Genomic DNA, 115343 nt, shown 5'->3' on the forward strand with positions numbered 1-115343 from the left:
CGTTGGACTCAAAGCCGAGGAAGTGACCGGCGAGCAGCAGATGGCCCGTGGAGGAAACAGGTATAAACTCTGTTAACCCTTCCAGCAATCCGAGAAAAAGGGCTTCGACAATTGTCTGTGATTCCATGATTATAACTTTCCATGGTGATCCCGGTCCGGATGATCACGCGCTGTTTGCTTGTCTCGTGCCGCGGTTACGCCTATAGGTTTGGCATAGACTCAAGGCAGACGAGCAATACGCTGCCCATTGTTAAAATGCCAGTTCGAAAGATTTATGAAACACCTGCCATGTTGACGCTTTTTCATCATCCGATGTCCACCGGTTCGCGCTATGCCCGGCTTATCCTCAACGAATATGATATTGAAGTTGAGCTGATCGAGGAAAACAGCTGGTCGAGGCGCAAGGAGTTTCTGGCGCTCAACCCTGCTGGAACGCTGCCTGTTCTTCTGGCGGAAGGCGACGTTCCCGTTGCCGGCGCAACCGTGATTTCAGAATATATTGACGAAACGCGCGGCGCGTTGAAACGCAGCCGCCGCCTGTTTCCAGAAGATTCGCTGAACCGCGCGGAAGTACGCCGTCTGGTGGACTGGTTTCTGATCAAGTTTGAGAATGAAGTCACCCGCCACATGGCGCGTGAGCGCATTTTCAAGCTGCATATGACAGCCGAACAGGGTGGCGGTGCACCGGATTCCACCGCCATTCGTGCCGCACGGGCAAACATTACCCAGCATATGAAATATATCGACTGGCTGACCGCCACGCGGAATTGGCTGGCGGGGCCGACACCAAGCTATGCGGATATGGCAGCCGCAGCCTCCATCTCCATCCTTGATTATCTCGGCGAAATAAAATGGGCTGAATACAAGGCCGCGCGGGATTGGTACACGCGGATGAAATCGCGCCCCTCATTCCGGCCATTGCTGACTGACCGCGTACGCGGCCTGCCGCCATCATCGCATTATGGCGATCTGGATTTCTGATGCTGCCCGCGGATGCAAAAGCCGCGACACGTTCAGGGCCAAAAGCGCAGCCACAGGGGCTGAAACAATTCATAGTTGAGGAGGCCAAGGCAGCGGGCTTTGATCTTGTTGCGATCACACGGCCCGATGCCATTCCATTGGCCGAGGAACGGTTACGCCACTATCTGGAAAAAGGCCGCCACGCCTCCATGGCGTGGATGGCGGAAACGGCGGAACGCCGCGCCAGCCCCGAAAATCTGTGGCCGGATGTGCGCTCGGTCATTGTTCTGGCGATGAATTACGGTCCGGATAGCAACCCGCTTGAAATCCTCAGCAAGAAAGACAAGGCGGCGATCTCAGTCTATGCGCAGAACCGCGATTACCACGATATTATCAAGGGCAAGCTGAAAGGCGTCGCCAGCCGCCTCGCATCTCGTATGGCGGGCGAGAGTGTCAAAGTGTTTGTCGATACAGCGCCCGTGATGGAAAAGCCGCTTGCGGAAGCTGCGGGCTTGGGCTGGCAGGGCAAGCACACCAATCTCGTCAGCCGCACTCACGGTTCATGGCTGTTTCTCGGCACGATTTTTACCACAGCAGAACTCGAAGCTGACACGCGAGAGGCCGATCATTGCGGCTCCTGCCGGGCCTGTCTGGATGCCTGCCCGACGAATGCCTTCCCGGCACCCTATCAGCTTGATGCGCGGCGTTGCATTTCGTACCTGACCATCGAACACAAGGAGCCAATCGCCCTGGAATTCCGCAAGGCCATGGGCAACCGCATCTATGGATGCGACGACTGCCTTGCGATCTGTCCATGGAACAAATTTGCCGAGACTGCGCGGGAAGCAAAACTGCAGGCGCGGGATGATCTGAAAGCGCCTGACCTAGCCACATTTCTGACGCTTGATGATAGTGCCTTTCGCGCCCTCTTCTCCGGTTCGCCAATCAAGCGCATCGGCAGAGACCGCTTTATGCGCAACGTGCTGATCGCCTGTGGAAATTCAGGACAAGCGGATTTGAGCGCGCTCGTCGAACGGCATCTCGACGATCCTGCACCGGTGGTGCGCGGCGCCGCCATCTGGGCGTTGGGGGAGCTTGTCGATGCTCAGCATTTTGCTACTCTGCAAATACGCTATGCTGCACAGGAAACTGATGCTGATGTACTGACTGAATGGCGCAATGCAGGAAAGAAACAATGATGCGGATTTTTCTCTTCGGGGCCGGTTATTCAGCCCGCGCTTTTGCCCGGATGATGGCCGATAAAGCAGACTTCATTGGCGGAACCACGCGTGACAGCGACAAATTTGCGGCGCTCAAACGGGAAGGTATTACACCGTTCCTGTTTCAGGGCACCCATGCATCACAGGAGATCGTCAGTGCGCTTGAGGACGTGACCCACATCGTCATCTCGACCTCGCCCGGACAGACTGGTGATCCCGTTTACGCACAGTTCGGCGACACAATCCGCTCCGCCATGCCGAAACTGAAATGGATCGGTTATCTTTCCACCGTCGGCGTTTATGGTGATTATGGTGGCGCTTGGGTTGATGAAACCACGCCGTGCCATCCCGTTTCTGCACGTTCGGTCGAGCGGGTCGATGCCGAGCAGGACTGGCAGAAACTGGCCGATGCACACAAGGTGCCACTGGCAGTCCTCAGGCTCGGTGGCATTTATGGGCCGGGCCGCAATGCATTCGTCAATCTTGCCAATGGCACTGCACGCCGCCTGAACAAGGCGGGGCAGGTATTCAACCGCATTCATGTCGACGATATTGCCGGAGCCCTGCGCTTTCTGGCAGAGCGCAACGAAGCCGGTGTATTCAATGTGACCGATGACGAGCCAGCACCCCCGCAGGATGTCGTTGCCTATGCGGCGGAGTTGATGGGTGTTGAAGCGCCGGCTGAATCCCAGTTTGAAACGGCAGAACTTACGCCCATGGCGCGCTCGTTCTACGGTGAGAACAAGCGCGTTTCCAATGCACGCCTCAAGAAGCTTGGCTTTGCCTTTCGCTATCCCGATTACGGAACAGCTTTTTCAATGATGTGGCGCGACGGAAGCTGGCGTTAAAAACTTGTGACAACGCTGATGCCGGTACCCTCAAACCGGTCCATGCCCATCAACGCCGCAGGCGCTTCATCAAGGGCAATGCGTTTGCCGATAAGCTTTTGCGGGGCGAGCTTGCCGTGCTCAAGCATGTCCATCAGCGCCTTGTAACGAAAAGCCTGCATGCCATGGCTGCCGAGAATTTCCAGCTCGTAGGCAATAACCTTGTCCATCGGAATGGGCGCGCGGGCATGATCACCCAACATCAGCCCGACCTGCACATGCCGGCCGCGGCGACGCAGATTGGCGATGGAATTGAAGCACGTTGAGGGATGCCCCAGTGCATCAATTGACACATGGGCCCCACCTTTGGTGATCTCCTTGACGGCACCGACGATATCTTTCTGCTCCGAGCCATTGACCGTTGCTACGGCACCTAACTCCCGTGCAAAGGCGAGTTTTTCTTCCGTCAAATCCACTGCGATGACGTTCGCACCCATGGCTGTCGCGATCATGATCGCTGATAGACCAACACCGCCGCAACCATGCACCGCAACCCACTCGCCGGGCTTTACCTTGGCTTGGTCGACCACGGCCCGGAATGACGTGACGAACCGGCAGCCAAGGCTGGCGGCTGTGGCAAAATCCAGTGTTTCGGGCAAACCAACCAGATTTGTATCGGCGAAATCCACCGCGACATATTCGGCAAAAGAGCCCCACGCGGTGAAGCCCGGCTGGAACTGATGCTCGCAGACCTGATGATTGCCGGAATTGCACTCGAAACAATGGCCGCACCCGCCAACGAAGGGCACAGTGACCCGGTCGCCGATTTTCCACTGCGTGACATGCCTGCCAATCGCCTGAATTGTTCCGGCAAGCTCATGTCCGGGCACATGCGGCAGCTGGATATCGGGATCATGGCCCATCCAGCCATGCCAATCACTGCGGCATAGGCCCGTTGCCTCGACCTTGATAACCACACCCGTCGGTGCCGGTGCCGGATCGGCCACATTCTGTATCGACGGGGCCTGGCCAAATTGTTCGAAGACAACTGCTTTCATGGGATGCGCTTTCGTTCGAACCAAATGAGGGCGAATCAGGATGAGGGCTATATCTCGGTAGCATATTGCGACTTTCACGCGAATCTGGCCATCATAAAGCCCGGAATCCCGATGCTAACTCACGGGAATCGCCCCCAGCTGGTGGACAGTGGCCATGAAATCAAAAACTCTGATGCGTCTTGCACTCACAGCGCTCCTGTCTTTTTCCGGAGTGGCGAATGTATTTGCCGAGGACGGACCGGCCAAACAGCTGTTTGGCGGCGTCGCGCTGCCATCGCTTGGTTCACCGCAATCAACAGGTTTTTACGCCAAGGGTTGTCTTGCCGGTGGTGTCGCCCTGCCCGTTGACGGTCCAACCTGGCAGGTGATGCGGCTATCGCGCAATCGCAATTGGGGTCATCCCCGTATGATTGCCCTCCTGGAACGATTGTCCCGCGATGCCGCAGCCAAGGATGGCTGGTCGGGACTGCTGGTCGGGGATATTTCGCAGCCGCGCGGCGGCCCGATGCTGACGGGTCACGCCTCGCATCAGGTTGGTCTTGATGCCGATATCTGGCTTACCCCCATGCCCAAAGCCCGCTTCAACAATGATCAGCGTGAAAAAGTCGAAGCCAAGTCCATGCTGAAAGGCGACACACTTTATGTCGACCCGGACAAGTGGACGCCTGCACATGCGGCTCTTTTGAAGCGTGCCGCAAGCTATGCCGAGGTAGAGCGTATCTTCGTTCATCCCGGCATCAAGAAAAAACTCTGCGAGACAGTGCAGGGCGACCGCAGCTGGATGGCAAAAATCCGCCCCTACTGGGGCCACTTCTATCACTTCCACGTTCGCATCAAATGCCAGCCCGGCTCACCCAACTGCAAGCCGCAAGAACCAATCGGCACATCCGATGGTTGTGACAAGTCGCTGGCCTGGTGGTTCACTGATGAGCCATGGCGCAAGGCGCCTCCATCAACCAAACCGGTCAAGCCGAAGGTGATGATGCTGTCAGACCTGCCGAAGCTTTGTGCGCAGATACTTGATGCACCCGGCCCGCAATCCAAGGATCAGGTTACCTATGGTCTGGGTGCAAAGGCCAATTCCGACAGCGATGTCCCGGCTGTTGTGCCGGATGAACCCGTCGCGGTTCCCCGGCCGAAGGCGCGCGTGAAGACAAACTAAACCATTGGGTGTCTCAAAGGGTGCTGCTCTACCACTTAAAGTGGCAAGGCAGCACCGTTTCAGGTCTTTTTTGCCTTCGGTCTTTTCAGGCGAGCACGAATTGAGTATAGGGTTTCAATCGATTTAAGACCAAGGTCCAAAGCAGTTCCTTCATGAAGCAGCCTTTCCGCCTCGCGCTGATCGCCCATGACCAGAAAAAGGATGACATGGTGGCTTTCGCGCGCGCCTATGAGGCACAGCTTGCGCCCTGCACCATTGTGGCAACAGGTACAACTGGTGGTTTGATCAAGGACGCCTGTCCGTCACTGCAAATCACCCGCGTCAAAAGCGGCCCGCTTGGCGGTGACCAGCAGATTGGCGCACTGATCGCCGAGGGACTGATTGACGGGCTGATTTTCTTTGTCGATCCGCTGTCGCCTATGCCGCATGATGTGGATGTGAAGGCGCTGATGCGGCTTGGCATTGTCTATGACATTCCTATGGCCTTGAACCGGGCCACCGCCGAGGTTCTTGTACAAAAGAAGGGTTTGCTGCGCGCTGATTGATGGTTAAGCATGGCGCAGCACGATTGAGATTGGGGACGGAATTTATGGTTACTTCAGCAGACACCGATTGCATCATGAAATTCCCGATTCTGGTGGGTGATATCGGTGGCACCAATGCGCGTTTCGCCATTCTTGTCGATGCCTATGCGGAACCGAAAGAGTTTCCCATCATCCAGACGGCAGATTTCGAAACCATCGACGAGGCGATCCAGACCGGCATTCTCGATCATACATCCATTCAACCGCGCTCCGCGGTGCTTGCCATTGCCGGACCTGTTGAAGGTGATGAGATTGATCTGACCAATTGCGCCTGGGTCGTCAAACCCCGCAAGATGATGGAAACGCTTGGTCTTTCCGACATTACTGTTCTCAATGATTTCGAAGCGCAGGCGCTTGCCGTGGTCTCGCTTGAGCCAAAGCATCTGGAAAAACTTGGTGGTGGCGCTGGTGATCCCCATGGCAGCCGCGCGGTTCTTGGACCCGGCACCGGGCTTGGCGTTGCGGGCATGGTTCGCTCGCGCAACAGCTGGGTTCCCGTTCCCGGCGAAGGTGGTCATGTGGATATGGGTCCGCGCACGGCGCGCGACCTCGAACTCTTCCCGCATATTGAGCACATTGAAGGGCGCATTTCCGGCGAACAGCTTTTGTGTGGGCGCGGTCTGCAGAATATTTATCGTGCCATTTGCAAGGTCTCTGGCACCGAAGCCAAACTGCAGACGCCTGCCGATATCACAGCTGCGGGCCTTTCCGGTGAATCAGCAGAAGCCAAGGAAACCCTGTCGCTGTTCGTGACCTATCTTGGCCGTCTTGCCGGTGATTTCGCACTGACATTCATGGCGCGCGGTGGTGTTTATCTTGCGGGTGGTATTGTCCAGAAGATCGTCGCGCCACTCAAAGATCCGGCGTTCCGCGAGGCCTTTGAAGACAAGGCGCCACACCGCCAGATCTTAAGCGAGACACCTGTCTACATCATTACCCATCCTCTCGCGGCGCTCAGTGGGTTGTCGGCGTTTTCGCGCACGCCGAGCCGGTTTGGCATAGCAACCGAGGGCCGCCGCTGGCGCAAAGATTAGACTTTGTGCGTAGGCATGAGGGCAACACTCGCCGTGTCGCGTTTATGATGATGGTCAAAACCGATAGGCAAGCCGGACCAATAACGCTATAGGGACAGCAATCAACAGGTGAGCCTCGTCTCATCTACTGCCGTTTATAAGCGAGTTATCATCTACCATGAGTAGTGAGACCAGGAAGAAAAAGATCGATCTAAATGAGGCACGGCGCGTCATTGGCAGGGTCTTGAACGAGAATCTTTATGACCAGCGGTCGTCTTACGCCATTGCTATTCCCGCAATGCTGGCAACTGTCGCAACGACGTCTTATCTTGGGCTTGTTTTCAAAGACATCACCAACAAGATTTTCTATGAGAGAGATGCGGGTCTCATCTTTTGGATCAGTCTCGGCGTTTTTGTCGCCTTTGTTGTGCGTGGTATTGCGAGTTATGTGCAATCCGTGATGATGGCCAAGATCGGCAACAGCATTGTTGCGCGATATCAGCGCAAAATCTTTGATCACCTGATGAAATTGGGCCTCGATTTCTATTATGATAATCGCTCAGGTCAACTTGCGGCCCGCATCAATCAAAACGTTAGCGGCGTAAGAGATCTCCTCGATATCGTAGCCACCACCGTTGGCAAAGACATCCCCCTGTTGCTCGCCCTGATAGGCAACCTGATCTATCTTGACCCTATGCTTTCACTTTTTGGACTGCTCGTAGGGTTGCCGATCGTTCTTGCCGTGCGTTACCTTTCCAAGCGCTTGCGCAGCATCCATCGCGAATCTGTAACCCTCAATTCGCATCTGCTGGGTGCAATGCAAGAGGCATCGCAAGGTATTGCCATCGTCAAAGCCTTCACTATGGAAGATCAACTGCGCGAGAAGATCAGCTTGTTGATCGATCGCGCCGAAGAGCGCGCCAATAAAATTGCACGGGTATCAGAGCGTATCACCCCGCTGACCGAGCTGATCGCTGGCATCGCCATTGCATCCGTGATTGGCTATACGGGTTACAATGCGGTTTTCCATGCGCAGCCTCCCGGCTCAATGTTTGCATTCATCATCTCCGCTTTTCTGGCCTATGATCCCATTCGTCGATTGGCGCGTGTGCAAGTGGGGCTTGAGCGCTCATTGGTCAACGCCCGCATGCTCTATGAGATTCTCGATATTGAACCGCGGCAAGCTGACAGCATCGGCGCTGTGCCAATTACAGTGCCAACCGGCGAGGTTCAGTTTGAAAGTGTCCGCTTCAGCTATGGCAATGGCGTGCCGGTGCTGCACGGTATCAGTTTCACCGCTGGAGCGGGCAAGACAACAGCTATCATAGGTGCATCCGGCGCAGGCAAATCGACGCTGATCGGTCTCATCCAGCGCTTCTATGATATTGATAGCGGCCGCATTTTAATCGATGGGCAGGACATTGCCTATGTCAGCAAGAAGTCTCTGCGTCAGTCCATCGCCTACGTCTCGCAGCACCCCTATCTGTTTGAAGGAACCATAGCCGACAATATCCGCTATGGCCGCCCTGATGCGACCGATGAAGAGGTGATCGAAGCGGCGAAATTTGCCAATGCCGATGAGTTCATCCGCCAGCAGCCACAAAGCTACGGCACGGAGATCGGCGAGAATGGTGTGACCCTTTCCGGCGGCCAGCGCCAGCGTCTTTCTATCGCCCGCGCCATGGTCCGCAATGCTCCCATTCTTTTGCTTGATGAAGCCACCTCGGCCCTCGACAATGAATCGGAAAAGCGCGTTCAGCAGGCACTTGAACATGTGATGCAGGGGCGCACGACCATTGTCATCGCGCATCGCCTGTCGACCATCGTCAATGCGGATCATATCGTCGTTATGGAGGCCGGACGCGTTGTCGAGGAAGGCGTGCACGAGACCTTGCTTGGCGTGCCCAACGGCATCTATGCACGTTTCTATCAGTTGCAAGGCAAGGAAGAGTCGCCCATCATTGATGACAGCAAAGAGCGGGCAACCCCAGTAACAGGAACAGCTGAATGAGTGAGACATCCGCAATGAAGCTTGCCGTTGTCGGTGCCGGCGGCCGCATGGGGCAAACCTTGATCCGTGCGATTCAAGCCATTGACGGTGCTGTTCTTGCGGGGGCTATCGAGCGTCCGGGCTCTCCCCATATCGGTCAGGACGCTGGCGAACTCGCCGGTGTCGGCCATCTCGGCATTCCCGTGACCGATGACGCGCTCTCCGTCTTCGTCGGCGTCGAAGGCGTCCTTGATTTTACAGCGCCTGCGGCAACGGTTGCCTTTGCCGAACTCGCCGCACAGGCGCGTATCGTGCATGTGATCGGTACAACCGGCTGCTCGCCGGAAGATGATGCAAAAATCCGCGCTGCCGCGCGCCACGCGGCTGTCATCAAGTCAGGCAATATGAGCCTTGGCGTCAATCTTCTCGGCGTGCTGGTTAAGCAGGCTGCAAAAGCGCTTGGGTCCGACGATTTTGATATCGAAATTCTTGAAATGCATCACAAGCACAAGGTCGATGCGCCATCAGGCACCGCATTGCTGCTCGGCGAGGCCGCTGTAGCAGGGCGCAACATTTCGCTGGCCGATCACAGTGTGCGCGTGCGCGACGGGCATACCGGCCCGCGCGAAGAGGGCACTATCGGCTTCGCATCCTTGCGCGGCGGCTCGGTTGTCGGTGACCATTCGGTTATTCTGGCGGGACCGGGCGAGCGCATCACCCTCTCCCACCATGCGGAAGACCGCACGATATTTGCACGCGGTGCCGTCAAGGCGGCGCTGTGGGGCAAGGGCCGCAAGCCGGGCCTCTATTCGATGCTCGATGTGCTTGGCCTCAACACCTGATATCCCGAACCGATTTCCCGTCCAACAGGAGTATTGCAATGTCCGGAACCCTCGTCCTTGTCCGTCATGGCCAGAGCGAATGGAATTTGAAGAATCTGTTTACCGGCTGGCGTGATCCGGGACTGACCGAGCTTGGCCACAGTGAAGCCAAGGCCGCCGGTCAGCGCCTGAAGGCCAAGGGTCTGCATTTCGACATCGCCTACACATCTGTGCTGTCGCGCGCTCAGGTAACGCTGCAGCACATTCTTGACGAGGTTGGTCAGCCAGCCCTTCAGACGATCCGTGATCAGGCTTTGAACGAACGCGATTATGGCGATCTTTCCGGCCTCAACAAAGACGATGCCCGCGCCAAGTGGGGCGAGGATCAGGTGCATATCTGGCGCCGGTCCTATGACGTTCCACCGCCCGGCGGCGAGAGCCTGCGCGATACCGGCGCCCGTGTCTGGCCTTACTACCTGCATGAGGTCCAGCCGCATGTGCTGCGCGGTGAGACCGTTCTGGTGGCTGCCCACGGCAATTCGCTGCGCGCGCTCATCATGGCGCTGGACGGTCTGACCAGCGAAGAGATCATCGCGCAGGAACTGGCAACCGGCGTTCCTGTCATTTACAAGCTGAATGCCGATTCGACCGTTGCTTCAAAGGAAATCCTGACCGCTTGAGGTCGACCGCTTTCCATCTTTTTAAGACAAACCCGCGCTGGAACACCGGTGCGGGTTTGTTGTTTGTGCTGATCTTTTCGGTATTGTCAGGTAGTCTTTGCCAGAACATTCGTAGGCAAATGATAATAGCATGACAAATACCCGACAAATGGATTGACAGAGTTCCGCCCGCCCCTTACATGAGACCCCGCTGCCCAGATGGCGGAATTGGTAGACGCGCACGGTTCAGGTCCGTGTGCCGCAAGGCGTGGAGGTTCGAGTCCTCTTCTGGGCACCAAATTCCCATTTCACACCGTCCAGTACGGTACTGAAAACAGAAAAAAGGCCCGGTTTTCCGGGCTTTTTTGTTTTCTGGCGTCCAATACCATCCTATTGCATCCGACTATTTTGTTGGTACATCTGTTGGTACTCTTAGAAAGACCAACATCTGACCGAAGTTGGATACCAACAAATGGCACTTACAGATACTTTCATTAAGGCGTTGAGGCCGGGCGCGACCCCGCAAAAACACAGTGATGGCGCTGGGTTGCATTTGCTTCTCACAGTCAAAGGTTCAAAGCTTTGGCGTCTCGCATATCGCTTCACGGGCAAACAGATGACATTGGCGCTGGGCAGCTATCCAGCGGTGTCACTTCAAGATGCACGGCGAAAGCGTGATGATGCCAAGAAGTTGCTCGCCAACGGCCTCGACCCAGCACACCAAACAAAGCTGGAGCGGATTAACAAGCAGATGGCTCGGGCTGAAACCTTTGGTGGCATTGCCGACGAGTTCCTCATCAAGGTCGAGCGTGAAGGCAAAGCGACTGCTACCATGATTAAGAAACGGTGGCTTATTGATCTAGCCCGTCCTGACCTTGGAGCTCGTCCCATTTCTGAGATAACCGCGACTGAAATTCTAGCATCGCTCAGAAAAGTTGAGAGTAAGGGCAACTATGAAACAGCCCGGCGGATGCGTTCAACCATCGGGCAGGTTTTTCGCTATGCTATCGCTACAACGCGAGCCGAAAACGACCCGACATTCGGCTTGAGAGGTGCTTTGACAACACCCGTCGTCACCCATCGCGCAGCGCTTACAACTAAAAAGGCCTACAGTGGTTTGCTTCGCGCCATCTGGTGTTATGACGGCATGCCAGAAACGAGAAGCGCACTACAATTAATGGCCCTTCTGTATCCGCGACCGGGTGAACTTCGCCAAGCTGAGTGGAAAGAGTTTGATCTGGATGGGGCTGTTTGGTCGATCCCCGGCGCGAGAATGAAAATGCGCCGTGAACACCGCAAGCCTCTTTCGTCACGGGCCATCGTGATTCTGCGGGACTTGCACAAGCTGACCGGTAACGGAACACTGGTGTTCCCGGCTATTACATCTCGCTTCCGCCCCATGAGTGAAAATACACTCAACGGCGCATTACGGCGCTTAGGCTTTTCACACAGCGAGGCCACATCCCACGGCTTTCGAGCGAGTGCTTCATCGCTCCTAAATGAGAGCGGCAAATGGTCGGCTGATGCTATTGAAGCAGAACTCGCTCATGTCGGCGCTGACGAAGTTCGTAAGGCCTATCATCGTGCGCTCTATTGGGACGAACGCGTAAAAATGGCAGAATGGTGGTCGAACGAAATAGTCGCTATGAAATCTAACCAGAACTCTTAGACATGGAAATAACAATCAATTAGCTTCACAATGTTTGACAGCCATAGTGATCGTGATTCTATTTCAGATGGAGTTTAGCATTGGCGAAACTTGTTCCGTTCTGGCAGTCACACCCTATTGAGTATCTCCTACGCGCACGCTTCCCAACAGCCCAATTGGAAGACACGGCGTTTCCATCTCGATTTACCGATGATGGTATCAGCTCTTCTGAAAGTCAAAAGAACGTCCAACATTATAAAGATGAGCTCGAAGCCCTTTCTCCGAATGAGCTCAACCAGCTTATACTCAAGACGCGTACTCGTTACGAAGAGATTGCCAAAGAAAAGGCAAATAAAGAAGAGCAAGCACGCTCGTTCAATCAGCATCACGCAAAGGCAAACTTCGAACATTGGGCCAAGATGGCCTATTGGAGTATTGACGAGGCTGTTGCACTTTCTCTAGGCCGAGACCCAAACTATGCCAGTTGGAAACATATCCAATCGTTGACTTCCATTTCCCCATTTGCCGCACAATTCTCTGCAAAGCGTGAAATCGCCATACGCGCAAAGACGATGGGGCAGTTGTGGGAACAGACAATCCCGTCAAATTTTCTTGCTTGGGCCGAGCGTATGGGTTTCGAATTTCCAACTGAATTGGTTGATTCGATCCAAGTCCTGGGTATCCAAATTGCGGATTGGAAGACCCTTTACGATGGCCAAAAGAAATTGAATGAAGCCATGCAAAACCAATTAGTCGAGAAGCACGATTCTCATATGTCCAGTTTGCATGAACATTCCGCCTACATTGCAAAAACGCGAGAAGAGCAAAGCCGGTTGATCGAACGTTATAAGGACCTGATGGCCATAAAAGACGACACAATTGCGGACAGAGAAGAGCATGTCCAGCGATTGATGGCCCGCATCGCAGAAATTGAAACGGGTCATGGCCAAAGCAAAGAAAAATCTCTGAGTATTCGCGAACGTGAAAGCCTTTTGAAACTGATCATTGGGATGGCTATAAAAAAGTATCATTTCAAACCAATGATGGCCAAGAATGCTGCTACGTCCAACATAGCCAGTGATCTCCGCCAGTTGGATATGTCACTGGATGAAGACACAATTCGAAAATATCTAAGCGAAGCCAAAGTGCTTTTGCGTGGCGGCGAACTCTAATAACAAAACCGAATTCGGTTTGATGGAAACCGAATTCGGCCTAAGACACTATCGGTCATCCTAAAACCACCTCATGTTTAACAGAACGAGGTGGCACCGTGCCGAACAACTTAGATTTCCCTACAACAGGCTTCGTAAGACTTTCTGCAATCATCGCGCCGCATGGCCCGATTCCCGTTAGCAAATCCACATGGTGGGCAGGGATCAAGGATGGCCGCTTCCCTAAACCTATAAAACTTGGTCCACGCATTACAGCATGGCGCGTAGATGACATTCGTTCGCTGATCGAAAGCGGGGTACGGTGAATGGCGCGCCGCGCGCATGGCCGGGCACTTAGGCTGCACAGAAACTACACGGTGGATGAAGCCGCGCGCGTGCTTGGTGTCGCGGAAGGAAGTATCCGGCGCTGGATCAAAAACGGCCTCCCCGCCCTTCAGGAGCGCAAACCCGCGTTGATATTGGGCGGTGACCTTTCCGAGTTTCTCAAATCCCGGAAGGCCACCAAGCGCAAATGTAAGCTGAACGAATGCTACTGCTTTTCCTGCCGCGTGCCACGACAACCAGCCTTTGGCGAAGTGGAGTTCCTACCCTTGAACGCGACCAGCGGGAACATGCGGGCGATCTGCGAAGAGTGTTCAACCCTCATGCACAAGCGCGTTTCAGTGATGAAGCTCGATGAGCTGAAAGCCATTTTAGCGGTGACAATCACGCAAGGCAAAGAACGCATAAACAAGCACGCCTAACCTTGCCTGAATGATCAGTTGCAACAGGAGACGAAAACCCATGCGAAAGCACCATCCAAAAAATGAGCGAATCAAGCGCCAGTATTTGTTCTGGTTGGAAGAGGCCAAACGCCTTTCACCAACCTCCGCCGATCAGGCAGCCGCTGCGATTGCCCTGTTTGAAGCATCCACCGGCTACAAAGATTTTTCTGCCTTCAATATCGAACAGGCGAGACGCTTTAAACGGCTCCAGAATGAAGCCGTCAAACCAGATAATGGAAAGCCCTTGGCTAAGATCACAATTCATTCCCGGCTCATGGCGCTGAAGGCATTCTTTCACTGGCTTGCGGGTCAACCCGGCTATAAGTCGAAGATCAGCTATTCCGATTCCGACTATTTCAACCCTTCCGCAAACGACAGCCGTATTGCCACAGCGAAACGCGAAAAATCAGCACCCGACCTTGGCCAAATCAGGCACGTGATCAAGAATATGAAATCAGAAACAATCATAGAACAACGCGACCGGGCGCTGATTGCATTTGCGATCCTGACTGGCGCGCGCGACGATGCGCTTGCTTCGATGTCGCTTCGCCATGTGAATCTGGAAAAGCACATGGTCTTTCAAGACGCCCGCGACGTGCGCACGAAAAACCGTAAAACGTTCACAACATGGTTTTTTCCAGTTGGCGATGATTTGGAAATGATTGTTCATGGCTGGATTGCCACCCTCAAAACCAAGCACCTCTTTGGGTCAGGTGATCCTTTATTTCCCCAAACACGAATCGGACTTGATCAAGATGGACAATTCTCACCACTTGGAATTGAGCGTAAGCCGTGGAAGAACGCGTCCGCAATTAGACGCATCTTCAGCCAAGCCTTCGCTCAAGCCGGGCTACCATACTTTAACCCGCATTCTTTTCGCACAACGCTTGCGCGCTTGGGTGAAACGTTGTGCCGGAGCCCCGAAGAATTCAAAGCATGGAGCCAGAACCTTGGTCATGAGCATGTGCTGACAACCTTCCGCTCCTATGGAGAAGTGCCTAGTCACCGGCAGGCAGAAATCATCAACAAGCTTGGCAATTCTACGCAAACGACATCACCTGCGTTTGACCCAGCGGCGATTGCTGGTCTGGAGGCGTTTCTTAAAAGTGTAAAAACCTCGAGCGGCTCCATTTGAGACTCAAAACAGCTTGCTATCGTCGAGGTCTTTCGATTCTATCCAAAATGAATTGGGAGATAGATTGCAGTGACGGAACTTACATTCAAGGGCAAGGAGTTTGTCTACAATCATCATCTTTCAGTGCCGTTTTGCCCACTTGTACCTCATGCCGAAAAGGGCATTGGAGAAGTTGATCTCGGGGGCAATCTTATTGTTCAGGGTGACAATCTGCATGCATTGAAAAGCCTTCTTCCGCGTTACGCGGGAAAGGTCGATTGTATCTTCATCGACCCGCCTTACAACACGGGCAATGAAGGGTGGGCCTACAATGACAACGTGAGTGCACCAATGATCAAGGAATGGCTGGCAGCCAATCCCATCGGAATAGAAGACGGTCTACGCCATGACAAATGGTGCGCCATGATGTGGCCAAGGCTGCGCCTATTACATGACCTCTTAGCTGAGGATGGCAGTTTATGGATGACGCTTGATGACAATGAATCTCATCGAGCAAAACTCATGCTGGACGAGATTTTCGGAGAAGAAGGGTTCGCTGCCAATATTGTCTGGAATAAGAAATACGCAACCCCCAATGATCAAACTGGCATTGCGCCTATGCATGACAATCTATTCGTCTACTGTAAGAACGAATGGCAACGGAATTTGTTGGATAGGACGCAGTCCAATGACATACAGTACCGTCATTCGGATGATCGTGGCGTCTTTAGAATAGACAATTATACTTGCAATAAAAATGCCGACGAAAGGCCAAATCTTTTTTACCCAGTGGTTAATCCAAATACTGGAGAGGAGATTTGGCCCAACCGCAACGCCGTCTGGCGATACTCAAAAGAGCGCCATCAGGAGAATATCAATAATAATCTGGTTTGGTGGGGCAAAGACGGCAAATCTTTGGTTCCTGCTTTCAAACGATTCCGGCACATGTTGAGAACTGGCGGAGGCACCGTTCCGGGGACATGGTGGACCCATAATTTTGCAGGTCATACGGATGAAGCACGCAAGAGACTACGAGAACTATTACCTGAGCTAGATGGGCAGGACGCCACAATTACGCCCAAACCTGTCACCCTTATTACCCGTGTTCTGCAAATAGCTACACAAAAAGATTCGCTGGTATTAGATTCGTTTGCGGGTTCGGGTGCTACAGCTCATGCCGTACTGGAAGCGAACAAGCGCGATGGCGGTAATCGCAAATTCATTCTTGTCGAGATGGAAGATTATGCCGACCGATTGACTGCGGAGCGCGTTCGGCGCGTCATTAACGGTTATGATTTCACCGGCACGCAAAAGACTGAGCTTCTGCGTGAAAATCTGAACTGGCGTACAATTGAACAGCCCAATTCCCTTGTCGACAGGGTGCAGGGAATTGAGAACCTCTATGGACACCAGTTTGACAAGATAAAAAAAGAAATCAAAGAAGGCGAGCTGGTTGTCACTGGTGAAAAATCTTATGCCGAGCGTACTGACGGTCTGGGTGGCACTTTCACCTATTGCACATTGGGCGACCCTATTGAACTTGATGCGATCCTGACCGGAGAAAGCCTGCCATCCTATGAAGCGCTCGGCAGCGTGCTTTATCACACAGCGACCAACCACACGCTCGACGGCAGCACCTTTAACGAAAGCGAATTTTATCTCGGTCTGAATGGCGACCGGCATGTCTGGTTGATCTACCGCGCTGATCTGGAGTGGCTGAAGGGCCCGGATGCCGCTCTAACCTTGAACTTCGCGCGCAGGATCGCGGCGGCGCATCCCGATCAAGATCATCTTGTATTCGCAGCATCACGTTTCGTTTCGGATAAACTGCTCAAGGAGGAAGGCCTGCGCGTTGAGTTTATACCCTTACCCTTTGCACTCTACAGGATCGAGCGAACCTGATGCGCCAACTTGCCTATCAGATAAAGGTTCTTGACGCGCTGGAGTTATATCTTGACGCATTGATTGCGCAAAAGGCAGACGCAGACGAAATTGCCAAACTGGCTGAGAAAAATCCGCGTTTGAAATCGCTGATTCCGGATTTTGCTAAAGACGCTTGGGAACATCTGCGAGTATCTAACAAGCTACCAGTTTCGCGTTCGGACATCGGTCATTCGCAGCGTTTGGACGGTATTGGCCGCCCAGTACCCAACGCTGTTCTGAAGGTGCCCACTGGTGGCGGTAAAACCTATGTAGCCATTAACAGTCTGTCACGGGTTTTTGGGCGCTATCTCAATCGCAACACGGGTTTTGTGCTGTGGATCGTTCCCAATGAAGCGATCTATTCGCAAACATTGAAACGCCTAAAGGATCGGCAGGACCCATATCGCCAGATGTTGGACCGTACAGCGGCGGGCCGTGTGCGAATCATGGAGAAGACGGATCGGCTCGACGCGCGCGATGTGGAAGATCAGTTATGCGTCATGCTCCTGATGCTACAGTCGGCGAACCGAGAAACCAAAGACACTTTGAAGATGTTTCAGGATCGTGGAGACGTGTCTGGTTTTACTCCACCGCAAGGCGACCAGAATGCGCATTCGGAGTTGAGCGCCGCAATCCCAAATCTCACGCTCTATGATCTGGCCGACAATCCGGTAGCTTGGCCGTTGATCAAGGATTCATTAGGCAATGCCTTGCGCATCATTCGCCCGGTCGTTGTGCTTGATGAAGGTCATAAGGCCGTTTCTGATCTGGCGTTCAAGACGCTTTATGACTTCAATCCATGCTTTGTATTGGAGTTGACCGCAACACCACATGACGTTCAGCCGAAGGGTGGTAAAAACCCACATTCGGGTCGTTATTCGAATGTCCTTGTTGAAGTAACCGGCGTCGAACTCGATAAAGAGGGCATGATCAAGATGCCGCTTAATCTGGATGCGCGCCAAGGCACGGACTGGAAAGCTACGCTTACGGCTGCAATTGAACGTTTAACTACGCTTCAACAGGAAGCAGACAGATTTCGCGGTCAGACAAACCGGTACATTCGACCCATCATGCTCATACAAGTCGAGCGTACGGGCAAGGATCAGCGTAGTGCCGGATTTATTCATTCCGAAGACGTGAAAGAATGGCTTCTAACTGCTGGCTTCGATGAGGCTGAAATTGCGATTAAAACTGCGGAAACCAACGATCTGAATTCGCCTGAAAATCAGGACCTGCTGTCGCCATTCAATCGCGTAAGAGCGATCATTACGAAACAGGCATTGCAGGAAGGTTGGGATTGCCCCTTCGCTTACATTCTCTGTTCGCTTTCAGCGAATTCCAATTTACGGGCAATGACGCAGCTTGTTGGCCGTATTCTTCGCCAACCGAGCGCACTCAAAACGGGCGTTGATCCACTCGATGAGTGCTATGTGATTACGCATCAGGCGGGCACTGGTGACGTTGTGACCAAGATTAAGGAAGGGCTGGAAAGCGACGGACTGGGCGATCTGGTTATCGCCGTGCAGCAGGGGGAAAGTCCAGTTGGCGCGAAAACCTTGCGAACAATTAACCGACGCCCAGAATTTTCATCCCATGAAATATACCTGCCAAAGGTAATGATAATTGAAAATGGTTGTCCGCGCGAACTCGATTATGAAACTGACATTATGGCGGCCATTGATTGGCGCGATTTCGACCCAACGTTTATTACCGATGCAATCCCCACAAATGTCCAAGCTGCAGAACGTCAAGTGCAGCGTATCAGCATTACCAACACGCGTGAACATTTCGAAGCAGAAACGCTCTCAGTTGCGCAAGAGGCCATGCACTTTGATCCGGCCTACGCCGTGCGCATGATTTCCGATCTTGTTCCCAATCCTTTTGTCGGGCGTGAAATTGTAGGAAACCTGCTGAACGGCCTTAAGATCAAAGGTTTTGATGACGCCAAATTCGGTATGCTTTCCAGCCGGATCATAGATGAATTGCGCCGTGGTCTTGATGTGGCAAGAGCCGAAAAAACCGAGGCACTTTTTAAAGATGCAGTTGCAAAGGGCATAGTGCAATTTCGATTGCGCCTAGATGGAAAGAACTGGCGTTTGCCCTTTGTGGTAGAAACAACTGAAACGGTAGGCTCACGCCAAGTATTGAGCCTATCTGGGGGGCCGCTAGTAAAGAGCCTTTTTGCACCGATTTACGAAACGGAACTCAATACTGATGAGCGTGCCGTAGCTGGTTATCTCGACAACGAGGGCGCCTTGAAATGGTGGCACCGGAATGTTGCACGCAAGCAATACGGTTTGCAGGGTTGGCGGCGGGCAAAGATTTACCCGGATTTTATTTTTGCCGTTCAGCGAAACGAGGGTGGCGACCGAATCACCGTTCTGGAGACGAAAGGCGATCAACTCGACAATCTCGATACAGCCTACAAGCGTGATCTGCTGGAATTTCTTTCTGGTAACTTTGCTTGGGATAAAACCGTTCCGGCGGGCACTTTGGAGCTTGCGGGGGTAAACGGCGAAACGGTGGAGTGTGCTTTGGTGTTGATGAGCGAATGGAAATCGAAACTGCCGGGATATTTGACTTAACAATCACGTGGACTCAAAATGACAATCCCTGATTATCAGAGTTTAATGCTCACTGTTCTAAAGGCGGCAGCAAATAAGGCAATACGTGTGCCGGACTTGGAGGATTTAGCGGCGGGTGAGTTTCGGCTAAATGCCGACGAACGCCAGCAGCTTCTGCCAAGCGGTCGCCAGAGAATGTTGGCTAATCGTCTTCATTGGGCTAAATTCTACCTATTGAAAGCTGGCCTTTTAAGCACCCCGCAAAGAGGTCAATTCATAGCAACCAACGCTGGCCGTTTGTTACTGGAGAGCAAACCTGCACGAATCGACAACGAGCAGTTAAAGAAGTATCCGGCATTTCGAGAATTCTATGCTGCAAGTAAAAATTCGTTGGACCAAAAGGGGAGAAATCTTGCATTGCTCTCGGTGCATGATTCATCCCCCCAGTCTCCTGATGATCAAATAGAGGCAGCATACGGTTCTCTTCTCAGTACTCTACATGAAGAATTATTGGAGAGAATCCTTGCGAATAGCCCTAGTTTTTTCGAAGATCTGATCGTCGATTTGCTGATTGCAATGGGTTACGGAGGTTCTTATCAGGACGCCACCCGTAAGCTCGTTCGAACGGGCGATGGTGGAGTTGACGGCGTAATTAATGAGGATCGCCTAGGTTTCGACCGAATTTATATTCAAGCAAAGCGCTATCAACGAGGAAACGCTATCCATACTCCAGCGGTGAACGCCTTCGTAGGTAGTTTAGAAGGCTTCAAGGCTTCCAAAGGTGTGTTTGTCACTACCTCCAGATTTTCGGAAGGTGCTAGAACATATGCGCGAAGCATTTCGAAAAGCGTTATCCTTATCGATGGAAAACAGCTTATTGATTTGATGATCGAACACAATGTGGGGGTTCGCATTTATCGAACATTGGAATTTAAAAGACTCGATGAAGACTTTTTTTCTGCCGAAGAGTAGACACCGGATCATGCACTTTTGAAGTTGGATTTCTTGGTTGAGTATTTGGTCATAAAAAAATTTGTTGGTACTTTTGTTGGTATTATCGGAATGATTGTATTTTATTTTCGTTTCATGACAATCACTTAACAATTGGATTAGATGCCTCTTCTGGCACCATTTCCCAATTTCCTGATGTCGCTAGGCATCCATGGAAATCTACAAAAATCCCGCTTCTGCGGGCTTTTTTGTTTTCTGTCGCGCTTGTTTACTCATTGGTTTCGGGAAGTGCGGCTGCAGTCGGCTTATGGCGCCGTCGTCCCGCCAAGAACTTTAGGCATGACCCTCTCGAATTCTGATTTGTCCGGTTTATCCGGCATCATCACCCCGTTCTTCAAGAGATAATAATCAGACAGGAATTCCGCCTGCTGTTCCATGCCCAGAGCGAAATAATCGCCGGTCTTAAAAACCTCTGAATAGTCGTAGTTCCGCTTGAGTGCCGCTCTGACGATAACGTTCAATCCGCGTTGATGCTGCCAAACATGCCCCATTTCGTGAATGAAGGTTGATTTGTTGTCCAATGGCGCCGCTGAGAAGTCTGTAAAGTATTTGGCGCCGCCTATGCCGGGGAAATAAATATTGCCATTGGGTGCGTGTGCCCGATCTGATGGCATGAAAAACTTCCACTTTTCATCGAAGATCAGTACTTTCGTATAGTCGATCTGGGATCCATATATGCTTCTGGCCAGATCGGTTTCACCGGGTGTCAGTTTCCGTCCAGCCATTGCACTCTCCCTCGCAAGTAAAACGGATTTGTCTTCTGGGCTATTTTTTCGGGCGATTATCGGGCAGGCAAACGGCGGGCGCCGTGGCTCCGTCCATCGCTTTTACATAATCATCGAACGATGGAACAAGCTTCAGTTCCGTTGCAAGCTTGACGCATTGCGCCTTGTCTTCAGTCCCTTGCATGCAACTGTCGAGGCGTTTGTCATTCTCGCCTCCCCGTTCCTCGGCAATACCCGATACAAGATCTGCCGCCGTAAGCCCGTCATCTTGTGTAAGGTTCTTCCAGTCCGCCATGGCGAGTGCCAGCAGATGATCAACGCGCTGCTCTTCCAGAGACGCAGTTTCAGACGAAGAAATGCTTTTTGGCGGAACAAGATCCCGAAACATGACAAGCTGTGTGAGCAGGGTCAGGGCTTCGGCTTGTCCGGTGCGTGCCACGGGCCAAAGAACCTTCCACGCGCCTGCACAATCCTGACGGTCCATCGCGGCGATGGCTTCGGTCTCGATCTGCTTCCAGTCCGATTGTTCAGCGGCCCGTGCTGGAGCACAGGCGAACAGCGCTGCGCAAATCAACGGAAAAACCAGCCGGAGAAGACGTTGAGGTTCAAGAAAACTCATAGGTGTCATTTTCTCTTCCTGAATGTGATACCCGTCCACTTTACCATTTCCCTACTCCTTGTGACAGTTACCGGGCAGTTGGCATATGCCAGTGCTCGAAATATGTCCTTGCGCATCCATGTTATGGAAACAGCGGGCCCTTCATTTCGAATAGGTTTTTCAAGCTGCCCTCAACATGCGATACTCTGATCAGAAGGGTTTCAGCGGAGTATCGGCGCATGATCCGGCTTATCATCATTCTCGCACTGCTCGTTCTCGTCCTGTTTTTAATCTACAGTATCGTTGGCAGTATCCGTAAGAAGCAGATCGACTGGACCGGGATCGGGGTGGCGATTGCCTTGATCGCCCTTGCTCTTTATCTGCGCGGGATGACCGGCATAGGCGGCGTCAGTTTCTGACAATTCGGCCCTTTATGGTCACCTTGACACATTGCAACCTCACATCAGGCGAATTAATATATTAGTCTACTCAGGAGACTTTCATGGATACGCTTATTTCCCCACGCCACCTGCGCCTTCACACGACTGATAATGTGGTGGTGGCGGTGGATGCCTTTCAGGCAGGCCAGCATGTGGAGAATGTGACCGTCAAAGACCGGGTTCCGCGTGGTCACAAGCTGGCATCAAAGCCAATCGCCATGGGAGAACCGGTGCGCAAATTCGGCCAGATCATCGGCTCGGCTTCAAAAGCCATCGAGCCGGGTGAATGGGTGCATGAACACAATCTCGATTTCAGCAGCTTTGCGCGCCAGCCCGATAGTAGCCACGAAACCCATTCCAGCGGGATTCTGCCTATTGAACAGCAGGCGACCTTTCAGGGGTTTCGCCGCGCCAGCGGGCGGGCGGGTACCCGCAACTATATTGGCGTGCTTACCTCGGTCAATTGCTCCGCATCCGTCGCCCGCTTCATCGCTGAAGCAGTGCAGCGTTCCGGAATCCTTGATGAATATCCAATGATCGATGGGATCATTCCGCTGGTGCATGGTGGCGGCTGTGCGCTTGATGTGAAGGGCGAAGGCTATGAGGTGCTCAAGCGTACCCAATGGGGCTATGCCACCAACCCGAATATCGCTGCCGTGCTGATGGTCGGCCTTGGCTGCGAGGGCTTTCAGATCGGTCGTTGGAAGGAAGCCTATAATATCGTCGAGAGCGATACATTCCGCAGCTTGACCATTCAGGAAGTCGGTGGCACCCGCAAAACCATGGAAGCCGGCATTGCCGCCGTGCGCGATATGCTGCCGACAGCGGCCAATGTGAAGCGCGAGACCATTCCCGCTTCCGAGTTGATGCTGGCGTTGCAATGCGGCGGCTCTGACGGCTATTCCGGCATCACGGCCAATCCGGCGCTGGGCGCGGCGGTCGACCTTCTGGTCAAACAGGGCGGCACGGCCATTCTCTCCGAAACGCCGGAGATTTATGGCGCTGAACATCTGCTGATTGAACGCGCCTCCAACCCGGAAGCGGTGACGCGCCTGCAATCCATCATCGCGTGGTGGGAAGACTATACCGCCCGCAACAAGATGGAGATGAACAACAATCCATCCCCCGGCAACAAGGCGGGCGGTCTGACGACCATCCTCGAAAAATCCCTCGGTGCTGTTGCCAAATCCGGCACCACGCCGCTTGAAGCTGTTTATGGCTATGCGGAGCCCGTAACGGCGCATGGGCTCGTTTTCATGGATACACCCGGCTATGACCCGGTATCGGCTACCGGACAGGTTGCTGGCGGCGCCAATATCCTCTGTTTTACCACGGGCCGCGGCTCAGCCTATGGCTGCAAGCCAACCCCGTCGATCAAGCTTGCCACCAACACCCCCATGTATACGCAGATGATCGAGGACATGGACATCAATTGCGGTGACGTGCTTGACGGCGTGTCCATTGAAGACAAGGGGCGCGAAATCTTTGAGCAGGTTTTGCGCGTAGCCTCAGGCGAGCGCAGCAAATCCGAACTGCTCGGCTATGGCGATGCGGAATTCGTGCCATGGCAAATCGGCGCGACGATGTAATCCATGCTTTGGTACAAAGAAAAACGGGAGCCATTGGCTCCCGTTTCCTTTTGCAAAGTGAGTCAGGCAGCTGACTGTTGTTGCTTGGCTCGGGCGACAATTTGCGTTGGATTGACGAAGCGTAGCGCGATCAGCAGCCAGACCAGCGTTGTCACCATATAGACCACGGCCATGGCATCGATGGATTGGACAGCGCGCACGCCGGATGCAAACACCGAATAGTAGAGAGCGACAACCAGCGTCTGGCTCGTCGGTCCTGCCGTGAGGAACGTCAATTCGAACATCGCCACTGTGCGCACCAGTACGAGCAGCAGCGAGGCCAGAATACCGGGCAGTAGCATCGGCATCAGCACATGCAGAAACAGACGGAATGTGCCTGCGCCAAAGACGCGTGCTGCCGCCTCAACCTTCGGGTCGATCTGTTCGATGAATGGGATCATGACGAGGATGACGAAGGGAACCGTTGGCACGAGATTGGCCAGAACCACACCCCAGAACGTACCGCCGACACCAGCCTGATAAAGAACCGTTGCCAGCGGAATACCAAAGGTGATGGGTGGCACCAGCAAGGGGAGCAGGAACAAAAGCATGATCAGCTTCTTGCCGGGAAACTCGCGCCGCGCCAAAGCATAAGCAGCCGTGACACCGAGAAGCCCCGACAGGGCAACCACCGTGAAGACGATCTGGAATGTGACGATGAGGACATCGCTAAGCTGAAATTCCGCCCAGGCGGTAAAATACCATTTTGTTGTCCAACCGGCGGGCAACCATGTGCCGAGCCAGCGGGTGCCGAAGGAGGAGATGATCACGGTTGCGATCATCGCCAACAGATTGATGATGAAGAAGGCGACAATCACCCAGACGGCTGTGATCCAGAGCTTTGCACCAATGGTTGTATCGCGGATCATGGTCAGCCCTTTCCGCCTGCGGTCGAGCCGCGATAGAAGAGATTGCGAATGGCAAGAATGGCCACCACGATGGCAAGCTGCACCGTTGCCATGATCATGGCGATGGCCGATGCCATGGAATAATCATACTGCTCGAAAGCCGCCTGATAGGCTGCGATGGAAATCACGCGCGTCGGGCCAGCCGGTGCTCCGAGCAGAACCGCCGACGGGAATACGGCAAAGGCCTGCACGAAGGACAGACAGAAGGCGATGGCCAGTCCCGGTACAAGCAAGGGCAGCAGGACGAAACGGAAGCGTTGCCAGCTTTTTGCGCCATGGGTTGCCGCTGCCTGTTCTAACGCTGGATCAATGCCGGTCACATAGGACAGGGTCAGAAGAAACGTGAACGGAAAACCGGTAATGATCAGCGAGGAAAAAACACCCCAGTAATTGTTGGTGAGTTTTAAAGGCCGGTCGATCATCCCGAACAGCATCAGCGTGCGACTGAACCAGCCCTGCGGGCCGAGATAATTCAAAAGCCCCTCAGCCACCAGCACCGTGCCGAGCGTGACGGGCAGGACGAGAATGGTCGTCAGCAGCCGCTGGCGTGTCATCAGACGCACCCGGAATGCGATGGGAAGTGCCAAGGCAATGCTGATCACCGTCACTGGAACTGCGAGCCAGAGCGTGGTCAGGATCGTGTCGTAGAGGAAGGGATCGGAGAAGAATTTCTGGTAATTGGCAAAGGCTCCGCCTTCCTTCGGCGTGAAGGAAAGCACCAACCCGTAAATGAAAGGATAGACAAAGACGGCCAGCAGAAAGAGCACTGCTGGCAGAACGAGGATCGTGACGCCATCAATACCGCGCAGAGCCAGGCGCTGGCGCAGGGACAGGCGATCATAGATGGGAGGAGATGAGACAGCCATGGCGCTCCTCACGCTCCGAAGACCAGCGCACGCGCCGGATCGATTGCCAGCCAGATCGCACTGCCAAGCGCTGCTGTTTGCGGTGCATGGAAGACCAGTTCCAACCCTTCGGCGGTGCGGGCCGTGCCGACAAATTCGCGGCCACGATATTCGATGGTTTCAACAACGGCTTCCACTGTATTCTCGGAGCGTTGGCCTGCCTCCACATCATCGGCGCGGGCGGCAACAATCGCCGAGTCGCCGACTTTCAACGTATCACGCGCGGTTCCAGTCAAGGTCGCGTTGCCGACGGCCACGCTGACCCGTGCGCTATCAATGGAAACAACCTTGCCGGTCAGCCGGTTGCGATAACCCATAAACTCCGCCACATCGAGATGATCAGGACGTTCATAGAGATCACTCGGCGCACCGACCTGCCGGATTTCACCATCGCGCAAAACGACGATACGGTCCGCCAGAGATAATGCCTCATCCTGATCGTGGGTTACATAGATTGTCGTAGCACCGAGCTGGTTGTGGATGCGGCGGATTTCGGCGCGCATTTCCAGACGCAACTTGGCATCAAGATTGGATAGAGGTTCGTCCATCAGCACCAGCGGTGGTTCAATAACGATGGCACGGGCGATGGCCACGCGCTGCTGCTGGCCGCCGGAAAGCTGGCCCGGCAATTTATGCCCCTGCCCCTGCAGGCGCACCAGATTGAGCGCTTCCTCGACCCGCTTGTCGAGTTCGGCCTTGGCGACACTGCGCATTTTCAATCCGAAGCCAATGTTCTGGCGCACGGTCATATGGGGAAACAGCGCATAATTCTGAAACACCATGCCGAAACCGCGATCCTCGGGTTTCAGCGTATCAATGCGCTTGTCGTCAATGAAAATGCCGCCGCCCGTTGTAGCAAGCAGACCGGCGATGCAATTGAGCGCGGTGGACTTGCCGCAGCCTGATGGGCCGAGCAAAGCAATAAACTCGCCCTTGCGGATGGAGAGCGAAACATCCTTCAACGCATTGTGCGAACCGAAAGCGCGGCTCATGCGGTCAAGACGGATTTCCTGGAATGGCGAAGACGCCAGCAGCATGGGATACCTCATAATCATGCACCATCCGGGTTGCCCCGGATGGTGACATTGCTTGCATCAATCAGGGCTTCTTACCGGCGACTTCTTCGTCCCAGCGGCGGAACGCAACGACCATGGCGGATGGATCAAGGGGAACCTCGATCGGATTGTTGGCAATCCAATCGGCATATTCCTTACGGCCAAATTCGGCCAGAGCGTCCTGACTTTCCTTCGGTGCCATGGAGAGCGGCACGTCCTTGACCGCAGGACCCGGATAGAAATAACCCTGATCGTAGGTATAGGCCTGCTGTTCCGGCGTGAGCAGGAAGCTCATCAGGTCGAGAAGCACGGCAAGCTTTTCATCTGATATGCCCTTTGGCACGCACATGTAATGCGCGTCGGCAACCCAGTGGAAGCCTTTCAGCGGGGCGACGGCCGCTTCCTTCGGCACGACACCGAGCACGCGTGGATTGATATCCCAGCCCGTGGTGGAAACGGTCATATCGCGCGTGCCTTCACCAAGCTCCTTCATCAGCGCGCCGGTGCCGGTCGGATAATATTCGATGTATTTGTGCAGTTCTTTCAGGTACGCCCAGGTCTTGTCCCAGCCTTTGACCGGATCATGCGGGTCGCTGTCACCGAGCAGATAGGGCAGGCCCATCAGGAAAGTGCGGCCCGGACCTGAATTGGCGGGACGGGCATAGAGGAATTTGTTCGGGTTTTCCTTGGCCCAGGCCAGAAGCTCTTCTGCCGTTGTCGGAACCTTCTTTACCCGGTCTGGCATATATTCAAGCAGCGGGCCTGATGGGTAATAGGTGACGACAACGCCGTGGTCCTTGCCGAGCGCCAGCATACGGTGCGCCGGTTCCTGATAAATGGCCTTCAGATCCGGCAACGAAGCCGAATGATCAGGCAGAAGCTTGACCCACAGGCCCTGATCCAGACCAGCGGACAAGGCGTCGGTTCCGGTCAGAACGAGATCGATATCGAGCCGGTTGGCCGCCTGCTGCGCCTTTAGCTTTCCCGGAAGTTCGGGTGCGGGCGCTTTGGTGAAAGTGATCTTGGAAACGAGATTGGGCTTGGCAGCCGCATAGTTCTCGATTGCTTTCTGCGTCAGGGCCAGATTACCCGCCACATCGGCAACATTGAGCGCGACCGGAGATGTCGGCAGGGCCAGTTTCGTCTGAGCAAAGAGGCGCGTGGCCGGTAGCGTCGCCAGTGCTGCCATGCCACCAATGGCTTGTCTGCGCGTGATGCGGATCATTGTCTTCCTCCCAATTGTTCCCGGTTTATTGATCGGCGGCTATCTCCCAGCCGCTCATTTATGACTTAATATATTAATCTATCAGTTTCAGATAGCAAGCGCTTTCACCCCTGCGGATTTAGAGCGTGGCAACCGTTCGGGCAGCACCCTGCTCCAGCAGTTTTGTCAGCGCATTGCCAATCACCTCGCGAAATTCCCGGCTCGCCGGAAGATCACTGCCGAATATCTGCTCCATCCCCAGATAGGCTTCCAGAAGTCCTGATGCGGATGTCTTTCCCGCGGTGCGCGCCTTGAATTCGCTGGCAAGAGGATCGCGAACATCGATAGCCTTGCCGTTTTCATCTGTCCCGGTGGCGTAGCGCATCCAGCCGGCAACACCCAATGCCATCAGATTAAATGGTGCATTCTGCTCCAGCCGCACGCGAATGGTATTGAGCAGACGCTGCGGCAGCTTTTGCGAGCCATCCATGGCAATCTGCCACGTCCTGTGCCGCAGGGCAGGGTTTTGAAACCGCTCACGCAACTGCACCTTGTAAGCCTCGAGATCAAAACCGGGCAATTTTGGCAATGTCGGGGTGATTTCCTCGTCCATCATCCGCTCGATGAGTGCGGCAAAGCCATCGGCAGCCATAGCGTCGGAAACAGTTTCATGGCCCGCGAGATAACCAAGATAAGCCAATGTCGAATGGCTGCCATTGAGCAGACGCAGCTTCATCAACTCGAATGCATCAACATCCCCAACGAAGGTAACCCCTGCCTTTTCCCATGCCGGGCGACCTCTAGGGAAATGATCTTCCACCACCCATTGCGTGAACGGTTCCGTCATAATGGGCCAGCGGTCGGCGAGCCCGGTGGCTACTGTCACCGCAGCACGATCCGCATCGGTCGTGGCAGGCACGATCCGGTCCACCATTGTCGAAGGAAAGGCTACGTTGTCCCGGATGAACGTACCGAGTTCCACATTCCGCAATTCGGCAAAGCGTGTGACTACCCGTTTCAGGGTCTGCCCATTCGCAGGCAGATTATCGCAGGACAGAAGTGTGAAAGGTTCGGTGCCATTGGCACGGCGCCGGGCCAATGCCTCGACGATAAAGCCGATGGCCGAGCGCGGTGTGGCAGGATTGGCAAGATCATGCGTGATATCGGGGTGGCTTTCATCCAGCGATGCGGAAGCGGGCGCATAGCAGTAACCCTTCTCCGTGATGGTGAGGGAGACAATCCTGACCGCCGGATCGCTCATGGCCACGAGCAAAGCTTCAGGGCTATCAGGCGCAACCAGCACATCCATGATACTGCCGATGATCCGGTAGCTGCTACCGCTGCCGTCCCTGACTGCAACAGTATAGAGCCCGTCCTGAAGGCCAAGCGCATCCCGCGTGTCGGCGCTGCGCAAAGAGGCACCCAGAATGCCCCAATTGAGATCACCTGATGCAAGCACGCTGTCCGTATAGACAGCCTGATGGGCGCGGTGAAAGGCACCGATACCGAGGTGTACAATGCCCGTTTTAACCCGGCTGCGGTCGTATCCGGGTATTGCCACACCTTCCGCCAGCTTTGGCAGATTGGCAGTGGAAAGATATGTCTGGTGGGTATCAGCCATTTGATGCCTGCAATCTTGTCTGTTCTGTTTCAGAGACGGTAGGCCTGCTTGGCCAGCCGGTAGCTCAGATCATGGGCGACGTCATGCGCCTCATCCTCATTGAGCCGGTGGTCGGCAACAAGCCGCGCCAGATAGGCGCAATCGACACGGCGGGCCATGTCATGGCGGGCGGGGATGGAGAGGTAGGCGCGCGTATCATCATTGAAGCCGACGGTATTGTAGAACCCGGCCGTCTCCGTTGTCAGTTCGCGAAAGCGGCGCATACCCTCCGGGCTGTCGTAGAACCACCATGCGGGTCCAAGCCGCAAGGCGGGATAATGCCCGGCAAGCGGTGCCAGTTCCCGGCTGTAGCTGGTTTCATCCAATGTAAAGAGAATAAGCGTCAGACGCGGATCATTGCCAAAGGCATCAAGCAGCGGTTTCAGCTCCTCGACATAGCCGGTCGAGCGCGGAATGTCGGCACCCTTGTCAGGGCCGAAACCGGCAAATATCTGGGCATTGTGATTGCGGAAGGAGCCGGGATGAATCTGCATGACCAGACCGTCATCAATACTCATCCGCGCCATCTCAGTCAGCATCTGAGCCCGGAAAAGATCGGCATCGGCGCTGGAAACCTTTGCTTTAAGCACGCGCTCGAAGAGAGCCGTCGCATCGGCTAGAGAAAGATCGGCCGTGCGGGCATTGGGATGGCCGTGATCGCTTGAGGTGGCTCCGCGCGCTTTGAAATAGGCGCGCCGGTTGCGATGCGCTTCGAGATAGCCTTGGTAATCAAGGGACGTACCAGCAAGGGCAACGAGCTTTTCGACGTTCTTGAGAAAGCCCGGACGAGACGCATCAATGACCGCATCAGGCCGGTAGGCGGGAACCACGCGTCCCTGCCAACCGGATTTCAGGATCGTGTCATGGGCAGCAAGATCATCGGTGGCGGCGTCGGTTGTGGAGATCACCTCAATGCCGAACTGCTTGTAAAGCGCGCGCGGGCGCATGGATGGATCATCGAGTCTTTCGGCAATACGGTCATAGAGCTGATCCGCATTGGCTTCGGTCAGCCGCTCCTCAATACCGAAGACCGTTTCCATGGCATGCTCAAACCACAGGCGCGACGGCGTGCCGCGAAACAGGTACCAATGCTTGGCAAAGAGCCGCCATATTTTGCGCGCGTCGGTTTCGACCGGTCCGCCATCGTGACGCGGTACACCGAGATCCTCCAGCCTGATACCTTGAGAATAGAGCATGCGGAAAATATAATGATCGGGCTTGACGAACAGGCTGGCCGGATCGGGAAATGCCTCGTCATGCGCATACCAGAGCGGGTCCGTATGGCCGTGCGGTGAAATGATGGGCAGATGCTCGACTTCGGCAAAAAGACGCCGGGCAATGATGCGGGCATCGGCCTCTATAGGAAAAAGTCGGTCTGGATGGAGAGGCATTGTATGTCCTTGCTATTATCTACGGGCCAAGCGGATACAAGATGAGACGCGTACCAGCAGCGACGCCGTGAAATTGCCCGTCTCCGGGCGCTGTTCGTTTCGCATCCAATGTCCTGTTTGCCTTGTGAACATTCGGCTTTTGCGATCTTGGCGAAGAGTAAATAATAATATATTAGTATGTCAACTGGATCGATGTGCTCTGAAATCGTTTGCTTTGCGGCAGGAGACACTATGATTTCGCGCGGAATTCTACCATTCATTGCGGTAGATTCATTCGTGACACAGGAAATGGAGCGCTGGAATGACAGCACAGAACCGGGGAGAAAAGAGTTTGGCCGTGGCGACACTGGCTGAACCTGACACCTCAGCACGAGACAATGCAGCACGCTTTGCCAAGACAGGCGCACGCGGCGCACCGGCTGGGCGGATGACGACCGCTACGGCGATCTATCGCGAACTGCATGCGGCCATCGTTTCGATGCAGATGACACCCGGAACCGCTCTCAACGAAAAAGTGCTGACGGAACGTTTTGGTGTCAGCCGCACCCCCGTGCGCGAGGCATTGATCCGGCTTGTAGAAGACGGGCTTGTCGATGTTTTTCCACAATCGGGAACCTTTGTCGCCCGCATACCCGTTGCGCTCATTCCCGAAGCTGTGGTCATTCGTCAGGCGCTGGAGGGCGCGACTGTTGAGCGCGCTGCTGCGGTTGCCACGGCGAAAGACATTGAATGGCTAGACGAAATCCTTGCGCGTCAGCAGTTTTTTGCCGACCGGCAGAATATGAGCGCATTTCATGAGGCCGATGAAGCCTTTCATGAGGCCATAGCAGGCATTTCGGGCCATCCCGGTATCTGGCACTATCTGAAGCCGGTGAAAGTGCAGATCGACCGGGCCCGCAGGATGACTTTGCCAGCGCTTGGCCGCATGGAACACGTGCTGGCCGAACACCAGATCATCCGCAATGCCATCGAGAATCACGACGTACCGGCTGCCTGCGCGGCCATGAAACAGCATTTGAATGCCGTCATTCCCGATATTGATGAATTGAGAAAAAGCCATCCGGGTTCATTCGTCTGAGCCCGGCGATTACAAGAAAATGACGGAGGACTGAATGCGTCAGGCATGGAGATGGTTTGGCCCCAAAGCCGGTGTAACACTGGATAATGTGCGCCAAGTCGGAGCGACCGATATTGTATCGGCGCTGCACGAGGTACCGATCGGTCAGGCCTGGACCGAAAAACAGGTGCACGAGCGCAAGTCCCTCATCGAAACAACTCCCGCCGGGCGCATTCCGCTCACATGGTCGGTTGTCGAGAGCATTCCAATTCCCGATGCGGTCAAACGTCTTGGCGGTGCCGCAAAGCAGGAAATCGCGGCGTGGATCGCCAGTATGGAAGCGCTTGCTGCCAATGATATCCGTGTCATCTGCTATAATTTCATGCCTGTGGTCGATTGGTGCCGCACGGACCTCGATTATGTGACGCCGACGGGTTCAACCGCGATGCGGTTCGATCACAACATGCTCGCAGTGTTCGATCTGCATATCCTGCAGCGCAAAAATGCTGAAGCTGCCTATTCGCAGGCGGACAGGGACATTGCCGCCGCGCTTTATACAGAGATGAGCGGTCAGGAGATTGCGGACCTTACCCGCAATATCGCCAGCGCGCTGCCGGGCTCCACAACGGAGCCGCTGACCGTTCCGGCCTTCCGCGACAAGCTCGAAGCCTATGCGGGTATTGACGCCAACAAGCTGCGCCAGCATCTGATCGAATTTCTTGAAGCGGTTACGCCGGTTGCCGATAACCTCGGTGTCAAGTTGACCCTGCACCCGGATGATCCGCCCCGCCCGCTTTTCGGTCTGCCACGCATTGCCTCGACGGAAGCCGATTATGCTGCTTTGTTCGATGCGGTTCCGTCCCCAGCCAATGGCATGTGCTTCTGTACGGGAAGCCTCGGCGTCAGGGCCGATAACGACCTGCCCGCAATTGCCCGTCGCTTTGCCTCGCGCATCCATTTTTCACATCTGCGCGCGACCACCCGCGAAGGCGATGGCCGCAGTTTCCACGAAGCAGCGCATCTGGAAGGCGATGTGGATATGGTGGCCGTGCTGAAAGAACTGATCACCGAAGATCGCAAGCGAGACAAATCTGACAGTATTATCTTCCGGTCCGACCACGGTCATCGCATGCTTGATGACCTCAACAAAGAGGTCACGCCGGGCTATCCGGCCATTGGCCGCCTGCGTGGTCTGGCGGAATTGCGTGGCATTATTCACGCTCTGGAGGCTGTCCCGTCCCCCTGACCTTCTCTGTGACCCAGCTGATTTGAAGAGCCCCGGCATCGTCGCGTCGGGGCTTTTTCTATTTTAATTGTTAATTTTGATTAACTCTTTTGTACTCAAAAACAAGATTTCAGAGTCTTCGCTTAGTTTTTCGTTCAGTATTAATCACATTGTCGCCATATTTCGTCACGAACGGCCACAACACGCCAGTTGTTCCAAGCATCACTGATCACGTTTTGAGTCATAATAAGACGAATTTTTTGAATGACTTGGCTCATCTTGCGGGATTTGCTCGGGGATATTTCCTTATCGGGCCACCTCGAGGCCACATTTACCCAAAATAGAAGAGGCCACTCATTCACGTGACGATCTACTTGCCCAGGATCATTCTCAAGCGTGTGTCTTCAGTCTGGCAATTCCTGCCACGGGCCGTTTAAAGTGCGAATTTCAATATGGTCTCCATTGCAAGTATCCGTAAGGTACTTTCTGCAACCATGCTTCTTTTGATGTTTGGTATCGTTTCAGCAAATGCCGGTTCCGCCTGTGGTGGCGCTTCATGGTATGCTCTTCATTCCAAGACCGCCTCCGGCGAGAGAATGAACCCCTCCGCTCTCACTGCTGCTCATCGCACTTTGCCTTTCGGCTCCAAGGTGAAGGTCACCAACCAGCGCAATGGCAAGTCGATCGTCGTGCGCATCAATGATCGTGGTCCGTTCATCAAAGGCCGCGTTATCGACCTCTCCAAGGGCGCTGCAAACCGTCTCGGTTTTGTCGGTGCCGGCCATACCAATATCTGCATGGCCAAGCTCTGATACGACTTTCTGTACCCGTGCCTGACAGGTCCGGGTGCAAGCGTCCACGATATCTTGATCGCGGTTCAGGATTGACCTTGACCATTGAACGTGACATCGCCATGTCAACACTCCTAATCCTGTCGGGGGACGTTCCATGGCACTGAAAGTCGCGGTCCAGATGGACCACATCAATTCTATCCGGATCGCAGGCGATACGAGCTTTGCTTTGTGCCTCGAGGCACAGGCGCGCGGCCACACGCTCTATCACTACACGCCCGATAGGCTGAGCATGCGCGATGGCGTCGTTCGCGCCCGCGTTGAAGAGCTGAAGGTTCGCGACATCGAAGGTGATCATTTCACTCTCGGTGAACAGATCTCGCGCGATCTGTCGGAAATGGATGTGGTGCTGCTGCGGCAGGACCCGCCTTTCGACATGAACTATATTACGACAACCCATCTGCTTGAGCGCATTCACCCGAAAACGCTTGTCGTCAATGACCCGGCCTGGGTGCGCAACAGCCCGGAAAAAATCTTTGTCACGGAATTCCCTGACCTTATGCCGGATACGCTGATCACCAAGGATCCGCAGGAAATCATGAATTTCCGCAAAGAGTTCGGCGATATCATCCTCAAGCCGCTTTACGGCAATGGCGGCGCCGGTGTGTTCCATCTTGCTGATGGCGACCGCAATCTGACATCGCTTCTGGAAATGTTCGGTCAGATGTTCCGCGAGCCAATCATTGCCCAGCGTTATCTCAAGGACGTGCGCGCAGGCGACAAGCGCATCATCCTGATCGACGGTGAACCTGTCGGCGCGATCAACCGCGTTCCTTCGGAAAGTGATGCCCGCTCCAACATGCATGTGGGCGGCAGGGCTGAAAAAACCGAGCTGACGGAGCGCGAACGCGAGATTTGCGCACGCATCGGCCCCTCTTTGCGTGAACGCGGCTTCATCCTCGTCGGCATCGATGTCATTGGCGACTACATGACCGAGATCAACGTCACGTCACCCACCGGCGTGCGCGAAGTGAAGCGCTTTGGCGGCGCCGATATTGCAGCGCTGTTCTGGGACGCGGTGGAAGCCAAGCGACGCTAACTGCGCCGTTCACGTTCCATCGCTTCAAGAATATCGACAAAGGCGCGCACGCGCGCCGGCCGGAACTTTGCCGGCGGGTAAACCGCATGAATTCCGCCAGATGGCAGTGACCAATCAGGCAAGATTTGCACCAACCGGCCACCGGCAATATCATCAGCCACCTGATAGTCGGGCATAACGGCAAGTCCGATGCCCGCCAGCACGCAGACATAGCTGGCTTCAGTGCCATTGGCTGTTACAACGGGCTTGCCTGTGATAGTCACGGTTTTGTCCGCGCTTGAAAACAACCAGCGCAGCGGCTCCTTCAACGCGCCATTGGCGATCCATTTCGCGTCTTCCAGAACTTCTGGATGATTGGCAGAACGCATTCGTGCGGCATAGGCGGGCGAACAGACGAGATGCTGTTCGAAAGTGCCGATGCGCCTGGCCTGCGCGCTGGAATCCTCCAGCCAGCCGACGCGGATCGACAGATCCAGTTCGTTATCGACCAGATCGAATTTGACGTCGGTGAATTTCAGATCGACCTTCATCTGCGGATAACGCTCAAGATAGATTGCCACGGCTGGCGCCACGATTTTCGCGCCATAATCCAGCGGCGCGGTCAGCATCAGTGTTCCCGCGGGTGTGCCCGTCTCGGATGAAACCTCATCAATCGCATTCTCCGCCTCGCGCAGAACAATGATACAACGCTCATAGAAGCGGCGTCCTGCCTCGGTCGCCCGTAATCGCCGCGTGGTGCGGATGAGAAGCGCTGTGCCCAGTTCCTCCTCCAGCTTCGACAATTGATGACTGACGACAGCCTTGGCCACCCCAAGCCGGTCTGCTGCGGCCGTAAAGGACCCCATATCGACAACAGTGACGAAATAGATGAAGCGATTGAAACTGACCGAAGGCATGGCGCACTCTATTATCTGATTTAATCAGACAGTTTGTCTCTTTGATCAGGATTTTTCAAGAAACCTTTCCGTGTCAGTGTTCGGCCTCACACCGAGAAACCGATTAAGGAATGAAACTGTGCGAACCCTTCTGACAAGACGCGATACGATGAAATCCATTCTGGCTGCCAGTGTTGTGGCCGCTCTTCAGCCACTCGGCACCTTGGCTGCAAGAGCCGCTGCGAAACTGGAATGGACTTATTTTCAGGCGGATGAGAATGGTTTTCGCCGCACGCCGGTGCTGTTGACCGGTGAAAAGGAAGCGATATTGCTTGATGGTGGATTTACGCTGTCCGACGGGCGGGTTGTCGCCGATGCCATCAAGGCCACCGGCAAGACGCTGACGACGATTTATGTCAGCTGCAGCGATCCCGACTATTATTTTGGTCTGCGTCCTATCGTTGATGCTTTCCCGAAGGCAAAGGTGATTGCTGCCACCGCGACGGTCGAGGCTATCAAGGGTAATGTACAGGGCAAGCTTGATGTCTGGGGCCCGCAGCTCAAGGACAATGGCCCGAAAATATTGGCCGATGTCGTCATCCCGGAAGCATCAGATGTGGCTTTGCTTGAGCTTGAGGGTAACAAGATAGAAGTGATAAATGTCAAGGACCTGAAAGATCGCCGCTATCTCTGGGTGCCAAGCCTTGAAGCGATTTTTGGCGGCGTTCTGATATCATCAGGTGTCCATGTCTGGGTTGCGGATGAACCGACAGCTGACGACCGGAAGAAGTGGATTGCGGCACTTGATGAAATCACTGCCCGTAAGCCTAAGATTGTTGTGCCATCCCATCAGGCTACCGATGCGCCGCAGGGTGTTGGTGCGGTGAAATTCACCCGCGACTATCTCGAGACATTCAATACCGAAGCTGAAAAAGCCAAGACGAGCGGCGAACTGATCTCGGCAATGAAAACGCATTACCCTGACCTTCTCGATGTCTCGTCGCTCGAGCTTGGTGCCAAGGTTGCCAAGGGCGAGATGAAGTGGGGCTGATTGCGCCTATCCTCAGCTGATAAGGCAGCGCCAGCCTGATCGCTGGTGCTGCTTTCCTTGCGTTCCCCTAACGTTCTTGTCATGCCGCGCAAATTGTGATGAGGTGCCATTATTGGCACTATTCATTTTTTTAACGCGATATTTTCAAGGAACGATTGATGGTCACCCGCGTGCGTACCGTCGCATTTCAGGGCATTGAGGCCCAACCTGTCGATGTGCAGGTCATGATCTCTCCCGGTAAAATGGGCATCCACATTGTCGGCCTGCCAGACAAGGCGGTGGCTGAAAGCCGTGAGCGCGTGCAGGCGGCGCTGCATGCTTCAGGGCTTTCCCTGCCGCCGAAGAAGGTGACCGTCAATCTCGCTCCGGCAGACCTGCCGAAGGAGGGTAGCCATTACGACCTGCCGATCGCCGTGGGTTTGATGGCGGGGCTTGGCGCCATGCCCGCCGATGCGCTGCAATCCTACGTCGTGCTTGGCGAGTTGTCGCTTGATGGAACGATCACCCATGTGGCAGGCGTCCTGCCCGCGGCAATCTCCGCCAACCGGCAGGATCGCGGTTTGATCTGTCCCGCTCCCTGCGGTCCTGAGGCGGCATGGGCGGGCGAGGACATCGATATTTTGGCACCGCGCAGCCTCATCAGCCTTGCCAATCATTTTCGCGGCCATCAGGTACTATCGCGCCCTGAGCCTTCCATGCACGCCAATGCACCAGATCTGCCCGATCTGGCAGATATCAGAGGTCAGGAAAGCGCCCGACGCGCACTGGAAATTGCCGCCGCAGGCGGTCATAACCTTCTCATGATCGGCCCGCCCGGTTCAGGCAAGTCCATGCTGGCGCAGCGGCTTCCCTCCATCCTGCCGCCACTCCTGCCGCGCGAACTTCTCGAGGTCTCCATGATTGCCTCGGTTGCCGGTCAATTGCTGGGTGGTAAACTGACGGATCGACGACCCTTTCGTGCGCCGCACCATTCTGCCTCCATGGCTGCTATGGTGGGTGGTGGGATTCGTGCCCGGCCGGGCGAAGTCTCTCTGGCACATCGCGGCGTGCTGTTTCTTGACGAGTTTCCGGAATTCACACCACAAGTGCTGGACTCCCTGCGCCAACCGCTTGAAACCGGAGATTGCATGATCGCCCGCGCCAATCACCGTATTTCCTATCCGGCGCAAATCCAGCTCGTGGCTGCCATGAACCCCTGCCGCTGCGGCATGGCCGGTGAACCGGGGCATCGCTGTGCCAGAGGACCGCGCTGCCAGCAGGATTATCAGGCACGCGTTTCCGGGCCATTACTCGACCGCATCGATCTTCGTATCGATGTTCCCGCCGTCAGTGCGGTCGATCTCATCCACCGCCCGGCTTCGGAGAGTAGCGCCTTTGTTGCTGTACGGGTCGCCCGTGCCAGAGACGTCCAGAAGCGGCGTTACGAAGCATTGGGATTTCCCGCCGTGACAATGAATGCTCATTGCCCCGTCGCGCTGATTGAGGAGGTGGCGCAATGTGACAAGGCGGCCCTCACGCTGTTACAGCAAGCAGCAGAACAAATGCGCTTCTCCGCACGCGGCTATCACAGGGTTCTCAAAGTTGCGCGAACGCTGGCCGATCTGGAAGGGATTGAAGCTGTCGGGCGTATTCACGTGGCGGAAGCGATTTCATACCGCATGGCGCAGGATGCGGCCAATCAAGCCGCCTGAATCAGAAAAAAGAAAATGCCGGACTTTCGATCCGGCATATCTTGAATGCTTTGGCCTCGATTTAGCGGACCGAACCCACAAGGATATTGCTTGGTGCTTCGATGCTGACCCAGCGGCCGGTGTTGTTCGTGGCCTGACGCTTGAGGTAGGTATATTCGGTTTCCGACCAGTTCTTGACGCTATCGGCAAGGTTATCGAGGACGAAATCACCGGTATCGGTGCGTACGGTCAGAACCGCATGACCTTCGCCATCAGGCTTGCGCACCACGGTGATCAGAAGATCAGCCGGTGAAATGCCCGCCTGCATCAGTTCGCGGCGCTTTTCCAGGACATAGTCTTCACAATCACCAACATTGCCGACCTTGTCAGGATAGCCCCAATATTCCTCGACACCGTAAATTTCCATATCTGTCAATGGCTTGACAGCCTGGTTGACATGGCTGTTGACGTTGACGATCAGTTCCCAGAAATCACGGGTCATCTTGGCTGGAGCAACATTGCGGCTACGCACCGAGCACTCGTCCGGCAGGCGCTTGCAGAACTCATAATGACCGATTGGCTGGGATGTCAGGCCGCCGGTCTGCATGAAAGGTTCGGCTGCGGAAGCGGTATTTGCGATGAGCACACCAGCGAAAAATGCCGCTGCGAACCCCATCGACTTCAAAATCTTTACCGCTCCGAACATGCTTTACTCCGAACCCAACCAGCCTTCGTTAACAAAACGTTAATGTCGGGAGGGGATATGAGTCAATCACAATGGCGCCACGATCCCGCCATTGTTAATATATGGTTAAAATTTGAACTTCCTAGATTTTGACGAAAATTTGAGAGTTGTATGCCGCGAGCACTTGCAACCAGCAGGAGATTTAGCTGTTACGTCCCGCCTGAGTAAAATCCACGGCCTTATCAGCAATTATTTGAATTTATTGATTTTTATCGAATAATTTGAAGGTCACAACGAGCAAATGCCGGAAGAACCAGTCTTCCGGCAATTCAATTTTATGCTCTAAAACTGTGTTCAGCCGCGAACGCGTTTGCCGATCGGCGTCACATTGCTCTTGCGATTGGCCTGAGCGTGATCATTAACAAATTTGACAATACGTGGTGCAATTTCAGCACGGAACCGCGATCCATTGAACACGCCGTAGTGGCCAACCTTATCCTGCAGATGGTGCATGCGCATGTGATCAGGGATATTCACACACAGGGTTTGGGCGGCTTTGGTCTGGCCGACACCCGAAATGTCGTCGTTCTCACCCTCAACAGTCAGAAGGGCAACCGTGCGGATTGACGAAGGGTCGACCAGCTTGCCGCGATGGGTCATTTCGCCCTTGGGCAGGGACTGTTTGACAAAAACCGTATCGACCGTCTGCAGATAGAATTCTGCGGTCAGATCCATCACGGCCAGATATTCGTCATAGAACTCGCGGTGTTTGTCAGCGGAATCGCCATCTTCCTTGACAAGATGCATGAAGAATTCCTTGTGCGCCGTGATATGGCGGTCAAGATTCATGCTCATAAAGCCGGAAAGCTGCAGAAAGCCGGGATAAACGTCACGCATGAAGCCCGCATGCGGCCATGGCACCGACATGATGACATTGTCGCGAAACCAGTTGATGCCCTTTTCCTCGGCCAGAATATTGACCGCTGTCGGGTTCTTGCGCGTGTCGATTGGGCCGCCCATCAGTGTCATGCTTGATGGGGCAAACCTGTCGCCATCGGCTTCCATGATGGATACTGCTGCAAGAACTGGGACGGATGGCTGACAGACGGCCACCACATGGGTGTCTTCCCCCAGAGCGTGAAACATTTTGATGACGTAATCAATGTAGTCATCGAGATCGAAACGGCCTGCACTCAGCGGCACGGAGCGCGCGTCAACCCAATCGGTAATGTAGACTTCGGCATGGGGCAACAGCGCCTCGACCGTCCCGCGCAGCAGCGTCGCGTAGTGACCGGACATGGGCGCAACAACGAGAATCTTTGGATCAGCTGCACGCTTGGACGACAGTGCGCGCTTGAAGTGGATCACATTGCAGAATGGTTTCGACCAGACGATCTTCTCGCGGATTTCCACCTCTTCACCATCCACGACGGTCGTCGGGAGGTTGAAAGCAGGCTTGGCATAGGCGCGTGTCGTGCGCTCGAACAGCTCGCAGCCAGCGGTGATGGAACGGCCGATAATCGTTTGCGATAAAGGATTGAGCGGATTGTCGTAGAACAGCTTGGTTGCGTCCGCCAAGGCCCGGTACGGCTGCAGGGCGGCATGATTAAGTTCATAAAGCTGGTAGAACATTCCACTGTCCGATCATATCAACACAACGGCGATCTCAAAAACATGATCATCAAAGATGAATATGTTCTTGACGGGAGGATAACCCTAGCCGGTTTAATTGATATTGCAATGCAACAAAAGGATTAGTGGGGAGAAAGATGTTCACAAATGTCTGTGCAGGCGCAACATAAATTGCGCACTGCACAGGTAAAGGGTCAGGCACCTTCGACAATGACCATCTCGCCTTCGGCATATTGCTGCCGGATGGCTTTGGCGGCCTGATATTCCGGTGAGTTGTAGCAGTCGAGCGCGTGCTGCACCGACGGAAACTCGATCACGACATTGCGGGCGCGCACGGTACCTTCAAGCTGATGATATGTGCCGCCGCGTGCCAGAAAATTCGCGCCGTAACGCTCAAAGGCCGGTTTTGCTGTCGCTATGTAACCCTTATAGCCTTCCGCGTCCTTCACATCGATACGCGCTATCCAATATCCCTTGGCCATAATTCCTCCCAAACTACACGAGCGGTTCGCCCGAACTCCGGCAGATTTGATCAGACACCCGCCATTTCGGCAAGGATCGCTTCAGCCGCAACCTTCGGATCGGCGGCGCTGACGATTGGACGAGCAACAACGAGATGGCTTGCACCGGCACGCAGGGCATCGGACGGTGTCATGACGCGTTTCTGATCACCAACATCGGCGCCCTTTGGCCGGATACCGGGGGTGACGACAGCAAGATCGGGACCGACGATTTTGCGCACAGCAGAGGCCTCCGCAGCGGAGCAGACTATGCCGCCCATTCCCGCACGCAGCGCCTGTTCCGCCCGGATCAGCACCAGCGTGTGCGGATCATGTTCATAACCGGCATCAATCATGTCCTGCTGGTCCATGGAGGTGAGCACGGTGACGCCAAGCAAGCACAGATCTGAACCGCGCGCTGCTTCCACAGCGGCCTTCATTGCCTTGGGATAGGCATGGAGTGTCAGCATGGAAACGCCCATCTTGACAATGTTCTCGACACCCTTTGCGACCGTATTGTCGATATCGAGGAGCTTCATGTCCAAGAAGACTTTTTTGCCTGACTGGACAAGCTCCGTTGCAAAACCGAGGCCGCCGGCGAAGGCCAGCTGATAGCCGATTTTATAGAAGGATACCGTATCCCCGAGGGTGCTGACGATATCGCCTGCCGCCTTCAGGTCAGGCACATCAAGGCCTACGATGAGGCGATCGCGCAAAGCCGCTTCCATCATGACAAACCACCTTTTCCGTTGATCGCCATCCCATGACACACCAATGCGCGATAGGGAAGATCAGAACAGCAAAAGTGCAGACAAAAGCGGCCTGTTAACGGGTTTTTGCCAGCCTTGCGTGATCAATCAGCGACTGGCAGGTTCGTTCCATGGCTCTGGTGGTCCGGCTATCGTGGAAGGAGCCTTCTGCTGCAAAGGCCTCGTGGGCATGGGCAACCGAACATTGCTCGCTGATAATCTGCGTTCCCACATTCATCAGAACCGACCGCAAATGATAGAGGCCACGAATACCGGCGAAATTGCCGTCGGATGATGAACAGAGCGCAACAATCTTGCCCGCATAGGGCTTAAGAGGCTTTTCACCGTCCCTGGAAATACGGCTGACCCAATCAATGGTGTTTTTCAGAAGCGGTGGGATGGAGGAATTATATTCAGGCGAGGCAATCAGAATGCCGTCATGGGCTGCAAACAGCCGCCCGAGCTTCATGGCGTTTTCCGGGATGCCTTTTTCGGACTCCAAATCCTGATCCATGATGGGTAGCGGATAATCGATCAGGGCAAGGCGTGTCACATCAGCACCCAGAGCCGCCAATGTCTTCGTCGCAACATCAGCAACCTGGCCACTGAAAGCACCGGTACGATTCGAACCTGCGAAAACAAGGATCTTCGGCAGCATATGGTTCCCTTCGGGGGTCAAACGGCGAAAGCAGGTTATCAGGCGTGGCGGTAAATCCACAGGCGGGCGGGCGGCACATTGCGGATGATGAAATCGAGATGCTCGATTTTGTAATTACCGCGACCGGCAGGAACCGGCGACATCGGGCCGTAAGTGATCTGAACAATCGGACGGCCATGTGGAACCCGGCGCAGCAGGTCCTCGATAATCTTCACGCGGTCACCAACCGGGAAATTCAAAAGCGGCACCGCCGAGACGACCGAATCAAACATCTGTCCCTTGTGCTCGCCAAGTGTCTTGTCGAGATTGAAGGCATCGCCCTCGATAATATTCACACCGGGGAAATCTTCGCGCAAATGTTCGGCAAAATCTGCGGAATATTCAACGCAGAAGAGGTTTTCAGGTGTAACGCCGCGATTGAGGATCGCGCGCGTGATTACGCCAGTGCCCGGCCCAAGCTCCAGAACAGGCAGACCGGAATGGGGATTAACGACACTGGCCATACGGCGCGCCGTGATGGAACTGGTCGGGAGAATTGAACCCACTGCCTTCGGACCATGCATCCAGCCCTTGAAAAAGCGGATTTCCTCGCCGAATCTCTCAGCGAGTTTCTTTCCCAGTGGTCGTGTCATTCCCATCCTCCCGTCGCATATTGACAGATTTATGACGCAACTCGTGGCGGAAGCAAGGCCAGTCACCTCACTTTGGCAACAAATTTACTCGCTCAGTCCTTCAAAGAATTCCTTCATGCGAGCAAAGAAGCCCGATGATTGCGGGCTATTGTCCTGCGACGACACACGCTCAAACTCTTCCAGCAATTCGCGCTGGCGCTTGTTGAGGTTTTGCGGCGTCTCGATCGCGATCTGGATATAGAGATCGCCCATGGCAGGCTGGCGCAAGACCGGCATGCCCTTGCCTTTAAGGCGGAACTGCTTGGCGTTCTGCGTGCCTTCAGGGATTTTGACCCGTGTCTGCGTGCCGTCAAGCGTCGCCACTTCAAACTGGCCGCCAAGCGCAGCGGTGGTCATGGAAATGGGCACCTTGCAATAAAGGTCCGACCCATCCCGCTGGAAGAACTCATGCGGTTTCAGCGACAGGAAAATATAAAGATCGCCCGAAGGTCCGCCGCGGACACCCGCCTCGCCTTCGCCAGTCAGACGAATGCGTGTACCATCTTCGATACCCGCCGGAATGTTAACCGACAGCGAACGCTCTTCGGTGATTCGGCCCTGACCTGAACATTTCGTGCAGGGGTCTTTGATGGTCTGACCGCGACCATGGCAGGTCGGGCAGGTACGCTCGATGGAGAAGAAGCCTTGCGCTGCCCGGACACGGCCGGAACCGCCACAGGTGTTGCACGTGACGGGTGATGTGCCCGGCTTGGCGCCGCTGCCGGAACATTCATCACATGTGATGGAGGTTGGCACGCGGATCTGGGCTGTCTTGCCCGCATAGGCCTCCTCAAGCGTGATTTCCATATTGTAGCGAAGGTCAGCGCCACGTTCGCGGCCACCGGAGCGACGCTGGCGGCCACCGCCCATCATCTCGCCGAAAATGTCTTCGAAAATATCGGCAAAACCACCGGCGCCGCCAAAACCGCCGCCTCCGCCGCCCATACCACCATTTTCAAACGCAGCGTGACCGAACCGGTCATAGGCCGCGCGCTTGTTGGGGTCTTTCAGCGTTTCGTAAGCTTCGCCGATTTCCTTGAATTTGTGCTCGGCCTTTTCATCGCCCGGATTCTTGTCGGGGTGATATTGCATCGCCAGTTTACGGAAAGCGCTCTTGAGCTCCTTCTCATCAGCGCCTCTCGCTACGCCGAGGGTTTCGTAATAGTCAGCCTTCATCCAAACACTCGTTCCATGAAATCATAAAGCCTCACGCAGAAGCTTGTTTTAGAGCGGTATTTAGGTGCTCAACGCCCGGAATGCCATAGCCTTCTTGGATTGATTCGCTCCAAGTGCCGCATATTTGCGCATTATTGCGTTTGTGTGGCAATCCTTCCACGGTTTTATGCACTTATGAAATACAAAATGCCTGATCATCCCCTCTTGAAGGTGTGTTGCGCGTGGTTCGTGGTTCGAGGTTCGACAAGCTCACCATGAGGGAGAGGGTGGATGCAAGGGAGTCAAGTTCTGCAGAATTGTCGATGTGCATTGCAATCCTCACCCTCCCTCATGGTGAGCTTGTCGAAGGGCGCAACAATGGTTTTTGCAGCCAACCAGATTATGCTTCCCCGTTGCCACACCCGCTTTCGCGTCTGGCCATTGGAAAAGTGGGAAAGACGGGCGGTCCATCGGGAGCGCTGAAGTCTTTGGTTGGTGTTGCGGTGAGTATGCTCCCCGGAGCTTTTCTTATTGGCTAAATAGAACGTGTTCCATTTAATCAGAAAAGCACCTGGACCACCCGCCCCGGCGATTTGTGTTCCCGCTCTTCACCGGTTTCCTGGCTGTCAGGCTCAGTACCGGCATAAGAGCGGACCTCTCCAGCTTGCGAGACTACCACCCGCAAACAGAAGCGCCGGTCCTTTCCTGACTTCGAATAGTTTCCGGAAGCATTCCCGCCGGAAAGGACCCCATCAGAATAAGCGAGGTTGGAGAAACGTGGATAAGTTGGTGGTGATTTTTTTGAGAATGGTGGTTTGGGTGGCGTTCACAGTGGTGCTCACCCCCCTCTGTCCTGTCGGACATCTCCCCCACAAGGGGGGAGATCAGCTGTCACTACTGCCTTTGCACAATCGAAAACGTTTCAAATTGTGCAAAGGCGTCGATGTGAATGTGATCTCCTCCTTGTGGGGGAGATGTCCGACAGGACAGAGGGGGGTGTTTGCATCTGCCAATGTTGCAGGTGTTGAACACAGTTTCTTGTTGCATCAAGATCGTGCATGGTTCGACAGGCTCACCATGAGGGAGAGCGTTGGCCGCAACGCTAATCGCGAACGTCGCAGATCATAGCACCCTGCAACCTGCCCATCTCCCTCATGGTGAACCTGTCGAACCATGCACGATCTTGATGCAAATATTTGAAAACGATACGGAAAATGCGATGCCGTACGCGATTGATCCTTCGACAGGCTCAGGAAGCGCCATGAGAGACGTATAAGCTCGTCAACAGGATGCGAGACGGTTTTGAACCTTAATCCCATCCCTCGAACTCGTGGTACTCCAATTCTCGCCACGTGAGGTCGCTGTCACCTGCAATCAGATCCCGTGCGGCTTCCATGATGGAGGCGCCATCATAAAGGACTTTACAATCGCAGTCTGACAGTGCGCCGTGGGTCAGCGTCGCAATGATCGCACTGGTCAAACTTGCAAAGCGAAGTTCAAAACTGTCGGAAGCACCGGTGAAATAGAAACTGACCAGCTTGCGATAGGTTTTGAGTTTCTTCTGATCTTCCTCGCTGTGGCCATCGTCTTCATCCAGTTCGTTGTCATCAACAGAAAGCTCAAAACCGCTCACGAGATCCTTGTCTCTCATGTTCTCGAATGTAGAACTCGGCACGCGAAACCTGATTGGCAGGAAGCCTGATTGGCTCTCCAATGAAAAATCGGGAGGAAACTCACAAATCATGCCAAACTTGTTCAGTTCCTCGAGAATCGCTGGAATAAGATCGTCAGAAATTTCGTTCGTATACACATTGATATCGATACTCATTGCGTAATCCTTTGAAAAATTTTGATAAAATAATCGGTTTCAACCTCCGGAGCGCGAATAAGCCGGAGATCGCGATGGGAATATTGATTCCAATAGGCACTCTAAAAATCTGCACATGTTCTTCATATGTTCACACGCATTTGACGTCAATTAGGCGAAAGTCGCACCTCGTTTTCCGCACTGCGCGCAAGCCGGAAATAAACAGGCAAACAAAAAGCCCGGCACAAGGCCGGGCTTTTCATCAGATTATGTGCTGCAGATTATGCAGATTTCTTCTTGCCGTTTTCGTCGATTTCTTCGAAATCGGCATCGACAACATCGTCATGTTCCTTGGCCGTGGCTGCGGTCGCCTCGCCTTCGCCTTCGGCAGCCTGTGCGGCTTCGTACATGGCCTGACCAAGTTTCATTGAAACTTCGGCCAGAGTCTGTGTTTTTGCCTTGATGGCTTCAGCATCTTCGCCTTCGGTAGCAGTCTTCAATTCGGCCAATGCCGTTTCGATGGACTGCTTGTCCTCGGCAGAAACCTTGTCGCCATAATCCTTCAACGACTTTTCAGTCGAATGGATCAGAGCTTCGGCCTGATTCTTGGATTCGACGGCATCACGGCGCTTCTTGTCGGTTTCCGCATTGGCTTCGGCATCCTTGACCATCTTTTCGATATCGGCATCGGAAAGACCACCGGAAGCCTGAATGCGGATCTGATGTTCCTTGCCGGTGCCCTTATCCTTGGCCGAAACATTGACGATACCGTTGGCATCGATGTCGAAACCGACTTCGATCTGCGGGATACCGCGTGGTGCCGGCGGAATGCCAACGAGATCGAACTGGCCAAGTGCCTTGTTGTCGGCAGCCATTTCGCGCTCGCCCTGGAAGACGCGGATCGTCACGGCGGACTGGTTGTCCTCTGCCGTGGAGAAGGTCTGCGACTTCTTCGTCGGGATTGTCGTGTTACGGTCAATCAGACGGGTGAACACGCCACCGAGTGTTTCAATGCCGAGGGACAGCGGTGTCACGTCGAGCAACAGAACATCCTTGACATCGCCCTGCAGAACGCCGGCCTGAATAGCTGCGCCCATGGCAACAACTTCATCAGGGTTCACGCCCTTGTGGGGTTCCTTGCCGAAGAAAGCCTTTACGACTTCCTGAATCTTCGGCATGCGGGTCATACCGCCGACGAGAACCACTTCATCGATTTCACCAGCCTTGAGGCCCGCATCCTTGAGCGCTGCCTTGCAGGGCTCGACGGTGCGCTGAACCAGATCGTCAACCAGGCTTTCGAACTTGGCGCGCGACAGCTTCATCGTCAGGTGCTTCGGTCCGGAAGCATCAGCGGTGATGAATGGCAGGTTGATTTCGGTCTGCTGTGCCGAGGAAAGTTCGATCTTGGCCTTTTCCGCAGCTTCCTTGAGGCGCTGCAGGGCAAGCTTGTCGTTCTTCAGGTCGATACCCTGTTCCTTCTTGAACTCGGCTGCAAAGTACTCGACCAGACGCATGTCGAAATCTTCACCGCCAAGGAACGTATCGCCATTGGTCGATTTTACTTCGAAAACGCCGTCGCCGATTTCCAGAACCGAAACGTCGAACGTGCCGCCGCCCAGATCGTATACGGCGATGGTTTTGCCTTCCTTCTTGTCCAGGCCATAGGCCAAGGCAGCAGCGGTCGGCTCGTTGATGATGCGCAGGACTTCAAGACCGGCAATCTTGCCCGCATCCTTGGTGGCCTGACGCTGGGCATCATTGAAGTAAGCAGGAACGGTGATAACAGCCTTCTCGACCTTTTCGCCCAGATAGGCTTCCGCCGTTTCCTTCATCTTCTGCAGAATCATCGCGGAAATCTGCGAAGGCGAATATTTCTGCTTGTGAACTTCTACCCATGCGTCGCCATTGTCGCCTTTGACGATTTCGTAAGGCACAAGCTTCTTGTCTTTTTCAACGGTCGGATCGTCAAAACGGCGACCGATCAGACGCTTGACCGCAAAGACAGTTCCTTCTGGATTGGTGACAGCCTGACGCTTGGCCGGCTGGCCAGCAAGGCGCTCATCACTATCCGTAAAAGCGATGATCGAAGGTGTTGTGCGTGCACCTTCCGCATTCTCGATGACCTTCGCGCTCTTTCCGTCCATGACGGAGACGCAGGAATTGGTCGTACCCAAATCGATACCGATAACTTTAGCCATTATACTTCTCTCCATTCAGCAGGCTGCCGGGACCTCTGCCGAGCATTCCATTCAGCAGCCCCTAGGGGGGTTAAACAATGCAAGACGACTACGGCGAGCCATACTTACGTGTTGTTGGCTATATAAGAAGGCTGAAATTACCATGCAAGTCAGAAGCTGCGGCATTTACACGCCTAATTGCCTTAAAAGACTCGGCAAACCGGCTTTTTAGCGCCATATATCGCCTATGACCGATGATACCCTTCACTTCAACCTTCCCGAACACCGGCGCAGCCAGTTGATCAATACACTGCACACATGGCTGCTTCTCGCCGGAAGTCTGGCATTGCTCGTTGTCTGCGCTTTTACGCTGGCGGGTCCTGCAGGCATTATCTACGCCTTTGTTTTCGGCGCAATAAGCCTTGTCGCCATCAGGCGCATTAGTCCTCAAATGGTGCTGAAAATGTATAAAGCAAGGGCGGTTACGCGGGCCGAGTTCCCGCAAGGTCTTGCCATTGTGGAAGAATTGTCCCGCCGCGCCGGTTTGCCTGATGTCCCCGAACTGCATGTCATACCGTCAAGGATGATGAATGCCTTTGCGGTCGGGCGGAAAGACAATTCCGTGGTTGCCGTCACTGATCAACTGATTCGGGTGCTGACCGCTCGGGAACTTACCGGCGTGCTGGCCCATGAAATCAGTCATATCCGCAATGAAGACCTCAAGGTCATGGCGCTTGCCGATACGGTCTCGCGCTTTACCTCGCTGATGTCGACAATCGGCATCGTATCGCTGCTGTTCAATATCACTTTTCTGGCAAGCGGCGCGCACGCACAAATTCCCTGGCTTGGCGTGCTGATTCTGCTTGTCGCCCCCACGGTTGGCGGCCTTTTGCAGATGGCATTGTCGCGCACCCGCGAATTTGATGCGGATCTTGGCGCCGCACTTCTAACCGGAGATCCCGATGGGCTGGCACAGGCGCTGGTGAAACTGGAAAAAGCCCAGGGCAAACTCTGGGAAAATCTCATCCTGCCGGGCGGGCGCATTCCCGATCCGTCAATCCTGCGCACGCACCCACTGACAGACACCCGCGTGGAGAGGCTGAAGGCGTTGAAAGATGCATCAGGTGTTGTCGCGCGCGGCGAGGCGCTGCCTGACGATATTCTGCTGACGCTTGCCGTCAAGCCGCAGGACCGTATCCGCACCCGCCCTTCGCCTGTGCCGCAGATCAGCGGTCAGCACGGGCGCTGGAATTCCAGCAATCTGGAAATCCTGTCGCTACTCAACACCCAGTCCGGCAAGCCGGTGGTATCGGGCCCCGAAGCGGAATGCGAAGCTTGCCCCAGAAGTCTCAATACACCGGATGCCAACCCGCGCGTGCATGTGGCGCGAGGCGGCGTCTATTGGTAACAGCCTCCCGGCTTCAGCAGTCGAAACCGTAATTATTGCGATAGAAGTCGGCTTCTTCTTTCGTCATCTTTTTGAAGAGTACACAGACCGTGTAGCTACCAATCTGACGACCGTTTTTGGTGTATCCCCAGTCGGATATGTCATTGCGGGTAAATTTGAGATTCTGGCCGGCCGTTACATTGGTAACGACCTCCGGCTCGTTGGCCAGGGTGCCCTCAAACCCATCCTTGGTTGTGTGAAATGGCGTAACCCAGAAATGCTCCACTTTAGCTCCATCGTGGACCATGACCTTGAGTTTGTACCCGTTCGTTCCTTTTGGCGGTGTCTTTGACAGCACAATGAATTTATCAAGGCCTTTGCGTGCCTGCTCTATCGCCGCGTTCATATCCGGGTCTGCATTGTCAACGGAAATGACTTTGTCGTTGCTTTGCGCATAGGCTGGAAGGGCCGCGACCCACAGGGTAACAGCCAATATCGTGCAGGCGATACGCTTGAGGGAATGATGACCAATCATGCTACGGCCTCCCAATCACCGGTTTCCCCGGCGCGATAGATTGCATCGATCAGCTTCTGGTTGAGAACTGAACTCTCAAGCGAAAACACGCCAGCATCTTCGCCCTTTGCCGCACGGGCAAACGCCTCGATCTGCAGGCGATAATGGTTCACATCGCCGAAAGTCCATTCGGTGGCACCAGTGTGGTTCTGATTGTGCAGGGTGATTCGGGCGTGATCATATTTGCCCGTGTTGAACGGTCCATGCACCTCGATAAACCCTTCATCGCCATGGAAAACCATCAGTTGGCGCGCGGCGAGCTGGGTGGCGATATAGAAAGACAGTTCGAAACCGTTGAAATCGGCACGCACGCTGGCATAGCAGTCGGTGCCGAAATCCGCATCGCGTTCCACATTGGCCGAAACCCTGCCCGGCTCCTTGCCGGTCACGAAGCGGGTGACCACAGTCGGATAAACCCCGATATCCGGCAGGGCACCGCCGCCAAGCGACAGCTGATTGCGCATATTGCCGGCATCCTTGTTGAAATAAGTGAAAGCACCCTGAACCTGACGCAGGCGGCCGATGGCACCTTCGGCGATAAGATCGCGCACTTTCAGCCATTGTGGATGGTAGGTCACCATGAAAGCCTCGGCAATCAGCACGCCATGGGTATCACGCGCGCGTTGCAGAGCCGCAATTTCACCCGAATGCAGCGAGATCGGCTTTTCGCAGAGAACATGCTTGCCAGCTTCCGCCGCTTTCACCGACCATTCCACATGCTGGGACGTCGGGAGCGGGATATAGACCCCATCAATATCGGGCGAAGCGAGCATGGCTTCGTAGGAACCAAAGGCGTGCGGTGCACCGAATCGCTCAGCCACGGCCTGCGCCTTCAAAAGATCGCGGCTGGCGACACCTGAGAGGATCGAGTTCTCCGCATCGCATATGGCTGGAATAACAGCCGTAACCCCGATTTTTGCTGTCGACAGAATACCCCAACGGAACATGATGACTTCTCTCCTCTTCGTCGGGTGGCAACCTAGACAAGGCAAGACGGAATGGAAAGAAGCGCAGGCTCAGACTTTGAAGAAATCGATAAAAGCGCGCAAGGCGGGCCGCATCTGGCGGCGGCTGGGGTAATAGAGATAGACCCCGGGGAATGGCGCGCACCAGTCATCAAGCACGCGCTGCAACCGACCATCGGTAATGGCTTCGGGTGCCATATATTCCAGCAGGAAAGCCACGCCCGCTCCATCAAGCGCTGCCTGAATGACCAGATGGTCATCGCCGAGAATCAATGGCCCGCCCATTTCCATGACGATTTCCTCGCCATCCTTCTCGAACTCCCAGCGATAAATCTGTCCGCTGGCAAAACGGCGGCGGATACACTGATGATTGGCAAGATCGTGCGGATGCAGCGGAATTGGGCATTTTTCGAAATAGTCTGGCGAAGCGACGATGCTGGCCTTGATCGGATCACTCATCCGCACGGCGATCATGTCCGGTTCCAGACTTTCGCCGAGCCGCATGCCCGCATCGACGCCTGCGGCAACAATATCGTTGAACGGCTCCTCTACGCGCACTTCCAGAGTTACCCCCGGATAGGCCGCAGCGAATGCGGCCAGGCGTGAGGCCAGCAGCCAATGGGCGGCAAAGGGTGGCACACTTAAGCGCAAAGTTCCGGCTATGCGGTTGTTGGCTTCCTTGGCTGCGTCGAGCGCTAGATCGATTTCGGCCAGTGCCGGGCGAAGCCGCCGCAAAAGCAGCGCGCCTTCCTCCGTCACTTTAACACTGCGTGTGGTTCGCGCCAGAAGCCTGACGCCGAGATTCTGCTCCAGCATTGAGATTGCATGACTGACTGCTGATGGTGCGATGCCAAGCTCTTTGGCCGCGCCACGAAAGCCACCGCAGGCGGCAACGGTGGCGAAGACAGCGAGTTGAGGCAGATGAGAGCGATCCATTGATCTATTATATAGAACAAGCTGTAAAAACTTAAGGGAATTATCGAACACTGATCCGCAGCCTAAGTTGCCTCCACCACATCAAAAGGAGATCAGTGATGGAAAAGCGCAAACTCGGAACGGAACTTAGCGTATCAGCAGTTGGCCTTGGTTGCATGGGCATGACCTTTGCCTATGGCGGACAGGATGAGGCCGATGCGATCCGCACGCTGCACCGCGCAGTGGATCTCGGTGTGACCTTTTTCGACACAGCCGAAGTCTATGGTCCCTTCGACAATGAAATCCTTGTCGGTAAGGCTTTGAAGGGCCGTCGCGACGAGGTCGTGATCGCCACCAAATTCGGTTTCAAGATTTCGGATGAAGGGGTTGGCCTATCACGCATGATCGGCGTCAACAGCCATCCGGAACATCTCAAAGCGGTGGCTGAGGCATCACTCGGACGGCTTGGCATTGAACAGATTGACCTGTTCTACCAGCACCGTGTTGATCCGACTGTGCCGATCGAGGACACGGTTGGCGCTATGGCGGAGCTGGTACAACAGGGCAAGGTGAAAGCCCTTGGTCTGTCCGAGGCCAGTGCCGCCACGATCCGCCGCGCCCACAAGGTGCATCCGATTGCCGCCGTCCAGAGCGAATACTCCCTATGGAGCCGCGAACCCGAGGATGAAGTGCTTGCCGTCTGCCGTGAGCTTGGCATCGGCTTTGTCCCCTATAGCCCGCTGGGTCGTGGACTTCTTACCGGCACGATCAACAAGCCGGATGAGCTGGGTGCCGATGATTGGCGCAAGACCTTGCCGCGCTTCCAGGCTGAAAACATGGATGCCAATGCGGCCCTGATCGCCACACTGCGGGGATTGGCCGAGGACAAGGGCATCACACCGGCACAACTCGCCCTTGCCTGGGTGCTGCATCAGGGTGACTTCATTGTGCCAATCCCCGGTGCCCGCAAGATCAAGCATCTGGAAGAGAATGCGGCGGCGGCCAATATTTCCCTCTCGCCAGCTGACTTGAAAAAGATTGGTGATGCATTGTCACCGACGCAGGTTGCCGGCAATCGTTATACTGACGCCGCCCTTGCTCTCGTGAACGGCTGATATGAACAATGGGACGCTGTATGCTCAGCGTCCCATACTTCCAGCGATTACCCGCGTAGCATCATCTGCCGGGAAATATTGCTCAATGAAAATGCCTTCCGTCAAAACCTCCTGCGCGGTGCCGAATGCCGTGAGCGTGGTGATCCAGTTGGTCACCGCATCGCCGAAATGTAATTTGACTGTGATAATCGGCGGCGGATTTCGTTCGCTTTCATCATTGCGCAGAAGGGCTGAAATCTCCGCATTGCTTTCGTAATCAGCAATACGTTTGGCCAACTGGCTTTTCGGACCATAAAGCCGTGCCTCGTTGCGAGCGCGCTTGAGAAACAGCAATGCAACCTCTGGCCAATTGGCGACTGCCCTGCGCACGGGGCCCGGATCAAGCACCAGCGCCAAAATGTTGACACCCGGCGCAACGGGGATGCCCAGAGTTCCCGCCAGAGCCATGAACCCCACATTGGCCGCAAGAATATCGTGATCCGCATTGAACGCGACAGCTGGCCATGGCGCGTGCCGTTCAAGGATCATGTTAAGCGTGTCGCGGATTAGCACAGGCAGCCCTGCCACACCTTCCCGCTCGGCGGAGAGATAACGCGGTGCAAAACCGGCGGCACCGAACAGTTCGTTCTGAATCTTGAATGGCAATTCCAGCGCTTCGCAAATGCGGATGATCATGCCTTCCGAGGGCCTGGCCCGACCGGTTTCCAGAAATGACAGATGACGAGAAGATATACCGGCCTCCAATGCCAGATTCATCTGGCTCATATGCCGGTGCGAACGCCATTGCTTGAGGTGGTCACCAAACTCCATCATCGCTCCTTGTTTCCCATAATATTTGCTGCAAACACTTCGTATTAAACACTACCTCAGAGGTAATTGTTTTGATTACTTTACCCTTGCATTCTCCAATACCAACGCAAACGAAGGAGAATGAAATGACCAAAGTCAATTTGAAAGATGGCCTGATGATCAATGCAGTACTGACTGCTGCTACCGGGCTTGGCCTTGCGCTTTTTGCTGAACTATCCGGAGAATATCTGATACCCGGCGCGCCGATCTGGTTGATCGCGTCTCTGGGTATTGCGTTGGTTCTGTTTGCGATTGATGTCGCCCTGATCTCCCGGTGGAAAGCCCAATCGCGGGCACTCGTCGGCTTTGTTTTCATTGCCGATCTCTTATGGGTTATTGGTGTTCCAGCCCTTCTTATGGCGATGCCGTCTGCTTTTACAGCTCTCGGTATTGTCGCCAGCCTTGCAATTACGGCTGTCGTTGCCTGTTTTGCCCTGATCGAGTGGCAGGGGTTGAAAATGATCGCCGCAACAAGAACAATCTAGCCCGTTGCGGTTATTTGTTGATAACTGTATTCATATTATAAAACCACATGCTTGACAGACGGTACGGCGTGAGGCCTATTTCACGCCGTTGCCGGGATCAAAAAACATTCACGGCGGCTATGCAATGTGCATGCAATTTATTCGTTCTAACACGCCAAACCACCCCTGTTCGTTCATCGATGGTCAGGCCTTCTGAAGCTGGAATATAATGGAAAAAGCAACAAAAAAGTCGATCAGACGTTGGGCTATCGGTTTGGTTCTACTGGCGATTCTCGCCTATTTCGTTCCCTATCTGGTGATCTTTTACCTGATCTGCGGAATTTATGACTTGTCGCGTAACAAGAACATCGATCTGCAGATGGTCGAACAATATTTCATGGGCAATGGCCTGTTCACATGGATCCTGTCGCCGCTGAATATCGTTCTCGACATCCTGTCGCTGCCCTATATCAACAAGGGCGTCTACAAGCTGGAAGACCTGCCAACGGCCTATCAGGCGGAAGTACAGCGGCTGATCACAGCGACGCAGAAGGAAAACCTTGTTGGCAAGTTGCAGGAGCGCGCGGAGAAGCAGGCCCGCAGCATGTTCTTCTTCAAATGGTACGGAAAAGACCAGCCGAGTTTTGCCAATGTGCCGTCCTTCTATGAGAAGTACAATTTCGTGAAGACTATTGGCGTGTCAGTGTTCAACAAGAAGAACTCGACGTCGAAGCATTTCGGGCCAATCCGCGCCACCATCCGCGTGCTTTACAACATCAATGATATGAATGACCGCACGGCTTATATCTGGTGCGGCGATACGACGAGCTACTGGAAAGACGATAAGCTGTTCATTTTCGATGACACGCTGATGCACCAGTCCGTCAACCAGACTGACCAGACCCGCTATTGCCTGTTCGTCGACATCCTGCGGCCGTCCTATCTGCCCGGGCTTTATGCTGCCGTTGTTTCGTTCATGGGTCTCATCCTCAAGGGCAGCAATTCGATCTTCTATAAAAACTGGAAAGTCATCCAGAAATAGATTTTGGTTCGAGCCAAATGAAAAGGGGCGCAGTGCGCCCCTTTTTTGTTGATTCAGTTGCAAGACTGTTGTGCGTGGTGTTCAGTTGGTGGTTCGTGGTTCGTGGTTCGTGGTTCGTGGTTCGTGGTTCGTGGTTCGACAAGCTCACCATGAGGGAGAGTGAGGATGCAACGCTAATCACAGAGATTGCGCGCAAAGGGTGCAGAATTTAGCTCCCTTTCATCACCCCTCTCCCTCATGGTGAGCTTGTCGAACCACGAACCACAATCCTACAGTCTGTTACCCGCGCAAAACGCCGCCCGTCTGCTTGCCAACGCTCTCAACAATCCGCTTGGTCAGCGCATCGAGATCCTCATCATTGAGGGTGCGTTCCTGTGGCTGGATCGCGACTTCAATGGCAACAGATTTCTTGTCGGCTCCCAGGGACGGACCTTCGAACAGATCAAACACCTGAACGCCCGCGATGAGCTTCTTGTCGCCAGCCAGTGCCGCGCGAACGATAGAGGCCGCATCCACGGACCTGTCGACAACGAATGCAAAATCGCGGCGCACCGTCTGGAAGTCTGACAGTGTCAGCGGCGGCTTGGTGCGGGTTGCTTTCTGCTTGGGTTCGGGGATGGCATCCACATAGATTTCAAATCCGCATAGCGCGCCCGATACATCAAGCGTTTCCAGCGTCTTTGGATGGAATTCACCGAACGTGCCCAGAACGACCTTTGGCCCGAGCTTGATCGTGCCGGAACGGCCGGGATGATACCAGGCCGGGCCACCGCTTTCGATCTGCAGCTTGTCAACAGGCGCACCGCAAGCTTCAAGCACGGCAAGGGCATCGGCCTTGGCATCGAACACACCGACAGGTGAGGCATTGCCGGACCAATGGCGGCCAGAGCCATCCAGCTTCGCCGTGCCGCGCCGTATACCGGCGGCAACGCGGCGCTGGGTTTCCGGTGTATTGCCTTCATAGGTGCCGGAAACCTCGAACAGAGCAATGTCATTGAAGCCACGATCGGCATTGCGCTGGGCAGCAGCCAGAAGGCTCGGCAGCAGCGAAGGCCGCATATCGGACATGTCCGCAGCAATCGGGTTGGCAAGCTTCAACGAAGGCTGACCGCCGCCGAACAGCTTTGCCTGTTCCTCCGAAATGAACGACCATGTGACAGCTTCCATCATCCCGCGCGAGGCGAGCGCCCGCTTGGCATTGCGGGTACGGATCTGCAGGATCGTCAGGATCTTGCCATTGACTGTCGCATGGGTTTGCAGTGGCTGCGGTTCAATACGGTTGACGCCATGAATACGCATGACCTCTTCCACCAGATCAGCCTTGCCATCCACATCCGGCCGCCACGATGGAACGAGCACATCGACCACTTCACCGGTGCCTTTTGGCTGGAAGCCGAGACGGGTGAGAATATCGAGGCTTGTCTGCGTTGGCACTTCGATACCGGTGAGGCGCTTCACCTCTGCCGCCGGGAATTTGACCGACTTTGGCGTGAAGCCCTTATACCCGACAACCTCAGCTGCTGACGGCGTACCGCCGCACAGTTCAAGGATCATATGCGTTGCAAGCTCGAGGCCGGGCACCATGAATTCCGGATCAACACCGCGTTCGAACCGGTAGCGCGCATCGGTGATGATACCGAGATTGCGGCCCGTACGGGCAATATTCATCGCATCCCAAAGGGCGGATTCAACCACAACATTGGTTGTGTTCTCGTCACAGCCGGAATGTTCGCCGCCGAGCACACCCGCAAGCGACTCCACACCTTCCGCATCGGCGATAACGCCGATTTCGGGGTTCAGCGTATATTCCTTGCCGTTAAGACCAAGGATCGTCTCGCCTTCCTGCGCCCAGCGCACGGTGAGATTGCCTTTGACCTTGTCGGCATCGAACACATGCAGCGGACGGCCACGATCGAAGGTGATGTAGTTGGTAATATCAACAAGCGCATTGATGGGACGCAGGCCAATGGCAATCAGCCGCTGCTGCAGCCATTTCGGGCTCGGACCATTCTTGACACCTTTGACGGTGCGCAGGGCAAAGCCTTCACACATCGGCGCACGATCACCGAAATCGAACGCCACACTGACCGAAGCAGCACCGGTGCCTTTGACAGGCTCCACAGCGCCGCTTTTGAGCTTGCCAAGACCCGCCGCAGCCAGATCACGGGCAATGCCGTAAATGCTGGTGCAATCGGGACGATTTGGCGTCAGATTGATCTCGATGACCGGATCGTCAAGACCGGCATAGGCAGCAAAGCTGGTACCGACAGGCGCATCATCTGGCAGATCGATAATGCCATTGTGCTCATCGGACATTTGCAGCTCGCGCTCCGAGCACATCATGCCGTGGCTTTCGACACCGCGAATCTTGCCGACAGACAGAGTGACATCGATGCCCGGAACATAGGCTCCGGGTGCAGCGAAGGCACCGATCAGGCCCGCACGCGCATTGGGTGCACCGCAGACAACCTGCAACGGCTTGCCGTCGCCCGTATCAACGGTCAGCACCTGCAGCTTGTCCGCATCCGGATGTCGCGCGGCGGTCAACACCTTGGCGATGACAAACGGCTTTAGCGCCGCCTTGTCATCCAGCGATTCCACTTCAAGACCAATCATGGTCAGAGCATCGACAATCTCGCCGAGGGAAGCCTCGGTTTCGAGATGATCTTTTAGCCAGGAGAGGGTGAATTTCATGATTTCACTCGTTTCTCGATTTCAGCGTCTGAGGATTTCGACAAGGCGAAACCGCTCGCATAAAAGGTCCATGTCAGGCGAAACCCGCCAGCATTGCCTGGAAGCGCGGTCACGCGCTCAGGCCACCGAACAATGTCGGCATGTCGAGCGGGCGGAAGCCGTAATGCTGCAGCCAGCGAACATCGGCGTCGAAGAAGTCACGCAGATCCGGCATGCCATATTTGAGCATGGCGATGCGATCAATGCCCATGCCCCAGGCAAAGCCCTGATACTCATCAGGATCAAGCCCGGCGTGTCGCAGGACATTCGGATGAACCATGCCGCAACCCAGGATTTCCATCCAATCGGTGCCCTGACCAAACTTCACTTCATTGCCGGAGCGGTCGCACTGGATATCGACTTCCAGCGATGGCTCGGTGAACGGGAAGAAGGATGGGCGGAAGCGCATCTGCAATGAGGGAACCTCGAAGAAGGATTTGCAGAACTCCTCCAGAACCCACTTCATGTTGGCGACATTGGCCGTCTTGTCGATGACAAGCCCCTCCACCTGATGGAACATCGGTGAGTGCGTTGCATCGGAATCCATACGATACGTCTTGCCGGGAATGACAATGCGAATCGGCGGCTTCTGCTTTTCCATGGTGCGGATCTGCACGGGGCTTGTATGGGTGCGCAAAAGCTTGCGCTCGCCATTTTCGTCCGGGTTGAAGAAAAACGTATCGTGCATCTCCCGTGCCGGATGCCCCTCCGGAAAATTCAGCGCGGTGAAATTGTAATAGTCGGTCTCGACATCAGGGCCTTCAGCAATTGAAAAACCCATATCGGCAAAGATCGCCGTGATTTCATCAACCACCTGACTGATCGGATGGATGCGCCCGCGCTCGGCCGGTGCTGTGCGCACGGGCAGGGTGACATCCAGCTTTTCCTTTTCAAGGCGTTCGGTAATCGCAGCGTCTTTCAGCGTGCCTTTGCGGCTGGCAAGAGCCTCGGTGACACGGTTCTTCAAACCGTTGATGGCCGGTCCCTGCGTCTGCCGTTCTTCCGGCGACATGGAGCCCAGCGATTTCAGCTTTTCCGAAATCGAGCCTTTCTTGCCAAGCGCGGCGACACGGACGGCCTCGATGGCCGCTTCGTCATTGGCTGCCTCAATCTGCGCGACCAGCGCGCTTTCCAGTTGTACCAGATCGTCCATGCTTCTCACCTGTTTCGCGTCTTGAGCGATTATGCGATCAATTCAATGCAGAAAATTGAAAAACCCGCGCCAGCCGAGCCAGCGCGGGTTTCCCAAGTCTATATTCCGAATGTGCTTTGGGAGCGGCGGCTGGCTTAGTGGACAGCGCCTTCAAAAGCATTCGGTGTGGTGTTCTTGAGGTATTCGAGTGCCTTCTTGGCAGAAGCCACGAGTGCGCCGAATGCTGCTGGCTCGTGGATCGCGAGATCCGACAGAACCTTGCGGTCAACCTCGATACCGGACTTGCTCAGACCGTCGATGAAACGGCTGTATGTCAGGCCATGCTCACGAACAGCAGCGTTGATACGCTGGGTCCACAGAGCGCGGAATGTACGCTTCTTGTTCTTGCGGTCGCGGTAAGCGTACTGCTTTGAACGATCGACGGCAGCTTTTGCAGTCTTGATGGTATTCTTGCGGCGGCCGCGGAAACCCTCAGCCTGCTTCAGAACTTTTTTATGCTTGGCGTGGGACGTAACGCCCCGTTTTACACGTGCCATGATATGATCTCCTTAAACGTCGCTGTCGGCTTAAAGGCCGTTGGGCAAGAACTTCTTCACGATTTTCGCATCGGCATCGGCGAGTACCATTGTGCCACGTGCGTCACGAATGAATTTGTTCGAACGTTTGATCATGCCATGGCGTTTGCCAGCGGCGGCGGCTTTGATTTTGCCAGTTCCGGTGATTTTGAACCGTTTCTTGGCAGCCGATTTGGTCTTCATTTTGGGCATTTTGCTACTCCTATTTCTAGGGTTCCCTGTCACTCCAATGGAGCCGGACCCTTCTGATTTTACTTCAGACCGACCAAAGTCTGAAAGCATGCAAAACCGCCACGGCATGCCCTGCCGGGCGGTTTGAACGCGGCCTTATACCCAGAAGCCGGAAAAAGCGCAACTGTTGAATCATCAGAGACTTCTGAAAAATTCAATACAATCGGAAGAGAACAGGCACGATATTGGTTGATTGCAGATATTCGACGAACTCGAGCAAAGGATAGGAAATGAAAAAAACCAGTCCATCGGCCAATGTCTTGTAGAGCATGGAAGACTTTACGGTCAAAACCTCGGCCTCCCGGTACAGTCTGATATTGGGGAAGAAACGCGGCACTTCACGCTTGTAGGCAAGATAAGTCTCGCCGAAAACACTCTCCAGATAACCTTCCTCGGCAACGATGACGAAATGGAAGGCAATATAGCAAAGAGCAGCCAGTATGAATGCCACAGTCAGGCTGCCGGTCATCATGCCAATACCAAAGGCGCCGAGTGTGCTGAACACATAGAGCGGGTTGCGGCTCATGGAGTATGGCCCAAGACGAACGATCTCCGAACTCTTGCGCCCACCGATATACAGCGTGCACCACATGCGCCCGAGGATCGCCAGAACGATCACACCAATGCCGAAATCCTCGATATATTCGTGCGTCCAGCCATCGGCCCAGGCGGAGCGAACTGTCAGAAGGGCTGCGAGGATCAACAGAATGACGATTGCCAGCGCCAAGCGGCGGCGGCGTTGAAAACGGGCCATGTCTTTTGGAGATGTGAGCGTCATGTCAGCCCTTGGAATCCAGTTCGTTCAAGACAAAAGCCGCCCGAAGGCGGCTCTTGTCAAAAAGTATGTTCAGTTTTAGCGCGGCGCCAGAACCATCATCATCTGACGGCCTTCAAGCCGTGGCTCAGCCTCGACCTTGGAAATCTCAACCGTATCTTCCTTGACCCGGTCGAGCAGTCGCATTCCGAGTTCCTGGTGGGCCATTTCACGACCACGGAACCGCAGTGTTACCTTGACCTTGTCACCTTCCTCAAAGAAGCGCTTGATAGCCTTCATCTTCACATCATAGTCGTGTGTGTCGATGTTCGGTCGCATCTTGATTTCCTTGATTTCGACCGTCTTCTGCTTCTTGCGCGCCTCGGCAGCCTTCTTCTGTCCCTGGTACTTCAGTTTCCCAAGGTCAACAATCTTGCACACCGGCGGCTCGGCATTGGGCACGATCTCGACGAGATCGAGTCCGGCCTCATCGGCCATAGCCAGTGCGGCCTGAATGGTAACGATACCGTGGTTTTCACCTTCGGCATCAATGAGCTGTACCTGGGGTACCCGGATATCACGGTTTGAACGAGGTCCATCTTTCTGGACCACCTGTGCTCTAAAGGGTCGGCGAATGGCAGTAGTCTCCTTGAATTATTTCGGTCCCGCAAATAGCACCGTCGGGCCTCGCCTGCAATGCTTTGTCTGCGGGGCTTAGCTCATTAACATCTTTTCACGGATAAATCATCCGGTTCAGATATAGGAATATCCACATTCTATACAATGAAGATTGCTGTTTGACAGCTTTATTGATCCGCCATTGCATGGCAAAAGCACGCGGCTCACCGAGGAGACTCACAGATGGCGGCTCATCAGCCGGAATTCCTTACGGTCAATGAAATCAGGATAGCCCTGCGCCACCGCGAGGGACGTCAGCCGGGTATTGTCTGGCTGGGCGGATACCGTTCCGACATGCGCGGCAGCAAGGCGGAGTGGCTGGATCAATGGGCTGAGGCCAATAACCATGCATTCCTGCGCCATGACTATTCCGCCCATGGCGAGTCGGGAGGAGAATTTCGTGACGGAACGATATCGCTCTGGCTTGAACAGAGCCTTGCGGTGTTCAGGCAGTTTTCATCAGGCCCGCAAATCCTTGTCGGTTCGTCCATGGGTGGATGGATCGCCCTGCGTATGATCGAGGAACTGCAAAAGGCTGGCGAGCGTGACCGTATCGCCGGGCTGGTCCTGATTGCACCTGCCCCCGACTTCACGTCTGAACTGGTCGAGCCGGGCCTGACGCAGGATCAGCGTCGCCAGCTTACCGAGCGGGGCTATATGGAAGAGCCATCCGAATATTCGCATGAGCCCTATATTTATACCAAAGCCCTGCTTGACGACGGCAAGGCCAATCAGGTTCTCAAAGGTGTTATCCAGACCGATTGCCCTGTTCATATCCTGCAAGGCATGGAAGACAAGGATGTTCCCTATACACACGCTCTGAGACTGCTTGATCACTTGCCGGTTGACGATGTGACGATTACGCTGGTGCGTGATGGCGATCATCGTCTGTCACGCCCGCAGGATCTCGAGCTTCTCACCCGCACCGTGGCATCCATGGTCGAACACTCAAAACCCCGCCCACCGCTCCGTTAAGTCTCTTCCGAAACAGGTTTCACCCATGCGCTCCTCCGTGATTGCTTCTGCTGTCGTTGCTGCCATCGTTGGCTTTGGCGGAACGCTTGCGCTGATCATCGCGGCTGCAAACGCGCTTGGGGCAACACAGGCAGAGACAGCAAGCTGGGTCACGGCGCTCTGTCTCGCCATGTTTGTCGGCACGGGTTATCTGAGCTGGCGCTATAAAATGCCTATCATCACCGCGTGGTCGACACCGGGTCTGGCGCTGATCGGGGCAAGCACCGGCTTTACCATGCAACAGGGCGTTGGCGCCTTCATTGTCACGGCGATCGCCATCATCATCACGGGATTGGTCAAGCCGGTCTCGGGTCTCGTTTCCAAAATCCCCGCATCGATTGCTTCAGGCATGCTTGCAGGCGTCCTCTTTGCCTTCCTTACCGGTGCCGCACGAACAATTCCCGTCGATCCGCTGTTTGTATTACCGCTGATATTGCTCTTCTTCGTCATCCGCCTGTTCAGCCCGGCCATGGCGGTGCTCGCGGTGCTTTTCGGCGGAATTCTGTTTGCCTTCGCAAGCGGCCGTGTCGCCAATGTGCCGGATATCGGCCTTTCAACTCTCACGCTCATCATGCCGGTGTTCGATACCAGAGCGATTATCGGTATTGCCCTTCCCCTCTACCTTGTCACAATGGCATCGCAGAATTTGCCGGGCTTCGCAGTTCTGCGTGCTGCCGGTTACGAACCGCCAACATCAGCGGCATTGCAGGTTACAGGATTCATCTCGCTGCTAACCGCGCCTTTCGGTGCGCATACCAGTAACATGGCGGCGATTTCGGCGGCAATCTGCACGGGACCCGACGCCCATCCAGACCCGGCGCAACGCTGGTTGACAGGCCCGTTCTACGCACTCTCATATCTGATACTGGCAATTTTCGGCGCTTCACTGGTGGCGCTCTTTGCAGTCCTGCCCGCTCCATTGATTGCACTCGTTGCCGGACTTGCCCTTATCGGCGCCTTTGCCAATGCGTTGACCATTGCCCTCAAGAATGAGACGGAGCGGCTTGCCGCCGTTGTGACCTTTGCGGTGACCGCATCGGGCATTTCGATTGCCGGGATTGGCGCGGCCTTCTGGGCGCTGGTTGCCGGCCTGCTTGTCGTTGCCTTCGATCACGCAAAGAAACATATCTGATTTCAAACCCTTATCGCATTCCCGCTCACGATTTCTTGAAAAGCCGCAATCTGTCTCCCATGTCGTATTCAATCGACCAATCGGGGTCGGGCTTTCGTGAGAAGGAAGAGGTTTTATGAACACTGCTGCTTTGATCCGGCCAGGCTGGACCCCTGCAACCATCGCCCTGATGGTTATTGGTTTCATGCTGTTCTGGCCGCTTGGTTTCGCCATGCTCGCTTATATCCTTTGGGGTAACCGGCTAGAGGGTTTCAAGCGCGACATTAATCGCGCCACCGATGGCTTCTGTGGCGCGTTCCGCCGCGGCAATGGCCCATCTTTCGGACGTGGTTCCTTTGGCACAGGCAATGTTGCCTTTGACGAATGGCGTGAGAAAGAACTTGAGCGCCTCGCTGAAGAGCGTCGCAAGCTTGAGGAAATGCGTGCCGAGTTCGAAGACTATGCGAGCGAACTGCGCCGTGCCAAGGACCGGGAAGAGTTTGATCGCTTCATGGCCGAGCGCAATGCCGCGCCGAAAAAGCCGTCATCGCGCAAATCGGTTCCGGGCGTTACCGACGCCGAAGAGGAATAACCACTCTGCGGGCGGTTCCCTCCAGTGCTGCCCGCACTCCACTGCTAAAGCGGCGTCGGAGCCTTCCGGCGCCGCCTCTGTTTTGTCTCACGGCTTTCACCCGAATCAATTAAAGTCCTGCACATGATCCTGTCTCTGTTCAAAAGCCCGCCGAAAAAATCCGCGACGCTGAAAGTCGAGCGGAGCTACGAGGTTGCCGGTCGTATTCTGCCCTTGCGTGTGATGGAGAATCCCCGGGCAACGCGGCTAACCCTGCGCATCGATGCGGGCGGCAAGGGCTTGCGGATTACCGTGCCACCGGGAATGCCTGTGCGCGAAGTTGAAAAATTTCTGGCGCGGCATGAGGGCTGGATCGAGACCCGTATTGCCAAAATGCCGGATCAGCCGAAAGTGCGCCCCGGTGTCAAAATCCCGATCCGCGGTGTCCCTCATCTTATCGTGCATGAACCCGGCAAGCGCGGGACCGTCCAGCAGGAAAACGGCGCAGAAGGCCCGAGATTGATCGTGCATGGCGATCGGCCACATCTCGCCCGCCGTGTTGGCGATTTTCTCAAGCGCGAGGCGCGGCACGATCTTGATATGCTGGTGGCCCGGCATACGGCAACGGTCGGGCGGCGTGCCAAGGTCATTCGGCTGAAAGATACCAAGAGCCGCTGGGGCTCTTGCACATCAGATGGAACGCTCTCCTTTTCATGGCGCATCATGATGGCTCCGCCGCCGATCATCGATTATCTCGTTGCCCACGAAGTGGCACACCTGAAAGAGATGAATCACGGGCCAAAATTCTGGAAGCTCTGCGGCGAACTCTGCCCCGATACCGAACGATGCAAGGCTTGGCTCAAACGCAATGGCAGTGCCTTGCAGGCGATTGATTTCAGTTGATGTCAGAGTCCATTACGCCAGCTGTAGAAGCAGCTGCCCGCACGCTGTGGGATTTCCATCTCGTCTATGATCCGCTTGCCCCAGCCGATCTCATTGTTGGGTTGGGCAGCTATGACTTGCGCGTTGCGGATCGCTGCGCTGAATTGTTTCATCAGGGATTGGCACCGAAAATCCTGTTTACCGGCAAGGCTGGCAATTGGACCAACCATCTTTACAAAACGTCAGAGGCGGAAGCCTTTGCCGAGCGCGCCAGAGATGCTGGCGTTCCTGCCGAAGCCATCATCATTGAACCAAACGCCACCAATATTGGCGAGAATATCCGGTTTGCCCGGTCGATGGCAGGCGATGCCATGAAGCGGATCATCATTGTGACCAAGCCGCAGACGCAGCGCCGGGCATTTGCGACCGTGAGAGCGCAGTGGCCGGAAGTTCACGCGGATATCACCGCACCGCTCATCAATTTCGAGCAGCAGCCAATTCCTGCATACCCGCGCGACAAGCTGATCCATGAAATGGTTGGTGACGTCAAACGTATGATCGATTATCCGGCCAAAGGCTTTCAGATTCCGCAATCAATCCCTGCGCCTGTCGCAGATGCCTTCGATTTTCTTGTCAAAGCGGGTTATGACCACCATCTTTAGAGCTGCGGTCGTGAATAGCACTTTGCAAAGCGGTGGTGCGTGGTTCGACAAGCTCACCATCAGGGAGAGCGAGGATGCAACGATAATCGCAGAGATTGCAGGTCATAAAGGTTGCAGAATTCAGCTCCCCTCATCCTGAGCTTGTCGAAGGGCCTCATGGTGAGCTTGTCGAACCACGAACCTGCACCACCAACCATAAACCAAGCAAAACACTCGACTCCTGCGTGTTTTCATGGCACTGGCACCGATTATGAGCCTTGATATCAAAATATGCGGTTTGAAGACCGAGGATGCCGTTGCGGCAGCGCTTGATGAAGGTGCGTCGCATATCGGTTTCATCTTCTTTGGCAAAAGCCCGCGCAATATTGATCCGCAGACTGCCGGCCGCCTGCGCCAAGCAGCACGAGGCCGTGCCAGGGCAGTTGCGGTAACCGTGAATGCTGATGACGCGACGCTTGATATGATCGTTGCCGGAATGAAGCCTGATATGCTGCAACTGCACGGCGATGAGAGTCCCGCTCGGGTTGCCGAGGTAAAACAACGCTACGGATTGCCTGTCATCAGGGCACTTGCCCTGCGCGAACGCCGCGATCTTGACGCGATTACCCCCTATATCGGTATAGCTGACCGGTTTCTGTTCGATGCCAAGCCGCCCAAAGGATCGGAACTTCCGGGCGGAAACGGTGTGTCTTTCGATTGGCAGATCCTCGGTGGCCTTGACGCCTCCATTGATTACATGCTTTCCGGGGGCCTCAACGCTGGCAATGTTGCCGAGGCGCTGGAAGCGACGAATGCGCGCGGTGTCGATATTTCGTCAGGCGTCGAGTCCGCGCCCGGCGTAAAAGATGTTAGCCTGATCAGAGAATTTTTCCGGGCTGTGCGCGCTGCCAAAAGCGCGGACGCAGCCTGAACAAACGGAGCGGAATGGTGGACAAGGCGGTTGAACCCAATTCATTCAAGACAGGCCCTGACGAAGAGGGCATGTTTGGTATTTTCGGCGGGCGCTTTGTCGCCGAAACCCTGATGCCGCTGATCCTTGAATTGCAGCAAGCCTATGATGACGCCAAGAACGATCCGGCTTTCAAGGCTGAACTGCGTGAACTGTCGACCAATTATGCCGGACGCCCTTCAAAACTCTATTATGCTGAAGGCCTGACCAGGCACGTCCGCCAGCTTGCCAAAGACAAGGGTCTTGATGGCGGCGCAAAGATTTACTTCAAGCGTGAAGATCTCAACCACACCGGCAGCCACAAGATCAACAATTGCCTCGGCCAGATTCTGCTGGCCAAGCGCATGGGCAAAACCCGGATCATCGCTGAAACCGGCGCTGGCCAGCATGGTGTTGCCTCTGCAACAGTCTCGGCGCGCTTCGGTCTTCCCTGCGTTGTTTATATGGGTGCGACTGATGTTGAACGGCAGGCACCGAATGTTTTCCGCATGAAATTGCTGGGTGCGGAAGTGAAGCCGGTTGCGTCAGGTCATGGCACGCTGAAAGATGCGATGAACGAGGCCCTGCGCGACTGGGTGTCAAACGTCGATGACACCTATTACCTGATCGGCACTGCCGCAGGTCCGCATCCCTATCCTGAACTGGTGCGCGATTTCCAGTCGGTGATCGGTGAAGAAGCCCGCGAGCAGATACTGGAGCGCGAAGGCCGCCTGCCCGACACGATTATCGCTGCCGTCGGCGGTGGTTCAAACGCCATTGGCCTGTTCCATGCTTTCCTTGATGACAAGAGCGTCGAGATCATCGGCGTTGAAGCCGGTGGTCGCGGCCTTGATGGCGAAGAGCATTGCGCTTCGATGAGTGCTGGACGGCCGGGCGTCCTCCACGGCAACCGTACTTATCTTTTGCAGAATGCAGACGGCCAGATTCTCGACGGTCATTCTGTGTCCGCCGGTTTGGATTATCCGGGTGTCGGCCCTGAGCATTCATGGCTGCGCGACACGGGCCGAGTTTCCTATGTGCCGATCCTCGATAACGAAGCTCTGGACGCGTTCCAGCTGACGACGCGCGTTGAAGGCATCATCCCGGCACTTGAATCCGCTCATGCCATTGCTCAGGCTGTGAAGATCGCTCCTACCATGGCGCAGGACAAAATCATGATCGTCAACCTGTCGGGTCGTGGCGACAAGGACGTGCATACGGTTGGCAAATTGATGGGTATGGAGATTTAAGCATGGCTAGCCGTATCGACAGAAAATTTGCTGCGCTGAAGGCTGAGGGACGTCCGGCGCTCGTGACCTATTTCATGGGCGGTGATCCGGATTACGACACCTCGCTGAAGATCATGAAAGCGCTGCCCGGCTCCGGTTCGGATATTATCGAGCTTGGCGTTCCCTTTTCCGATCCGATGGCCGATGGTCCAGCCATTCAGGCCGCAGGCCTGCGTGCGCTGAAAAAGGGCATGTCACTGACAAAGACGCTGGCACTGGCCGCAAGCTTCCGCGAGAGCGACAACACCACACCCATCGTTCTCATGGGCTACTACAATCCGATCTATATCTACGGCGTCGACCGCTTCCTTAAAGATGCGGTAGCATCTGGCATTGACGGCCTGATCATTGTCGACCTGCCACCTGAGATGGATGCGGAACTTTGCATTCCTGCCATCAAGGCAGGTATCAATTTCATTCGCCTTGCCACCCCAACCACAGATGAAAAGCGTCTGCCTAAAGTGCTGCAAAACACATCGGGCTTCGTCTATTACGTCTCGATGAACGGCATTACCGGTTCCGCCCTGCCCGATACGAGCAAGGTGGCGGACGCCGTCAAGCGCATCAAGGAACACACGGATCTGCCTGTCGTTGTCGGCTTCGGCGTCAAGACTGCCGAGCAGGCCAAGGTCATTGGCATGGCGGCTGACGGCGTTGTCGTCGGCACTGCTATCGTCAATGCGGTCGCCAACACAATACGTCCGGATGGCTCGCTTGTCGCCGATCCGGCAGAAGCCGTCGCCACGATGGTGCAGGGACTTTCCAGCGGCGTGCGCGCCGTGCGCCTTGCAGCGGCGGAATAGAAGCCCTAAATCAAAATATCGACGAAAGAACAGGACCGATCATGAACTGGATCACAAATTACGTCCGGCCGAAGATCAATTCGATGCTTGGTCGCCGTGAAATGCCCGAAAACCTCTGGATCAAGGATCCGGTTTCTGGCGAAATGGTCTTCCATACCGATCTGGAAAAAAACCAGTGGGTTGTGCCATCGTCCGGTCACCACATGCGCATTCGTGCCAAGGACCGTCTGCGGTACTTCATGGATGACGGTGCCTACGAATTGCTGGAACAGCCGAAGGTAGCAACCGATCCGCTGAAGTTCCGTGATGAAAAGCGCTATATTGATCGCCTGAAGGAACATCGCGCCAAATCAGGCGTGGAAGATACAATCATCAACGCACTCGGCACGATCGAAGGTCTGCCGATTGTTGCGACTGTGCAGGATTTCAGCTTTATCGGCGGCTCTCTCGGTATGGCGGCGGGTGAAGCGATCATCAAAGCGTTCGAAACGGCAATTGCGCAAAAACGGCCACTGGTGCTGTTTGCCGCATCAGGTGGAGCGCGTATGCAGGAAGGCATTCTTTCGCTGATGCAGCTGCCGCGCACGACCGTTGCTGTGGAAATGCTGAAAGAAGCGGGCCTGCCCTACATCGTGGTCCTGACCAATCCGACCACCGGCGGCGTTACAGCTTCCTATGCCATGCTCGGTGATATCCACATTGCTGAGCCGGGTGCGATGATCGGGTTTGCCGGACAACGCGTTATCGAACAGACCATCCGGGAAAAACTGCCTGAGGGCTTCCAGACCGCAGAATATCTGAAGGCACACGGTATGATCGATATGGTTGTGCCGCGCACCGAGCTTAAAGCCACCATTGCCCGCCTTCTGAAGATGCTTATGGGCGAAAAAGCCACGGAAGTTCCCGAAGCCAAGCCAAATGGTGCCGCACTACCGGCAACGATTGAAGCCGAAGCTTGATTCATTTGATGGTTCTGGAGGCTTTTGCCATTGGTTTTGTCCATGTCATCCAAGGCTGAGGCGATCATTGCGCGGCTGCTCGGGCTGCATCCCAAGGGTTTTGATCTATCGCTGGGGCGTGTCACGCGTTTGCTTGATACGCTGGGCAATCCGCATCTGAAGTTGCCTCCCGTCATCCATGTGGCGGGAACCAACGGCAAAGGCTCTTGCGTCGCCTTTTCGCGAGCTCTGCTGGAAGCCGCCGGTTATACTGTTCACGTTCACACTTCGCCCCATCTTGTCCATTGGCATGAGCGCTACAGGCTTGGCGCGCCGGGTGGCGGCAAGCTGGTTGAAGATGCTGTGTTTGCCAATGCGCTGATGCGGGTCGAGGAAGCCAATGCGGGCCAAGCCATTACCGTCTTCGAGATACTCACGGCCGTTACGTTCGTGCTGTTTTCCGAGCATCCCGCCGATGCGGTGATCCTTGAGGTTGGTCTGGGCGGCCGTTTCGACGCCACCAATGTCATCCCGGAACCCGCAGTCAGCGTCATCATGCCGATCTCGCTTGATCATCAGCCCTATCTTGGCGATCGCGTGGAACTGATTGCCGCCGAAAAAGCCGGGATCATCAAGCCGGGATGCCCGGTTGTTATCGGAGCGCAGGAAGAGGAAGCCGCGCGCATTGTCCTGATCGAAACAGCCGAGCGCCGGGATTGCCCCTTTGCTGTCTATGGGCAGGACTTTTTGGCCTTCGAAGAACGCGGGCGAATGATCTATCAGGACAATACCGGCCTGCTGGACCTGCCTTTGCCCTCCCTGCTTGGCCGCCATCAACTGTCCAATGCGGCGGCGGCCATTCAAGCGGTCAAGACGGCTGGCTTTACCCTGCCCGATTATGCCATCGAGACAGCCATGACGACGGTCGAATGGCCGGCACGCATGCAACGCATGGTCAAAGGCAAACTGGTCGAACTGGCAGTGCCGGGTTCCGAGATATGGCTCGACGGCGGTCACAACCCCGGGGCAGGCATGGTGATTGCCGAGGCAATCGCCTCGCTGGAAGATCGCAGCCCGCGTCCGCTGTTTTTGATAACAGGCATGATCAACACGAAAGATCCGGTTGGTTATTTCGCTGCTTTCACCGGCATGGCACGGCACGTCTATACGGTGCCGATCCGTTCCAGCGATTCCGGTATTCCCCATGACGAGCTGGCGATTGCCGCAGCGGAAGCCGGGCTTTCTGCCGAACCGGTGCATTCCGTCGAGAATGCCCTGAAAATATTGCGCGACAGTTGGGACAAGTCAGAACCGGCTCCGCGTATTCTTATCGGCGGTTCGCTCTATCTTGCTGGTGACGTTCTGTCAGAAAACGGAACACCGCCGCAATAATAGAAAGCCCGGCAAAAGGCCGGGCTTGATAATGGCAAACGTCTTTCAGCTTATGCAGCTGAATTGCGAATCCAGTCGCTGAGCTTGCTCTTGGGAGCAGCGCCAACCAGATTGGCAGCCAGTTCGCCGTCCTTGAACATGAGCAGTGTCGGAATGGAACGTACGCCAAACTGGGCTGCAAGTTCAGGATTCTCGTCGATATTGACTTTCGCGATCGTGACCTTGCCTTCCATCTCCGAAGCGATTTCTTCAAGGGCTGGTGCGATCATCTTGCATGGGCCGCACCACTCGGCCCAGAAGTCAACAACAACAGGCTGACCGGCCTGAAGCACATCGGACTGGAAATTGCTGGTGTCGATCTTGACGGTAGCCATCGGCTTTTCCTTATTACGTTATTGAATGTTGCCCATCATGTGGTGAGTCTACCCACCCGCGTCAAGCTCGCTCATCTCACGATGCGGTGAGACGGACAAGTGCGGCCTGCATCTCATTCACTGGTATATCGATGATATGGGGACCTTCGGTGAACAGCAAGGCCGCTTCCACACTCTTTCCGGGATAAAGCGGCTCCAGTAACTGCCGGTAGAGTGCAAGCTGGGCCACATAGGCGTCAGGCACGTCCGCAAATGTGCGTGGAGCGGGGCGATTGGTCTTGTAGTCGACAATCAGCACTCGGCTTTCGCTCACGGCGAGCCGGTCGATAACACCTGAAACCGCATGATCCTTGCCGCGCAAATGCAAGGTTCCCATAATGGCGATTTCTGCCAGAGAACCGGGCGCGAATACGGGCGCAAACCGTGGATCGTTCATAACGCCGAACGCCGATTGCAGGGCGTTGTCGATTTCTTCCGGCTTCCAGTCGAAGGCAGCGCGGGAAAGATAACGCTCGGCGGCAACCAGCCTTTGATCAACTGGCAGATTGGGCAAGGTTTGCAACAGCGCGTGAATGACCGTACCACGCCGGATCGCGAATGACGGGTCAGTGCCACCAGAGCCAAGAACTGGCGAACCAGTGACCAGCGGCTCCTCCTCCTCGGGCTCGATCAGAAGTGAAACGCCAGAGGGGGCGAGGGGACGTGGCAACCCCGCTTCGCGCGCCATGGGCGACCGGTATGAACTTGGGAAAGGTAGAACCGGTCTTAAAGGGAGGGGCTCCGGTTCCTCCACCGGAACGCTTGAGCGCGCTGTCTTACGATAGCGTCTGGCAACGATATCCCCGACCGGATGTTCGAATGGCTCGCTCAGTTCTGACAACGCCGCATCGACAAGACCATGCCAGGTATCTGGAGATTGTCTGGCACCGCGATAACCGCAGACGATGAGGCGATCTTCCGCGCGGGTCATCCCGACATAGAGAAGACGGCGATATTCCTCTTCCGACCGGATCTTGAGGTTTTCCACGATAGATCCAGTAAAGGCTGTTGCATAGGATTTCGATGGCACGAAGAGGAAACCCTTGCCTTGCCAGCCCTCTTCTTCCTTCATCGGGAAAGACAGAAGGTTGGGTGTTCGCCCGCCTGACGAGGCGGAACTACCGGAATCAACCAGAAACACCACCGCAGCTTCAAGACCTTTCGCCGCGTGAACGGTCATGATGCGCACTTCATCCCGGCTCTGATCAAGCTCGCGCTTGATCTCCGGGGTTGCCGCATCGAGCGTTTCCAGAAAGGCCTGAAGTCCGGGCAGGCCGGTTTTCTCTGTCGCAATTGCATAATTCTGGAATTCATCGATAACGTCGCCAGCCTCGTGGCCAAGCCGCGCGAGAAGGTCGCGGCGCGCCCCGCCATTGCCAAGAATGTCGGCATAGAACTCGAACACCGGCACCGTATCGGCGCGGTTGCGCCATTCCTGCAGGCGTTTGGCAACAGCGGCCAATGCTGGATCGCTCTTCGCCCGGATTGTCAGACGCTGATGCAGTGTTTCATTCTCCGCGCGCCCATAGGCCAGATCGAAAAGCTGATCATCATCCCATTTGAAAACAGGGCTTTTGAGAAGCGCGGCCAGAGACAGATCGTCCGATGGCAGCAGCATAAACCGCCCGAGCGCCATCAAATCCTTGACGGCAATATGGTCTGTCAGCTTCAACCGGTCAGCACCGGCAACCGGTACCTGACGCTTCTTCAGCTCGCGTGACAGGGCTGGCATGAACTGGTCGCGCTTGCGCACCAGAACCATGATGTCCCGTGCCTGCAAACGCCGGTTCTTGCCTTCAATGATTTCGCCATTCTTCAGCCAGAGATCAATCGTCCTGGCAATCTGTTCGGCAAGGCGAACAGGCGGTGCGGGAAGACTATCGACAGGCGTTCGCCAATCTTCCTCCTGCTGCGTGGTCTCAGGCGTGAGCATGTCCCATATCTGGACTTCGCCGGGATCGTGGGACCGGATCGCCGTATGAACAGTCGCACCATGATCAACGCCAAAGCCGCGATTGGCTTCGGGTCGCTTGAAAACCTCATCAACCGCAGAAAGCACATCTGGAACGGAACGGAATGAGAAATTGAGATTGACCTTGGAGAAACTCAATTTGGCATTATCGGCGTTTTTCTCGGTTGTCTTGCCGTGGCGGGCAAAATCCTCCGGGATAGCGCCCTGAAAGGAATAGATGGATTGCTTTTCGTCGCCGACAGCAAACAGTGTACGGCGGATGTTGCGCGCGGTATTGCCGGAAAAGAACTCTTCGCTCAAAAGGCGAATGACCCGCCACTGATTGGGGCTCGTATCCTGCGCCTCATCGACCAGAATATGATCAATGCCCTTGTCGAGCTTGTACTGCACCCACGGCCCGGCATCCTGGCGCGCCAGCAATGTCACCGTGCGCACAATCAGATCATCAAAATCGAGAAGACCGCGAGCCTTCTTCATGTGCTGATAGCGGCCGATCAAATCATCAATCAGAACGAGCGCCGATAGGGTGAGCCGTATCTGCCGCAATTGCTTGAGACGGTCGAGACCGTTGAAAACTCTGTCCGCAGCCCGATCATACCGCTCCACAAAATCAGGAATGCGATCCGTGACGCCCTTCGATCCGACATAGCTGCCGCTCTTGGGATCTCCCGTAGCCTTCAGAAAAGCCGATCGCAGAACCTCTTCGCGTTGATCGACCTGCTCATTCACCTTGGCAAAACGCAGCAAAAGGGCAAATTCCTGCGCACGCGAGGCGCCTTTCGGCACCGCCATGATGTCTTCAAGTACCCCTTGCGGAAATTCTGGAACGGGCCACAGCGTTGAAAGGATATCCGTTTCGGTCTCATCGCCGCTAAAACCAAACTGGGCAAAAAACAGCGGCCGTCGCAGTGCATCATGGCCGACTTCGCGAATAAACTGGGTGAGGTCATAACGCTTATTGACCGCTTCATCGAGCAGTTCCTGCAGACCGAATTCTCCGGCCGCATCCAGAACATCTGCAAAGGCGGTTGCGAGTTCGATATTACCGTCAAGTCGCGCTGTTTGCAGCAACTGGCGTCTGGCTTCACCGACTAGCGCCATCTGCATCATGTCATCCATCAGTTCGAAGTGACCGGCGATGTTCGCTTCCAGTGGAAACTGATGCAGAATGGCTTCGCAGAAGGCGTGAATGGTCTGAATTTTCAATCCGCCCGGCGTTTCCAGTGCACGGGCAAACAGACGCCGGGCCTGTGCGAGGCGAGCCGGGCTTGGGCGCTTGTCATCGATCTTCGCAATCGTCTGTGCAAGCGCCTCTTCGTCCATCGTCGCCCAGTCTGACAATCGGGCAAAAACGCGGTTCTGCATGACGGCAGCTGCGGCCTTGGTATAGGTCAGGCACAATATTTTGGATGGATCGGTACCATCGAGCAGAAGGCGGATGACGCGCTCCGTAAGGACGTGGGTTTTGCCAGAGCCTGCATTGGCTGACACCCAGACGGAATCCACAGGATTGGCAGCGCGGTTCTGGTCGGTAATCGTTTCATGCGGGATATTAAGTGGCTTTTTCATTCGCCGCCCTCCCCGCTGTCATCGGCTCCGCCTGCCGACCATTCCAGCACGCGCGCGAGATGATCATAATTCCCGGTCAGATCGCTTTCCTTGAACGGCAATGCGCGCGACAGATAGCCCTTATGCGGGTCTTGGTAGGCAAGAAGCAATTCATTCAGCCGCAGCCAGGAAAGTTCACCCAGTTCAGGCGCCGTTTTCTCGCTCTTGTTTGCCGCCGTTCCAACTTTAAGGATCGATTCCGGATCAACCCTGCCATTTGGACGCAAGCGGACATAGAGCAGATCCGAAGCTTGACGCTTGCCGACTTCATGAAAGGCACCGCGCGCAAGAAGCGCTGCTTCCAACGCCAGTTGCGGTGAGAGCAACACATGGGCCTGTTTACGTGATGGCGTGGAGCCCGTCTTGTAGTCGATGATTTCAACAGTTCCATCGCTCATCAGATCAACACGGTCAGCGCGGCCTGATAGCGTGACACCAGTTGCTTCGACTGGAATTTTCTTTGATGCAATTTCCGGGTGGCGTACGGCAAGCAGCGGCGCGCGTTCCCGTTCCCATTGCAGAAACTCCGGCACAAGGCTGAGGAACCGCGGCCACCACACCGCATCGATTTCTTCCGGAAGGGCAATGTCATCGAAATAGCGACGCCCGATCTGCGAGAGGCGCGCCGCCGCATCGGCCTGAGCAGGATTGATGCCCAGCTCGGTGAAGTGGGCCAGGATATTGTGAAACAGTGAGCCGCGCTCTGCCGCGTCAGGGTCGCGGATCAGTGGCTCAATGGGACGCAGACGCAGGATTCGCCGGGCAAAGATCGCATAGGGATCGCGCCGCAACGTCTCGATTTCGGTGACGGAAAAATGTCTGGGTCTCGCTTCCAGCGGGGGCTTCGGCTCCGGGCGTTTAACAAAATCCTCATCCGGCGCATCATCAATCTCGCGCGCCCAATGCAGGTATTGCGCACCGCGCGCACGCAGCTCATCGCTGGCTTTCTTCCCCAGTACCGTTTCAAGCCGTTGCAACCAGCGCGAAGCAACGGTTGGCGCATTGGCTGAGCGCTGTGCCCGGCTAAGGATCACCCGCTCCATGCCAAGCGCCATCTGGAAGTCATGTGCCGCAAGGCCCGTACGCCGCTCCGGCGGCTCCAGATTGATGATGGATTTCATCGGCCGTGACATGAAAGGATCATTGCGGGTCTTGCCCGGCCACGAACCCTCATTCAATCCGCCAATAATAACCGTATCAACCGTCTGCAGACGCGCTTCCAGCGCACCCCAGATGAACAGGCGGGGATGCGCACCCGCCTTTGGCTTGACCACTTCACCCGCCATCAGCGCTTCGATCATTGACGGCCATTCAACCGGCAGGAAATCGAGGCCTGAATCGGCAGAAACGAGATTGCGCAGGAAAGCAGCGAATTGTTCACCCGCAGCCCCCGAATAAAGCCCGCCAATATCACCCTTGTCATCGCGAACGAGATTTTCAAGACTGGCAATGGTCGCCTTGATGATATCGGTTATGCCGACCGGCTCACCAATCTGCGTGAAGGCGCCAAGCTCATTCATGCATTTCCCGAGCGCCGCACAGACAATGCGGGCAGCTTCAATCCGTTGCACGGAGATCTGGCGTAACCAGACAGGTTCAAACGGAGAATCGCTGCCTTCGGCAAGACGCCGTTCAAAGAATTCGGCGAGTCCGGCCAAGGTGGCGCGTCCGGTACCGCCGCGCAGGGCGATCAATTCAATTGTTTCGGCGGCCTGACGCACCGCGTTACGGTCCATGCCAAGCCGGGTGAGCGGATGCTTGAGCAGGGCGAGCAACACAACAGGATCGCCGGGATTGAAGACCGTTTCCAAGGTCAGCCGCAAAAGCGTTGCAGGCTGCGTCTCGCGCAGGGCATGGCCGCCAGAATCGTCGGCGGCGATGTTGAAGCGCGCAAGCTCACTGGCAACGCGCCGGGCGAGATCACGATCGGCAGTGATCAGCGCCGCTGTCTTGTCTGGTTTCTCAATAGCGTCGCGCAGGGCAATGGCGACAGCGAGCGCTTCCTCGCGCTCATTGGCAGCTTCAATCAGGGCAACCGGCGCGACCGCGGCAGAGAATTGACTGCTTTCCCTGTTAATGGCGCTCCACGCTTCGCTTGTCTCGGCGGGGCGCATTGCTTCGGCGAGCAGGTGCTCGCGCGCACGCTTCTGTGGCGCAACTGCGCCAAGACGAACCACATCCTGACGAAGAACACCAAGTTCACCCAGAAGTTTCTTCAGACCGAATTGCGGATGTCCGAATATGGAAGGGTTATCTTCTGTATTCGCCAAGACCTGCCAGCTTGCGTCATCCATATCGCGATCAAGTCCCGGCAGAACCACGGCACCCTGTGGCAAAGCTGCAATTGCTGCCAGCAGATGCGCCGTGGCGGGAATCGAACCGGTAGAACCGGCCGCTATAACCGGGCCGTCCGGAGGACTACGCACAAGCCGCTCCGCTTCCAGCTCAATCAGGCGGTTGCGATGAGCAGCCGGATTGGAGCGGTGCCGTTCGTTGAGAATTTCCGGCCACAGGCTGGTAACGATGTTCAGAAAATCCAGCGTGACCTGCCACCAGTTCGGCAGCTCCTCCGAGACGATATTGGATAGCGTGCTCCAACCGCTGGCTTCAGTCTCCACCTGATCCATGAGTCCAGCCAGATCGCGCGCCAGCCAGATCGCATCCGCTGTTGTCGCGGGTATGGCAATATCCTCATTGCCAAACAGGGCACGGACATGGTCCGGCAAGCGTTCGCGCCACGGGCGAACAAGCCGTGCGAGCAGCAGGAGCCGTTCGGCGGAACCGACCGGTGGAAGCAGATCAAAAAATGCATCCGATCCCATATCAAACATGGCCGCATCTTCATCCACATCGCCGAGCGGACGAATGACCGGCAGAATGGCGGACTTTACCGGGCTCTTTTCAACGAGCAATGACCGCAGCGTGCGTGCGGCGCGGCGGGTAGGCACATAGATGGTGGCCCGGGCCAGAGCCAGCGGATCAGCAGGGTTGACGGGAAAGCCTGAAATAAGGTTGCCAGAAAGGATCGCATCAACCAGAGCGGGAAGAAACGGTTCTCCGGGCGCTATTGAAAAAATGCGGGGGCTGTCGCGGTCAACCATGGCTCTCCTGCCCGAGACCAGCAATCGCGGCTTCCGCCTCGCCGATCGCCTCGGGCGTGCCGACAGTCAACCAATGACCCTGCATGGGCATCCCGTAGAGCCGCCCGGCGCTGATGGCTTCGTCAAAATAGCGGTTGAGCGAGGAGCGAGCCGCGGTCTTTCCGGCAAACAATCGCGGGTGGGTGATCGCAGCGCCGGCATAGATATAGGGTGAGGCATCATCGGTGCGGAACCGCTGCAATGTTCCATCAGCAGCCACGGTGAAATCCCCGTGCCCTTCATAGCCGGTTGCCTGATCCATTCGCGCTATCATCAGAAGGATATCCATCTTCGAAGCATCCCACGCTTCGGCAAGCCGAACAAGGTTAGGGCGAGATCCTTCGATCCAGAATGTATCGGCATTGAGGATATAGAACGCCTCCGAACCAATCAGCGATAGAGCGTTGATGATCCCTCCTGCAGAATCAAGCAATTCGGTTCGCTCGTCCGACACAGTAATGGCTGGTGTTCGCCGCAATTTGAGATGCGATTCCACCTGATCGGCCAAATAATGGACATTGACAACCGTTCGCCCAACCCCTGCTGCGGCAAGTGAATCCAACCCCCAGTCGATCAATGATTTGCCGGCTACCTTTACCAAAGGCTTTGGTATTGTATCCGTGATGGGGCGCATACGCTTGCCCAGCCCCGCAGCCAAAATCATTGCCGTATCGGGTATCGCCATTTACTGCAACTCCAGGGAAAGAATGCCCATCTTCTCGCACCATTCACGTACAGGTTTCAGCGACGGATGAACAAGGGCGCTGGCAAGATAGGTTTGAATGCGCGGAAGATGTTTCAGATAATAGGGTTTTCCGTCGCGTTCATCCAGCCGCACAAAAATCCCGAGTATTTTGGCATTGCGCTGCGCTGCCATAATTGAAAATGCTTGCAGAAAGGCCGCTTCGTTGAACAATGTGTCGCGCGACCGCCGTTCTTCGATATACGCGTCAAGCAGATGTTTCTGGAGGGCGGGGTCAATTGTGACACGCGCATCAAGTACCAGTGATGCAACATCATAGGCCGATGGTCCGATCATAGCGTCCTGAAAGTCGATAAGCCCAATGCGGTCCATACCTGTTGCCTCACTGCGCCAAAGGATATTGGGCGAGTGAAAATCCCGCTGCACGAGGCTTTTCTCAGAACTAATAAGCTGACTAAACACCATATCCCAGGCGCCCACATATTCGTCTTTCTGTTCAGGCGTCAACGGCCTACCAGACATGCGCCTGACATACCAGTCAGACAAAAGTTCAACCTCAATCATCATGGCATCGCGGTCAAAATCGTGCACATGATGGGAGTGATCCTTGGCGACTTCGATGTCCCGCGCCCACGAACGCTCATGCATCCGCGCAAGCAGCCGCACTGAGGCTTCGTAGCGTTCGACAATCGGCGCTCCGTCAGCATCAAGGATGCCTTCACTTCCAAGGTTTTCCAGCAGCAGGAAACCGTTATCAAGATCATCAGACATGATTTGCGGAACGTAGAAACCATTTGACCGAAGAAGTTGGTTGATAGCGACGAAAGCTGTGACAGACTGGGAAAGGTGGGCAATCTGCATATAGGTTTTGCCGTCACGCAGGATAGGCCCGCCGGGATTATAAGGTGAGTTCATCAGGATAAGCGGACGCACGCAGCCGGTATCAACCGTTTCATAGCCGCGTGCAGAAGCATCCCCGAGCAGATAGCGGCGATCAGCCGTGGCATATCCCGCCCGACCGAGAAAAGTCCGGATTGAAAGTGATCGTTGTAACCTTGCAAGCGAGGCAGCCTCGCCTTCAATTTCCGCCTTGCGGCCGTCGCCATCATTGAGAAGATTGATACGGATGGTCGGCTTTCCCAGAGCATCATCAGCCCGTTCAGGCCATTCCACCAGCACCGCGCCATCTTCGAGCGCTTCATCAAGTCCAAGCTCGTCTATCTCTTCGCTGGACGAGAGCCGGTATAGATCCACATGACTGATCGGCAGCCGCAATTCCGGATAGGATTGCACGATGGTAAAGGTAGGGCTTGGAACTTCGTAGGCACCATCATCGGCGATGGTGCGGATGAGCCCACGGGCAAGTGTGGACTTTCCTGCGCCGAGATCGCCGGAAAGGGTAACAAGGTCGCCCTTGACCAGCGCCAGTGCCAAATCCTGGCCAAGCCGTTCCGTATCTTCTGCCGTTGCAAGCTGGATAATCAAAGACGTCATGGGCGCCTTATTCGGCAGCAATGCTGAAAGTGCGCGCTTCCAGCGGGAAGCGGCAAGTGACCAGCGTTCCCCTGCCAGCGGCACTGCTGATGTCCACCTTGCCGCCATGCAACTCCACAAAACCCTTGACGATAGACAGACCAAGACCGGCGCCGCGCTTGCGCCCGCCATTGGGATAGGGCTGGAAGCGCTTGAAGATGCTGTCGAGAACATAGTCAGGCATGCCGGGACCATTGTCCTGAACGCTGAAAATCATCTCGCCCGGCTCGCGCCTGCAAGTCAAAGTAATCGTGCTGCCTTCCGGCGCATAATTGACGGCATTGCTCAGGAGATTGGAAAGTACCTGCTTGACCCGGCTGGCATCAGCGCGGAAGGAACCGGCGCCTGAGGCAATGTGTGTGTCGAGCAGGATGTTATGCTCCTTCAATCGCTCCGCCACTTTTTCAGAGGCTGTGGCGACGGCATCGGCAACGGAAACGTCACTGATATCGAGCTCCATAATTCCGGCGTCAACGGTAGCAAGGTCGAGAATATCGTTGACGATGGTCAACAGGACCGAAGAGGACGTGCCGATATGATCAAGATAATCGCGCTGGCGCTCGTTGAGCGGTCCGGTCATCGGCGTCTGCAACAGTTCGGTGAAGCCCATGATGTTGGTAAGCGGCGAGCGCAGCTCGTAGGACACATGCTGAACGAAATCATTCTTCAATTCGTCCGTGCGCTCCAGCGCCTCATTCTTCTCTTTCAGAGCCCGTTCGACCTGGACGGAATCCGTCACATCGACAAATGTCAGCATGGTTTGGCCGCTCGGCAAAGGCGCGGAAGCGAAATAGAGAATCTTGCCGGTTGTCAGCTCAATATGGCCCGACAGGGATTCCCGCTTGTCATCGAAGCCCGTGACAGTGGTTACGAAAGTCTCCCACTGCGCCGCGTTGGAGACCGGTTCGCACAGGCGGCGTATGGCCGAAATATGCATTCCCTCGGCGATCTGCTCGGCTTTTAGCGACCAAAGCGAGGCAAAGGCTGGATTTGACAGCCTGATCTTGCCGTCAGAACCAAACACGGCCACACCTTCAGCCAGATGGTCCAATGTCTGGCCCTGTACCTTGATGAGCGTATTGTACCGGCTTTCCAGTTGAAGCTTTTCAGTCAGGTTTTCGAAGACCCAGGTCACGCCGCCCTTTGGCTGCGGATTAACAATGACGCGCAAGGTGCGGCCATCGGTCAAATGCCACAAATGCTCCTGCGATTCGACCGAATGATAGGCCGAGAGCATGGATTCCTTCCATCGGCGCCAATCCGGCTGCTCTGGCAAAGTGCCATCGCTGCGGAAACGGTCCAGCAGCATGGCATTGTCAGGCCGGCTTTCGAGCAATGCGGTTTCCAACCCCCACAGCTTGGCAAAAGCCTGATTGAAGAATTGCAGCTTCCTGTTCGCGTCGAACATCGCAACAGCGGAATTCAACTGATCCAGCGTGTCCGAATGATTAAGGACCGTGCGTTTGAATTCCTCACGCACCAGTTCAATATCGCTCACATCATTGGCAAGACCGGCGGAGCCCGCACTGCTGGCCACATCCGTGACCCGGAACACATGGCGATCGCCGCCCACGACCGTGGAAAGCTCGTCTCGGAACGCTTGGGCTGTAGCTTTCTCACGCTCAATGCGTTCGCGCGCCTGAACGCCGAAAAGTTCGCGGGCTTCCGCCACAGCAATATTCACATCATTGCCATCAACGGCCTTGGCATAGGCCATATTAACCCAATTGAGCTTGCCGCTCCTGTCGCGGCTCCACGCGGGCATTTCCAGCTGTTCCAGCAAGCCGCGCAAGGTCGTCAGCGCTTCGTTGAGCTGATAGTTTTCCGTTTTGAGCAAGGCCTGTGTCGCGCGCGCTTCGCCGAGACTGATAAAACGAACAATGGCATAGCTGCCTGAGGTACGACCCTGAATTTCCAGCGGCGTGCCCTTTGATGTTTCAACGACAATGTCGAAGGGACGAGCCTTGCCACGCAAAGCCTCGATGGAGCGATCAAGCAAGGTCGCGGAATCGATCCGCAACCAGCGCCCATAGGCAAGAAACAGGGAGCGGTCTTCCGGAATGCCTATTTCCTGCGGCAGACTGCCGACGAGATTGGGCGTCGTGGAATTGCCTTCCCAGACAACGACCCGTTGATCTTTGAGATTGAGCAGAGCTTCGCTGCGCTGAACGGCAACATTGAGATCGGCGACTTTATCGCGCAACTGCCGGTTTTCACTGGCGATACGGCTGCGCTCGCGGATCAGCCAGCCGGCTGACAAGAGGGCCGCGCCCATTGCGCCCAGGAACATGGCAAACTGGATGACTTCAAAAGTGCCGAATGCCACGCCGAACGGGGTGTTGATCTTGCCAAGCGGGTCATTGGCATGGGCAGCGATGCATGTCGCACCAAGGAATGAAAGGGTCGAGCCGGCTCCTGCCAGCGCAGTCCGCAGTTTCTTCAGCACCCGCCTTCCGCGTGCTGCATCTTTTCCGCGAACATCCCCATCAACAATTTTCATAACAGCCGTCGTCGCCCCATCCTGAGAGATATCTCATGTTCCAACCCATCTGATTGATCCAACCATTTGGCCCATCTGGAAGAAAGCTATCCCGAATCACTACAATAAACCCTTGGCGAATCGACGGGAAGAACTCAGCGCAAAAAAGAAAGCCGAAGAATTTGTCAATCCTTCGGCTTCCATATATTGTGGGTATTGGTTAACGGATTAATACCTGTAGTGGTCCGACTTGAAAGGACCAGTCGGCGTTACGCCGATATAGGCAGCCTGCTCGTCCGAAAGGGTCGTCAATTTTGCACCGAGCTTGTCGAGATGCAGGCGCGCGACCTTTTCATCAAGGTGCTTTGGCAGAACATAGACCTCATTCTTGTACTGTTCACCACGGCTGTAGAGCTCGATCTGAGCCAGAACCTGATTGGTGAACGAAGCTGACATGACGAAGCTTGGATGACCTGTGGCGTTGCCCAGATTGAGCAGACGACCTTCGGACAGAAGCAACATACGCTTGCCATCAGGGAAGGAAATCATGTCGACCTGTGGCTTGATGTTGTTCCACTTGAGGTTGCGCAGTGCCGAGACCTGAATCTCGTTGTCGAAGTGACCGATGTTACCAACGATCACCATGTCCTTCATCTTGCGCATGTCATCGAGCTTGATGACATCCTTGTTGCCTGTGGTGGTGATGATGATGTCTGCGGTCGGCGCAGCATCTTCAAGTGTAACCACTTCGAAACCGTCCATGGCCGCCTGCAGGGCGCAGATCGGATCAACTTCTGTGACCTTGACGCGAGCGCCAGCACCGAGCAGCGACTGTGCCGAGCCCTTGCCGACGTCGCCATAACCGCAAACCACGGCAACCTTGCCAGCCATCATGACGTCAGTGGCGCGGCGGATGCCGTCAACCAGTGATTCCTTGCAGCCATACTTGTTGTCGAACTTCGACTTGGTCACGCTGTCATTGACGTTGATCGCCGGGAAAGGCAGGAGGCCCTTCTTCTGCAGCTGGTACAGACGGTTTACACCGGTCGTTGTTTCTTCCGTCACGCCCTTGATGGCATCACGCTGCTTGGTGAAGAAACCTGGGGTTTCCTTCATGCGCTTCTTGATCTGGGCAAAGAGAATTTCTTCTTCTTCGCTTTCAGGCTTGGACAGAACGTCTTCACCAGCTTCAGCGCGTGCGCCGATCAGGATGTACATGGTGGCATCGCCGCCATCATCGAGAATCATGTTGGACGGCTGACCATCTGGCCACTGGAAAATCCTGTCGGTATAGGTCCAGTATTCTTCCAGCGACTCGCCCTTGACGGCGAAAACCGGCGTGCCAGTTGCGGCGATTGCGGCAGCGGCGTGGTCCTGTGTCGAGAAGATGTTGCACGATGCCCAGCGCACGGTAGCGCCAAGAGCCTGCAATGTTTCGATCAGAACTGCCGTCTGGATCGTCATATGAAGCGAACCGGTGATGCGTGCGCCCTTGAGTGGCTTGGACGTGCCAAACTCTTCGCGGCTTGCCATCAGGCCCGGCATTTCGGTTTCGGCGATTTCAATTTCCTTGCGGCCCCATGCGGCCAGCTCAAGGTCCTTGACAATAAAATCCTGGTTATCGGCCATCTGTTGTCAGCTCCGTCTTTGTTTTTCGGGTCCAGCCGCCATTCCGAGGCGACCGGAGGTGGCTGTTGACTATCAGATTAGGGTGGATCGCACAATGGGATATAAAGAAATCCTTATGCGTGCATATCCGAAGGCATTGGTTCTATTGAAAAGGCGGCGGGACGATACGGATTGGAATATCAATCTGCAGCTTTGCCAGCATCGCCCGGAATGCATCCGCAGGGTATTCCGGGCTTTCTGTCACCAGTGCAGTCGTCATGCCGGAACCTGACGTTCCCGCACCAATCGTTTGGACAATCGCATCAGCCGGATCAAGAAACCGGCATGATGGGCGGCCATTCTCAAAATAGGAACGCAGCCATGGCAAATGCGTGCTCGACAGGGTGAGCACATCGATATCCGGATGATCCAGAAAAACATCGCGCAGAAAAACATCGACCTTTCGCTGCGTCCCAGCGGGATCGAAGAGAAAGTCGCCGTTTTCGACAAGATCAACCATGGGAGAGGCATTGATCAACGCGACGGCATCTGGATCACTCGTATGCTTGCCAACAAATTGTCTTAGCTGCGGGCTCTCGACCATGGATTGAACACCCATGATACCGACCTTGCCGGTTTGGCTTTGCGACAAAGCGTCCGCCAGAGGCGGCAAAACACCAAAAAGCGGCACCTCCACCATGGATTTCAACTCATCCATAACTGTGATGGACGGCACGTTGGACGCAACAATAATGGCTGACGGTTCATGCTGCGAGAGGAATCGTATCGTCCGGTCCATGACCGTCAGAAGCTCGTGACGGGATTTCCGTCCATAGGGGAAACTCGCACGATCAGCGAAATAGAGAATGTCCTGCTTTGGCAGCCTACGCCGTATCAGATCAACGATCGCATAGCTGCCAATGCCCGCATCAAACACCGCAATCGGACGGACAAGCGACAAATCAGGCTTCTTCGCCAAATTTGTCGGCGATGAGCGCGCCAAGCGCCATCATGACGTCGCTGGCCTGACGGCCTGATGCGCTGACCTTGATGCAACAGCCGGGTGAAGCGGCAAGCATCATCAATCCCATGATGGAGGTCCCACCGACGGTCATGCCGTCCTTCTCGACGCGCACATGAGCATCGTAGCCATCGACCAGCTGGACAAATTTGGCAGAAGCACGCGCATGCAGCCCGCGCCGGTTGACGATCTCGAAAGATGACACCAGCGCATTATCAGGATCGAATGTCCCGGTGGTTTCTCCTGTCAGGCGCATGCTTGTTCAACCTCTATTTCGCTGTCAGCACCTGACTGGCCACATTGATGTATTTACGTCCGGCATCCTGACCTTCGCGCAGCGACGCAGCCATATCATTGGTCACGCGCACGCTGGAAAGCTTGATCAGCATGGGCAGGTTAACGCCGGCTATGACCTCAATCCGCCCCGATTCCATCACTGAAATTGCCAGATTGGACGGAGTGCCGCCAAACATATCTGTCAAAATAATGACGCCATTGCCGCTGTCAGCACGCGCCACAGCGTCGACAATGTCGCGCCTGCGTTGCTCCATATCATCATCGGCACCGATTGAGACGGTTTCCAAATACTCTTGCTGGCCGACAACATGCTCAACAGCATGATGAAATTCTTCGGCCAGTCTTCCGTGCGTCACAAGCACGAGTCCGATCATTCTGAAACTGCTCCTGTCGCGCCAGCCCATTGGGATCAGGCTTTTTTCTGCGCATTGAATGCCCCACTTGGCAGGTGTCGCATTTTGGCAGGACGAATTGCGAAGGCAAGCGGAAAAATGACTTGAGGGTAAGTGTCAGTCATTTTATCGCAGGCTAATAACGCAACCAATTGATCTCAATACATTATTTTTTCCAGACAGGCCGAAAAAGCCTGGCTTCAACCGCACGGCAGGCAGCATTTATTGCCCATTTTGGCAGAATGAGATGTGCGATTGCGACGCCGTGAAGACAAGTTATAGCATCTTCGCCAAAACGAACCGATTGGTTCGGTTCGACCAGATCGACCACAAGGTGAATGACAGCGCTTTCTTCAAAATCTGCAGCGTGTAAACCCGACCCGCGTACTTCCAGACCGCCATGCAGGGCAAGCGGCGTTGTACAAAGCAGGCGACCTGACTCCGCGCGAATTCGGCACTGATCGTCACTGACAAGGATTGCGAACATGCCTCTATAGGCAGCCCGATCCATAAGCGCCTGAACGAGCGATGATTTTCCCGATCCGGAATTTCCGCAAACGAGCACGCCGCGATCACCGACGAGCACGGCGCTGGCATGAATCAGCTCACCATCTTCGCTTTGCATCAGATCTCGGCCGGTAGAATCGCGGTGAAGCGGGCACCGAGATAATTTTCAGAATCATTTGGATCGATAATGTTTTCCGCATTCAGCGTGCCGCCGTGAGCCTCGATGATCTGGCGGCTGATGGAAAGACCAAGGCCGGAATTCTGGCCAAAAGCTTCGCCCGACGGCCGATCCGTATAGAATCGCTCAAAAATACGATCAATCTGCTCGACACGAATGCCCGGGCCATTGTCTTCGACCAGAATGCGGACACGATCACCCATATGTTGCAGTGAAACGGTGATGGCGCCATGTTCTTCAGGCACGAAAGATCGCGCGTTTTCAATCAGATTGGAGACGACCTGACCAAGGCGCAGATCATGGCCAACAACAAAAAAGCCCTTTTTGTTTGGTGGCAGCTTGCCCACCACAAAGTCGATCTGCGTGTCTTTCTTGTTGCGGCGCACTTCGCGCGCGGCAGTCACCAGATTGCCAAGCAGGAACTTGAGATCCACATGCTCCGAATCTTCACGCGCCAGTTCCGCGTCCAGACGCGAGGCATCGGAAATATCCGTGATAAGACGATCCAGTCGGCGCACATCGTGCTGGATGACATCAAGCAGTCGCTTGCGTGAATCATCATTCTTGGCCAGCGGCAAAGTCTCCACCGCACTTCGAAGCGACGTCAGCGGGTTCTTCAGTTCGTGGCTGACATCAGCGGCAAAACTCTCGATCGATTCGATACGGGCATAGAGCGCATTGGTCATGTCGCGGATAGAGGTGGACAGGTGGCCGATCTCGTCCTGACGTTCGGAGAAATCAGGAATTTCTTCGCGGTTTTTGACACCGTGGCGGACGCGATCCGCTGCGGCGGCAAGACGGCGCAAGGGATTGGCAATCGTTGACGCCAGAAACAGCGAAAGAATGGCCATAACCAGCGCGGCAACGGTAAACACACGAATAATCGCATAGCGTTCGCCCTGAACGATCTTATCGATATCGCCGCCTTCGGTGGAAAGCAGCAGAACGCCAAGCACAGCGCGGAAGCGCTGAATTGGCACGGCAACCGAGACGATCTGCTCGCCCTTTTCCGTCATGCGAACAATGGTGGCGGGTTGTCCGGTCAATGCCTTGACGATTTCAGGGAAGGACGCACCGTTACCACCGGGTTGCTCCTGATAGATCGGCAGATCGCTCCGGCGAAGCAGCCGGGTCATGCGATTGGTAAGCCGCTCCAGAAAAGTGGGCTGATCCCCCTCAATGGGCGGCAGTTCGTAACGCAGCACCTGACCGCGCGAATAAAGATGGCGTGAATCCAGCAGGAGGTTGGAATCGCGATCGTAAATACGCGCGCGGGTTCGGGTTGGCTGGATAAGTTGCCGCAACACAGGGGCAACCCTTTCCGGATTGATCGGGAAATCAAGATTATCCAGCACATCCGGCGATGGCGTTATGCTCTGCCCGGCCTGCAGTTCCAGCAGCTTCTCCGGATCAACCGAGATGGAGTTTGTATCGACAGTGGCTTCCGAGGCTATGGCTGCCGCGATGATCTCACCCTGCGTCATCAGGCTTTCGACACGCGCATCAATCAGCCCATCGCGGAACTGATTGAGATACATGATGCCGGACAAGAGCACTGCCAGACCCGCAAGATTGAGAAACAGAATGCGGCGGGTCAGGCTTGAAAACAGATAATTGCCAAACAACCGATTGAGTGGTTGCAGGAATCGCCTCACGGCAAGCGAACGCTTCCGGCGCATGACGGCGCTCTTGCGCGTAACATTGCTGCCTTGGAGTCCGGCTACCATTTCTGCCTCAGAACATCGTAAATGGGCTGTCTCATCGCACTCAAAACGCGCCGAGACAATCTTATTCTACAGGGGATCACGCATGCGTGAAATTACCATGCGTGATCTTTAGCCCATTTATACGCAAACAACAGGTATAATCAGGATCACGTTTCCCTGAAACGATACCCCACGCCGTACAATGTCTCGATCATATCGAAATCATCATCGACGACCTTGAACTTCTTGCGCAGGCGCTTGATGTGACTGTCAATCGTCCGATCATCCACATAGACCTGCTCATCATAGGCCGCATCCATCAAGGCATCGCGGCTTTTGACAACGCCCGGGCGCTGGGCCAGCGAGTGCAGAATGAGGAATTCGGTCACAGTCAATGTCACAGGTTCACCCATCCAGGTGCAGGTGTGGCGTTCCTGATCCATGACAAGCTGACCACGTTCCAGTGATTTGGCCTGCGGGCTGCCGGGCTTGGCGGCGCCTTCACGCGCAGCAACACGGCGCAATACCGCCTTGACGCGTTCGACCAGAAGACGCTGCGAGAACGGCTTGGTGATGAAATCATCCGCGCCCATCTTGAGGCCGAAGAGTTCATCGATCTCGTCGTCCTTGGACGTCAGGAAGATAACAGGCAGGTCGGACTTCTGGCGCAGACGGCGCAGGAGTTCCATTCCATCCATGCGCGGCATCTTGATATCGAAAATGGCAAGATTTGGCGGACGAGCCATCAGGCCGTCGAGTGCCGAAGCGCCGTCGGTATAAGTCTCGACACGATAACCTTCCGATTCAAGCGCAATCGATACGGACGTCAGAATATTGCGATCGTCGTCAACGAGCGCGATGGTCTGCATTGCGGGTACTTCCCTCATGCCCTGCTTTTCCTTGTTTAAAAGGTTAAATCCGATCGTGCTTGTGCCGGACAAATTAGGTACAAAATGTGGCACAGATCGAAAGTCATGTCATCCCGTGTCATTTTCACACGACAATTGCAGGCAATTGCTGAAGTCTTACTCATCAATTTCAACCGGAAAAGCAGATAAAAGCGGGTCTACCGCCCATTCTTTTTGCGCCAGACAGCAAATTCAGCTTTGGGTTTGTCGCTCGTTGCAGGGTAAAGCCCGATAATTGAAGCGCCACCCATCACCTGTTCAGTGACGAAATCTTCATAGGCTGTCATCTCGACTGTTTCATCGGCTATCGCGTCCGCAAGATGCTGAGGTATGACAATGACACCCTCATTATCGCCGACCAGTACATCGCCAGGAAACACCGCAACGTCGCCGCAGCCAATCGGCACATTGATGTCATAGGCCTGATGATGTGTGAGATTGGTGGGGGCCGATGGCCGGTTGTGATAGGCATGGATAGACAGACCAGCAATTTCCGGACTGTCGCGGAAACCACCATCGGTGACAACGCCGGCGACGCCGCGAACCTGCAGCCGCGAGATCAGAATGGAACCTGCCGAGGCTGCACGCGCATCTTTGCGGCTGTCCATGACAAGGATGGCGCCCGTCGGACACTGCTCGACGGCAGCGCGTTGTGGGTGGTTTGGGTTCTTGAACACATCGATGGTGTTCAGGTCTTCACGGGCCGGGATATAGCGCAGGGTGAAGGCTTGGCCGACCATATTACGGCTTTTCGCAGAAAGCGGGCGGACGTCCTGAATAAACTGGTTGCGTAGTCCACGTTTGAACAGTGCTGTGGCAATGGTCGGTGTCGCGACGCCCATCAGTTTTTCGCGCGTTTCTGGCTTTAGATCATAGTTTGTCATGTCAGATCCTTGGGGTCAGTAAATATCTGGTTCAGGGGCGGATGGTCCGAATCGTGTCTCAAGAAAGTCAAAATCCGCGCCCGTGTCAGCCTGTCCCACATGGCGGGCAAACATCCAGCCATACCCTCGGCCGGCTTTCTCAGCTGGTTTTACCCAATTCCGACGGCGATGTTCGAGTTCGCTGTCATCAACAAGCATGTCGATCCGGCGTGCGTTCAGGTCGAGCCTGATAATATCGCCGGTTTTCAAAAGTGCGAGCGGACCACCGACATGCGACTCGGGAGAGACGTGGAGAACACAAGCGCCATAGCTGGTACCGCTCATCCGGGCATCGGAAAGGCGAAGCATGTCGCGATAGCCCTGTTTTAACAGAGCCTTTGGCATAGGCAGCATGCCCCATTCAGGCATGCCGGGGCCACCCTGCGGTCCGGCGCCGCGCAGCACAAGAACGTGGTCCGGCGTCACATCCAGATTCTCATCGTCAATCGCGGCTTTCATCTCGGGATAGCTGTCAAACACAAGGGCGGGGCCCTCATGTTGATGAAAACGCGGATCGCAGGCGGCAGGTTTTATCACGGCCCCCGTTGGCGCCAGATTGCCTTTGAGCACTGCAAGCGAGCCCTCCTGATACACAGGATTATCGAGCGAGCGGATGACATCATCATTGAAACACTCGGCTCCTTCCAATGTTTCTCCGAGCGTTCGTCCGGAGACGGTAAGCACGGAAAGATCAAGTTTGCTGGCAAGCTTTGCCATAAGCGCCCGCAGGCCTCCGGCGTAATAAAAATCCTCCATCAGATAGGTATTGCCGGTTGGTCTTATGTTGGCGAGAACAGGCGTCGAGCGACCCGCTCTGTCGAGATCGTCCATTGTCAGGTCCACCCCGGCACGGCGGGCCATGGCGACCAGATGAACAATAGCGTTGGTTGAGCAGCCCGTGGCCATAGCCACCGCAACCGCGTTATCGACAGCCGCCTTCGTCAGAATTTTGCCGGGAACAAGATCCTCCCATACCATATTCACGATACGCCGCCCGACGGCGGATGACATGCGGATATGGTTGGAGTCTGCCGCAGGTATTGAACTCGCACCGGGCAATGTCAGCCCCATGGCCTCGGCGATTGCCGTCATGGTGCTCGCTGTCCCCATGGTCATGCAGTGCCCATAGGATCGGGCAATCCCTGCTTCCACTTCCACCCATTCCTCAGTCGAAAGATTACCTGCACGCCGCTCGTCCCAGAATTTCCAGGCATCGGAGCCCGAGCCCAAAGCTTTGCCGCGATAATTGCCACGCAGCATGGGACCGGCGGGCAGATAGATCATCGGCAATCCGGCGCTTAATGCGCCCATGACCAGCCCCGGCGTGGTCTTGTCACAACCGCCCATCAACACAGCGCCATCGACCGGATGGGAACGCAGCAATTCCTCGGCCTCCATGGCCAGCATGTTGCGATAAAGCATGGTCGTTGGTTTGACATAACTTTCGGACAGCGACAGCGCTGGCAATTCCAGAGGAAATCCTCCCGCCTGAAATACACCGCGCTTTACGTCTTCAACGCGATGCTTGAAGTGAGCATGGCACGGATTGGCATCGGACCAAGTGTTGAGGATAGCAATCACAGGTTTGCCAGCCCACTCTTCCGGCGCATAGCCCATCTGCATCGTTCTTGAGCGGTGCCCGGAACTGCGCAGATCATCCGGGGCGAACCAACGCGCGCTCCTCAACATGTCCTGTGTTTTCTTGACTGTCATGACTGAACCTCGAGGCGTATGCGGCTTTGGCAGAAGGAAAATCCGTTCATTCCTTCATTCCCCATTTTTGAATCGTGTGGCGTTCAATCGTCTGAAAGACGAGGTTTTCAACGACAAGACCAATGATGATGACGGTCAGCAAACCGGCAAACACGGCCGGGATATCCAGCAGATTGCGGTTCTCGAAGATGAACCAACCAAGACCGCCCTGCCCGGATGAAACGCCAAATACGAGTTCGGCGGCAATTAGCGTGCGCCAGGCAAAGGCCCAACCGATCTTCAATCCGGTTAAAATTGACGGAAAGGCCGCCGGCACCAGAATCCGCAAAACATAGGATAGTCCCGTTAGCCCATAATTTCCGCCAACCATACGCAGAGTTCTGGAAACACCGAGAAACCCCGCATGGGTGTTGAGCGCCACAGCCCAGAGCACCGAATGGATAAGAACGAAGACAAGACTGGAAGCACCGAGCCCAAACCAGATCAGGGCCAGCGGCAGCAGCGAGATGGCGGGCAAGGGATTGAACATCGCCGTCATGGTTTCGAGAAAGTCGGTGCCTATGCGCGTATTGATCGCGAGAATGGTCAACAGCGCGGCAAGTGCCGTGCCCGCCACATATCCAGTTATCAGCACTTGAAGCGTTGTCCAGATGCGCGCTGGCAATACGCCATCGGCAAAACGATCATACATTGTAATGAGTGTATCGCTGAGCGTCGGGAACAGCAGAGGGTTATCGAGATAAACAGCATATGCTTGCCAAATTAATGCCAGCACGATGATCAGCACCGTCTTGCGTACGGCACTGATGCCCCACACCAGTTCCAGTGTTCCAAGTTTCTGTTCGACCTCAGCCACATTGGAATGCGGCCGGTTCGTCGTGACGTCGGAAGCGAGTATGATTTGTGGATTGGCCATAGTGTTATTCCCTGTGACCCGGTTCAGAAAAGAGCAGATTGTGAATGTCGCGTTCCAGTGCAGCGGCACTACCGTCATCCGTGCGTGCCTGATCAACATCGATAACTTCGGCCTTGACGCGCCCCGGATGTGGCGAAAGCAGAAGAATCCGATTGGAAATCTTGATGGCTTCGGCAATCGAGTGGGTCACGAAGATGACGGTGAATTTCGTATCGTCCCAAAGCTGTAGAAGCTCATCCTGCATCTGGCGGCGGGTGAGCGCGTCAAGGGCAGCAAAGGGTTCGTCCATCAGCAGGATATCCGGTTGCATGGCCATGCCTCGGGCGATAGCCACACGCTGTTTCATGCCGCCTGACAATGTATGGGGGTAGCTATCAGCAGCGCGTGTCAACTTCACCTTGTCGATATAATCGCGTGCCCGTTCCTCCGCTTCGGCGCGCGGTAATTTCCGCGCAACCAGCAAAGGAAACATCACATTCTCAAGCACCGTCTTCCAAGGCAGGAGCTGGTCGAACTCCTGAAAAACCATCATGCGATCAGCACCGGGCTTTTTAACAGGACGTCCATTAATGTGAATGGAACCGCTGACCGGCGTCATATAGCCGCCCACCGCCTTTAAAAGCGTAGACTTGCCACAACCGGATGGTCCCAGAAGAACGAAGCGATCGGACTGTTCGACGGAAAAACTCACATCTTCCGTCGCTGTGACCAACAGATTTGGCGTCTTGTACCGCAGCGTTACCTTGTCGACAGTGAGAAGCGATCTACTCGCCCCTTGCCCGTGGGCATCGGCAGTTTCGGTTATTCCATGGGTCATTCGCTGAGTGGCCTGCAACATATCGGCTCCATAGATTTGAACGGGCGCAACCACGGCAGATGTGCCGGGGCGCTTGCTTGTCCGGATGTCAGTTGCCTTTGAGATCGGCGGATTCAGGCAGATAATAATCTGTCCAGGCCGCAGGCATTGTCTTGAGCGTCCCGATCTTGTGCAGGTGCGTCGCGAACTTCATCGTCCCCTGAGGATCGGTGCGAAATTCCATCATGTCTGGCTGTTCAAGGATTTTCACCAGCGCATCAAGATCGGTCTTATCACCGGATATTTGCTTATATTCACTCAAGGCTTCCCGCGGATTTTTCTTGATCAGGTCAATTGCTTCGACTGTCGCTTCCCGCAATGCCTTGACAAGCACCGGATTTGAATCGGCAAAAGCTGTCGTGGTGAAAAAGGTTGCCTGTGTCAGCGGTCCGCCAATAATGTCCTTGGAATTGGCGACGACGTGATTTCCCGCGGCAATCTCAAGATATTGAAACGGCGGAGCAGAAAAATGACTGGCGACTTCATGGTTCTTGTTTGCCAGTGCCGCCATTGCGTCCGGATGGCCGAGTTGCACGGTGTTGGGGTCGAAATGCTTGGTATCAGCTTCACCGAACATTTGCGCCGCGGCCATTTGCAGCAAAATCGCCTGTGTTGAAACGCCCACCGTCGGCACGGCAATCTTGTCAGTCGGCCCGATATCTTTCAACGATTTGATCTTGGGATCACGGGATACAAGGATGACAGGCTGCGCCGAGCTGGTGATTATCCCCTTTACCTTTCCGCGCGTCCTGTCCCACAGAAGCAACAGATTGCCTGTGCCGGTATTGACCACGTCGACATTGCCTGAGAGCAATGCATCGGTTTGCGCACCACCGCCGCTGAACGTCCGCCAATTGACGGTGACGCCCTTGAGCCCATCTTCAGCCGCGTGTTTTTCAATGAGCTTCTGGGTCTCCATGACATGACTTGCCAGATAGAGAATACCTGGCTGGCGTGTGATCGAAATCTCGGTTTTTTGCTGAGCAAGTGCCGCAGAGCACGAACCCAATATCAAACCAAGTGCGGTAATCCCGCGAACAAGCAATCGCATTTCTTCCTCCCGATTATTTCTTTGATTTCCGATTGGCGACGATCCTCCATCCTCGCTTATTTGCATTAAAGCACTAATGCATCAGTACATCAACAAAACAATTGTGCTAATGTCGCAGGAGCAAACGAGAGAATCAGACATGAGCGACAGGGTGAACGGCGGCATTCTTGATCGGACCCGGCAAGTGGCCCATCAAATCCATGAAATTTTGCGGGAACGGATTCTCGCGGTGGAGCTTGTTCCGGGAACCATCTTGTCGCGCGCATCCCTGCAGCTGGAATTCGGAGTCAGTCAAACACCTGTCAGGGACGCGCTAATGCGCCTGGAAGAGGAAGGGATCGTTGAAGTCTATCCGCAATACGCCACCGTGGTTGCGCGAATTGACATCAACCATGCACGGCAAGCGCAGTTTCTCAGACTTTCAATTGAACTGGAGGCCGTGCGGCGATTGACCTTAGAATGTCCCGAACAATTGGCTGATGACCTCGATCATATTTTGACCCGCCAGCAAATGGTCGCCTCCCCGCAGACATTTGATCTGTTCGATACACTCGACAAGGAATTTCACCGCAAAATTTACGAACGAGCCAACATTCTCAACCTGTGGGCGACGGTGCGTCGCCAAAGTGTGCATCTTGATCGCCTGCGCCGCCTCAATCTCCCAATGCCCGGAAAGATGCAGACGGTATTGGCCGATCACAGAGGCATCATCGATGCGATCAGATCGAAAAACCCCGGCGCAGCGGAGAGTGCCGTTCGCAAACATCTTTCCGGAACACTGTCCATCATTGATCTCATCAGCGAGCAGTTTCCCGACTACGTCCGTCAGTGATGCGCAAGGCAAACCCGTCCTGTGGATTTTGATCATTTAAAACGATTTAGATATTTTTTAAATTCTTTAAATCGATTAAACATTTGATACTACTCATTTTTTCTGCTTTTGACGTGATGTGCCCGCATTCATGCTGGAAGATGTGTGAGGCGGCGTATTCTAATATTGACCCTGAACCTTCTTAACAACGGCGGACACATGACTAGAGAGACCGGTATCCATAACGCGGCGATCGCGCTCGGCACCTCAGGCTTGAAGGAGCTTTCGGCGGTCTATTATAATTTCGGAGCCGCTGAGCTTTACGAAGAGACTTTGCGCCGCGGCGAAGCACAGCTGACGGCACAAGGCGCACTGGTTGCAAAGACCGGCCAGCACACAGGCCGTTCACCCAAGGACAAGTTTGTCGTGCGCGATGCGTCGACGGAAGATCATGTCTGGTGGGATAACAATGCCCCAATGACTCCAGAAGCATTTGAATTGCTTTATGCAGACTTTGCCGAACATGCCAAAGGCAAGGAAGTTTTCGTTCAGGACCTCATTGGCGGTGCTGACAAGGATTACAGCCTGAACACCCGCGTGATCACGGAATTCGCTTGGCATTCCCTGTTCATTCGCAATCTTCTGATCCGTCCGGAACGCGAAGCACTCGCAAGTTTCGTGCCCAAAATGACGATCATTGATCTGCCTTCATTCCGCGCCGATCCCAAGCGGCACGGAACCCGTACTGAAACGGTTATTGCCGTTGATCTTACACGCATGATCGTTCTCATCGGCGGCTCGGCCTATGCGGGTGAAATGAAGAAGTCTGTCTTCACCGCCCTGAACTATCTCCTGCCTGCCAAGGGCGTCATGCCTATGCATTGCTCGGCCAATGAAGGTCCAGATGGTGATGCGGCAGTGTTTTTCGGTCTTTCGGGCACTGGCAAGACGACACTTTCAGCTGATCCGACCCGCACATTGATCGGCGATGACGAACATGGCTGGGGCGAACACGGCGTTTTCAACTTCGAAGGTGGCTGCTATGCCAAGACAATCCGGCTTTCGGCTGAAGCAGAACCGGAAATCTACGCAACAACACAGCGTTTCGGCACAGTGCTTGAGAATGTCGTTCTCGATGAAAACCGGGTTCCGGATTTCAATGACGGCTCCCTGACCGAGAACACGCGCTGCGCCTATCCGCTGGATTTCATTCCAAACGCATCCAAAACTGGCAAAGCGGGCCACCCGAAGAATATCATCATGTTGACGGCAGATGCGTTCGGTGTGATGCCGCCCATTGCCAAGCTGACGCCAGCGCAGGCCATGTACCACTTCCTTTCCGGATATACGGCAAAGGTCGCCGGGACGGAACGCGGTGTCACGGAACCGGAAGCCACGTTCTCGACCTGTTTCGGTGCACCGTTCATGCCCCGTCACCCTTCGGAATATGGCAATCTCCTGCGTCAGCTCATTGCTGAACATGGTGTGGATTGCTGGCTGGTCAATACTGGCTGGACCGGCGGTGCCTATGGAACAGGCAAGCGCATGCCCATCAAGGCGACACGCGCTCTTCTGAGTGCTGCTCTTGACGGTTCGCTGAAGGATGCAGAGTTCCGCACAGACCCGAACTTCGGTTTTGCCGTACCGGTTGCTGTACCCGGCGTGGACACATCGATTCTCGACCCGCGCTCAACCTGGGCCGACAAGCAGGCTTACGACGCGCAGGCCAAGAAGCTGGTTGGCATGTTTGTCACCAATTTCGGCAAGTTCGAAAGTCACGTCGATAGCGATATCCGCGCTGCGGCTCCGCACACGCCGGTTGCTGCCGAATAATCCGGGTTCTACTTCCCAAACTGAAGCCCCGCTGTTCACCAGCGGGGCTTTTTTGTGCTTTCCGCCCAGAAAAGATTAGGTTACCAATCCCGCATGGAAGAGAACCGCAACCAGATCAAAATCACCAACCGGATCTACGTCCATGAGGATGATCTGGAGGAGAGTTTCATTCGCTCCGCCGGCCCGGGCGGACAGAACGTCAACAAGGTTTCCACAGCCGTGCAATTGCGATTTTTCGCAGCACGGGCTGGACTGCCCGACGAAGTGCTGGCACGGCTTTTGAAACTTGCGGGTCAACGGGGCACCAAGGATGGTGACGTCCTCATCGAAGCCAGCCGGTTTCGCACCCAGGAGCGCAATCGGGAAGATGCACGCGAACGCATGATCGCTCTGATTGCCAAGGCAGCAGAACCACCGCCGCCGCCACGCAAGAAAACCAGACCAACAAAGGGGTCTATCGAACGCCGCCTTAAAGTAAAAGCGGGTCGTTCTGACGTGAAAAAGATGCGCGGACGGGTCAAAGGAGATTAGTGTCGGGAACAGAACGTGACTGAACGTTGTTATTCTTTGCTTTTCAAGCTCGACGGGTAATGTAACAACCCTAATCGTCGGTTTGAACAATCAACAAGGAGAGCCAGACATGGGACTATTCGATTTTGTTAAATCAGTCGGCAAGAAAGTCGGTATCGGTGGTGACGAGCCTCAGGCAGACGATCTGAAAAAAGAGCTCGATTCGCACAACCTCGGTACTGATAAGGTCGACGTTGTGGTCGAAGGCGACAAGGCTATCCTCAAGGGCAGCGTCACCAATCAGGAAATTCTGGAAAAGGCCATTATTGCTGTCGGCAATTCACTCGGCGTTTCCAAAGTCGATACTGGCGGGCTCGCGGTCGATAACACCACCACCGGTTCTGTAGCCAAAGACCCGGTTTTCTACACCGTCAAAAAAGGCGACAATTTGTGGAAGATCGCTGAAGCGGTCTATGGCAAAGGCAAGGGCGTGAAGAACACGGCAATCTTCGAAGCCAACAAGCCGATGCTGACCAGCCCGGACAAGATCTATCCCGGACAGGTCCTGCGCATTCCGTCGATCGACTGATCGCGCTGACTCATACAAGGACCCGGCCTTCTTTGACGTCCGGGTCTTTGTTTCTCATTCATCAGGTCACGCCATGCTACTGCTTGCGCCCGGCATCCGATACTTCCCCGATTATCTTGATTTGAACGAGCAATCCGCTCTGGTTGAAGAGATCAGGACCATCGTTGCCCAAGCACCGCTCTATATCCCTGCCATGCCCAAAACCGGCAAGGAAATGAGCGTGCGCATGACCAATTGCGGTTCACTTGGCTGGGTAACGGATAAGGAACGCGGCTACCGCTATCAGGCCATTCATCCGGTCACGCAAAAGCCATGGCCAGATATCCCGCAGCGCCTGCTCACCCTTTGGAACAAGGTCGGAGATTTCGCACTTCCTCCGGAAGCCTGCCTCGTCAATTTTTATGCTGAAACCGCGAAGATGGGCTTGCATCAGGATCGCGACGAACAGAACCTTGTTGCTCCTGTCGTTTCCATATCCCTGGGTGATACCTGCCTTTTCCGCTTTGGCGGCGTGGAACGCAATGACAGGACACAGTCCATCAAGCTCAAGAGTGGCGATGTGATTGTGCTGGGCGGTGAAGGCCGCCTTGCGTTTCACGGCGTCGACCACATCTATCCCGGCACATCGACACTTCTGAAAAATACCGGCCGCATCAACCTGACGCTGCGGCGGGTTACAGCTTCCTGAGCGCAACTTCCTCAATGAGATGATTGCCGCCCTTGCGCAAGATGAGGTCCGCACGCGGACGCGTCGGCAGGATATTATCCTTCAGGTTCTTCAGATTGATACTGTTCCAAAGATTCTCGGCGATCGCGAGGGCAGAATCGTCCGATATGGTCGAGTAACGATGGAAGAAGGAGCTGGGGTCCTTAAAGGCGGTTTCCCGCAGCCGCATGAAACGGTGGATGTACCACTTGTGAATCTGCTCTTCATCCGCATCGATATAAATCGAAAAATCAAAGAAGTCGGAAACGAATGGCACCATTTTTCCATCTTCCGGCAGATCACGAACCTGCAGCACATTGATGCCTTCAAAAATCAGAATGTCAGGCGCATCGACGGTCTGGTACATCCCCGGCAGCACATCATAGGTCAAATGCGAATAGAGCGGCGCATTGACATTGCGCTGGCCAGCCTTGATCTGCGACAGGAATCGCAGGAGCATGCCGACATCATAGCTTTCCGGGAAACCCTTGCGCTCCATCAGGCCTTTCGAACGCAAGACATCGTTCGGATAAAGAAAGCCGTCCGTTGTGACCAGATCGACCTTGGGGCTTGAAGGCCAGCGGGCGAGCAATTCCTTCAGAATACGGGCAGTTGTCGACTTGCCAACGGCAACGGAACCGGCAATGCCAATGATAAAGGGCGTCTTGAAGGCGTCTCCCGTGTTGAGAAACTGGCGGCGCTGGTAAAATAGCAGCTGGCTGGCTTCGACATGGGCGGACAAAAGCCGTGACAATGACAGGTAAATCCGGTTGACCTCATCGAGGTCGATGGGATCGCCGAGCGAGCGCAGGCGCTTGACCTCATCATAGGTCAGCGTCATCGGCGTGTCGGCACGAAACTCCGCCCAACGCTCGGCACTGAAAAACCGGTAGGGCGAAAATTCGCTGGGTGCCAGTTGATCCATGACGTCCCCATCCCTTTGTCGTTCTAGCGCCTGTGATTTAAACATGGCTTTGGTCAACCATGCTCACGGGCGGCTTTTTCTTCAAGCCCGGTTTGCGCCGTACGTCGTTCCAGTTCTTTGAGGACGTCATCAAGTTTGACTCCGGAAAGTCCAAGAACAACAAGTAGATGATAGAGCAAATCTGCGCTTTCGGAAACAACGCCTTGCGCATCTCCAGACACGGCTGCAATAACAGTCTCAACGGCCTCTTCACCAAGCTTCTGGCTGGCTTTGCCGATACCCTTGGCATAGAGGCTGGCCGTATAGGATTTGGCATCCGAAGACGCAGCCCGTTCGGCTACGATCCGCTCAAGATCGGCAAGCGTAAATGCTGTCATCGTGCAACTCCGGTGGATGGGCGTATGGGATCAAGCCGCATGGGAATACCCGCGGCTGCCATATGGGCTTTCGCCTCGCCGATCGTATAAGTACCAAAATGGAAAATGGATGCGGCAAGAACCGCCGTGGCATGGCCTTCGCGGATACCCTCGACCATATGATCGAGATTACCAACACCGCCGGAAGCGATAACCGGCACACGTACCGCATCGGCAATGGCCCGCGTTACCGGAATGTCGTAACCGATCTTTGAACCATCACGATCCATTGACGTCAGAAGAATTTCGCCGGCGCCAAGGTCAACCACCTTGCGGGCAAATTCAATTGCATCAATGCCGGTTGCCTGCCGCCCGCCATGGGTGAATATTTCCCAGCGATCGATTTCGCCTGCTTTTGACACTTTCTTGGCATCAATCGCAACGACAATGCATTGATTGCCGAATTTATCAGCCGCCTCGGCGATAAACTCCGGATTTTTCACCGCTGCCGTGTTGATCGAAACCTTGTCGGCACCAGCAAGCAACAGCTTGCGGATATCAGCAACTGTCCGAACCCCGCCACCAACGGTCAGCGGCATGAAACACTGTTCAGCAGTACGGGCAACCACGTCAAATATGGTTTCGCGATTATCTGATGAAGCGGTGATATCGAGAAAACACAGCTCGTCTGCACCCGCAGCATCATAGGCCTTGGCCGCTTCAACGGGATCACCAGCGTCGACAAGATCGACAAAGTTGACGCCTTTGACGACACGGCCATCTTTCACATCAAGACAGGGAATAACGCGGGCTTTGAGGGTCATGCGGCGCGCTCCCGCGCTTCACGCAACACCTGCAGTGCCTCATGCGGATCAATACGCCCATCATAAAGCGCACGGCCTGAAATCGCGCCCTCAAGCTTGCGTGCATCAGGCATGGTCATGCGAACAACGTCCGCGAGGGAAGCAAGGCCTCCCGATGCAATCACCGGTATGGAAACCGCTTCCGCCAGTTGCAGCGTCGATTCCCAATTGATTCCAGCCAGAATGCCGTCGCGATCAATATCGGTATAAATGATCGCTGCTACACCAGCGCCTTCGAACTTCTTTGCCAGTTCAACGACCTCTAATGTTGACGCTTCCGCCCATCCTTCGACGGCTACCTTGCCGCCCTTGGCGTCGATACCGACAGCAATCTTGCCGGGAAACCTTTTACAGGCCTCGATAACCAGCCCCGGGTCACGCACAGCCACGGTGCCGAGAATGACGCGCGACAAGCCTTTGGCCAGCCAATTTTCAATATGGTCAAGCGTGCGAATGCCGCCACCAAGCTGAACCGGGTTTTTTGTTGCCTTCAGAATGGATTCTACCGCGGCACCATTGACGGACTGGCCAACGAAAGCGCCGTTGAGATCAACCACATGCAACCACTCAAACCCTTGATCTTCAAAGGACTTTGCCTGATCTGCCGGGTCTTCGTTATAGACCGTTGCCTGATCCATATCACCGAGCTTCAGCCGCACGCACTGACCGTCTTTCAGATCGATCGCGGGGAACAAAATCATGGCTGCCACCTCAGGAAATTGGCGATAAGGGCAAGACCCAGAGCCTGGCTCTTTTCCGGGTGAAACTGCGTGCCCACCATATTGTCATTGGCTACGGCTGCCGTAACCGGTCCGCCATAGTCGGTTACCGCCAGCACATCATTTTCAATTTCAGCATCCAGAAAATAGGAATGCACAAAATAGGCATGCAATCCGTCCGGGCCCGTTTTTATGCCATCGAACAGCGGATGCGGTCTGTTGAGGCGAAGCGTATTCCAGCCAATCTGTGGAATCTTCAGATTGGGGTCCGATGGTACCATTTCGCGGACATCGCCCTTGATCCAGTCGAAACCGGTGGAGATTGTCTTTTCCAATCCGCGCGATGACATGAGCTGCATGCCAACACAAATTCCCAAAAATGGCCGGGCTTTTTCGATAGCCACTTCGTGGATCGCTTCAGGCATGCCTGGCACCGCATGCAAGCCACGCCGGCAATCTGCATAGGCGCCGACGCCCGGCAAAACAATGCGGTCTGCGGTGCGCACCCGTTCGGCATCATCGGTCAGATCGATGGTGGCATTGATACCACTTTCCCGCGCAGCCCGTTCAAAAGCCTTGGTGGCCGAGCGCAGATTGCCCGATCCGTAGTCGATAATGGCAACACGCATACTCAACGCTCTCCCCGATAGCCGACAAGGCCGAGCATGCCGCCCGCAATCGGTTTGCTGTCAGCAGACATCGCTAAAGGAGCGTCATGGTTCAGGTCGGGCAAAACAGGTGCTGGAGTTGAAACAAAATTACCACCGTAGAAATAGGCTGTTTCAGCATCGGCGGCACTGCGCGCATCGACAATTGCAGCCTGATCGAAGCCGCGGCGCTCAAGTGCCTTGATGCGCCAGTTGCTCGCTTCAAACGCGACCAGCAACGCGAGCAATGCTGCAACGATTTCCGCCAGAACTGCATGATCCGTATAGGTGCCGACAACGGAAATAGCGGCAACAGCGGCAAAAACCAGCGCCGCTTCAAACCACAGCCGATTGAAAAGCAGCCATGGGACCGGCAGAAAGAAGGCGAGTATGGCAAAACCATCCCTGACAAAAACGGTCTTGTCATCTTGCCGCTGATTATTCAGTAGCGGTGGCACCAAAACAATGTAACTGGCCATATACCCTAGCCCTTCTTCTCAGCCGTTCAGCGTACCCTTGGTCGAAGGGATAACACCCTTCTGACGTGGGTCCGTCTCGATAGCCGTGCGCAACGTGCGCGCAACAGCCTTGAAACAGGTTTCGGCGATATGGTGGTTATTGGCACCATAGAGATTGGATACGTGCAACGTGATACCCGCGTTCTGGGCAAGCGCCTGGAAGAACTCCCGCACCAGCTCCGTATCGAATGTACCGATCTTCGGCGCGGAAAACTCCACCTGCCACACCAGAAACGGGCGGCCCGAAACATCAAGCGCTGAACGGGTCAGTGTTTCGTCCATAGCAAGATCAAGCGACGCATAGCGGTTGATACCACGACGGTCGCCGAGCGCCTTGGCAATTGCTTGTCCAATGGCGATACCAGTGTCTTCGACCGTGTGGTGATCATCAATATGCAGATCACCCTTGGCCTTGATGTCCATATCGATCAGCGAATGGCGGGAGAGCTGTTCCAGCATATGATCGAAGAAACCCACACCGGTGGAAATATCGAACGCACCCGTCCCATCCAGATTCACCGAAACGGCAATGCTGGTTTCCTTGGTGGTCCGTTCTATTTTCGCAGTCCGTGTGCTGGCACTGGTCATCCCTGTTTCCCGCTATATGGGTTTCTCGAAACGGCACTAATCTTGGCCTTCTAGATCAGGATTGCCGAATCTCCAAATGCTTTGATGGCGCAGTCTCAACTCCGGATTTGCAATTCCGGAGCGGCATCATACATAAGTTGCACAGAAGGGGTTCGATCTGCTGCCATTTGGGGCATAGTCGGACTTGCTTGAAGGAGAATCGAATGCAAGAACACAACCCCTCCACCATGTATGGGACCACGATTGTTACCGTCCGCAAGGGCGGCAAAGTGGTGATTGCCGGCGACGGACAGGTCAGCCTTGGCAATACCGTCATGAAAGGCAATGCCCGCAAGGTGCGCCGGATCGGCAAAGGCAATGTCATTGCCGGATTTGCTGGCGCGACGGCTGACGCTTTTACCCTGCTTGAACGGCTTGAAAGCAAGCTTGAACAATATCCCGACCAGCTTATGCGCGCCTGCGTCGAACTCGCCAAGGACTGGCGCACTGATCGCTATCTGCGCCGCCTTGAGGCGATGATGCTGGTCGCTGACAAATCCGTCACCCTTGCATTGACCGGTAACGGCGATGTTCTGGAACCCGAACATGGCGTCATGGCCATCGGTTCTGGCGGCAATTTTGCCTTGGCTGCAGCCCTTGCGCTTGCTGACACGGACAAGAGTGCGGAGGAAATAGCCCGCAAGGCCATGGAGATCGCTGCGGATATCTGCATCTTTACCAATACGAGTGTAACGCTCGAGACGATCGATGCCGAGTGAACCAACCCACCGCTACCGATTCATGCCGTTGGAGCCGGATGATCTGCACCTGATTTCAGAATGGCTGGCCGAGCCGCATGTCGCGCAATGGTGGGGTGCTGACCCCAAGGAAGAGTTCGACGCCATTGTTGCGCATATGGACAGTATTTCGGTTGAGCCATTCATCATTATGCTGGGTGAACGGCCAATTGGTTATATGCAGACCTATGATCCGCATCTGGAGGATGATCATCCCTATCAGGATCAGCCAACAGGTACACTTGGCCTCGACCAGTTCATTGGTGAACCGACACTGATCAACGACGGACACGGCTCGCGGCTGATCGATGAGTTTGTTTCCCTGCTCTTCGAAGAGGGCGTGCCCCGCGTGATCCTCGATCCCGATCCAGCCAATGCGCGCGCTATCAGAGCTTACACAAAGGCGGGTTTTATCCCTTTCGATACCCGCACAACCGTTTATGGCCCTGCCCTGATGATGGCACGGGATAATCCAGATGAAATGAGACCATGATGACAACATTTTCCCCTCGCGAAATCGTCTCTGAACTTGACCGTTTCATTATCGGTCAGAAGGACGCGAAGCGTGCCGTCGCTATTGCCCTGCGCAACCGCTGGCGCCGCCAGCAGCTCGAAGGCCAGATGCGCGAAGAAGTCATGCCAAAAAACATTCTGATGATCGGACCCACCGGCGTCGGTAAGACGGAAATCTCCCGCCGTCTCGCGCGGCTGGCGGGTGCGCCCTTCATCAAGGTGGAAGCCACCAAATTCACCGAAGTCGGCTATGTTGGCCGTGACGTCGAACAGATCATCCGTGATCTCGTTGAAGTTGCGATTGGTCTTGTCCGCGAGAAAAAACGCGAAGACGTCAAGGCCAAAGCCCATATCAATGCGGAAGAACGCGTTCTCGACGCGCTGGTCGGCAAGACAGCCAGTCCGGCAACACGTGATTCATTTCGCAAGAAATTGCGTGACGGCTTGATTGACGACAAGGAAATCGAAGTCGAGATCGCCGACTCGGGCTCTGGCATGCCGAATTTCGAGCTTCCGGGTATGCCGGGTGCCAATATCGGTGTCCTCAATCTCAGCGATATGCTGGGTAAAGCCATGGGTGGACGCACCAAGACCGTCAAGACAACGGTCAAGGAGTCCTATGGTGTTCTGATCAATGACGAGTCGGATAAATTGCTCGATCAGGATCAGATCACGCAGGAAGCACTACGCTCGGCAGAAAATGACGGCATCGTGTTTCTCGATGAGATCGACAAGATCGCTGCTCGCGATGGCGGCATGGGTGCTGGTGTTTCACGCGAAGGCGTGCAGCGCGATCTCTTGCCCCTGGTCGAAGGGACAACCGTTGCAACAAAATATGGCCCGATCAAAACCGATCATATTCTGTTCATCGCGTCGGGTGCTTTTCACGTATCAAAGCCATCCGACCTTCTGCCGGAGTTGCAGGGCCGTCTGCCTATCCGCGTGGAACTGAGTGCTCTGACGCGCGATGATATGCGCCGCATTCTCACCGAGCCGGAAGCAAGTTTGCTCAAGCAGTACATTGCGCTGATGGCGACGGAAGAGGTGAAACTCGAAATTACCGACGATGCAATCGACGCTCTGGCCGACATTGCTGTTGATTTGAATTCAACCGTCGAGAATATCGGCGCGCGCCGCCTGCAAACTGTGATGGAACGCGTGCTTGACGATATCTCGTTCAATGCCCCCGATAAGGCCGGTGCGGAATTTACAATCGATGCCAAGTACGTCCGTGAAACAGTCGGCGATCTTGCGAAGAACACCGACCTATCCCGGTTCATTCTTTGACCCTGTGACAGATAAGCACCGTTCTAAGCTTATTACCGATGCCCCCTCGACTTATGAGGGGGCATTTTTTATTTTCGCGCAACTTTGGCCGGAACCTGTTACGGGGAGCGGTGTTTAACCATCTCCCGGGCGCATGTCCGTTCCTACTGACTTGATCGAAAATCTGGACTGACAATGAAACGCCATCTGATCCTTTTCGCGACCACCTGCCTTCTTTCACTGTCCGTAGCACTGCAGCCCGCCGCAGCTGTAACGGTTGTGCCCGAAGGCAATCGCAATGCGACCCAGCCAAGTATTCCTCTCGCCTCAATCAAACGCACGGGTGATTTGAATACGACGCATGAAGCGAAGTATCAGAAAATCTACAATCTCCTGAAATCGGACCCGAAGCTGCGTTCGAAAATCTCGAGCGTTGCCAAAACCTATGGGATCGATCCGGTTCATATTGTCGGAGCCCTTGTCGGCGAACACACCTATAATGTTGACGCCTATGACCGGCTTCAGACTTATTATGTAAAAGCTATTTCCTATGTAAAACAAGGAATTAGCTTTGACTATCAGGGTGAGAACATCAGCGATTTCATCAAGCGCCCGCAGTTTTCCGAGTGCGCGCAATATAAGGACAGCCTTCGCCTGTGGACATGCCGTGAAAACGTCTGGGAATCGGACTTTCGCGGCAAGACAGTGGGTGGCAAGCGTTTTACCGATAACCGGTTCGCTGCCGTGTTCTTCCAGCCATTCTACGCCGGACAGACCTTTGGCCTCGGCCAGCTCAGCCCTCTCACAGCCTTGCAAATGACCGATATGGTCAATCGCTACTCTGGTCTGCCGAAACTTGATGCCGACCATGCGGCAGATGTCTACAAGACCATTATGGATCCGGATTTTACGCTTCCCTATATGGCGGCGACCATCAAGGAATCCATTGACGTCTACAAGCGGGTTGCGGATTTCGACATTTCAAAAAACCCCGGCATCACGGCAACGCTCTACAATACGGGTGGAGCTGATGCGCGCGCACGGGCGCTTGCCAATGCCAATGCAAGCCGAGTGGCGGCTGGCCAACCGGCTCAAATGCCTGAGGAAAATTATTATGGCTGGCTCGTCAACAGCAAGCTGGATCAGTTGAAAGCTCTGTTCTAGGCCTTTCCGAGTAAGAACGGCTCTAGCGGCGGCGCTTGTCGGTGGATTTTTTCACCTGGTCGATCAGAGACTGAACGGCGCTGGTATCGAGATCGCGTATATGCGCGGCGATCAGATTGGTCAGTTCTGTTGCTGCGGGTGACAAGCCGCCCGTATCAATCGTAATACGCGGATGCGAGATCATTGCGAGGCGTTGCAGTTCCTCGGCCTCGTCCCAGATGATATTGAAGTATTGAATAATTCGCTGCAGCTTGTCCCAAGTTGGCTGACCGCGCCTTCCATGTTCCAGCGCCGAGAGATAGGCAGCTGAAACACCAATGGCTTTGGCCATGTCTTTCTGCGAGACGCCACGCTGATCCCTAAGCTGACGTAGTTTCTCACCGAACGGCGTCATGGAGCCTCCGGTATCCGGCGCATACGCACATAAATGGCACCTGTGCCGCCATGATTGCGGGCCGCATCTTCATAGCCATTGACGAGTATGCGGAACGGCGGAGTGGTAAACCACAGGGGCACGGCCTGACGCAAAACCCCATCACTTCCTAAAGACGATCCTTTGCCGGTGATAACAAGAACATGCCGCAGTTCGCGCTGATGCGCGCGGCGAAGAAAGCCAAGAAGCAACCCATAGGCCTCGCTTTGTGTCAGACCGTGCAGATCAATCCGGCCTTCAATGACCACGCGGCCGCGCGAAATCTTCTTATGAGTCGGCCGATCGATTGGATGCAGGCGATGGGTGGGGGCCGCCGGTTTTGCAGGAGCCGGCGTTGGCATCGCCTTCGATTTGATCTTTTCAGGCGCCGATGGGTTGAGCGCCGCTTGATCCTGCATCTCGTCAAGCAGGAATTCCATCTTGTCCTTGCCCTTCAAGGGACGGGCGGATTTTGCGACTTTTTCCCAGAGGATACGATCTTCAACATTGGCAAATTCGTCTTTGGATCGTCTCATATCTGGCCCGCCAATAGTGATCGGGGCACGAGCGCGTAAAAATCGGCCTCATGGCGGATTCCACCGGCAATTTCGCCCGCCGCATCGCCGGAACCGGCAAAAAGATCACCGCGTGCCGGGCCTACAATAGCTGAGCCGGTGTCCTGCGCGATCATCAAACGGGCAAAACCTTTGCCGCCAAAAGCGTTCAACGTAGGGGCGGAGATGTAGAACGGGGTGCCAAATGTATGCAGAAGCCGGTCAACCGCCAGGGATCGACCTCCTGTCAATGGCACTTTGGCCGCTGCAATGGGACCAAGCGCAACGTCATCGACAGCCGCTTCACGAAAGAAAATATAGGATCTGTTATTCCACAGGAGGTTCTGAGCCTGATCGGGATTCTCGGCAAGCCATTGCCGAATGGCCTGCATCGACATTTTTTCCAATGGAATTTCGCCGCGGTCCAGAAGAATTTTACCGACGCCCGTGAAACGATGGCCAGTTTTTGCGGCATAGGTGATGCGGCGCAAACGTCCATCCGTCATTTTCAGCCGAGCTGCGCCCTGAACGTGAATGAAAAAGGCGTCCACCGCACTTTCAACGAAGGCTATTTCCAGATTCTGGTCCTTGATCGCACCCGTTTCGATGGCGGCACGGTCGAAATATTCGACAAGTCCTGTCGCAGTCTGCCGGGCGAAAGCAAAGTAAGGATCAAGAGCCTCAGGTCGATTATTGTCATCAACATCGACAAGATCGGAGGGGCGACTAAGAAATGGAACGGAAAAACGTTCTGTCCGAACAGGCGAGGCAATCACTTCTGGCTCGTAGAACCCGGTGACAAAACCCTGCTTCATTTCCGGGGTTTCAACGCGGGCCGGATGGAACCATTTTTCGAAAAACTGCCGCGCCTGCTCGTCATTTTCGATCAATGTTTCACGTGAATCAGTAAAAATTGGAGCCAAGGCTTCGAAAGAGATCCCGAGAGAACCGCTTTTATAGGGTTTCTCCAGGACTCTTGCCGCGGAACGCGCAAAGGCTTGAAACGCTTCAAGCTGGTTGTCGTCCCCCCAACCGGGGCACTCGGTGAATGCCACCGGTTTGAAGAGGGGGGAAAGCATTGTCATGTGCTCGCAACAGGAGAATCAATCTTCGGCTTCGGTCGCGACAAGCTTCCAGTTCGGATCTTTCGAGCGCGTGTCGCGCGAATAGGTCCAGACATCCTTGACTTCAGCAACCGCTTCCTTGTCGCCGTCGATAACGGTGCCATCCTTATCAAGCGTTGCCGAAATCAACTCACTGACAACACGCACAGTTACATGTGCTTCTGTTCCCTTCATCTCGGCACCGGTAATTTCAGCCTTGTTGATACCGACGAATGAGGATTGCACTTTCTCGCCGCGCGATTCGCGATCAGTAATGGCCGAAACGAAGCCATCAAACACTTCGCGGGACAGAAGTGATTTCAATGTCTTGCGATCACCATCGGCAAAGGACATGACAATCATCTCGTAGGCCATCTTCGAGCCTTCGAGAAACTTCACCGGATCGAATGCCGGATCAGCATTCTGGATAGCCCGCAGACCATCATTGAGCGGCGTACCCGGCTTGGCCAGCGTGTCGACTTTCTCGAACTGGTTTTCCTTAGGCTCGCCACGACGCGGCAAAGACACGACATTATCGCCAGGCTTGGTCTTGTCATCGACCTCGGCCGTGCGCGAAGACGTGTACGGATTGAATGGTGGACGCTCGCTACCCGTGCGACGACCAAGGACCTTGCGCAGCTGCAAAAAGATCACCACTGCTGCTACGAAGAAGAAAATCGTTCCGAAGTCCAGATATTCCATGTCGCCTGCCATTCATCCCTAAATTCGTTGGCCATTGGTTTTGCGGCCATCACGGTTTTGTCGAATTACCAAAAACATATAGATTGCTGAAGGCAATCATACAAATGCTCATGTTCAGTCCCTATATATAGGCATGAAATCGACGCCGGGTATGGATTATAACCGGATATGTCATTTGAAAGGTAAATTAGTTGCGATCCTCTTTTGTGCCCCTGTTGCTCCTAGCGCTTCCATTTCTGGAAATTGCCGGTTTCATTGTGGTTGGCAGCAAGATCGGTGTCCTGGCGACGCTCGGTCTGATCATCCTGTCGATCTTCCTCGGTGTTTTTCTGCTGCGCCTGCAAGGCTTTGGCATTTTGCAAAAAATTCGATCTGAAACGGCAGCCGGACGAACACCGAGCCGGGAGTTGGTGCATGGTGTGATGCTGTTCTTCGCGGCATTTCTGCTGATCGTTCCGGGTTTCATTACGGACATTATCGGTCTGTTGCTGTTCATCCCCGCTGTCCGCGATATTGGCTGGCGTTTTGTCCAAAGCCGCGTGGTTGTTGTCAATTCGGGAACTGCTGATTACTCGCGCACAAGGCCCACCCACAACGCGGACCGTGTCATTGAGCTTGATCCCGAAGACTATTCCAGAAAATCTGATCCTAACTCTCCTTGGAAACCGAAAGAATAGGCCTAGTACCATAGGATGAGCGCTCGCGGCTTGCCTCGCTGGAACACTCATGCTAGCCAGCCATCATTCATTCGATAACCGCCAACGCGGACGCAACGAGAGAAGGTTTCCAGACAATGGCTCAAAAGCCTGATGAAAAGGCCGAAAACGGCAATGAAGCGACCAATGGCAATGGGAGCGTCCAGCAGCAGACACTGAACATCCTTGCGCAGTATGTGAAGGATCTTTCCTTCGAAAGCCCCGGCGCGCCTTTGTCGCTGCGTCCGCGTGACAAGGCTCCTGGCATCAGCATCAATGTGAATGTCAACGCCAATCCGATTGCTGAGAACGATTTCGATGTTGTTCTGACCCTTACGGCGCGTGCCGGCGAAGGCAAGGAAGTTCTGTTTAATGCAGAACTCGTCTATGGCGGTGTTTTCCGTCTGGAAGGTTTCCCGCAGGAACATCTCCTGCCGCTGCTTTTCATTGAATGCCCACGCCTACTCTTCCCGTTTGCGCGTCAGATCATTGCGGAAGCAACCCGCAATGGCGGCTTCCCGCCGCTGATGATCGACCCGATCGATTTTGCGCAGATGTTCCAGCAGCGTATGGCTGAAGAACAAGCCAAGTCGATGGTCAGTTAAATCATTGATCCATAAATAGCAAAAACCCGGGTCTGGCCCGGGTTTTTTGTTGTCATGATTTTCTAAAGAGCGGCTATACGTTCGTTCCAGATGGCTTTTTCGCCAATCTTCTCGACCAGTTTTTCATGGGCCTGCTTTTCAGCATCCGTCAAACGTGATGCAAGCGGCGCAGCGCGGCGGGCAATAATAACCACTGTTTCGGTATTTGCCGATTGCTTGTTGTCCGACTGTTCGGCGACAGTCAGCCCCAAAGCCGCCTGCTTCCCACCAATCAGTTCGATATAAACTTCGGCGAGCAATTGCGAATCGAGCAATGCGCCATGCATTGTGCGGTGGCTATTATCAATTCCGTATCGACGGCACAGTGCATCCAGCGAGTTTGGACCCATCGGATGTTTGCGGCGCGCAAGCGCAAGCGTGTCGATAACCCGGTCATTGCTGATAGCAGGCTGACCGAGCCGGCCGAGCTCAGCATTGATAAAACCCATATCGAATGTGGCGTTGTGGGCGATCAGCTTTGCCCCGTCGATGAATTCAAGAAACCTGTCGACAACACCTGCGAAAACAGGCTCGTCCTTCAGACGGTCATTACTGATGCCATGAACCGCAAGAGCATCCGGATGGACCTGTTTACCCTCAGGGTTGATGAAAACGTGGAATGTATTGCCGGTGGGGAAACGATTGACCAGCTCGACACCGCCAATTTCGATCACGCGATCGTCCAGCCGGTCGAGGCCCGTTGTTTCCGTATCGAATATGATTTCGCGCATGGAATCATCCTTTTGTCCAAATTTCACGAATCGGACAGGATACGCAAGATGAGGAGCAACGGTTTCCCCGCCTTCCCTTGATCAAGACTCCGTAAGAACGCGAATAATATCGTTGATTTCGGCCCGCGTGGCGTCAAATGACTGATCTGTATTGACGACAAAATCGGCACGGCTGCGTTTTTCCGCGTCGGGCGTCTGGCGCTTAAGGATCGCTTCCAGTTTTTCGGGTGTCATATCGGACCGCGCCAGAACCCGCTTTTTCTGCACGTCAGCCGGTGCGCTGACAACCAGTATCTTGTCCACCCGCTCGTCGCCGCCCGTTTCAAACAACAGTGGAATATCGATCACGACCAGCTTGGCTCCCTGCGATTCAGCCGTCTTGCGAAAGGCGTTCTCTTCTGATCGAACCAGCGGATGAATGATGGATTCCAGCTTCTTTAGAGCCTCAGGGTTGCCAATGACGGCTTTTGACAGTTCGGCGCGATCCACAACACCATTCTCAGTTACTCCGGGAAAGGCCGCTTCAATCAATGGCGCAGCGACACCGGAATAAAGCTTATGAACCGTTTCATCAGCGGAATAGACTGGAATGCCGGCATCCATAAACATCTGGGCGGCAGTTGATTTGCCCATACCGATCGACCCTGTCAGGCCAAGTACGATCATTTTGCTTTCTCCGCCGCCGAATCCATATCGGCCAGCACAAGGTTTCGCAGCTCCGGCGTCACTTCCGGTCGCCTGCCGAACCAATGTTCAAAACCGGGCACTGCCTGATGCAGCAGCATACCAAGTCCGTCGACAGTTTTAAGACCGCGCGAGCGTGCTGCCCGCAAAAGCGGTGTTTCCAGCGGCACATAGACAATATCGGTTACCAGCGCATCCGAATCAGCTCCGGACAGATCAATATCGAGTTCATCCTTGCCCTGCATGCCGAGCGATGTGGTGTTTACAATGAGAGCCGCGCCCTGCAGCAATTCAGGAATCGCATTCCAACCATGCGCACCTCCGGAGATCCCAAATCGGTCGGCCAATTCCCTAGCCCGCTCCACAGTCCGGTTGACGATCCGAATATCGGTGAAGCCACGCTGTTTCAAAGCAAAGACAACAGCCCTGCTTGCACCGCCCGCCCCCAGCACCAGCGCACTCTTGCGTTCGCTCCAGTCAGGGCTGCCTGCATCGAGATTTGCCACAAATCCGTAAGCATCCGTGTTTCCACCATGAAGCAGGCCATTTTCAAACCAGAGTGTATTAACAGCTCCAATTTCCTCAGCCGCGGCATCACGTTTTTCGCACAGGGAAAAAGCCATTTCTTTATGCGGTATGGTGACGTTACCACCGACAAAACCATTGTCCCGCAAACCATTCACGAACTGCGGGAAGGCTTCAGGAGCAACTTCCACCGCCTGATATGATCCTTTCAGCCCGAACTGCTTCAGCCAATATCCATGAATGAGCGGCGAACGCGAATGGCGGATCGGATAACCGGTTACAAATGCGCGGGGATTATCAACCATCGATGGCTCCTTCCCGGCGCAATTCAGCCAGCAATGGCAGCAGCGGAAGACCGACAATGGTGAAATAGTCGCCATCGACCTTTTCGAAAAGCTGCACGCCTTCACCTTCATATTGATAGGCGCCGACACTTTGCAGGGCGATTGGTCCGACGCGCGACAGGTGGCGACCGATGAAAGCGGCATCGAGATCCCGCAATGTCATGCGCGCCACTGATACGTGCCGCCATAGGGTCTGTCCGCCTTTGGCCAGAACAACCGCGCTATTCAGATGATGCGTCTGGCCCGAAAGCTTGAGCAATTGCCGGCGCGCAGCATCCATATCCTCAGGTTTGTGCAGAACTTCATCGCCCAGTGACAATGTTTGGTCCGAGCCGATAACCAGTGCATCCGGGTTGCGCTCGCTTACATCGAGGGCCTTTGCTTCGGCCAAAACCAGCGCTACATCTTCG

At 54.9% G+C, this 115343-nt stretch carries 113 protein-coding genes and 1 tRNA gene (2 of these 114 running past the window's edge); 51 read left to right on the plus strand and 63 right to left on the minus strand.

What is annotated here, in order from left to right:
- A protein-coding gene (locus tag BLU05_RS08440) for an undecaprenyl-diphosphate phosphatase (protein ID WP_091879211.1) crosses the window boundary here: on the minus strand, positions 1 to 127 show its 5' end (the start). It extends 680 nt beyond the left edge of the window; 127 of the gene's 807 nt are visible here — the first part of the coding sequence; the start codon lies at positions 125 to 127; its stop codon lies beyond the left edge, outside the window.
- Positions 128 to 288: 161 nt separating this feature from the next.
- Here BLU05_RS08440 and BLU05_RS08445 point away from each other — a divergent pair, with 161 nt between their 5' ends.
- The 3 genes from BLU05_RS08445 to BLU05_RS08455 are packed head-to-tail and all read left to right on the plus strand — an operon-like array spanning position 289 to position 3028.
- Positions 289 to 981 carry a glutathione S-transferase family protein gene (locus BLU05_RS08445; protein ID WP_091879212.1) on the plus strand — a complete coding sequence of 231 codons (693 nt, stop codon included), beginning with the start codon at positions 289 to 291 and terminating at the stop codon, positions 979 to 981.
- Positions 981 to 2159: a tRNA epoxyqueuosine(34) reductase QueG gene (gene queG, locus BLU05_RS08450; RefSeq protein WP_091879214.1), complete on the plus strand. Its 1179-nt coding sequence runs from the start codon at positions 981 to 983 to the stop codon at positions 2157 to 2159. The genes BLU05_RS08445 and queG overlap by 1 nt, the downstream gene beginning before the upstream one ends.
- Entirely contained in the window at positions 2159 to 3028 is an 870-nt protein-coding gene (locus BLU05_RS08455) for an SDR family oxidoreductase (RefSeq protein WP_091880182.1), read from the plus strand. Before queG ends, BLU05_RS08455 begins: the two co-directional genes overlap by 1 nt.
- Here the strand turns inward: BLU05_RS08455 and BLU05_RS08460 are convergent.
- Positions 3025 to 4065 (minus strand): zinc-dependent alcohol dehydrogenase family protein, encoded by a 1041-nt coding sequence (locus BLU05_RS08460; RefSeq protein WP_091879215.1) that lies wholly within the window; start codon positions 4063 to 4065, stop codon positions 3025 to 3027. The genes BLU05_RS08455 and BLU05_RS08460 overlap by 4 nt on opposite strands.
- Positions 4066 to 4237: 172 nt before the next feature.
- Between BLU05_RS08460 and mepA the strand changes: the two genes are divergently transcribed.
- From mepA to BLU05_RS08535, 15 genes are all read left to right on the plus strand, one after another.
- A complete protein-coding gene (mepA, locus tag BLU05_RS08465; protein WP_244518300.1) occupies positions 4238 to 5227 on the plus strand; it encodes a penicillin-insensitive murein endopeptidase in 990 nt (329 codons plus the stop codon).
- A 152-nt stretch (positions 5228 to 5379) separates the two neighbouring features.
- Positions 5380 to 5772 (plus strand): methylglyoxal synthase, encoded by a 393-nt coding sequence (locus BLU05_RS08470; protein ID WP_091879218.1) that lies wholly within the window; start codon positions 5380 to 5382, stop codon positions 5770 to 5772.
- Between the two features lie 44 nt (positions 5773 to 5816).
- Positions 5817 to 6845: a glucokinase gene (locus tag BLU05_RS08475; RefSeq protein WP_091879220.1), complete on the plus strand. Its 1029-nt coding sequence runs from the start codon at positions 5817 to 5819 to the stop codon at positions 6843 to 6845.
- A gap of 157 nt (positions 6846 to 7002) precedes the next feature.
- Positions 7003 to 8835: an ABC transporter ATP-binding protein gene (locus BLU05_RS08480; protein ID WP_091879221.1), complete on the plus strand. Its 1833-nt coding sequence runs from the start codon at positions 7003 to 7005 to the stop codon at positions 8833 to 8835.
- Positions 8832 to 9656, plus strand: a complete 825-nt coding sequence (gene dapB, locus BLU05_RS08485) for a 4-hydroxy-tetrahydrodipicolinate reductase (protein WP_091879223.1) — start codon at positions 8832 to 8834, stop codon at positions 9654 to 9656. Before BLU05_RS08480 ends, dapB begins: the two co-directional genes overlap by 4 nt.
- Positions 9657 to 9694: 38 nt before the next feature.
- Positions 9695 to 10315, plus strand: a complete 621-nt coding sequence (locus BLU05_RS08490; protein WP_091879225.1) for a 2,3-bisphosphoglycerate-dependent phosphoglycerate mutase — start codon at positions 9695 to 9697, stop codon at positions 10313 to 10315.
- Positions 10316 to 10507: 192 nt separating this feature from the next.
- Positions 10508 to 10592 (plus strand) — tRNA-Leu (locus BLU05_RS08495).
- 174 nt (positions 10593 to 10766) lie between these two features.
- A complete protein-coding gene (locus tag BLU05_RS08500; protein ID WP_091879226.1) occupies positions 10767 to 11963 on the plus strand; it encodes a tyrosine-type recombinase/integrase in 1197 nt (398 codons plus the stop codon).
- Between the two features lie 80 nt (positions 11964 to 12043).
- A complete protein-coding gene (locus BLU05_RS08505) occupies positions 12044 to 13114 on the plus strand; it encodes a hypothetical protein (protein ID WP_091879228.1) in 1071 nt (356 codons plus the stop codon).
- Positions 13115 to 13212: 98 nt separating this feature from the next.
- Positions 13213 to 13419: a helix-turn-helix transcriptional regulator gene (locus BLU05_RS08510; RefSeq protein WP_091879229.1), complete on the plus strand. Its 207-nt coding sequence runs from the start codon at positions 13213 to 13215 to the stop codon at positions 13417 to 13419.
- Positions 13420 to 13857, plus strand: coding sequence for a helix-turn-helix domain-containing protein (locus BLU05_RS08515; protein WP_091879231.1), 438 nt, complete (start codon positions 13420 to 13422; stop codon positions 13855 to 13857).
- A gap of 40 nt (positions 13858 to 13897) precedes the next feature.
- Positions 13898 to 15013, plus strand: coding sequence for a tyrosine-type recombinase/integrase (locus tag BLU05_RS08520; protein WP_091879232.1), 1116 nt, complete (start codon positions 13898 to 13900; stop codon positions 15011 to 15013).
- Between the two features lie 69 nt (positions 15014 to 15082).
- Positions 15083 to 16894 (plus strand): site-specific DNA-methyltransferase, encoded by a 1812-nt coding sequence (locus tag BLU05_RS08525; protein ID WP_091879234.1) that lies wholly within the window; start codon positions 15083 to 15085, stop codon positions 16892 to 16894.
- A complete protein-coding gene (locus BLU05_RS08530; RefSeq protein ID WP_091879236.1) occupies positions 16894 to 19500 on the plus strand; it encodes a DEAD/DEAH box helicase in 2607 nt (868 codons plus the stop codon). The genes BLU05_RS08525 and BLU05_RS08530 overlap by 1 nt, the downstream gene beginning before the upstream one ends.
- An 18-nt stretch (positions 19501 to 19518) precedes the next feature.
- The gene (locus tag BLU05_RS08535) at positions 19519 to 20451 is read left to right on the plus strand and encodes a restriction endonuclease (protein ID WP_091879237.1); all 933 of its coding nucleotides are present in this window, start codon (positions 19519 to 19521) and stop codon (positions 20449 to 20451) included.
- A gap of 284 nt (positions 20452 to 20735) precedes the next feature.
- Here the strand turns inward: BLU05_RS08535 and BLU05_RS08540 are convergent, their stop codons facing one another.
- A complete protein-coding gene (locus tag BLU05_RS08540; protein WP_091879239.1) occupies positions 20736 to 21215 on the minus strand; it encodes a hypothetical protein in 480 nt (159 codons plus the stop codon).
- A gap of 40 nt (positions 21216 to 21255) precedes the next feature.
- Complete coding sequence (locus BLU05_RS08545; protein ID WP_139210423.1) at positions 21256 to 21843, minus strand: hypothetical protein; 588 nt, start codon at positions 21841 to 21843, stop codon at positions 21256 to 21258.
- Between the two features lie 209 nt (positions 21844 to 22052).
- Here BLU05_RS08545 and BLU05_RS08550 point away from each other — a divergent pair, with 209 nt between their 5' ends.
- Both BLU05_RS08550 and BLU05_RS08555 read left to right on the plus strand, forming a co-directional pair.
- The gene (locus BLU05_RS08550) at positions 22053 to 22232 is read left to right on the plus strand and encodes a hypothetical protein (RefSeq protein WP_091879242.1); all 180 of its coding nucleotides are present in this window, start codon (positions 22053 to 22055) and stop codon (positions 22230 to 22232) included.
- Between the two features lie 83 nt (positions 22233 to 22315).
- Complete coding sequence (locus BLU05_RS08555) at positions 22316 to 23842, plus strand: UxaA family hydrolase (protein WP_091879243.1); 1527 nt, start codon at positions 22316 to 22318, stop codon at positions 23840 to 23842.
- Between the two features lie 62 nt (positions 23843 to 23904).
- On the opposite strand, the gene BLU05_RS08560 is transcribed toward BLU05_RS08555, so the two are convergent.
- From BLU05_RS08560 to uxaC, 6 genes are all read right to left on the minus strand, one after another.
- Positions 23905 to 24750: an ABC transporter permease gene (locus BLU05_RS08560; protein ID WP_091879245.1), complete on the minus strand. Its 846-nt coding sequence runs from the start codon at positions 24748 to 24750 to the stop codon at positions 23905 to 23907.
- A gap of 2 nt (positions 24751 to 24752) precedes the next feature.
- Complete coding sequence (locus tag BLU05_RS08565) at positions 24753 to 25655, minus strand: ABC transporter permease (RefSeq protein ID WP_091879246.1); 903 nt, start codon at positions 25653 to 25655, stop codon at positions 24753 to 24755.
- An 8-nt stretch (positions 25656 to 25663) separates the two neighbouring features.
- On the minus strand, positions 25664 to 26731 hold the full coding sequence (locus tag BLU05_RS08570; protein WP_091879248.1) for an ABC transporter ATP-binding protein: 1068 nt from the start codon (positions 26729 to 26731) through the stop codon (positions 25664 to 25666).
- Between the two features lie 61 nt (positions 26732 to 26792).
- Positions 26793 to 27971, minus strand: coding sequence for an ABC transporter substrate-binding protein (locus BLU05_RS08575; protein ID WP_091880184.1), 1179 nt, complete (start codon positions 27969 to 27971; stop codon positions 26793 to 26795).
- Positions 27972 to 28092: 121 nt separating this feature from the next.
- Complete coding sequence (locus tag BLU05_RS08580) at positions 28093 to 29574, minus strand: mannitol dehydrogenase family protein (RefSeq protein ID WP_091879249.1); 1482 nt, start codon at positions 29572 to 29574, stop codon at positions 28093 to 28095.
- 29 nt (positions 29575 to 29603) lie between these two features.
- Positions 29604 to 31004, minus strand: coding sequence for a glucuronate isomerase (gene uxaC / locus BLU05_RS08585; protein ID WP_091879251.1), 1401 nt, complete (start codon positions 31002 to 31004; stop codon positions 29604 to 29606).
- 301 nt (positions 31005 to 31305) lie between these two features.
- Between uxaC and BLU05_RS08590 the strand changes: the two genes are divergently transcribed.
- The 4 genes from BLU05_RS08590 to gshB all read left to right on the plus strand — a co-directional run bounded on the left by BLU05_RS08590 (position 31306) and on the right by gshB (position 35176).
- Entirely contained in the window at positions 31306 to 32082 is a 777-nt protein-coding gene (locus BLU05_RS08590; RefSeq protein WP_091879252.1) for a GntR family transcriptional regulator, read from the plus strand.
- 34 nt (positions 32083 to 32116) lie between these two features.
- Positions 32117 to 33307 carry a mannonate dehydratase gene (uxuA, locus tag BLU05_RS08595; protein ID WP_091879254.1) on the plus strand — a complete coding sequence of 397 codons (1191 nt, stop codon included), beginning with the start codon at positions 32117 to 32119 and terminating at the stop codon, positions 33305 to 33307.
- A gap of 473 nt (positions 33308 to 33780) precedes the next feature.
- Entirely contained in the window at positions 33781 to 34098 is a 318-nt protein-coding gene (locus tag BLU05_RS08600; protein ID WP_175540577.1) for a septal ring lytic transglycosylase RlpA family protein, read from the plus strand.
- A gap of 136 nt (positions 34099 to 34234) precedes the next feature.
- Positions 34235 to 35176, plus strand: coding sequence for a glutathione synthase (gshB, locus tag BLU05_RS08605; RefSeq protein WP_091879257.1), 942 nt, complete (start codon positions 34235 to 34237; stop codon positions 35174 to 35176).
- On the opposite strand, the gene BLU05_RS08610 is transcribed toward gshB, so the two are convergent.
- Complete coding sequence (locus BLU05_RS08610) at positions 35173 to 36072, minus strand: LysR family transcriptional regulator (RefSeq protein ID WP_091879258.1); 900 nt, start codon at positions 36070 to 36072, stop codon at positions 35173 to 35175. The genes gshB and BLU05_RS08610 overlap by 4 nt on opposite strands.
- Positions 36073 to 36220: 148 nt before the next feature.
- Between BLU05_RS08610 and BLU05_RS08615 the strand changes: the two genes are divergently transcribed.
- Positions 36221 to 37102 (plus strand): MBL fold metallo-hydrolase, encoded by an 882-nt coding sequence (locus tag BLU05_RS08615; protein WP_091879260.1) that lies wholly within the window; start codon positions 36221 to 36223, stop codon positions 37100 to 37102.
- Positions 37103 to 37260: 158 nt separating this feature from the next.
- Positions 37261 to 38793 (plus strand): YifB family Mg chelatase-like AAA ATPase, encoded by a 1533-nt coding sequence (locus tag BLU05_RS08620; RefSeq protein ID WP_091879261.1) that lies wholly within the window; start codon positions 37261 to 37263, stop codon positions 38791 to 38793.
- A 61-nt stretch (positions 38794 to 38854) separates the two neighbouring features.
- Here the strand turns inward: BLU05_RS08620 and BLU05_RS08625 are convergent, their stop codons facing one another.
- From BLU05_RS08625 to dnaK, 9 genes are all read right to left on the minus strand, one after another.
- A complete protein-coding gene (locus tag BLU05_RS08625) occupies positions 38855 to 39478 on the minus strand; it encodes a transglutaminase-like cysteine peptidase (RefSeq protein WP_091879263.1) in 624 nt (207 codons plus the stop codon).
- A 333-nt stretch (positions 39479 to 39811) separates the two neighbouring features.
- Positions 39812 to 41089: a polyhydroxyalkanoate depolymerase gene (gene phaZ / locus BLU05_RS08630; RefSeq protein ID WP_091879264.1), complete on the minus strand. Its 1278-nt coding sequence runs from the start codon at positions 41087 to 41089 to the stop codon at positions 39812 to 39814.
- A gap of 194 nt (positions 41090 to 41283) precedes the next feature.
- Positions 41284 to 41571 carry a DUF1330 domain-containing protein gene (locus BLU05_RS08635; protein ID WP_091879266.1) on the minus strand — a complete coding sequence of 96 codons (288 nt, stop codon included), beginning with the start codon at positions 41569 to 41571 and terminating at the stop codon, positions 41284 to 41286.
- Between the two features lie 50 nt (positions 41572 to 41621).
- The gene (pyrF, locus tag BLU05_RS08640; protein WP_091880185.1) at positions 41622 to 42317 is read right to left on the minus strand and encodes an orotidine-5'-phosphate decarboxylase; all 696 of its coding nucleotides are present in this window, start codon (positions 42315 to 42317) and stop codon (positions 41622 to 41624) included.
- A gap of 97 nt (positions 42318 to 42414) precedes the next feature.
- Complete coding sequence (locus tag BLU05_RS08645) at positions 42415 to 42996, minus strand: NADPH-dependent FMN reductase (RefSeq protein ID WP_091879268.1); 582 nt, start codon at positions 42994 to 42996, stop codon at positions 42415 to 42417.
- Between the two features lie 38 nt (positions 42997 to 43034).
- Positions 43035 to 43628, minus strand: coding sequence for a phospholipid N-methyltransferase PmtA (gene pmtA, locus BLU05_RS08650; RefSeq protein WP_091879269.1), 594 nt, complete (start codon positions 43626 to 43628; stop codon positions 43035 to 43037).
- A gap of 84 nt (positions 43629 to 43712) precedes the next feature.
- Positions 43713 to 44843, minus strand: coding sequence for a molecular chaperone DnaJ (gene dnaJ, locus BLU05_RS08655; RefSeq protein WP_091879271.1), 1131 nt, complete (start codon positions 44841 to 44843; stop codon positions 43713 to 43715).
- Between the two features lie 1288 nt (positions 44844 to 46131).
- Complete coding sequence (locus BLU05_RS08670) at positions 46132 to 46650, minus strand: hypothetical protein (protein WP_091879275.1); 519 nt, start codon at positions 46648 to 46650, stop codon at positions 46132 to 46134.
- 260 nt (positions 46651 to 46910) lie between these two features.
- Positions 46911 to 48827: a molecular chaperone DnaK gene (dnaK, locus tag BLU05_RS08675; protein WP_091879277.1), complete on the minus strand. Its 1917-nt coding sequence runs from the start codon at positions 48825 to 48827 to the stop codon at positions 46911 to 46913.
- 226 nt (positions 48828 to 49053) lie between these two features.
- Here dnaK and BLU05_RS08680 point away from each other — a divergent pair, with 226 nt between their 5' ends.
- Positions 49054 to 50214, plus strand: a complete 1161-nt coding sequence (locus tag BLU05_RS08680; RefSeq protein WP_091879278.1) for a zinc metalloprotease HtpX — start codon at positions 49054 to 49056, stop codon at positions 50212 to 50214.
- Positions 50215 to 50227: 13 nt separating this feature from the next.
- Here the strand turns inward: BLU05_RS08680 and BLU05_RS08685 are convergent, their stop codons facing one another.
- The 3 genes from BLU05_RS08685 to BLU05_RS08695 form a co-directional block, all read right to left on the minus strand.
- Positions 50228 to 50728 carry a YegJ family protein gene (locus BLU05_RS08685; RefSeq protein ID WP_091879280.1) on the minus strand — a complete coding sequence of 167 codons (501 nt, stop codon included), beginning with the start codon at positions 50726 to 50728 and terminating at the stop codon, positions 50228 to 50230.
- Complete coding sequence (locus BLU05_RS08690) at positions 50725 to 51714, minus strand: Gfo/Idh/MocA family protein (RefSeq protein WP_091879281.1); 990 nt, start codon at positions 51712 to 51714, stop codon at positions 50725 to 50727. Before BLU05_RS08690 ends, BLU05_RS08685 begins: the two co-directional genes overlap by 4 nt.
- Positions 51715 to 51783: 69 nt before the next feature.
- Positions 51784 to 52668, minus strand: coding sequence for a LysR family transcriptional regulator (locus BLU05_RS08695; RefSeq protein WP_091879282.1), 885 nt, complete (start codon positions 52666 to 52668; stop codon positions 51784 to 51786).
- Between the two features lie 98 nt (positions 52669 to 52766).
- Here BLU05_RS08695 and BLU05_RS08700 point away from each other — a divergent pair, with 98 nt between their 5' ends.
- Positions 52767 to 53762: an aldo/keto reductase gene (locus tag BLU05_RS08700; RefSeq protein WP_091879284.1), complete on the plus strand. Its 996-nt coding sequence runs from the start codon at positions 52767 to 52769 to the stop codon at positions 53760 to 53762.
- A 24-nt stretch (positions 53763 to 53786) separates the two neighbouring features.
- Here BLU05_RS08700 and BLU05_RS08705 read toward each other — a convergent pair whose 3' ends face one another.
- A complete protein-coding gene (locus tag BLU05_RS08705; protein WP_091879285.1) occupies positions 53787 to 54575 on the minus strand; it encodes a helix-turn-helix domain-containing protein in 789 nt (262 codons plus the stop codon).
- Between the two features lie 122 nt (positions 54576 to 54697).
- On the opposite strand from BLU05_RS08705, the gene BLU05_RS08710 reads away from it, so the two are divergent.
- Positions 54698 to 55096 carry a hypothetical protein gene (locus BLU05_RS08710; RefSeq protein WP_091879287.1) on the plus strand — a complete coding sequence of 133 codons (399 nt, stop codon included), beginning with the start codon at positions 54698 to 54700 and terminating at the stop codon, positions 55094 to 55096.
- Positions 55097 to 55304: 208 nt separating this feature from the next.
- Positions 55305 to 56117 carry an aspartyl/asparaginyl beta-hydroxylase domain-containing protein gene (locus BLU05_RS08715; RefSeq protein ID WP_091879288.1) on the plus strand — a complete coding sequence of 271 codons (813 nt, stop codon included), beginning with the start codon at positions 55305 to 55307 and terminating at the stop codon, positions 56115 to 56117.
- A gap of 279 nt (positions 56118 to 56396) precedes the next feature.
- On the opposite strand, the gene pheT is transcribed toward BLU05_RS08715, so the two are convergent.
- The 6 genes from pheT to infC form a co-directional block, all read right to left on the minus strand.
- Positions 56397 to 58811, minus strand: coding sequence for a phenylalanine--tRNA ligase subunit beta (pheT, locus tag BLU05_RS08725; RefSeq protein WP_091879291.1), 2415 nt, complete (start codon positions 58809 to 58811; stop codon positions 56397 to 56399).
- Between the two features lie 109 nt (positions 58812 to 58920).
- Positions 58921 to 60003 (minus strand): phenylalanine--tRNA ligase subunit alpha, encoded by a 1083-nt coding sequence (gene pheS / locus BLU05_RS08730; RefSeq protein ID WP_091879293.1) that lies wholly within the window; start codon positions 60001 to 60003, stop codon positions 58921 to 58923.
- A gap of 134 nt (positions 60004 to 60137) precedes the next feature.
- The gene (gene rplT / locus BLU05_RS08735; protein ID WP_091879294.1) at positions 60138 to 60539 is read right to left on the minus strand and encodes a 50S ribosomal protein L20; all 402 of its coding nucleotides are present in this window, start codon (positions 60537 to 60539) and stop codon (positions 60138 to 60140) included.
- Between the two features lie 30 nt (positions 60540 to 60569).
- Positions 60570 to 60770 (minus strand): 50S ribosomal protein L35, encoded by a 201-nt coding sequence (gene rpmI, locus BLU05_RS08740; protein ID WP_008127399.1) that lies wholly within the window; start codon positions 60768 to 60770, stop codon positions 60570 to 60572.
- Positions 60771 to 60963: 193 nt separating this feature from the next.
- Entirely contained in the window at positions 60964 to 61587 is a 624-nt protein-coding gene (locus BLU05_RS08745; protein WP_091879296.1) for a methyltransferase family protein, read from the minus strand.
- Between the two features lie 75 nt (positions 61588 to 61662).
- Entirely contained in the window at positions 61663 to 62199 is a 537-nt protein-coding gene (gene infC, locus BLU05_RS08750; protein ID WP_091879298.1) for a translation initiation factor IF-3, read from the minus strand.
- Between the two features lie 225 nt (positions 62200 to 62424).
- Here infC and BLU05_RS08755 point away from each other — a divergent pair, with 225 nt between their 5' ends.
- From BLU05_RS08755 to BLU05_RS08800, 10 genes are all read left to right on the plus strand, one after another.
- Positions 62425 to 63216, plus strand: coding sequence for an alpha/beta hydrolase (locus tag BLU05_RS08755; RefSeq protein ID WP_091879299.1), 792 nt, complete (start codon positions 62425 to 62427; stop codon positions 63214 to 63216).
- Positions 63217 to 63241: 25 nt separating this feature from the next.
- Positions 63242 to 64387, plus strand: a complete 1146-nt coding sequence (locus BLU05_RS08760) for a benzoate/H(+) symporter BenE family transporter (protein ID WP_091879301.1) — start codon at positions 63242 to 63244, stop codon at positions 64385 to 64387.
- 115 nt (positions 64388 to 64502) lie between these two features.
- Positions 64503 to 64958, plus strand: a complete 456-nt coding sequence (locus BLU05_RS08765; RefSeq protein ID WP_091879302.1) for a DUF2852 domain-containing protein — start codon at positions 64503 to 64505, stop codon at positions 64956 to 64958.
- Between the two features lie 123 nt (positions 64959 to 65081).
- Positions 65082 to 65840 (plus strand): M48 family metallopeptidase, encoded by a 759-nt coding sequence (locus BLU05_RS08770; RefSeq protein WP_091879304.1) that lies wholly within the window; start codon positions 65082 to 65084, stop codon positions 65838 to 65840.
- 11 nt (positions 65841 to 65851) lie between these two features.
- Positions 65852 to 66481: a YdcF family protein gene (locus BLU05_RS08775; protein ID WP_091880187.1), complete on the plus strand. Its 630-nt coding sequence runs from the start codon at positions 65852 to 65854 to the stop codon at positions 66479 to 66481.
- A 250-nt stretch (positions 66482 to 66731) separates the two neighbouring features.
- Positions 66732 to 67391: a phosphoribosylanthranilate isomerase gene (locus tag BLU05_RS08780; protein ID WP_091880189.1), complete on the plus strand. Its 660-nt coding sequence runs from the start codon at positions 66732 to 66734 to the stop codon at positions 67389 to 67391.
- A 17-nt stretch (positions 67392 to 67408) separates the two neighbouring features.
- A complete protein-coding gene (gene trpB / locus BLU05_RS08785) occupies positions 67409 to 68659 on the plus strand; it encodes a tryptophan synthase subunit beta (RefSeq protein WP_091880190.1) in 1251 nt (416 codons plus the stop codon).
- 2 nt (positions 68660 to 68661) lie between these two features.
- Complete coding sequence (trpA, locus tag BLU05_RS08790) at positions 68662 to 69501, plus strand: tryptophan synthase subunit alpha (protein ID WP_091879305.1); 840 nt, start codon at positions 68662 to 68664, stop codon at positions 69499 to 69501.
- 41 nt (positions 69502 to 69542) lie between these two features.
- Positions 69543 to 70460, plus strand: a complete 918-nt coding sequence (gene accD / locus BLU05_RS08795; protein WP_091879307.1) for an acetyl-CoA carboxylase, carboxyltransferase subunit beta — start codon at positions 69543 to 69545, stop codon at positions 70458 to 70460.
- Positions 70461 to 70502: 42 nt separating this feature from the next.
- The gene (locus BLU05_RS08800) at positions 70503 to 71831 is read left to right on the plus strand and encodes a bifunctional folylpolyglutamate synthase/dihydrofolate synthase (protein WP_091879308.1); all 1329 of its coding nucleotides are present in this window, start codon (positions 70503 to 70505) and stop codon (positions 71829 to 71831) included.
- Positions 71832 to 71881: 50 nt separating this feature from the next.
- Here BLU05_RS08800 and trxA read toward each other — a convergent pair whose 3' ends face one another.
- From trxA to BLU05_RS08890, 18 genes are all read right to left on the minus strand, one after another.
- Entirely contained in the window at positions 71882 to 72205 is a 324-nt protein-coding gene (gene trxA, locus BLU05_RS08805) for a thioredoxin (RefSeq protein ID WP_091879310.1), read from the minus strand.
- Positions 72206 to 72281: 76 nt separating this feature from the next.
- Positions 72282 to 75785, minus strand: coding sequence for a double-strand break repair helicase AddA (addA, locus tag BLU05_RS08810; protein ID WP_091879311.1), 3504 nt, complete (start codon positions 75783 to 75785; stop codon positions 72282 to 72284).
- Positions 75782 to 78925 carry a double-strand break repair protein AddB gene (gene addB, locus BLU05_RS08815; RefSeq protein ID WP_091879313.1) on the minus strand — a complete coding sequence of 1048 codons (3144 nt, stop codon included), beginning with the start codon at positions 78923 to 78925 and terminating at the stop codon, positions 75782 to 75784. Before addB ends, addA begins: the two co-directional genes overlap by 4 nt.
- Positions 78918 to 79649: a nucleotidyltransferase family protein gene (locus tag BLU05_RS08820; protein WP_091879314.1), complete on the minus strand. Its 732-nt coding sequence runs from the start codon at positions 79647 to 79649 to the stop codon at positions 78918 to 78920. Before BLU05_RS08820 ends, addB begins: the two co-directional genes overlap by 8 nt.
- The gene (gene tsaE, locus BLU05_RS08825) at positions 79650 to 81161 is read right to left on the minus strand and encodes a tRNA (adenosine(37)-N6)-threonylcarbamoyltransferase complex ATPase subunit type 1 TsaE (protein ID WP_091880192.1); all 1512 of its coding nucleotides are present in this window, start codon (positions 81159 to 81161) and stop codon (positions 79650 to 79652) included.
- 7 nt (positions 81162 to 81168) lie between these two features.
- On the minus strand, positions 81169 to 83700 hold the full coding sequence (locus tag BLU05_RS08830; protein WP_091879316.1) for a sensor histidine kinase: 2532 nt from the start codon (positions 83698 to 83700) through the stop codon (positions 81169 to 81171).
- Between the two features lie 207 nt (positions 83701 to 83907).
- Positions 83908 to 85308, minus strand: a complete 1401-nt coding sequence (gene ahcY / locus BLU05_RS08835; RefSeq protein ID WP_091879317.1) for an adenosylhomocysteinase — start codon at positions 85306 to 85308, stop codon at positions 83908 to 83910.
- Between the two features lie 142 nt (positions 85309 to 85450).
- A complete protein-coding gene (locus tag BLU05_RS08840) occupies positions 85451 to 86248 on the minus strand; it encodes a glutamate racemase (protein WP_175540551.1) in 798 nt (265 codons plus the stop codon).
- A gap of 1 nt (position 86249) precedes the next feature.
- Positions 86250 to 86564, minus strand: coding sequence for an HPr family phosphocarrier protein (locus BLU05_RS08845; RefSeq protein WP_091879320.1), 315 nt, complete (start codon positions 86562 to 86564; stop codon positions 86250 to 86252).
- A 13-nt stretch (positions 86565 to 86577) separates the two neighbouring features.
- The gene (locus BLU05_RS08850; RefSeq protein WP_091879322.1) at positions 86578 to 86979 is read right to left on the minus strand and encodes a PTS sugar transporter subunit IIA; all 402 of its coding nucleotides are present in this window, start codon (positions 86977 to 86979) and stop codon (positions 86578 to 86580) included.
- A gap of 184 nt (positions 86980 to 87163) precedes the next feature.
- Positions 87164 to 87622 (minus strand): HPr kinase/phosphorylase, encoded by a 459-nt coding sequence (locus BLU05_RS08855; protein ID WP_091879323.1) that lies wholly within the window; start codon positions 87620 to 87622, stop codon positions 87164 to 87166.
- Entirely contained in the window at positions 87622 to 89409 is a 1788-nt protein-coding gene (locus BLU05_RS08860; RefSeq protein WP_091879325.1) for a sensor histidine kinase, read from the minus strand. Before BLU05_RS08860 ends, BLU05_RS08855 begins: the two co-directional genes overlap by 1 nt.
- Positions 89410 to 89555: 146 nt before the next feature.
- The gene (locus BLU05_RS08865) at positions 89556 to 90275 is read right to left on the minus strand and encodes a response regulator transcription factor (RefSeq protein ID WP_162700334.1); all 720 of its coding nucleotides are present in this window, start codon (positions 90273 to 90275) and stop codon (positions 89556 to 89558) included.
- A 179-nt stretch (positions 90276 to 90454) separates the two neighbouring features.
- Positions 90455 to 91180: a ribonuclease activity regulator RraA gene (locus BLU05_RS08870; protein WP_091879328.1), complete on the minus strand. Its 726-nt coding sequence runs from the start codon at positions 91178 to 91180 to the stop codon at positions 90455 to 90457.
- Between the two features lie 15 nt (positions 91181 to 91195).
- Positions 91196 to 92932, minus strand: a complete 1737-nt coding sequence (araD, locus tag BLU05_RS08875; protein ID WP_091879329.1) for an L-arabinonate dehydratase — start codon at positions 92930 to 92932, stop codon at positions 91196 to 91198.
- 46 nt (positions 92933 to 92978) lie between these two features.
- Positions 92979 to 93848, minus strand: coding sequence for an ABC transporter permease (locus tag BLU05_RS08880; protein WP_091879331.1), 870 nt, complete (start codon positions 93846 to 93848; stop codon positions 92979 to 92981).
- 4 nt (positions 93849 to 93852) lie between these two features.
- The gene (locus tag BLU05_RS08885; protein WP_091880193.1) at positions 93853 to 94665 is read right to left on the minus strand and encodes an ABC transporter ATP-binding protein; all 813 of its coding nucleotides are present in this window, start codon (positions 94663 to 94665) and stop codon (positions 93853 to 93855) included.
- Between the two features lie 88 nt (positions 94666 to 94753).
- Entirely contained in the window at positions 94754 to 95755 is a 1002-nt protein-coding gene (locus BLU05_RS08890; RefSeq protein WP_091879332.1) for an ABC transporter substrate-binding protein, read from the minus strand.
- A 139-nt stretch (positions 95756 to 95894) separates the two neighbouring features.
- Here BLU05_RS08890 and BLU05_RS08895 point away from each other — a divergent pair, with 139 nt between their 5' ends.
- From BLU05_RS08895 to BLU05_RS08915, 5 genes are all read left to right on the plus strand, one after another.
- Positions 95895 to 96587, plus strand: coding sequence for a GntR family transcriptional regulator (locus tag BLU05_RS08895; RefSeq protein ID WP_091879334.1), 693 nt, complete (start codon positions 95895 to 95897; stop codon positions 96585 to 96587).
- A 198-nt stretch (positions 96588 to 96785) separates the two neighbouring features.
- The gene (locus tag BLU05_RS08900) at positions 96786 to 98399 is read left to right on the plus strand and encodes a phosphoenolpyruvate carboxykinase (RefSeq protein ID WP_091879335.1); all 1614 of its coding nucleotides are present in this window, start codon (positions 96786 to 96788) and stop codon (positions 98397 to 98399) included.
- Positions 98400 to 98492: 93 nt separating this feature from the next.
- Positions 98493 to 98930, plus strand: coding sequence for an alternative ribosome rescue aminoacyl-tRNA hydrolase ArfB (gene arfB / locus BLU05_RS08905; RefSeq protein WP_091879337.1), 438 nt, complete (start codon positions 98493 to 98495; stop codon positions 98928 to 98930).
- A 109-nt stretch (positions 98931 to 99039) separates the two neighbouring features.
- Complete coding sequence (gene lysM, locus BLU05_RS08910; protein WP_091879338.1) at positions 99040 to 99498, plus strand: peptidoglycan-binding protein LysM; 459 nt, start codon at positions 99040 to 99042, stop codon at positions 99496 to 99498.
- A gap of 73 nt (positions 99499 to 99571) precedes the next feature.
- The gene (locus tag BLU05_RS08915; protein WP_091879340.1) at positions 99572 to 100186 is read left to right on the plus strand and encodes an alpha-ketoglutarate-dependent dioxygenase AlkB family protein; all 615 of its coding nucleotides are present in this window, start codon (positions 99572 to 99574) and stop codon (positions 100184 to 100186) included.
- Here the strand turns inward: BLU05_RS08915 and coaA are convergent.
- Genes coaA through hisB form a run of 7 tightly spaced genes read right to left on the minus strand, consistent with a single transcriptional unit; the run spans position 100173 to position 104820 of the window.
- Complete coding sequence (coaA, locus tag BLU05_RS08920) at positions 100173 to 101129, minus strand: type I pantothenate kinase (RefSeq protein ID WP_091879341.1); 957 nt, start codon at positions 101127 to 101129, stop codon at positions 100173 to 100175. The two genes, BLU05_RS08915 and coaA, sit on opposite strands and share 14 nt — an antisense overlap.
- Before the next feature lie 53 nt (positions 101130 to 101182).
- The gene (locus BLU05_RS08925) at positions 101183 to 101506 is read right to left on the minus strand and encodes a phosphoribosyl-ATP diphosphatase (protein WP_091879343.1); all 324 of its coding nucleotides are present in this window, start codon (positions 101504 to 101506) and stop codon (positions 101183 to 101185) included.
- Complete coding sequence (hisF, locus tag BLU05_RS08930; protein ID WP_091879344.1) at positions 101503 to 102309, minus strand: imidazole glycerol phosphate synthase subunit HisF; 807 nt, start codon at positions 102307 to 102309, stop codon at positions 101503 to 101505. Before hisF ends, BLU05_RS08925 begins: the two co-directional genes overlap by 4 nt.
- Complete coding sequence (hisA, locus tag BLU05_RS08935; protein ID WP_091879346.1) at positions 102306 to 103049, minus strand: 1-(5-phosphoribosyl)-5-[(5-phosphoribosylamino)methylideneamino]imidazole-4-carboxamide isomerase; 744 nt, start codon at positions 103047 to 103049, stop codon at positions 102306 to 102308. The genes hisF and hisA overlap by 4 nt, the downstream gene beginning before the upstream one ends.
- Positions 103046 to 103696, minus strand: a complete 651-nt coding sequence (gene hisH, locus BLU05_RS08940) for an imidazole glycerol phosphate synthase subunit HisH (RefSeq protein ID WP_091879347.1) — start codon at positions 103694 to 103696, stop codon at positions 103046 to 103048. Before hisH ends, hisA begins: the two co-directional genes overlap by 4 nt.
- Before the next feature lie 2 nt (positions 103697 to 103698).
- Positions 103699 to 104193, minus strand: coding sequence for a DUF2628 domain-containing protein (locus BLU05_RS08945; protein ID WP_091879349.1), 495 nt, complete (start codon positions 104191 to 104193; stop codon positions 103699 to 103701).
- Between the two features lie 18 nt (positions 104194 to 104211).
- On the minus strand, positions 104212 to 104820 hold the full coding sequence (hisB, locus tag BLU05_RS08950; RefSeq protein WP_091879350.1) for an imidazoleglycerol-phosphate dehydratase HisB: 609 nt from the start codon (positions 104818 to 104820) through the stop codon (positions 104212 to 104214).
- Between the two features lie 203 nt (positions 104821 to 105023).
- Here hisB and hslV point away from each other — a divergent pair, with 203 nt between their 5' ends.
- The 4 genes from hslV (at position 105024) to BLU05_RS08970 (ending at position 108539) form a co-directional block, all read left to right on the plus strand.
- Positions 105024 to 105578 (plus strand): ATP-dependent protease subunit HslV, encoded by a 555-nt coding sequence (gene hslV / locus BLU05_RS08955; protein WP_091879351.1) that lies wholly within the window; start codon positions 105024 to 105026, stop codon positions 105576 to 105578.
- On the plus strand, positions 105568 to 106089 hold the full coding sequence (locus BLU05_RS08960; RefSeq protein WP_091879353.1) for a GNAT family N-acetyltransferase: 522 nt from the start codon (positions 105568 to 105570) through the stop codon (positions 106087 to 106089). The genes hslV and BLU05_RS08960 overlap by 11 nt, the downstream gene beginning before the upstream one ends.
- Positions 106089 to 107396, plus strand: a complete 1308-nt coding sequence (hslU, locus tag BLU05_RS08965; RefSeq protein WP_091880195.1) for an ATP-dependent protease ATPase subunit HslU — start codon at positions 106089 to 106091, stop codon at positions 107394 to 107396. The genes BLU05_RS08960 and hslU overlap by 1 nt, the downstream gene beginning before the upstream one ends.
- A gap of 174 nt (positions 107397 to 107570) precedes the next feature.
- On the plus strand, positions 107571 to 108539 hold the full coding sequence (locus BLU05_RS08970; RefSeq protein ID WP_091879354.1) for a DUF1402 family protein: 969 nt from the start codon (positions 107571 to 107573) through the stop codon (positions 108537 to 108539).
- 22 nt (positions 108540 to 108561) lie between these two features.
- Here the strand turns inward: BLU05_RS08970 and BLU05_RS08975 are convergent, their stop codons facing one another.
- The 4 genes from BLU05_RS08975 to BLU05_RS08990 are packed head-to-tail and all read right to left on the minus strand — an operon-like array spanning position 108562 to position 111310.
- Complete coding sequence (locus tag BLU05_RS08975; RefSeq protein WP_091879356.1) at positions 108562 to 108933, minus strand: helix-turn-helix domain-containing protein; 372 nt, start codon at positions 108931 to 108933, stop codon at positions 108562 to 108564.
- Positions 108930 to 109487, minus strand: coding sequence for a Smr/MutS family protein (locus tag BLU05_RS08980; RefSeq protein WP_091879357.1), 558 nt, complete (start codon positions 109485 to 109487; stop codon positions 108930 to 108932). Before BLU05_RS08980 ends, BLU05_RS08975 begins: the two co-directional genes overlap by 4 nt.
- Positions 109484 to 110590, minus strand: coding sequence for a murein transglycosylase A (locus tag BLU05_RS08985; RefSeq protein ID WP_091879359.1), 1107 nt, complete (start codon positions 110588 to 110590; stop codon positions 109484 to 109486). The genes BLU05_RS08980 and BLU05_RS08985 overlap by 4 nt, the downstream gene beginning before the upstream one ends.
- 18 nt (positions 110591 to 110608) lie before the next feature.
- Positions 110609 to 111310: a Tim44/TimA family putative adaptor protein gene (locus BLU05_RS08990; protein ID WP_091880196.1), complete on the minus strand. Its 702-nt coding sequence runs from the start codon at positions 111308 to 111310 to the stop codon at positions 110609 to 110611.
- Positions 111311 to 111501: 191 nt separating this feature from the next.
- Here BLU05_RS08990 and BLU05_RS08995 point away from each other — a divergent pair, with 191 nt between their 5' ends.
- Both BLU05_RS08995 and secB read left to right on the plus strand, forming a co-directional pair.
- Positions 111502 to 111987 (plus strand): FxsA family protein, encoded by a 486-nt coding sequence (locus BLU05_RS08995; protein WP_091879360.1) that lies wholly within the window; start codon positions 111502 to 111504, stop codon positions 111985 to 111987.
- Positions 111988 to 112103: 116 nt separating this feature from the next.
- Positions 112104 to 112610: a protein-export chaperone SecB gene (gene secB, locus BLU05_RS09000; protein WP_091879362.1), complete on the plus strand. Its 507-nt coding sequence runs from the start codon at positions 112104 to 112106 to the stop codon at positions 112608 to 112610.
- Between the two features lie 62 nt (positions 112611 to 112672).
- Here the strand turns inward: secB and dnaQ are convergent, their stop codons facing one another.
- The 4 genes from dnaQ to BLU05_RS09020 form a co-directional block, all read right to left on the minus strand.
- Entirely contained in the window at positions 112673 to 113380 is a 708-nt protein-coding gene (dnaQ, locus tag BLU05_RS09005; protein WP_091880198.1) for a DNA polymerase III subunit epsilon, read from the minus strand.
- Positions 113381 to 113461: 81 nt separating this feature from the next.
- Positions 113462 to 114046 (minus strand): dephospho-CoA kinase, encoded by a 585-nt coding sequence (gene coaE / locus BLU05_RS09010; protein ID WP_091879363.1) that lies wholly within the window; start codon positions 114044 to 114046, stop codon positions 113462 to 113464.
- Positions 114043 to 114894, minus strand: a complete 852-nt coding sequence (locus BLU05_RS09015) for a shikimate dehydrogenase (RefSeq protein WP_091879365.1) — start codon at positions 114892 to 114894, stop codon at positions 114043 to 114045. Before BLU05_RS09015 ends, coaE begins: the two co-directional genes overlap by 4 nt.
- Positions 114887 to 115343 carry the 3' portion of a Maf-like protein gene (locus tag BLU05_RS09020; protein WP_091879366.1) on the minus strand. 137 nt of this gene lie beyond the right edge of the window, so only the last 457 of its 594 coding nucleotides appear in the window; the start codon falls outside the window, past its right edge — the gene reads right to left on this strand; the stop codon is at positions 114887 to 114889. The genes BLU05_RS09015 and BLU05_RS09020 overlap by 8 nt, the downstream gene beginning before the upstream one ends.

This window comes from Phyllobacterium sp. OV277, from assembly GCF_900104355.1.
Lineage (GTDB): Bacteria > Pseudomonadota > Alphaproteobacteria > Rhizobiales > Rhizobiaceae > Phyllobacterium.

Coding starts and splice junctions, on each gene's coding strand:
- pyrF (WP_091880185.1), bottom strand. CDS start 42,317: ATGGAAGCGGCTTTGCGCGATCGCCTCATCGTAGGCCTTGATGTGCCT.
- BLU05_RS08745 (WP_091879296.1), bottom strand. CDS start 61,587: ATGACGCTCACATCTCCAAAAGACATGGCCCGTTTTCAACGCCGCCGC.
- addB (WP_091879313.1), bottom strand. CDS start 78,925: ATGGTTGACCGCGACAGCCCCCGCATTTTTTCAATAGCGCCCGGAGAA.
- BLU05_RS08515 (WP_091879231.1), top strand. CDS start 13,420: ATGGCGCGCCGCGCGCATGGCCGGGCACTTAGGCTGCACAGAAACTAC.
- BLU05_RS08695 (WP_091879282.1), bottom strand. CDS start 52,668: ATGGATCGCTCTCATCTGCCTCAACTCGCTGTCTTCGCCACCGTTGCC.
- BLU05_RS08900 (WP_091879335.1), top strand. CDS start 96,786: ATGACTAGAGAGACCGGTATCCATAACGCGGCGATCGCGCTCGGCACC.
- BLU05_RS08620 (WP_091879261.1), top strand. CDS start 37,261: ATGGTCACCCGCGTGCGTACCGTCGCATTTCAGGGCATTGAGGCCCAA.
- BLU05_RS08690 (WP_091879281.1), bottom strand. CDS start 51,714: ATGTTCCGTTGGGGTATTCTGTCGACAGCAAAAATCGGGGTTACGGCT.
- dnaQ (WP_091880198.1), bottom strand. CDS start 113,380: ATGCGCGAAATCATATTCGATACGGAAACAACGGGCCTCGACCGGCTG.
- tsaE (WP_091880192.1), bottom strand. CDS start 81,161: ATGACGTCTTTGATTATCCAGCTTGCAACGGCAGAAGATACGGAACGG.
- BLU05_RS08645 (WP_091879268.1), bottom strand. CDS start 42,996: ATGCTGCCGAAGATCCTTGTTTTCGCAGGTTCGAATCGTACCGGTGCT.
- BLU05_RS08685 (WP_091879280.1), bottom strand. CDS start 50,728: ATGATTGGTCATCATTCCCTCAAGCGTATCGCCTGCACGATATTGGCT.
- uxuA (WP_091879254.1), top strand. CDS start 32,117: ATGCGTCAGGCATGGAGATGGTTTGGCCCCAAAGCCGGTGTAACACTG.
- BLU05_RS08670 (WP_091879275.1), bottom strand. CDS start 46,650: ATGAGTATCGATATCAATGTGTATACGAACGAAATTTCTGACGATCTT.
- araD (WP_091879329.1), bottom strand. CDS start 92,932: ATGACAGTCAAGAAAACACAGGACATGTTGAGGAGCGCGCGTTGGTTC.
- BLU05_RS08870 (WP_091879328.1), bottom strand. CDS start 91,180: ATGACAAACTATGATCTAAAGCCAGAAACGCGCGAAAAACTGATGGGC.
- BLU05_RS08700 (WP_091879284.1), top strand. CDS start 52,767: ATGGAAAAGCGCAAACTCGGAACGGAACTTAGCGTATCAGCAGTTGGC.
- BLU05_RS08545 (WP_139210423.1), bottom strand. CDS start 21,843: ATGACACCTATGAGTTTTCTTGAACCTCAACGTCTTCTCCGGCTGGTT.
- BLU05_RS08600 (WP_175540577.1), top strand. CDS start 33,781: ATGCTTCTTTTGATGTTTGGTATCGTTTCAGCAAATGCCGGTTCCGCC.
- BLU05_RS08945 (WP_091879349.1), bottom strand. CDS start 104,193: ATGGCCAGTTACATTGTTTTGGTGCCACCGCTACTGAATAATCAGCGG.
- BLU05_RS08845 (WP_091879320.1), bottom strand. CDS start 86,564: ATGCGCCTGACAGGAGAAACCACCGGGACATTCGATCCTGATAATGCG.
- pmtA (WP_091879269.1), bottom strand. CDS start 43,628: ATGACACGACCACTGGGAAAGAAACTCGCTGAGAGATTCGGCGAGGAA.
- BLU05_RS08540 (WP_091879239.1), bottom strand. CDS start 21,215: ATGGCTGGACGGAAACTGACACCCGGTGAAACCGATCTGGCCAGAAGC.
- BLU05_RS08975 (WP_091879356.1), bottom strand. CDS start 108,933: ATGACGCCGTTCGGTGAGAAACTACGTCAGCTTAGGGATCAGCGTGGC.
- BLU05_RS08865 (WP_162700334.1), bottom strand. CDS start 90,275: ATGAGGGAAGTACCCGCAATGCAGACCATCGCGCTCGTTGACGACGAT.
- uxaC (WP_091879251.1), bottom strand. CDS start 31,004: ATGCCTCTCCATCCAGACCGACTTTTTCCTATAGAGGCCGATGCCCGC.
- mepA (WP_244518300.1), top strand. CDS start 4,238: ATGCGTCTTGCACTCACAGCGCTCCTGTCTTTTTCCGGAGTGGCGAAT.
- BLU05_RS08925 (WP_091879343.1), bottom strand. CDS start 101,506: ATGACAGCATTTACGCTTGCCGATCTTGAGCGGATCGTAGCCGAACGG.
- BLU05_RS08625 (WP_091879263.1), bottom strand. CDS start 39,478: ATGTTCGGAGCGGTAAAGATTTTGAAGTCGATGGGGTTCGCAGCGGCA.
- accD (WP_091879307.1), top strand. CDS start 69,543: ATGAACTGGATCACAAATTACGTCCGGCCGAAGATCAATTCGATGCTT.
- rplT (WP_091879294.1), bottom strand. CDS start 60,539: ATGGCACGTGTAAAACGGGGCGTTACGTCCCACGCCAAGCATAAAAAA.
- BLU05_RS08535 (WP_091879237.1), top strand. CDS start 19,519: ATGACAATCCCTGATTATCAGAGTTTAATGCTCACTGTTCTAAAGGCG.
- ahcY (WP_091879317.1), bottom strand. CDS start 85,308: ATGGCCGATAACCAGGATTTTATTGTCAAGGACCTTGAGCTGGCCGCA.
- BLU05_RS08915 (WP_091879340.1), top strand. CDS start 99,572: ATGCTACTGCTTGCGCCCGGCATCCGATACTTCCCCGATTATCTTGAT.
- hisF (WP_091879344.1), bottom strand. CDS start 102,309: ATGACCCTCAAAGCCCGCGTTATTCCCTGTCTTGATGTGAAAGATGGC.
- BLU05_RS08565 (WP_091879246.1), bottom strand. CDS start 25,655: ATGGCTGTCTCATCTCCTCCCATCTATGATCGCCTGTCCCTGCGCCAG.
- BLU05_RS08580 (WP_091879249.1), bottom strand. CDS start 29,574: ATGGCTGATACCCACCAGACATATCTTTCCACTGCCAATCTGCCAAAG.
- phaZ (WP_091879264.1), bottom strand. CDS start 41,089: ATGTTCTACCAGCTTTATGAACTTAATCATGCCGCCCTGCAGCCGTAC.
- BLU05_RS08560 (WP_091879245.1), bottom strand. CDS start 24,750: ATGATCCGCGATACAACCATTGGTGCAAAGCTCTGGATCACAGCCGTC.
- BLU05_RS08770 (WP_091879304.1), top strand. CDS start 65,082: ATGATCCTGTCTCTGTTCAAAAGCCCGCCGAAAAAATCCGCGACGCTG.
- arfB (WP_091879337.1), top strand. CDS start 98,493: ATGGAAGAGAACCGCAACCAGATCAAAATCACCAACCGGATCTACGTC.
- BLU05_RS08500 (WP_091879226.1), top strand. CDS start 10,767: ATGGCACTTACAGATACTTTCATTAAGGCGTTGAGGCCGGGCGCGACC.
- hisH (WP_091879347.1), bottom strand. CDS start 103,696: ATGCGTGTTGCCATTATCGACTACGGATCGGGCAATCTGCGCTCGGCC.
- BLU05_RS08895 (WP_091879334.1), top strand. CDS start 95,895: ATGAGCGACAGGGTGAACGGCGGCATTCTTGATCGGACCCGGCAAGTG.
- secB (WP_091879362.1), top strand. CDS start 112,104: ATGGCTCAAAAGCCTGATGAAAAGGCCGAAAACGGCAATGAAGCGACC.
- BLU05_RS08765 (WP_091879302.1), top strand. CDS start 64,503: ATGAACACTGCTGCTTTGATCCGGCCAGGCTGGACCCCTGCAACCATC.
- BLU05_RS08520 (WP_091879232.1), top strand. CDS start 13,898: ATGCGAAAGCACCATCCAAAAAATGAGCGAATCAAGCGCCAGTATTTG.
- hisA (WP_091879346.1), bottom strand. CDS start 103,049: ATGATTTTGTTCCCCGCGATCGATCTGAAAGACGGTCAGTGCGTGCGG.
- BLU05_RS08680 (WP_091879278.1), top strand. CDS start 49,054: ATGACCGATGATACCCTTCACTTCAACCTTCCCGAACACCGGCGCAGC.
- BLU05_RS08860 (WP_091879325.1), bottom strand. CDS start 89,409: ATGGTAGCCGGACTCCAAGGCAGCAATGTTACGCGCAAGAGCGCCGTC.
- BLU05_RS08885 (WP_091880193.1), bottom strand. CDS start 94,665: ATGACCCATGGAATAACCGAAACTGCCGATGCCCACGGGCAAGGGGCG.
- BLU05_RS08570 (WP_091879248.1), bottom strand. CDS start 26,731: ATGCTGCTGGCGTCTTCGCCATTCCAGGAAATCCGTCTTGACCGCATG.
- gshB (WP_091879257.1), top strand. CDS start 34,235: ATGGCACTGAAAGTCGCGGTCCAGATGGACCACATCAATTCTATCCGG.
- pheT (WP_091879291.1), bottom strand. CDS start 58,811: ATGAAATTCACCCTCTCCTGGCTAAAAGATCATCTCGAAACCGAGGCT.
- BLU05_RS08590 (WP_091879252.1), top strand. CDS start 31,306: ATGACAGCACAGAACCGGGGAGAAAAGAGTTTGGCCGTGGCGACACTG.
- BLU05_RS08820 (WP_091879314.1), bottom strand. CDS start 79,649: ATGGCGATACCCGATACGGCAATGATTTTGGCTGCGGGGCTGGGCAAG.
- BLU05_RS08890 (WP_091879332.1), bottom strand. CDS start 95,755: ATGCGATTGCTTGTTCGCGGGATTACCGCACTTGGTTTGATATTGGGT.
- BLU05_RS08980 (WP_091879357.1), bottom strand. CDS start 109,487: ATGAGACGATCCAAAGACGAATTTGCCAATGTTGAAGATCGTATCCTC.
- BLU05_RS08990 (WP_091880196.1), bottom strand. CDS start 111,310: ATGGAATATCTGGACTTCGGAACGATTTTCTTCTTCGTAGCAGCAGTG.
- BLU05_RS08550 (WP_091879242.1), top strand. CDS start 22,053: ATGATCCGGCTTATCATCATTCTCGCACTGCTCGTTCTCGTCCTGTTT.
- addA (WP_091879311.1), bottom strand. CDS start 75,785: ATGAAAAAGCCACTTAATATCCCGCATGAAACGATTACCGACCAGAAC.
- BLU05_RS08470 (WP_091879218.1), top strand. CDS start 5,380: ATGAAGCAGCCTTTCCGCCTCGCGCTGATCGCCCATGACCAGAAAAAG.
- BLU05_RS08760 (WP_091879301.1), top strand. CDS start 63,242: ATGCGCTCCTCCGTGATTGCTTCTGCTGTCGTTGCTGCCATCGTTGGC.
- BLU05_RS09015 (WP_091879365.1), bottom strand. CDS start 114,894: ATGGTTGATAATCCCCGCGCATTTGTAACCGGTTATCCGATCCGCCAT.
- BLU05_RS08445 (WP_091879212.1), top strand. CDS start 289: ATGTTGACGCTTTTTCATCATCCGATGTCCACCGGTTCGCGCTATGCC.
- rpmI (WP_008127399.1), bottom strand. CDS start 60,770: ATGCCCAAAATGAAGACCAAATCGGCTGCCAAGAAACGGTTCAAAATC.
- BLU05_RS08960 (WP_091879353.1), top strand. CDS start 105,568: ATGCCGAGTGAACCAACCCACCGCTACCGATTCATGCCGTTGGAGCCG.
- BLU05_RS08970 (WP_091879354.1), top strand. CDS start 107,571: ATGAAACGCCATCTGATCCTTTTCGCGACCACCTGCCTTCTTTCACTG.
- BLU05_RS08830 (WP_091879316.1), bottom strand. CDS start 83,700: ATGAAAATTGTTGATGGGGATGTTCGCGGAAAAGATGCAGCACGCGGA.
- BLU05_RS08490 (WP_091879225.1), top strand. CDS start 9,695: ATGTCCGGAACCCTCGTCCTTGTCCGTCATGGCCAGAGCGAATGGAAT.
- trxA (WP_091879310.1), bottom strand. CDS start 72,205: ATGGCTACCGTCAAGATCGACACCAGCAATTTCCAGTCCGATGTGCTT.
- BLU05_RS08850 (WP_091879322.1), bottom strand. CDS start 86,979: ATGATCGGACTCGTGCTTGTGACGCACGGAAGACTGGCCGAAGAATTT.
- BLU05_RS08610 (WP_091879258.1), bottom strand. CDS start 36,072: ATGCCTTCGGTCAGTTTCAATCGCTTCATCTATTTCGTCACTGTTGTC.
- BLU05_RS08880 (WP_091879331.1), bottom strand. CDS start 93,848: ATGGCCAATCCACAAATCATACTCGCTTCCGACGTCACGACGAACCGG.
- BLU05_RS08710 (WP_091879287.1), top strand. CDS start 54,698: ATGACCAAAGTCAATTTGAAAGATGGCCTGATGATCAATGCAGTACTG.
- dnaJ (WP_091879271.1), bottom strand. CDS start 44,843: ATGAAGGCTGACTATTACGAAACCCTCGGCGTAGCGAGAGGCGCTGAT.
- coaE (WP_091879363.1), bottom strand. CDS start 114,046: ATGATCGTACTTGGCCTGACAGGGTCGATCGGTATGGGCAAATCAACT.
- trpA (WP_091879305.1), top strand. CDS start 68,662: ATGGCTAGCCGTATCGACAGAAAATTTGCTGCGCTGAAGGCTGAGGGA.
- BLU05_RS08460 (WP_091879215.1), bottom strand. CDS start 4,065: ATGAAAGCAGTTGTCTTCGAACAATTTGGCCAGGCCCCGTCGATACAG.
- hslU (WP_091880195.1), top strand. CDS start 106,089: ATGACAACATTTTCCCCTCGCGAAATCGTCTCTGAACTTGACCGTTTC.
- queG (WP_091879214.1), top strand. CDS start 981: ATGCTGCCCGCGGATGCAAAAGCCGCGACACGTTCAGGGCCAAAAGCG.
- dnaK (WP_091879277.1), bottom strand. CDS start 48,827: ATGGCTAAAGTTATCGGTATCGATTTGGGTACGACCAATTCCTGCGTC.
- BLU05_RS08755 (WP_091879299.1), top strand. CDS start 62,425: ATGGCGGCTCATCAGCCGGAATTCCTTACGGTCAATGAAATCAGGATA.
- BLU05_RS08780 (WP_091880189.1), top strand. CDS start 66,732: ATGAGCCTTGATATCAAAATATGCGGTTTGAAGACCGAGGATGCCGTT.
- BLU05_RS08715 (WP_091879288.1), top strand. CDS start 55,305: ATGGAAAAAGCAACAAAAAAGTCGATCAGACGTTGGGCTATCGGTTTG.
- BLU05_RS08855 (WP_091879323.1), bottom strand. CDS start 87,622: ATGCAAAGCGAAGATGGTGAGCTGATTCATGCCAGCGCCGTGCTCGTC.
- BLU05_RS08530 (WP_091879236.1), top strand. CDS start 16,894: ATGCGCCAACTTGCCTATCAGATAAAGGTTCTTGACGCGCTGGAGTTA.
- BLU05_RS08455 (WP_091880182.1), top strand. CDS start 2,159: ATGCGGATTTTTCTCTTCGGGGCCGGTTATTCAGCCCGCGCTTTTGCC.
- pheS (WP_091879293.1), bottom strand. CDS start 60,003: ATGGACGATCTGGTACAACTGGAAAGCGCGCTGGTCGCGCAGATTGAG.
- lysM (WP_091879338.1), top strand. CDS start 99,040: ATGGGACTATTCGATTTTGTTAAATCAGTCGGCAAGAAAGTCGGTATC.
- BLU05_RS08555 (WP_091879243.1), top strand. CDS start 22,316: ATGGATACGCTTATTTCCCCACGCCACCTGCGCCTTCACACGACTGAT.
- BLU05_RS08985 (WP_091879359.1), bottom strand. CDS start 110,590: ATGACAATGCTTTCCCCCCTCTTCAAACCGGTGGCATTCACCGAGTGC.
- hslV (WP_091879351.1), top strand. CDS start 105,024: ATGCAAGAACACAACCCCTCCACCATGTATGGGACCACGATTGTTACC.
- BLU05_RS08705 (WP_091879285.1), bottom strand. CDS start 54,575: ATGATGGAGTTTGGTGACCACCTCAAGCAATGGCGTTCGCACCGGCAT.
- BLU05_RS08800 (WP_091879308.1), top strand. CDS start 70,503: ATGTCATCCAAGGCTGAGGCGATCATTGCGCGGCTGCTCGGGCTGCAT.
- BLU05_RS08635 (WP_091879266.1), bottom strand. CDS start 41,571: ATGGCCAAGGGATATTGGATAGCGCGTATCGATGTGAAGGACGCGGAA.
- BLU05_RS08615 (WP_091879260.1), top strand. CDS start 36,221: ATGAAATCCATTCTGGCTGCCAGTGTTGTGGCCGCTCTTCAGCCACTC.
- hisB (WP_091879350.1), bottom strand. CDS start 104,820: ATGACCAGTGCCAGCACACGGACTGCGAAAATAGAACGGACCACCAAG.
- BLU05_RS08475 (WP_091879220.1), top strand. CDS start 5,817: ATGGTTACTTCAGCAGACACCGATTGCATCATGAAATTCCCGATTCTG.
- coaA (WP_091879341.1), bottom strand. CDS start 101,129: ATGGATCAACTGGCACCCAGCGAATTTTCGCCCTACCGGTTTTTCAGT.
- dapB (WP_091879223.1), top strand. CDS start 8,832: ATGAGTGAGACATCCGCAATGAAGCTTGCCGTTGTCGGTGCCGGCGGC.
- BLU05_RS08480 (WP_091879221.1), top strand. CDS start 7,003: ATGAGTAGTGAGACCAGGAAGAAAAAGATCGATCTAAATGAGGCACGG.